This window comes from Bradyrhizobium sp. 160 (genome assembly GCF_023073735.1).
In the GTDB taxonomy this organism is placed as follows: Bacteria; Pseudomonadota; Alphaproteobacteria; order Rhizobiales; family Xanthobacteraceae; genus Bradyrhizobium.
On the sequence record NZ_JADPKD010000067.1, the window covers coordinates 512,475 to 599,368 of the forward strand.

The 86,894-nt window shown below is 64.3% G+C and carries 89 protein-coding genes, 2 tRNA genes and 1 pseudogene (1 of these 92 only partly in view); 43 read left to right on the plus strand and 49 right to left on the minus strand.

Annotation, left to right across the window (positions count from 1 at the left end; all coding sequences use genetic code 11):
- Both rpoD and dnaG read right to left on the minus strand, forming a co-directional pair.
- On the minus strand, positions 1 to 456 hold the beginning of the coding sequence (rpoD, locus tag IVA98_RS29935; RefSeq protein ID WP_247356072.1) for an RNA polymerase sigma factor RpoD. It extends 1,677 nt beyond the left edge of the window; only the first 456 of its 2,133 coding nucleotides appear in the window; the start codon lies at positions 454 to 456; its stop codon lies beyond the left edge, outside the window.
- Between the two features lie 376 nt (positions 457 to 832).
- Positions 833 to 2,845: a DNA primase gene (dnaG, locus tag IVA98_RS29940; RefSeq protein ID WP_247307426.1), complete on the minus strand. Its 2,013-nt coding sequence runs from the start codon at positions 2,843 to 2,845 to the stop codon at positions 833 to 835.
- 261 nt (positions 2,846 to 3,106) lie between these two features.
- Between dnaG and IVA98_RS29945 the strand changes: the two genes are divergently transcribed.
- Positions 3,107 to 3,670, plus strand: a complete 564-nt coding sequence (locus IVA98_RS29945) for a chlorite dismutase family protein (RefSeq protein WP_247307430.1) — start codon at positions 3,107 to 3,109, stop codon at positions 3,668 to 3,670.
- Here IVA98_RS29945 and IVA98_RS29950 read toward each other — a convergent pair.
- Entirely contained in the window at positions 3,667 to 4,065 is a 399-nt protein-coding gene (locus IVA98_RS29950; RefSeq protein WP_247307601.1) for a gamma-glutamylcyclotransferase family protein, read from the minus strand. The genes IVA98_RS29945 and IVA98_RS29950 overlap by 4 nt on opposite strands.
- A 197-nt stretch (positions 4,066 to 4,262) precedes the next feature.
- Between IVA98_RS29950 and IVA98_RS29955 the strand changes: the two genes are divergently transcribed.
- Positions 4,263 to 5,066, plus strand: a complete 804-nt coding sequence (locus IVA98_RS29955) for an N-formylglutamate amidohydrolase (protein WP_247307432.1) — start codon at positions 4,263 to 4,265, stop codon at positions 5,064 to 5,066.
- Positions 5,067 to 5,069: 3 nt separating this feature from the next.
- Here IVA98_RS29955 and IVA98_RS29960 read toward each other — a convergent pair whose 3' ends face one another.
- Entirely contained in the window at positions 5,070 to 5,690 is a 621-nt protein-coding gene (locus IVA98_RS29960; RefSeq protein ID WP_247307435.1) for a LysE family translocator, read from the minus strand.
- Positions 5,691 to 5,879: 189 nt separating this feature from the next.
- On the opposite strand from IVA98_RS29960, the gene IVA98_RS29965 reads away from it, so the two are divergent.
- Genes IVA98_RS29965 through IVA98_RS29975 form a run of 3 tightly spaced genes read left to right on the plus strand, consistent with a single transcriptional unit; the run spans position 5,880 to position 7,166 of the window.
- Positions 5,880 to 6,194 carry an ArsR/SmtB family transcription factor gene (locus IVA98_RS29965; RefSeq protein ID WP_247307438.1) on the plus strand — a complete coding sequence of 105 codons (315 nt, stop codon included), beginning with the start codon at positions 5,880 to 5,882 and terminating at the stop codon, positions 6,192 to 6,194.
- Positions 6,187 to 6,657, plus strand: coding sequence for an SRPBCC family protein (locus IVA98_RS29970; protein WP_247277471.1), 471 nt, complete (start codon positions 6,187 to 6,189; stop codon positions 6,655 to 6,657). Before IVA98_RS29965 ends, IVA98_RS29970 begins: the two co-directional genes overlap by 8 nt.
- A complete protein-coding gene (locus IVA98_RS29975) occupies positions 6,654 to 7,166 on the plus strand; it encodes an SRPBCC family protein (RefSeq protein ID WP_247307442.1) in 513 nt (170 codons plus the stop codon). The genes IVA98_RS29970 and IVA98_RS29975 overlap by 4 nt, the downstream gene beginning before the upstream one ends.
- Before the next feature lie 173 nt (positions 7,167 to 7,339).
- Here IVA98_RS29975 and IVA98_RS29980 read toward each other — a convergent pair whose 3' ends face one another.
- The 3 genes from IVA98_RS29980 to IVA98_RS29990 all read right to left on the minus strand — a co-directional run bounded on the left by IVA98_RS29980 (position 7,340) and on the right by IVA98_RS29990 (position 10,848).
- Positions 7,340 to 8,950, minus strand: coding sequence for an acyl-CoA synthetase (locus IVA98_RS29980; RefSeq protein ID WP_247307445.1), 1,611 nt, complete (start codon positions 8,948 to 8,950; stop codon positions 7,340 to 7,342).
- A 212-nt stretch (positions 8,951 to 9,162) separates the two neighbouring features.
- Complete coding sequence (locus tag IVA98_RS29985; protein ID WP_247307448.1) at positions 9,163 to 10,302, minus strand: epoxide hydrolase family protein; 1,140 nt, start codon at positions 10,300 to 10,302, stop codon at positions 9,163 to 9,165.
- A 90-nt stretch (positions 10,303 to 10,392) separates the two neighbouring features.
- Complete coding sequence (locus IVA98_RS29990; protein WP_247307451.1) at positions 10,393 to 10,848, minus strand: GatB/YqeY domain-containing protein; 456 nt, start codon at positions 10,846 to 10,848, stop codon at positions 10,393 to 10,395.
- A gap of 228 nt (positions 10,849 to 11,076) precedes the next feature.
- On the opposite strand from IVA98_RS29990, the gene carA reads away from it, so the two are divergent.
- Both carA and IVA98_RS30000 read left to right on the plus strand, forming a co-directional pair.
- Positions 11,077 to 12,267 carry a glutamine-hydrolyzing carbamoyl-phosphate synthase small subunit gene (gene carA, locus IVA98_RS29995; protein ID WP_247277475.1) on the plus strand — a complete coding sequence of 397 codons (1,191 nt, stop codon included), beginning with the start codon at positions 11,077 to 11,079 and terminating at the stop codon, positions 12,265 to 12,267.
- Positions 12,268 to 12,436: 169 nt separating this feature from the next.
- A complete protein-coding gene (locus tag IVA98_RS30000; protein WP_247307464.1) occupies positions 12,437 to 12,961 on the plus strand; it encodes a cupin domain-containing protein in 525 nt (174 codons plus the stop codon).
- Positions 12,962 to 13,106: 145 nt separating this feature from the next.
- On the opposite strand, the gene IVA98_RS30005 is transcribed toward IVA98_RS30000, so the two are convergent.
- Positions 13,107 to 13,631 carry a Dps family protein gene (locus tag IVA98_RS30005; RefSeq protein ID WP_247307467.1) on the minus strand — a complete coding sequence of 175 codons (525 nt, stop codon included), beginning with the start codon at positions 13,629 to 13,631 and terminating at the stop codon, positions 13,107 to 13,109.
- A 114-nt stretch (positions 13,632 to 13,745) separates the two neighbouring features.
- On the opposite strand from IVA98_RS30005, the gene IVA98_RS30010 reads away from it, so the two are divergent.
- Both IVA98_RS30010 and IVA98_RS30015 read left to right on the plus strand, forming a co-directional pair.
- Positions 13,746 to 14,447, plus strand: a complete 702-nt coding sequence (locus IVA98_RS30010) for a class I SAM-dependent methyltransferase (RefSeq protein WP_247307470.1) — start codon at positions 13,746 to 13,748, stop codon at positions 14,445 to 14,447.
- 76 nt (positions 14,448 to 14,523) lie between these two features.
- Positions 14,524 to 14,599, plus strand: a tRNA-OTHER gene (locus tag IVA98_RS30015).
- Positions 14,600 to 14,723: 124 nt separating this feature from the next.
- On the opposite strand, the gene IVA98_RS30020 is transcribed toward IVA98_RS30015, so the two are convergent.
- Complete coding sequence (locus IVA98_RS30020; protein WP_247307471.1) at positions 14,724 to 15,101, minus strand: ArsR/SmtB family transcription factor; 378 nt, start codon at positions 15,099 to 15,101, stop codon at positions 14,724 to 14,726.
- A 109-nt stretch (positions 15,102 to 15,210) separates the two neighbouring features.
- Between IVA98_RS30020 and IVA98_RS30025 the strand changes: the two genes are divergently transcribed.
- From IVA98_RS30025 to greA, 3 genes are all read left to right on the plus strand, one after another.
- Positions 15,211 to 16,380, plus strand: coding sequence for an MFS transporter (locus IVA98_RS30025; protein WP_247307474.1), 1,170 nt, complete (start codon positions 15,211 to 15,213; stop codon positions 16,378 to 16,380).
- 141 nt (positions 16,381 to 16,521) lie between these two features.
- On the plus strand, positions 16,522 to 19,986 hold the full coding sequence (gene carB, locus IVA98_RS30030; protein WP_247356073.1) for a carbamoyl-phosphate synthase large subunit: 3,465 nt from the start codon (positions 16,522 to 16,524) through the stop codon (positions 19,984 to 19,986).
- A gap of 220 nt (positions 19,987 to 20,206) precedes the next feature.
- On the plus strand, positions 20,207 to 20,680 hold the full coding sequence (gene greA / locus IVA98_RS30035; RefSeq protein ID WP_247277482.1) for a transcription elongation factor GreA: 474 nt from the start codon (positions 20,207 to 20,209) through the stop codon (positions 20,678 to 20,680).
- 146 nt (positions 20,681 to 20,826) lie between these two features.
- Here the strand turns inward: greA and IVA98_RS30040 are convergent, their stop codons facing one another.
- Positions 20,827 to 21,306, minus strand: a complete 480-nt coding sequence (locus IVA98_RS30040; protein ID WP_026312113.1) for an Lrp/AsnC family transcriptional regulator — start codon at positions 21,304 to 21,306, stop codon at positions 20,827 to 20,829.
- A 265-nt stretch (positions 21,307 to 21,571) separates the two neighbouring features.
- On the opposite strand from IVA98_RS30040, the gene trxB reads away from it, so the two are divergent.
- The 5 genes from trxB (at position 21,572) to IVA98_RS30065 (ending at position 25,396) form a co-directional block, all read left to right on the plus strand.
- Entirely contained in the window at positions 21,572 to 22,537 is a 966-nt protein-coding gene (gene trxB / locus IVA98_RS30045; RefSeq protein WP_247307488.1) for a thioredoxin-disulfide reductase, read from the plus strand.
- A gap of 4 nt (positions 22,538 to 22,541) precedes the next feature.
- Positions 22,542 to 23,465: a LysR family transcriptional regulator gene (locus IVA98_RS30050; RefSeq protein ID WP_247277484.1), complete on the plus strand. Its 924-nt coding sequence runs from the start codon at positions 22,542 to 22,544 to the stop codon at positions 23,463 to 23,465.
- 446 nt (positions 23,466 to 23,911) lie between these two features.
- On the plus strand, positions 23,912 to 24,820 hold the full coding sequence (locus tag IVA98_RS30055) for a 4-hydroxy-tetrahydrodipicolinate synthase family protein (RefSeq protein WP_247332835.1): 909 nt from the start codon (positions 23,912 to 23,914) through the stop codon (positions 24,818 to 24,820).
- A 151-nt stretch (positions 24,821 to 24,971) separates the two neighbouring features.
- The gene (locus IVA98_RS30060) at positions 24,972 to 25,121 is read left to right on the plus strand and encodes a hypothetical protein (protein WP_164934661.1); all 150 of its coding nucleotides are present in this window, start codon (positions 24,972 to 24,974) and stop codon (positions 25,119 to 25,121) included.
- Between the two features lie 128 nt (positions 25,122 to 25,249).
- A complete protein-coding gene (locus IVA98_RS30065) occupies positions 25,250 to 25,396 on the plus strand; it encodes a hypothetical protein (RefSeq protein ID WP_247332833.1) in 147 nt (48 codons plus the stop codon).
- 158 nt (positions 25,397 to 25,554) lie between these two features.
- Here the strand turns inward: IVA98_RS30065 and IVA98_RS30070 are convergent, their stop codons facing one another.
- Positions 25,555 to 26,232 carry an AAA family ATPase gene (locus IVA98_RS30070; RefSeq protein ID WP_247277487.1) on the minus strand — a complete coding sequence of 226 codons (678 nt, stop codon included), beginning with the start codon at positions 26,230 to 26,232 and terminating at the stop codon, positions 25,555 to 25,557.
- Positions 26,233 to 26,603: 371 nt separating this feature from the next.
- Positions 26,604 to 26,966 (minus strand): hypothetical protein, encoded by a 363-nt coding sequence (locus IVA98_RS30075; RefSeq protein WP_247307495.1) that lies wholly within the window; start codon positions 26,964 to 26,966, stop codon positions 26,604 to 26,606.
- A gap of 368 nt (positions 26,967 to 27,334) precedes the next feature.
- Between IVA98_RS30075 and IVA98_RS30080 the strand changes: the two genes are divergently transcribed.
- The 3 genes from IVA98_RS30080 (at position 27,335) to IVA98_RS30090 (ending at position 29,882) form a co-directional block, all read left to right on the plus strand.
- The gene (locus tag IVA98_RS30080; RefSeq protein ID WP_247307498.1) at positions 27,335 to 28,501 is read left to right on the plus strand and encodes a CaiB/BaiF CoA transferase family protein; all 1,167 of its coding nucleotides are present in this window, start codon (positions 27,335 to 27,337) and stop codon (positions 28,499 to 28,501) included.
- Positions 28,502 to 28,503: 2 nt separating this feature from the next.
- A complete protein-coding gene (locus IVA98_RS30085) occupies positions 28,504 to 29,427 on the plus strand; it encodes an HpcH/HpaI aldolase/citrate lyase family protein (protein WP_247307501.1) in 924 nt (307 codons plus the stop codon).
- Between the two features lie 257 nt (positions 29,428 to 29,684).
- Complete coding sequence (locus tag IVA98_RS30090) at positions 29,685 to 29,882, plus strand: hypothetical protein (protein WP_247307504.1); 198 nt, start codon at positions 29,685 to 29,687, stop codon at positions 29,880 to 29,882.
- A gap of 208 nt (positions 29,883 to 30,090) precedes the next feature.
- On the opposite strand, the gene IVA98_RS30095 is transcribed toward IVA98_RS30090, so the two are convergent.
- Both IVA98_RS30095 and IVA98_RS30100 read right to left on the minus strand, forming a co-directional pair.
- Positions 30,091 to 31,335, minus strand: a complete 1,245-nt coding sequence (locus IVA98_RS30095; protein WP_247356074.1) for a pentapeptide repeat-containing protein — start codon at positions 31,333 to 31,335, stop codon at positions 30,091 to 30,093.
- Between the two features lie 225 nt (positions 31,336 to 31,560).
- On the minus strand, positions 31,561 to 32,298 hold the full coding sequence (locus IVA98_RS30100) for a hypothetical protein (RefSeq protein ID WP_247356075.1): 738 nt from the start codon (positions 32,296 to 32,298) through the stop codon (positions 31,561 to 31,563).
- A 216-nt stretch (positions 32,299 to 32,514) separates the two neighbouring features.
- Between IVA98_RS30100 and IVA98_RS30105 the strand changes: the two genes are divergently transcribed.
- Entirely contained in the window at positions 32,515 to 32,664 is a 150-nt protein-coding gene (locus tag IVA98_RS30105; RefSeq protein ID WP_247307510.1) for a hypothetical protein, read from the plus strand.
- A 410-nt stretch (positions 32,665 to 33,074) separates the two neighbouring features.
- Here the strand turns inward: IVA98_RS30105 and IVA98_RS30110 are convergent.
- Positions 33,075 to 33,151 (minus strand) — tRNA-His (locus tag IVA98_RS30110).
- A 304-nt stretch (positions 33,152 to 33,455) separates the two neighbouring features.
- Positions 33,456 to 33,890, minus strand: a complete 435-nt coding sequence (locus tag IVA98_RS30115; protein ID WP_247307564.1) for a phasin — start codon at positions 33,888 to 33,890, stop codon at positions 33,456 to 33,458.
- Between the two features lie 686 nt (positions 33,891 to 34,576).
- Here IVA98_RS30115 and IVA98_RS30120 point away from each other — a divergent pair.
- Positions 34,577 to 37,942, plus strand: a complete 3,366-nt coding sequence (locus IVA98_RS30120) for a PAS domain-containing sensor histidine kinase (RefSeq protein WP_247356076.1) — start codon at positions 34,577 to 34,579, stop codon at positions 37,940 to 37,942.
- A 55-nt stretch (positions 37,943 to 37,997) separates the two neighbouring features.
- Here the strand turns inward: IVA98_RS30120 and IVA98_RS30125 are convergent.
- From IVA98_RS30125 to IVA98_RS30180, 12 genes and pseudogenes are all read right to left on the minus strand, one after another.
- Positions 37,998 to 38,186 (minus strand): annotated as a pseudogene (locus tag IVA98_RS30125) (hypothetical protein); the annotation flags it as partial.
- Between the two features lie 412 nt (positions 38,187 to 38,598).
- On the minus strand, positions 38,599 to 39,771 hold the full coding sequence (locus IVA98_RS30130) for a thiolase family protein (RefSeq protein WP_247307570.1): 1,173 nt from the start codon (positions 39,769 to 39,771) through the stop codon (positions 38,599 to 38,601).
- Between the two features lie 346 nt (positions 39,772 to 40,117).
- On the minus strand, positions 40,118 to 41,707 hold the full coding sequence (serA, locus tag IVA98_RS30135; RefSeq protein WP_247356077.1) for a phosphoglycerate dehydrogenase: 1,590 nt from the start codon (positions 41,705 to 41,707) through the stop codon (positions 40,118 to 40,120).
- A gap of 140 nt (positions 41,708 to 41,847) precedes the next feature.
- Positions 41,848 to 43,020, minus strand: a complete 1,173-nt coding sequence (locus IVA98_RS30140) for a phosphoserine transaminase (protein ID WP_247308170.1) — start codon at positions 43,018 to 43,020, stop codon at positions 41,848 to 41,850.
- A gap of 79 nt (positions 43,021 to 43,099) precedes the next feature.
- A complete protein-coding gene (locus IVA98_RS30145; protein ID WP_247308172.1) occupies positions 43,100 to 43,291 on the minus strand; it encodes a hypothetical protein in 192 nt (63 codons plus the stop codon).
- 173 nt (positions 43,292 to 43,464) lie between these two features.
- Complete coding sequence (locus tag IVA98_RS30150) at positions 43,465 to 43,929, minus strand: GNAT family N-acetyltransferase (protein ID WP_247308174.1); 465 nt, start codon at positions 43,927 to 43,929, stop codon at positions 43,465 to 43,467.
- Positions 43,930 to 43,945: 16 nt separating this feature from the next.
- Positions 43,946 to 44,536, minus strand: a complete 591-nt coding sequence (locus tag IVA98_RS30155; protein WP_247308176.1) for a glutathione S-transferase family protein — start codon at positions 44,534 to 44,536, stop codon at positions 43,946 to 43,948.
- A gap of 69 nt (positions 44,537 to 44,605) precedes the next feature.
- Positions 44,606 to 45,484 carry an outer membrane protein gene (locus IVA98_RS30160; RefSeq protein ID WP_247356078.1) on the minus strand — a complete coding sequence of 293 codons (879 nt, stop codon included), beginning with the start codon at positions 45,482 to 45,484 and terminating at the stop codon, positions 44,606 to 44,608.
- Between the two features lie 168 nt (positions 45,485 to 45,652).
- Complete coding sequence (locus IVA98_RS30165) at positions 45,653 to 46,495, minus strand: outer membrane protein (protein ID WP_247308200.1); 843 nt, start codon at positions 46,493 to 46,495, stop codon at positions 45,653 to 45,655.
- 238 nt (positions 46,496 to 46,733) lie between these two features.
- Complete coding sequence (locus IVA98_RS30170; RefSeq protein ID WP_247308202.1) at positions 46,734 to 47,978, minus strand: MFS transporter; 1,245 nt, start codon at positions 47,976 to 47,978, stop codon at positions 46,734 to 46,736.
- Positions 47,979 to 48,247: 269 nt separating this feature from the next.
- Positions 48,248 to 49,591 carry a phosphoglucosamine mutase gene (glmM, locus tag IVA98_RS30175; RefSeq protein WP_247308207.1) on the minus strand — a complete coding sequence of 448 codons (1,344 nt, stop codon included), beginning with the start codon at positions 49,589 to 49,591 and terminating at the stop codon, positions 48,248 to 48,250.
- Between the two features lie 221 nt (positions 49,592 to 49,812).
- The gene (locus tag IVA98_RS30180; protein ID WP_247308210.1) at positions 49,813 to 49,980 is read right to left on the minus strand and encodes a hypothetical protein; all 168 of its coding nucleotides are present in this window, start codon (positions 49,978 to 49,980) and stop codon (positions 49,813 to 49,815) included.
- A gap of 103 nt (positions 49,981 to 50,083) precedes the next feature.
- On the opposite strand from IVA98_RS30180, the gene IVA98_RS30185 reads away from it, so the two are divergent.
- The gene (locus tag IVA98_RS30185) at positions 50,084 to 51,226 is read left to right on the plus strand and encodes an alpha-hydroxy acid oxidase (RefSeq protein WP_247308213.1); all 1,143 of its coding nucleotides are present in this window, start codon (positions 50,084 to 50,086) and stop codon (positions 51,224 to 51,226) included.
- A 183-nt stretch (positions 51,227 to 51,409) separates the two neighbouring features.
- Here IVA98_RS30185 and IVA98_RS30190 read toward each other — a convergent pair whose 3' ends face one another.
- The 7 genes from IVA98_RS30190 to IVA98_RS30220 form a co-directional block, all read right to left on the minus strand.
- Positions 51,410 to 52,036, minus strand: coding sequence for a hypothetical protein (locus IVA98_RS30190; RefSeq protein WP_247334609.1), 627 nt, complete (start codon positions 52,034 to 52,036; stop codon positions 51,410 to 51,412).
- A 56-nt stretch (positions 52,037 to 52,092) separates the two neighbouring features.
- Positions 52,093 to 52,926, minus strand: coding sequence for a shikimate dehydrogenase (locus IVA98_RS30195; protein WP_247308218.1), 834 nt, complete (start codon positions 52,924 to 52,926; stop codon positions 52,093 to 52,095).
- Between the two features lie 92 nt (positions 52,927 to 53,018).
- Positions 53,019 to 54,761, minus strand: a complete 1,743-nt coding sequence (locus IVA98_RS30200) for a SulP family inorganic anion transporter (protein WP_247308220.1) — start codon at positions 54,759 to 54,761, stop codon at positions 53,019 to 53,021.
- 93 nt (positions 54,762 to 54,854) lie between these two features.
- Positions 54,855 to 55,127, minus strand: coding sequence for a helix-turn-helix domain-containing protein (locus IVA98_RS30205; RefSeq protein ID WP_247277510.1), 273 nt, complete (start codon positions 55,125 to 55,127; stop codon positions 54,855 to 54,857).
- 198 nt (positions 55,128 to 55,325) lie between these two features.
- The gene (locus IVA98_RS30210; protein ID WP_247356079.1) at positions 55,326 to 57,374 is read right to left on the minus strand and encodes an elongation factor G; all 2,049 of its coding nucleotides are present in this window, start codon (positions 57,372 to 57,374) and stop codon (positions 55,326 to 55,328) included.
- 223 nt (positions 57,375 to 57,597) lie between these two features.
- Positions 57,598 to 58,077, minus strand: coding sequence for a DUF992 domain-containing protein (locus tag IVA98_RS30215; RefSeq protein WP_247308227.1), 480 nt, complete (start codon positions 58,075 to 58,077; stop codon positions 57,598 to 57,600).
- Between the two features lie 159 nt (positions 58,078 to 58,236).
- Positions 58,237 to 59,439, minus strand: coding sequence for a pyridoxal phosphate-dependent aminotransferase (locus tag IVA98_RS30220; protein ID WP_247308230.1), 1,203 nt, complete (start codon positions 59,437 to 59,439; stop codon positions 58,237 to 58,239).
- Positions 59,440 to 60,064: 625 nt separating this feature from the next.
- Between IVA98_RS30220 and IVA98_RS30225 the strand changes: the two genes are divergently transcribed.
- From IVA98_RS30225 to IVA98_RS30245, 5 genes are all read left to right on the plus strand, one after another.
- A complete protein-coding gene (locus IVA98_RS30225; RefSeq protein WP_247277514.1) occupies positions 60,065 to 60,715 on the plus strand; it encodes a glutathione S-transferase family protein in 651 nt (216 codons plus the stop codon).
- 156 nt (positions 60,716 to 60,871) lie between these two features.
- Positions 60,872 to 61,048: a hypothetical protein gene (locus IVA98_RS30230; protein WP_247308233.1), complete on the plus strand. Its 177-nt coding sequence runs from the start codon at positions 60,872 to 60,874 to the stop codon at positions 61,046 to 61,048.
- 73 nt (positions 61,049 to 61,121) lie between these two features.
- Positions 61,122 to 61,280 (plus strand): hypothetical protein, encoded by a 159-nt coding sequence (locus IVA98_RS30235; protein WP_247277516.1) that lies wholly within the window; start codon positions 61,122 to 61,124, stop codon positions 61,278 to 61,280.
- A 128-nt stretch (positions 61,281 to 61,408) separates the two neighbouring features.
- Complete coding sequence (locus IVA98_RS30240) at positions 61,409 to 62,221, plus strand: PAS-domain containing protein (RefSeq protein ID WP_247356080.1); 813 nt, start codon at positions 61,409 to 61,411, stop codon at positions 62,219 to 62,221.
- Between the two features lie 89 nt (positions 62,222 to 62,310).
- Positions 62,311 to 62,766, plus strand: a complete 456-nt coding sequence (locus IVA98_RS30245) for a GNAT family N-acetyltransferase (protein ID WP_247356081.1) — start codon at positions 62,311 to 62,313, stop codon at positions 62,764 to 62,766.
- A gap of 168 nt (positions 62,767 to 62,934) precedes the next feature.
- Here the strand turns inward: IVA98_RS30245 and hmuQ are convergent, their stop codons facing one another.
- The 3 genes from hmuQ to IVA98_RS30260 form a co-directional block, all read right to left on the minus strand.
- On the minus strand, positions 62,935 to 63,258 hold the full coding sequence (gene hmuQ, locus IVA98_RS30250) for a heme-degrading protein HmuQ (RefSeq protein ID WP_247308328.1): 324 nt from the start codon (positions 63,256 to 63,258) through the stop codon (positions 62,935 to 62,937).
- Between the two features lie 125 nt (positions 63,259 to 63,383).
- Entirely contained in the window at positions 63,384 to 64,601 is a 1,218-nt protein-coding gene (locus IVA98_RS30255; RefSeq protein WP_247308331.1) for a DUF1501 domain-containing protein, read from the minus strand.
- A 2-nt stretch (positions 64,602 to 64,603) separates the two neighbouring features.
- Positions 64,604 to 66,160: a DUF1800 domain-containing protein gene (locus IVA98_RS30260; protein ID WP_247356082.1), complete on the minus strand. Its 1,557-nt coding sequence runs from the start codon at positions 66,158 to 66,160 to the stop codon at positions 64,604 to 64,606.
- A gap of 114 nt (positions 66,161 to 66,274) precedes the next feature.
- On the opposite strand from IVA98_RS30260, the gene IVA98_RS30265 reads away from it, so the two are divergent.
- The gene (locus IVA98_RS30265) at positions 66,275 to 66,475 is read left to right on the plus strand and encodes a cysteine-rich CWC family protein (RefSeq protein ID WP_247356083.1); all 201 of its coding nucleotides are present in this window, start codon (positions 66,275 to 66,277) and stop codon (positions 66,473 to 66,475) included.
- Positions 66,476 to 66,639: 164 nt separating this feature from the next.
- Here IVA98_RS30265 and IVA98_RS30270 read toward each other — a convergent pair whose 3' ends face one another.
- The 3 genes from IVA98_RS30270 to IVA98_RS30280 all read right to left on the minus strand — a co-directional run bounded on the left by IVA98_RS30270 (position 66,640) and on the right by IVA98_RS30280 (position 68,533).
- Positions 66,640 to 67,338, minus strand: a complete 699-nt coding sequence (locus IVA98_RS30270; RefSeq protein WP_247308248.1) for a glutathione S-transferase family protein — start codon at positions 67,336 to 67,338, stop codon at positions 66,640 to 66,642.
- A 188-nt stretch (positions 67,339 to 67,526) separates the two neighbouring features.
- Positions 67,527 to 67,757 (minus strand): hypothetical protein, encoded by a 231-nt coding sequence (locus tag IVA98_RS30275; RefSeq protein ID WP_247308251.1) that lies wholly within the window; start codon positions 67,755 to 67,757, stop codon positions 67,527 to 67,529.
- On the minus strand, positions 67,754 to 68,533 hold the full coding sequence (locus IVA98_RS30280) for a TSUP family transporter (protein WP_247308255.1): 780 nt from the start codon (positions 68,531 to 68,533) through the stop codon (positions 67,754 to 67,756). The genes IVA98_RS30275 and IVA98_RS30280 overlap by 4 nt, the downstream gene beginning before the upstream one ends.
- Positions 68,534 to 68,725: 192 nt before the next feature.
- Between IVA98_RS30280 and IVA98_RS30285 the strand changes: the two genes are divergently transcribed.
- The 4 genes from IVA98_RS30285 (at position 68,726) to uvrB (ending at position 73,317) form a co-directional block, all read left to right on the plus strand.
- Positions 68,726 to 69,643: a LysR substrate-binding domain-containing protein gene (locus tag IVA98_RS30285; RefSeq protein WP_247308258.1), complete on the plus strand. Its 918-nt coding sequence runs from the start codon at positions 68,726 to 68,728 to the stop codon at positions 69,641 to 69,643.
- Positions 69,644 to 69,746: 103 nt separating this feature from the next.
- Entirely contained in the window at positions 69,747 to 69,971 is a 225-nt protein-coding gene (locus tag IVA98_RS30290; protein WP_247308260.1) for a hypothetical protein, read from the plus strand.
- A gap of 47 nt (positions 69,972 to 70,018) precedes the next feature.
- Positions 70,019 to 70,246 carry a hypothetical protein gene (locus IVA98_RS30295; RefSeq protein ID WP_247356084.1) on the plus strand — a complete coding sequence of 76 codons (228 nt, stop codon included), beginning with the start codon at positions 70,019 to 70,021 and terminating at the stop codon, positions 70,244 to 70,246.
- A 92-nt stretch (positions 70,247 to 70,338) separates the two neighbouring features.
- Positions 70,339 to 73,317 (plus strand): excinuclease ABC subunit UvrB, encoded by a 2,979-nt coding sequence (gene uvrB, locus IVA98_RS30300; RefSeq protein ID WP_247334606.1) that lies wholly within the window; start codon positions 70,339 to 70,341, stop codon positions 73,315 to 73,317.
- A gap of 86 nt (positions 73,318 to 73,403) precedes the next feature.
- Here the strand turns inward: uvrB and IVA98_RS30305 are convergent, their stop codons facing one another.
- On the minus strand, positions 73,404 to 73,790 hold the full coding sequence (locus IVA98_RS30305) for a hypothetical protein (protein WP_247308281.1): 387 nt from the start codon (positions 73,788 to 73,790) through the stop codon (positions 73,404 to 73,406).
- Positions 73,791 to 74,112: 322 nt separating this feature from the next.
- Here IVA98_RS30305 and IVA98_RS30310 point away from each other — a divergent pair, with 322 nt between their 5' ends.
- The 4 genes from IVA98_RS30310 to IVA98_RS30325 all read left to right on the plus strand — a co-directional run bounded on the left by IVA98_RS30310 (position 74,113) and on the right by IVA98_RS30325 (position 76,921).
- The gene (locus tag IVA98_RS30310) at positions 74,113 to 74,553 is read left to right on the plus strand and encodes a nuclear transport factor 2 family protein (RefSeq protein ID WP_247308284.1); all 441 of its coding nucleotides are present in this window, start codon (positions 74,113 to 74,115) and stop codon (positions 74,551 to 74,553) included.
- A gap of 254 nt (positions 74,554 to 74,807) precedes the next feature.
- Positions 74,808 to 75,719 carry a hypothetical protein gene (locus tag IVA98_RS30315; RefSeq protein WP_247356085.1) on the plus strand — a complete coding sequence of 304 codons (912 nt, stop codon included), beginning with the start codon at positions 74,808 to 74,810 and terminating at the stop codon, positions 75,717 to 75,719.
- A gap of 321 nt (positions 75,720 to 76,040) precedes the next feature.
- On the plus strand, positions 76,041 to 76,463 hold the full coding sequence (locus tag IVA98_RS30320; protein WP_247277532.1) for a hypothetical protein: 423 nt from the start codon (positions 76,041 to 76,043) through the stop codon (positions 76,461 to 76,463).
- Positions 76,464 to 76,783: 320 nt separating this feature from the next.
- Positions 76,784 to 76,921, plus strand: coding sequence for a hypothetical protein (locus IVA98_RS30325; RefSeq protein WP_247277533.1), 138 nt, complete (start codon positions 76,784 to 76,786; stop codon positions 76,919 to 76,921).
- Between the two features lie 37 nt (positions 76,922 to 76,958).
- Here the strand turns inward: IVA98_RS30325 and IVA98_RS30330 are convergent, their stop codons facing one another.
- The 3 genes from IVA98_RS30330 to IVA98_RS30340 all read right to left on the minus strand — a co-directional run bounded on the left by IVA98_RS30330 (position 76,959) and on the right by IVA98_RS30340 (position 78,238).
- Positions 76,959 to 77,105, minus strand: a complete 147-nt coding sequence (locus IVA98_RS30330; protein ID WP_027545961.1) for a hypothetical protein — start codon at positions 77,103 to 77,105, stop codon at positions 76,959 to 76,961.
- Between the two features lie 198 nt (positions 77,106 to 77,303).
- Complete coding sequence (locus IVA98_RS30335) at positions 77,304 to 77,786, minus strand: MaoC family dehydratase (protein ID WP_247308292.1); 483 nt, start codon at positions 77,784 to 77,786, stop codon at positions 77,304 to 77,306.
- Positions 77,786 to 78,238: a MaoC family dehydratase gene (locus IVA98_RS30340; RefSeq protein WP_247308294.1), complete on the minus strand. Its 453-nt coding sequence runs from the start codon at positions 78,236 to 78,238 to the stop codon at positions 77,786 to 77,788. The genes IVA98_RS30335 and IVA98_RS30340 overlap by 1 nt, the downstream gene beginning before the upstream one ends.
- A 183-nt stretch (positions 78,239 to 78,421) precedes the next feature.
- Between IVA98_RS30340 and IVA98_RS30345 the strand changes: the two genes are divergently transcribed.
- Positions 78,422 to 78,718, plus strand: coding sequence for a DUF4282 domain-containing protein (locus IVA98_RS30345; RefSeq protein ID WP_247308298.1), 297 nt, complete (start codon positions 78,422 to 78,424; stop codon positions 78,716 to 78,718).
- Between the two features lie 123 nt (positions 78,719 to 78,841).
- On the opposite strand, the gene ychF is transcribed toward IVA98_RS30345, so the two are convergent.
- The 4 genes from ychF to IVA98_RS30365 all read right to left on the minus strand — a co-directional run bounded on the left by ychF (position 78,842) and on the right by IVA98_RS30365 (position 81,773).
- Positions 78,842 to 79,939: a redox-regulated ATPase YchF gene (ychF, locus tag IVA98_RS30350; RefSeq protein ID WP_247308301.1), complete on the minus strand. Its 1,098-nt coding sequence runs from the start codon at positions 79,937 to 79,939 to the stop codon at positions 78,842 to 78,844.
- A 5-nt stretch (positions 79,940 to 79,944) separates the two neighbouring features.
- Complete coding sequence (gene pth / locus IVA98_RS30355) at positions 79,945 to 80,550, minus strand: aminoacyl-tRNA hydrolase (RefSeq protein WP_247308304.1); 606 nt, start codon at positions 80,548 to 80,550, stop codon at positions 79,945 to 79,947.
- 58 nt (positions 80,551 to 80,608) lie between these two features.
- Positions 80,609 to 81,331 (minus strand): 50S ribosomal protein L25/general stress protein Ctc, encoded by a 723-nt coding sequence (locus tag IVA98_RS30360; RefSeq protein WP_247308307.1) that lies wholly within the window; start codon positions 81,329 to 81,331, stop codon positions 80,609 to 80,611.
- Positions 81,332 to 81,512: 181 nt separating this feature from the next.
- A complete protein-coding gene (locus IVA98_RS30365; RefSeq protein ID WP_247308310.1) occupies positions 81,513 to 81,773 on the minus strand; it encodes an accessory factor UbiK family protein in 261 nt (86 codons plus the stop codon).
- Between the two features lie 198 nt (positions 81,774 to 81,971).
- Between IVA98_RS30365 and lgt the strand changes: the two genes are divergently transcribed.
- The 5 genes from lgt (at position 81,972) to IVA98_RS30390 (ending at position 86,585) form a co-directional block, all read left to right on the plus strand.
- Entirely contained in the window at positions 81,972 to 82,817 is an 846-nt protein-coding gene (gene lgt / locus IVA98_RS30370) for a prolipoprotein diacylglyceryl transferase (RefSeq protein ID WP_247308313.1), read from the plus strand.
- Between the two features lie 21 nt (positions 82,818 to 82,838).
- Positions 82,839 to 83,957 (plus strand): class I SAM-dependent methyltransferase, encoded by a 1,119-nt coding sequence (locus IVA98_RS30375; RefSeq protein WP_247308316.1) that lies wholly within the window; start codon positions 82,839 to 82,841, stop codon positions 83,955 to 83,957.
- The gene (pgeF, locus tag IVA98_RS30380) at positions 83,954 to 84,721 is read left to right on the plus strand and encodes a peptidoglycan editing factor PgeF (protein WP_247308319.1); all 768 of its coding nucleotides are present in this window, start codon (positions 83,954 to 83,956) and stop codon (positions 84,719 to 84,721) included. The genes IVA98_RS30375 and pgeF overlap by 4 nt, the downstream gene beginning before the upstream one ends.
- Before the next feature lie 100 nt (positions 84,722 to 84,821).
- Positions 84,822 to 85,436, plus strand: a complete 615-nt coding sequence (locus tag IVA98_RS30385; protein WP_247308322.1) for a hypothetical protein — start codon at positions 84,822 to 84,824, stop codon at positions 85,434 to 85,436.
- Positions 85,437 to 85,631: 195 nt separating this feature from the next.
- A complete protein-coding gene (locus IVA98_RS30390; protein ID WP_247308325.1) occupies positions 85,632 to 86,585 on the plus strand; it encodes a ribose-phosphate pyrophosphokinase in 954 nt (317 codons plus the stop codon).
- Positions 86,586 to 86,894 lie beyond the last annotated feature (309 nt).

Sequence of the window (86,894 nt, forward strand, 5' to 3'; positions counted from 1 at the left end):
GCCTTCGCGGGACAGCAGCTCGACCGTGCCCATCTCGCGCAGATACATGCGCACCGGATCGTCGGTGCGCTCGCCCGGCTCGCTCTTCTTGACCTCGGTGACGGCCTTCTGGGTGACCTCGACGAGCTCGTTGTCGGTCTCGTCCTCGCCCTCGTCCTTGTCTTCCTCGCCTTCGGTGTCGTCGGCTTCGGTGACGTTGATGCCCATGTCCGAGAGCATCGACATGATGTCCTCGATCTGTTCGGGCGAGGTCTGGTCGGACGGCAGGACCTCGTTGAGCTGATCAAAGGTGACGAAGCCGCGCTTCTTGGCCTGCTTGATCATCTTCTTCACGGCGGCGTCGGACAGGTCGAGCAAGGGCGAGGGCGCGTCCTGGGAGTCCTTCTCCGGCGCATCCGCTGCCTTGTCGTCCTTTTCCTTGTCCTTCGCCTGCAGCGTCTTTGCCTTGGTGGCCATCCATTGCTCCTCAACGCGCTTCAATGCAGACGGCGCGCCCCGCCTGCCTGAATTCACATGAACCTGTTGCTCGACGCTCTCGCTTCGGCAGCTCTCGACACGGAAAGGGCGGCGCACAAACTTCTCGCCACCCCCAACTTTCTCTCGCCGGATTTGCCTAACGCTTCGTGAGCCTCTTTGTCGCAGCGGATGCAGGTGTAGTGCCAACAGCGGTTGCGCGGATTCATTCCTGACGCATCTGTTCTGCCTGCGGCCGCCTTCGGGCCAAAGTGCTACAAGACCGTTAAGCCTCGATTAACCCTGTTTCTGCCGCCAAACCAAGGATTTGGCGAGTCTTTTAGCGGTTCCGACCCCGGCCGTCCGCATGATTCTTTCATTACATGCTCTTCTGGAGCCGACCCGACAGTTCGCCAAAACCCTCGATCAGAGCCTCGGTACCGTCGACTTCGCCTATCCGAGCCTTGACGTCACGCAGCCACGCCAAATTGGCCTCGCTGGGGTCCTCCCCCAGGGCCAGCTCAGCGTCTTTCAGCTCTCTAAGTAGTGAATGCCATTGCCGATGCAAGGCAACCAGCTGATGCCAAGTGGCAAGAACGTCATCCCGCGCCGCGCCCTCCCGGGCGCCCCACACCGCCACGGTGGTGATGCCGTTCTCAACCCTTTGAAGAACTTGCGAAAACCCGCCCTTCTCAAGGTCGCCCCGCATCTTCTCGGCCTGCTCGCCCGGGTCCGGTGAGTGGTGATGATCGTTGGCGAAGGCGGCGATGATGCCGGCCCTGAGCTTATGGGCCTCGGGATGGGCCAGCTCCAGGGCGGCCACCTCCTCCAAGTGCTCATGGAGCAGCCAGGGGTGGTTGATCAGGCATTGCAGGATCAAGGCCTCCCGGCGGGAGATGGCACTGCGCTGGCCGCGCATGATCGGGCTTGCCGCCAGCTGGGGGCTCGCCGCCTGGTATGGACCGGACGGCAGCGGGACGGGACCGGGCGGGCCGCGGCGGGCGCCGCCAAATCCATGGCCACCGAATCGATTCGCGCCTCCCCCAGCCCTGGGCTGGAATGGCCGACCGCCGCCACCTTGGCGGAAACTGCCCCGGCCGCCAAAGCCGCCGCGCCCGCCTTCGGGGGCAAAGGCGCGCTGGAGCCGATTGGCAAAGTCGTCGCGGTAATAGCGCCGCACCACCTCGTCGCGGATGCCGTTGGAGAGCTCCTTGATGCGCGCCTCCAGAGCGGCGCGGCGCTCGGGCGTGGCAAAATTGCCGCCTTCGAGCTCGCGCGACCAGATCATCTCCGCGAGCGGTCGCGCCGCCGCGATCACGTCCTCGATCGCGCCGCGGCCACCCGAGCGAACGAGATCGTCGGGGTCCTGCCCCTCCGGCAGCAGCGCAAAGCGCAGGCTCTTGCCCGGCGCGAGGAACGGCAAGGCAAGGTCCGCGGCGCGGTAAGCCGCCTTCTGGCCGGCGCGGTCGCCGTCGAAGCAGAGGATCGGCTCGTCCGCCATCTTCCACAGCAGCCCGAGCTGGCTTTCGGTGAGCGCGGTGCCGAGCGGCGCGACGGTGCCTGCGAAGCCCGCGGCGACCATGGCGATGACGTCAACATAGCCTTCGACCACGATCAGGGCGCCGCCGTCATGGGTGGCTTTGCGCGCGGTCTGGTGGTTGTAGAGATTGTCGCCCTTGTGGAAGAGCGGCGTCTCCGGCGAGTTCAGATATTTGGCCGGAACGTCCTTCTCCAGCGCGCGCCCACCGAAGGCGATGACGCGGCCGCGCAAATCCGTGATCGGAAACATCACGCGGTCGCGGAAGCGGTCGTACGGCACCGGAATATCGTCGCCGGCGACGAGCAGTCCGGTCTCGACCATGTCGTCAACGGACACGCCGAGCTTGCCGAGATGCTCCTTCAGCGCGAAGCGGTCGGGCGGCGCATAGCCGAGGCGGAACTGCAGTTGCGTCGCCGGCGAAATGGCGCGGTCGGCCAGATAGCCGCGCGCTTTGGCACCTAAGCGCGAGGCCAGCGTCTCGGCGAAGAATTTTGCCGCAAGATCCATGACGTCATGCAGCGATTTGCGCCGCTGCTCATGCCGGGCCGCATCCGGCGTCACGGCCGGCAGCGGCAGGCCCGCCATGCCCGCGAGCCGCTCGACGGCCTCGGCGAACGGCACGCCGTCCGTCTCCATCACGAAGCTGATGATGTCGCCGTGCTTGCCGGAGGAGAAGTCGTGGTAAAAGCCCTTCTGGTCGTTGACGTAGAAGGACGGCGTCTTCTCCTGCTGGAACGGCGACAACCCCTTCCACTCCCGCCCCGCCTTCTTCAGCTTGACGCGCTTGCCGACGACTTCGGAGACCGAAAGCCGGGCACGAAGCTCGTCGAGGAATTGGGGCGTGAAGCGCATGAGATCCAGTCTTGCCCGAGCGAGATGAGCCGGGCCAAGATCAGGCATATAGGTGCCGCCTGCACAAAAGTCAGGTTTGTCGGGATTATACGCGCTGTTCACAGCCCGCGTCATTCCGGGGCGCGCAGAGCGCGACCCTGGAATCCATCGCGCCACCGGACCGCTGGCGGAAATGGATTTCCGGGCTCGCGCTTCGAACGCCCCGCAAATGACTTGGAGAGAGGCCTTGAACCGCGCCCGGTTCCACGCTTCCATACCCCCATGTTCAGGACCTTTCGAGGCGGCCAGAGCGGGGGCTGGCGCGTGACGTCGATCTCGCCCGTGCGGGGCGAGCCCCTGCCCTTCGTGCCGGCACTGTCGGTGACCGACAGTGAGGCCGTCTCGTTGCCGCTGGTGCCCTCGCGCAACGCGTGGCGGCTGGTCGGCGTCGCGAGCAGCTTGCGTTACACCGAGCGGCCTGAGAAGCAGCAGCTCGTCGCCGTGCAGGCCGGCCTCGGCCGGTTAGAGGCGACCAGCGCAGCGCTGATCCCGATCCGCAAGTCGCAGGCCTGGTGGGAGCTGACGCAGGAAGAGCGCCGCAAGATCTTCGAGGACAGATCGCACCACATCGCGAGCAGCCTGCGCTACCTGCCCGCCATCGCGCGCCAGCTCTATCATTGCCGCGACCTCGGCGGGCCTTTCGACTTTCTGACCTGGTTCGAATTCGCACCGGTTGATGCCGCGTTGTTCGAAGAGCTGGTGGCGATGCTGCGGCAGACCGAGGAGTGGACCTATGTCGAGCGCGAGGTTGACATCCGCATGGTGAAGGAGGTGCTGTCGGCCTAATGCTCCAGGAAACGGCCGGACTCGATGCGCGGAAGATCGGTGACGGGCCAGTTGTAGACATAGGTCCAGGCCTTGCTGCTGGTGCCGTCCGGCAGCGACACGTCGATCAGCTGCCGCAGATATTCGGTCGGCTCCGGAAAGCCTTCGCCGCAGGCCTCGTACATGTCGAGCTCGCGCAGCAGCTCGTCGCCCGCGCGTAAGTGAAACAGCTCGCCATGGACGATGTCGGACGGGGCGTCCGACAGCAATAGCCCCGGATAATGCTTCACCAGGACCAGCCGACCGCGGCAGGTCGCATCGCCAAGGAAATCCGCATGTGCCGCGAGCAGCCGCGCCATCGGATGATCGAAGCCGCGCATCAGGGTGCCGTAGACGAAGAGACGATCGCAGGTCATCCGGTGTGTATAGCTGGCAATGGCGCGGAACGACAACGTCGCATATTCGCTGTCGTCCTGGCGAAAGCCAGTAGGACGATGTGCAGGCAATGACGCTCTCAGCGGCATCCTCGGTCAAGCATGGTGATTTGAAGCGAACCAATCTATACCGATTTTCTTCGAACTTCAGGGCGACAGCTTTTCCATAGGCAATCAGGATGGCTTTAGATACGGCCGACGCGACCGATCAACTCCTCGGCGAGGGCGACATTGCGCCAGTGCATGAGGTGAATGCGGCAGGCCAATCACCCTTCCTGCTCACCGCGGATCACTACGGGCGGGTGCTGCCGCGCACGCTCGGCAATCTTGGCGTCGCGGAAAACGAGCTTGTCAGGCACATCGCTTGGGACATCGGCATCGCCGGCGTCGCCGAGCGGCTCGCAAAAATGCTCGACGTGCATCTGATCGCGCAGCGCTATTCGCGGCTCGTGATCGACTGCAACCGCCCGCCCGCGGCTGTGAGCTCGATTCCCGTGATCTCCGAAGCCACCGCGATTCCGCGCAACGAGGGCATTTCGGAATGGGAGCGCGAGGCGCGGCGGCGCGAGATCTTCGCGCCCTATCATCATCGCATCGACGCCGCGATCAACCGCCGCCTGCGCGACAAGCGGCCGACAGTACTGGTGTCGCTGCACAGCTTTACGCCGGTCTATGCCGGCGTCGCGCGGCCCTGGCACGTCGGCGCCCTCTATAACCGCGACACCGTGCTGCCGCAGCTCCTCTTGAAACATCTCCGCGCTGAAAGCGATCTCGTCGTCGGCGACAACGAGCCCTATGCGGTGAACGACCTCACCGACTACACCATCCCCGTGCACGGCGAGGCGCGCGGCCTCGTCAACACCGGCATCGAGATCCGCCAGGATCTGATCGCCGACCAGTCCGGCCAGCAGCAATGGGCGGAACGGCTGGCGCGGATCCTTGCCGAGATCGAGGTTGAGCTGAAGACTCAGATGTTGGTGTGAGCCTCACTTCGCCCTGGTCAGCGCCAGCCAGATGCCGCCGCCGATCATGAAGCCGCCGGAAATGCGCGACATCATCCGCGTGCGGCGGGCCGAGAAGAATTTTCGGGCGCGGCCGGCGGCGATGGCGTAGAGCGCGTCGGTCATGACCGCCGTGACCATGAAGGTGGCACCAAGCAGCGCGACTTGCGGAAAGTGCGGCTGGTTCATGTCCATGAACTGCGGAATGAAGGCGCCGAAGAACACCAGCACTTTCGGGTTCGACAGCAGCACCAGGAATCCTTGCAGGAAGAAGCCGCCGCGCGGCGGCGGAGGCGGCGCGTCGACGTCGACGCCGTCGACCGGCGTCCAGATCAACTTGATGCCGAGCCACACCAAATAGGCGGCGCCGGCAAAGCGCACCCAGTCGAACCAGTACCCCATGGTCGCCATCAGCGAGGTCAGACCGACCGCGACGATGCCGATCACGATGGCAAGACCCGCTTGCGCGCCGGCAACGTTGGTGAGCGCCGCGCGGGTGCCGTGCCGCAGGCCGTTGGCAATGACGAGGGTGACGATCGGCCCCGGCAGCAACGCCAGCGCGATGCAGGCGGCGACGAAGGCGAGATAGGCTTGCATGGACATCATGGGGAGGACTCGCTGCGGTTTGTACGCATTAATGCATGGCGGAGGCGGGAACGGAAGCTCGCAGATCTCGTGTTCCCGCTTGCGGGAAGCTCTTCGCCCTCGTCCCGCACGCGGAGAGACTGCACGCGACCAACATGATTTCTCGAGCCCGCTTGACATGCAACCATTTGGTTGCCTATCATCATAACCATGGATGAGGTCTTCAAAGCGCTCGCCGATGCGTCACGACGGTCGCTGCTGGACAGGCTTCACGCCCGGAACGGCCAGACGCTGAACGAGCTCTGCGAAGGCCTTGCCATGACGCGTCAGGCGGTGACCAAGCACCTTGGCATTCTGGAGGAGGCCAATCTCGTCACCACCATCAGGCATGGCCGCGAGAAGCTGCACTATCTCAACCCCGTGCCGATCCATCAGATCGGCGAACGCTGGATCAGGAAATTCGAGCGCGGCAAGCTCGCCGCACTCAGCGAGTTGAAACGTCAGCTGGAGAAACGCGATGAGTAAGCCGGAATTCGTCTACGTCACCTACATCGAGACCACGCCGGAAAAAGCTTGGGAGGCGCTAACCAACAGCGCGTTTACGCGGCAATACTGGTTCGGCGCCGAGGTCAGATCCGACTGGAAGGTAGGCTCTTCCTTCGCCCTCACGCTCGACGGCGAGATCACCGATTCCGGCGAAATCCTCGAAGCCGATCCGCCGCGGCGATTGTCCTACAGTTTCAAGCACCAGAAATACGAGGAGCTGCGCGGCGAGCCGATATCGCGCGTCGTCTTCACCATCGAACCGTTCGGCTCGCTGGTGCGTTTGACCGTGCTGCATGACGGGTTTGTCGAGGGCGGCAAGTATCTCGGCGCCGTCTCCAATGGCTGGCCGGCGATCCTGTCCGGGCTCAAGAGCCTGCTGGAGAGAGGCAAAGTACTCGCCATCCCGCGCACGGCGCTCAACAAGGGATTCGACGCAAAATGAAGCTCGAGCAGTTCACGCCGCTGACCGTCTACACCATCTACATCGCCTCCACGCCCGAGAAGGTGTGGGAGGCGCTGACCTCGGCGGAGTTCAGCCGACAGTATTTCTTCGGCAATGCCGTCGAGGTCGAGCCACGGCTCGGCGGCACCTTCATCGTGCGCACGCCCGACGGCGCCGTGCACATCAGCGGCGAGGTTCTCGCCTACGATCCGCCGCGCAAGCTCGCGGTCACGTTCAACGTGAACTGGCCCGATCTGATCGAGAAGCTCGGCCCGACCCTCGTCACCTACGAGATCGCACAGGCCGGCGATGCGGTCCGGCTCACCATGAGCGAAGGCCACGACCGCCCGCTCAGCGACGACATACTCGCAGGCGGGCGCTCCGGCTGGCCGGCGATCCTGTCCAGCCTCAAGAGCCTGCTCGAGACCGGCAAGCCGCTGGTCGTCAAGCCGGGCCCGCCACAGCGGATGCTCGATGCGCTGAAGGCGATGGGCATCAAGACGCCGTAGGTGCGACGGTTTCCGTGTTCGTCCCAGACAAGCGCGCCTCAGCGGGCGCCGATCCGGGCGCCATAGCGAAGAGTGAAGTTTTGGCGAAGACTCGTGGTTACGGCTTCGCGCCCACAACATCTCGTACGGTTATGGGCCCCGGGGGCTTGAGGCGTCTTTGCCATTGTCAGAGGCTAACCTTTCGCCCGCAGCTCGCGCCGCAGCACCTTGCCGGTGGCGGTCATCGGCAGCGTCTCCGCGAAGGCGACGAAGCGGGGATATTCGTGGGCGGCAAGCTGCACCTTGACGAACTCCTGGATCTCGCGCGCGAGTGCGTCGCTGCGGGTGAAGCCGGGGCGCAACACGATCCAAGCCTTGATCGATTCGGTTCGGATCGGATCGGGAATGCCGACCACCGCGGCCATCGCCACCGACGGATGCTTCATCAGCGTATGCTCGATCTCGGACGGGCCGACGCGATAGCCGGCGGTGGTGATGACGTCGTCCTCGCGGCTGACATACCAGAAATAGCCGTCCTCATCCTGCACGCCGAGGTCGCCGGTGAGCAGGAATTCGCCGGCATATTTCTTCGCCGTCGCCTCCGGATTGCGCCAATATTCGAGCATGGTGACGGGACATGGCTGGCGCACACCGATGATGCCGCGCTGACCGCGCGCCAATTCCTCGCCCTTGTCGTTGACGATGCGGACGTCGAAGCCTGGCGTTGCCTTGCCCATCGCGCCGGGGCGGATCGGAAACAGGTTGGAATTGCTGCCGATCACCAGGTTGCACTCGGTCTGGCCGAACACTTCGTGCGCATCGATGCCGAAGGTCTCGCGCACCCAGCCGAGCAATTCGCCACCCAGAGATTCACCGCCGGTAAAAATGCTGCGCAGCTTGACGCCGGGGTGCTTCACGCCGGCCTGTCGCATCAGCTTCAGTGCCGTCGGCGGCAGGAAGACATTGCGCACGCCGAGATCGGCCATCATCTGCATCGCTGCCTGCGGCTCGAATTTGCGCGCGCGATGACCGACCAGGGGAATGCCGTGATACCAGAACGCCAAGAGGCCGTTGACGAGGCCGCCGATCCAGGCCCAGTCCGCCGGCGTCCACATAAGATCGCCGGCGCGCGGCAGGAAGTTGTGGCACATCTCCACATTCGGCAGATGGCCGAGCACGACGCGGTGCGCATGCAGGGCGCCTTTGGGATTGCCGGTCGTGCCAGAGGTATAGATGATCAGTGCGGGATCATCGGCGGAGGTGTCGACCCGCATGAAGTCGGGTGAGGCCGCTTTCACCGAATCCCAGAACGATTTCGCGCCTGCCGGAACGCGCTCGCCGACGACATAGACGTTCGTCAGCTCCGGCAGGCGATCGCGGATCCTCGCCAGCTTCTCCCAGCCTCCTTCGTCAGTCACGATGGCCTTGGCCTCGGAATTCGACAGGCGGAATTCCAGCGCGTCCTCGCCGAACAGCGCGAATAGCGGAATCGAGATCAGGCCCGTGCGGAACGCAGCCATGTGTACGATCGGCAGCTCCAATGACTGCGACAGGAACACCGCGACGCGGTCACCGCGCGACAGCCCATCCGCCTTCAGCACGTTGGCGAAGCGGCGCGACATCTCGGCGATCTCGTCAAAGGACGTGCGCGTGGTCAGGCCGTTCTCGTCGACATAGATCAGCGCGAGCCGGCCGCTGCCGTCGGCGTGGCGATCGCAGCACGCCTCCGCGATGTTGAATCGCGCCGGAATGTCCCAGCGGAAATTGCGATAGAGCTCGTCGTAAGTTGCGGCTTCGGTCAGCATGGCAGCACGTTTCCAGGGGAGTTGTCGCCCAGTCTAGAGCCGTGGATGCTCGGGACAAGCCCCACGCGGTCATTGCGGGCCGACACCAGCTTCGAACCCGGAATCCATCATGCGGCATTTCCCGTGGCGCGATAGATTCCGGGCTCGCCCTTCCGCCCTCGCTCATCAAGCTTCGGCGGACAAGCCGGGGCGCCCCGGCATGACGGTGAGACTTACCGCACCGTCGCAAAAAACGTCCGGACATCGCGCACGAACAGCTCGGGCTGCTCGAAGGCGGCGAAATGGCCGCCCTTCTCCATCTCGCTCCAATGCGTGATGTTGAGGAAGTTGGGCTCCATCCAGCGTCGCACCGGCGTGATGATCTCCTTGGGAAACACCGCGACGCCCGTCGGCAGCTTGACGACAGGCGTGGCGCGGCGCTTGCCGAAACTTTCCCAATAGAGCCGCGCAGAGGACGTCGCAGTCTCCGTCGCCCAGTACAGCATGACGTTGTCAAGCAGCTCGTCCTTGGTGAAGATGTTCTCGGGATGGCCGTTGCAATCGGTCCAGGCCCAGAATTTTTCCAGTATCCAGGCCGCCTGCCCGCTCGGCGAATCCGTCAGGCCATAGCCGAGCGTCTGCGGCCGCGTCGACTGCTGCTTGGAATAGCCGGAATCGAGATCGACATAATGCTTGAGCCCGGCGAGCGCGCGCTTCTCTTCCGCCGTCGGCTGGCCCTCGATGCGTGGCGGCGAGTTGAAGGACAATGTGATGTGGATGCCAGCGCAATGCTCGGCGTCCTGCGCGCCGAGCGAGCTCGTCACCGCCGAGCCCCAGTCGCCGCCCTGCGCGCCGTATCGCGCGTAGCCCAGCCGGTCCATCAGCTTCGCCCAGGTCGCCGCGATGCGGTCGACGCCCCAGCCCGTGGTCTTCGGCTTGGCCGAGAAGCCGAAGCCCGGCAGCGAGGGACAGACGACATGAAACGCATCAGCCGGATTGCCGCCATGCCCGGCAGGATCGACCAGCGGCGCGATCACTTTCTGGAATTCGACGATCGAGCCGGGCCAGCCATGGGTGATGATCAGCGGCAGCGCGGACGGCTGCGTCGAGCGCACATGCAGGAAATGGATGTCGAGTCCGTCGATCTCGGTGGTGAACTGCTCGAAGCGGTTCAGCTTTGCTTCGCGGGCGCGCCAGTCGTAGCCATCAGCCCAATAGCTGCAGATCTCCCGGATCCATTGCAGCGGCGCGCCCTGGCTCCAATCATCGACCAGCTCCGCCTCCGGCCAGCGGGTGCGGGCGAGGCGCGACTTGAGGTCGGCGAGGACGTCGTCGCTGATGGCGATGCGGAACGGTTTGATGGCGCCGGTCATCATGCCTCCCCATTTTCGTTTTGAGAGAATAGACCGAACTGATGCGGCATCAAAGCGAGCCACCCTCGTCCAGAAGGGAGAGGGAAAAGCCTAGCCCGACAATGCGGCCTTCACCAAGCCGCTGGCTTTACCGAAATCCATCTGTCCCGCGTACTTCGCCCGCAACGCTGCGATCACCTTGCCCATGTCTTTCATGCCGGCCGCGCCGGTTTCAGTGATCGCATCCGAGATCGCTTTCTTCACCTCGTCGTCCGACATCTGCTTCGGCAAATACGCCGAGATCACCGCGATCTCCTCGCGCTCCTGGGCGGCGAGCTCGGCGCGGCCGCCCTTGTCGTAAAGCTCAACGGCCTCCTGGCGCTGCTTGATCATCTTCTGCAGCACCGCAAGGATGTCGGCGTCCGACAGCGGCGGCTTGCCGCTGCCACGAGCATCGATGTCGGCATTCTTGATGGTCGAATTGACCATGCGCAGCGTGGACAGCTTGCGCTCGTCCTTGGCCTTCATGGCCTCCTTGACCGCATTGTTGATGTCGTCGCGCAGCATTGGTCGGGTCCTCTCAATCTGTCGCGCCTGATCTAAGCCGTTCGCGGGCAAGAGGCCATACCGGACCGGCCCTCCGGTGCATTGTTTCCTTGCCGGGGCTCGAAATGGCGCAAAGTTGCCAGTTCCGCCTTAAGTGCCCGAAGCCGCCCGTCAAATATGCAAAAACGCATGTGAATCCGGCCTGTCCCGCTTTGACGGCGGCGCCCGCGCAGACTATGAAACGCGCTCATGACACAACATGACAACGATCCCGCCTGGCCGGACCACAAACCGACCGCGCTCCTCGTGCTTGCCGACGGCACGGTGCTTGAAGGCTTCGGTCTCGGCGCCGAAGGCCACGCCGTCGGCGAGGTCTGCTTCAACACCGCGATGACCGGCTATGAGGAGATTTTGACCGATCCCTCCTATGCCGGCCAGCTCATCACCTTCACCTTCCCGCATATCGGCAATGTCGGGACCAACGAGGAAGATATCGAGACGGTGAACATGGCGGCAACGCCCGGGGCGCGCGGCGTGATCTTGCGCACCGCGATCACCGATCCCTCGAACTACCGCGCCACCAAGCACCTCGACCAGTGGCTGAGGGCCCGCGGCATCATCGGCCTCTCCGGCATCGACACCCGCGCGCTGACCGCGCTGATCCGCTCCAACGGCATGCCCAACGCCGTGATCGCGCATTCCAAGAAGGGCGAGTTCGATCTGCACGGTCTCAAGGAAGAGGCGCGCGAGTGGCCGGGCCTCGAAGGCATGGACCTCGTGCCGATGGTCACCTCCGGCCAGCGCTTCACCTGGGACGAGACTCCCTGGCTGTGGGACAAGGGTTTCGGCCGCCAGGACAAGCCGGAGTTCAACGTGGTGGCGATCGATTACGGCATCAAGCGCAACATCTTGCGCCTGCTCGCCGGTGTCGGCTGCAAGGTGACGGTGGTGCCGGCAACGACTTCATCTGAGGATATCCTTGCGATGAAGCCGGACGGCGTCTTTCTGTCGAACGGCCCGGGCGATCCGGCCGCAACCGGCAAATATGCCGTTCCTGTGATCCGGGACGTGATCAAGTCGGGCACGCCGACCTTCGGCATTTGCCTCGGTCACCAGATGCTCGGTCTCGCCGTCGGCGCCAAGACCAAGAAGATGCACCAGGGCCATCACGGCGCCAACCATCCCGTCAAGGACGAGACCACCGGCAAGGTCGAGATCACCTCGATGAACCACGGCTTTGCCGTGGACGAGACGACTTTGCCGAAGGGTGCGACGCAGACCCACATCTCGCTGTTCGACGGCTCAAATTGCGGCATCCAGCTCGACGGCAAGCCGGTGTTTTCGGTGCAGTACCACCCGGAGGCTTCGCCCGGCCCGCGTGACTCGCACTATCTGTTCCAGCGCTTTGCCGATCTGATGCGGCAGAAGAAGAGCGCGTAAGGCGCGCTATCGCCTTTGCGGCGTGATCCGCTGCTGAACCGGGGCCTATAGACACGGCGTTTCGTGTCCGGGCTCAGCGACGCATCGCGTCCGGGACACGAGACCTATCGAGGAACGCCTGCACAGGGTGAAATGTTGTCCGGGCACTCTCGTGTAGCAGGAGCCCGCCATGTCCGTCGTCCGCGACAAGGCCGAGCCGCTCGCCATCGTGTTCGAAGATGACGGGCTCGTGCCAAACAACATCCTCCCGTTCCTGGTTTACCAGGGCGCGGTGAAGCTCGATCCGGAGCAGCCGGAAGAGACTATCGAAGAGCTGTTCGAAGCGAACGGCTGGGGCGGCACGTGGCGCAACGGCATCTACGATTATCTGCACTATCATTCGACCGTGCATGAGGTGCTCGGCGTTGCGCGCGGCAGCGCTCGCGTCCGCTTCGGCGGCGACCATGGCCAGGAGCTTCAGATCAAGGCGGGCGACGTCGCGATCCTGCCGGCCGGTACCGGCCACCAATGCATCAAGGCGAGCGACGATTTCTGCGTGATCGGCGCTTATCCGCCAGGCGCCAAGATGGAGATCACGCGGGCGACGGCTGAAAATCACGCCAAGGCGCTGAAGACGATTCCGCAAGTCGCGATGCCACCGGCCGATCCGGTGACGGGCAAGGAAGGCGCGCTGATGAGGTTGTGGCACTCGTGAATCGAGCGCGTAGGGCGGGTTAGCCGAAGGCGTAACCCACCATCTCTGTCATCGCGGATGCAAGAGCGGTGGGTTACGCCCAGCGACTGCGCTTCGCGCAACCGCAAGGCTAACCCACCCTACAAGCAAGCCCTACAAGCTCGCCCTATGCCGCGTTGCTGCCCTCCTGCCTTGTGGCTTCGAACAGGAACCAGGTGCGGCGCTCGGTCTCGTCGATGAAGTTTTCGAGGATGCTGGCGCTGGCGACATCGCCGGCTTCGTCGCAGACCTCGTGCGCCTTACGCATCGCCGCCGCGACATGCTTGTTGTCCTGCATCAGCTCGCGCAGCATCTCGCGCGGCGGAACGTAGTCCTCGTTGTTGTCCTTGATGGTCTGGAGTTTTGCGACCTGGCCGATCGACCTCAGCGTGGTGCCGCCGATCTTGCGGACGCGCTCGGCGAGCTGGTCGGTGGTGGCGAAGATCTGGTCGGACTGCTCGTCGAGCAGCAAATGATAATCGCGGAAATGCCGGCCGCTGATGTGCCAGTGGAAATTCTTGGTTTTCAGATACAGCGCGAATGCGTCGGCCAGAAGCACGTTGAGCGCCTCCGAGACCTTCTTGACCCCATCGGGCGGCAGATCGGTGGGGGTGTCGAGATCGGGCGAGACCTTGTTGTTGGTTTTGCTCACGGGAGACCTTCCTGTTAGGACGCGGACATTGACGGCGCGCCGTCGCACCCCTAACGCAAGGCGGGCAGCGCCGGTTCCGTTGGCGGAACCGTTTGGCCGGGACCTTCGAATAGCATGGACGATTGGATCGATTATTACGACTCCACGCATACGATCTATGTCAGCAAGCTGCATCGCGACTTGCACTTCCAGATCATTGCGCGGGACATCATCGGCTATATCCCCTCGTCCGACGCCGTGGTGCTGGACTATGCCTGCGGCGAGGCGCTGTCGGCGAACCAGGTGGCCGCCGCCTGTGGCAAGCTGATCCTCGCGGAGCCCGCGCCGGGAGTGCGCGGCCGGCTGATCGCGCGGTTCGCTCCGAACACCAAGATCCGCGTCCGTTCGCTCGATGACGTCCGCAAGATGCAGGACCAGTCGATCGATCTCGTCGTGATGAACTCGGTCGCGCAATACATGACGCCGGACGAGCTGGATGGCGCTCTCCTCAACATCCGCCGGATCCTAAAACCCTCCGGCAAGCTGGTGCTCGGGGATATCCTCCAGCCCAATGTCGGCATGGTCAGGGACGTGATGGCGCTGCTCAGCTTCGGCCGGCGGCACGGCTTCCTGAAGGACGCGCTGATCGGGCTGATCAGCACCGCGCTCTCGGACTATCGCCAGCTGCGCTCGCGCATCGGGCTCCAGCGCTACAGCGAGGCGGAGATCACCGCGAAGCTGACGGCGGCCGGGTTCGTGGTCCAGCGCGCGCACACCAATATCGGCCATAATCGCTGGCGCATGACCTTCATCGTGCGGCCATCTCTGATCCGTTAAGCATCATCTCTGATCCGTTAAGCATAACGACCAGCCGAGGTGGCCTGCCGCGCCTCCGATCGGTAATGATCGATGCGGCCCGGTGGCGGAAGCGTCTACGCGAGGGCGGTGCAACGCTCTTCATCCTGGTTCAAATCCAGGCCGGGTCTCCACGCTTCGCCCCTGCGGGGCTACGCGTGGCGCGGCCACGCACGACGCGTAGGGGCGAAGCGTGTCCGGCGTAGCTGGAGCGCAGCGGAAGAGAAGACAGGCTGGCGCTCCAATCGCGCAATCCGCTCACTTGCGATCCGCGCTGACCACTTCGCACTCCGGCAGCAATTGAAGCCGATCCGCATCTTTAGCCGCCGACTTGATCACGGCATCGAGCAGGCCCGGGAAGCGCGCATCCAGATCCTCCCGGCGCAGCCGCATGAAACGGTTGGTGCCGGCCACGCGGGTCTGCATCAGGCCGCATTCGCGCAGCTTGGCAAAGTGATAGGCGAGGTTGGACTTGCCGCCGAGGCCGCTGAAATCGCCACAGCAGAGCTCGCTGCTGACACGTTCTTGCTGCGCGAGCTGGTAGACGATCGCCAATCGGATCGGATCGCTTAGGCAATCCAGGACCATCGGCAGCTCGATCTGCTCGCGGGTCGGGTGAAGCGGCATGCGGCTCATGGGTCCATCATAGCGACAAGGCCGCAATGTTCAATAGTTCTTGAACCAATTGACACCTCGACCGGCCCAACCGATAGTTCAATAAACGTTGAACATAAGGATCTCTCTCATGAGCGTGTTCTGGCTGGCCTTGGCGGCTTTCGCGATCGGCACTGAAGGCTTTGTCATTGCAGGACTTTTACCCGCGATCGCCACTGAGCTCTCGATTTCGGTCTCGGCCGCCGGGCAGCTGGTCACGGCTTACGCCCTCACCTATGCCGTGGGCTCGCCAATCCTGGCGGTGGCGCTCAACAATATCGACCGCCGCACCGTGCTGGCTCTGGCGCTGACGACCTTCGTCGCCGGCAACCTCGCCGCAATGGTGGCATCCAGCTACACCCTGCTGCTGGCCTCGCGCATGCTGATGGCGCTGGGCTCGGGACTGTGCATGCCGACCGCGCTGGCGGTGTCCGTGGCGGTCGCCTCGCCCGAACGGCGCGGACGTGCGGTGGCCCTCGTCACCTCGGGCCTTACGGTCGCAACCGTCATCGGCGTCCCCCTTGGCAATCTCGTCGGCAGCCTGCTCGGCTGGCGCGCCACCTTTGCCATGGTCGCCCTGATCGGCACGCTGGCACTCGCCGGCCTTCTGCTTGGGCTTCCCAAAGGCCTGCCGCGCAACACTGCCTCGCTGAGCGAGCGGCTGGCGGTGGCGCGTCACAGCAATGTCTTGATCGCGCTTGTGATCACAATTTTATGGGCGCTTGGCGGCTTCACCGTGTTCACCTATTTCGCCGTTCCCCTGCGCAGCCTCGGCTTTGACGCCTCGCAGATCAGTCTGGCACTGCTGGTGTTCGGCGGCGCCGCCGCGATCGGCAACATGCTCGGCGGCGTCCTGGCCGACCGGCTCGGCACGCTCGCCACCGCCGCGCTCGGGCTCGCCGGCATGGCGAGTGCGCTGATCCTGCATTCGCTGGTGCTGAAGCTGATGCCCGGACAGGCGCATTATGCGGTGCTGGGCGCGATCTTCCTCTGGGGCGTCTCGGGCTGGGCGTTCTATCCAGCCCAGATCGCCAGCATCATCCGGATCGAGCCGCAGGCCTCGATGATCGCGCTCTCGCTCAACGCCTCGGCAATGTATCTCGGCTTCGCCATCGGGGGCGCCTTGGGCGGCGCGGTGCTGGCCACTCTCTCGCCCAATGACCTCGGCTGGATCGGCGGTATGAGCGTTGCGGCCTCGCTTCTGGTGCACCTCGGCCGCGGCTGGCAGGCGCGGCCAAAACCGGTCAAAATTGCCGGTTGATGGGCGTTTTTCGGGGTTTCGCCGCCCCGAAAACTGGTCTAAGACCCACCCGCGCGCGAGGGAGACCACCGCGCTCTCGGCCACAGGGACGCGCGGTAGCGCGCCCTTTTTTTTGCCCAAATCCCAGTCCGGCGAGAGTTGATGCCCAAACGTACAGACATCACCACCATCCTGATCATCGGCGCCGGTCCCATCGTGATCGGCCAGGCCTGCGAATTCGACTATTCCGGCACGCAGGCGGTGAAGACGCTGAAGGAAGAGGGCTATCGCATCGTCCTCGTCAATTCCAACCCGGCCACCATCATGACCGACCCGGAATTGGCCGATGCGACCTATATCGAGCCGATCACGCCCGAGATCGTCGCCAAGATCATCGAGAAGGAGCGCCACGTCGTTCCCGGCGGCTTCGCGCTGCTGCCGACCATGGGCGGCCAGACAGCGCTGAACTGCGCGCTATCGCTGCGCCGGCAGGGCACGCTGGAAAAGTTCGACGTCGAGATGATCGGCGCGACCGCGGATGCGATCGACAAGGCCGAGGACCGCCAGTTGTTCCGCAACGCCATGGAGAAGATCGGTCTGCAGACGCCGAAGTCGCGGCTCGCCAACGCGTCCGAGCTGAAGAAGTCGTTCCGCGACAAATACCATGCCGAACGCGAGAAGCTGTCGGGCGCGGCGCTCGAAGAGCTCGACCGGCAATGGACGCTTGGCGAAAGCGACCGCCGCAAGCGCTATCAGGAATATGCGCTGGGCCAGGCGATGATGGCGCTCTCCGAGATCGGCCTGCCCGCAATCATCCGGCCCTCCTTCACGATGGGCGGCACCGGCGGCGGCATCGCCTACAATAAGGAAGAGTTCCTCGACATCATCGAGCGCGGCCTTGATGCATCGCCCACCAACGAAGTGCTGATCGAAGAATCCGTGCTCGGCTGGAAAGAGTACGAGATGGAGGTGGTGCGCGACAAGAAGGACAATTGCATCATCGTCTGCTCGATCGAGAACCTCGATCCGATGGGCGTGCATACCGGCGATTCCATCACCGTGGCGCCCGCCCTGACGCTGACCGACAAGGAATACCAGATCATGCGCGACGCCTCGCTGGCGGTGCTGCGCGAGATCGGGGTCGAGACCGGCGGCTCCAACGTGCAGTTCGGCGTCAATCCCGAAGACGGCCGCATGGTCGTCATCGAGATGAATCCGCGCGTGTCGCGCTCATCCGCACTGGCCTCGAAGGCCACCGGCTTTCCGATCGCGAAGGTCGCTGCCAAGCTCGCGGTCGGCTACACCCTCGACGAGATCGCCAATGACATCACCGGCGGCGCCACGCCGGCCTCGTTCGAGCCGACGATCGACTACGTCGTCACCAAGGTGCCGCGCTTCGCCTTCGAGAAATTTCCGGGTGCCTCGACCACGCTGACGACCTCGATGAAGTCGGTCGGCGAAGTCATGGCGATCGGCCGCACCTTCCAGGAAAGTCTTCAGAAGGCCTTGCGCGGGCTCGAAACCGGATTGACCGGCCTCGATGAGATCGAGATCGAGGGTCTCGGCCGCGACGACGACAAGAATGCGATCCGCGCCGCGCTCGGCACGCCGACGCCGAACCGGCTGCTCCAGGTCGCCCAGGCCATGCGGCTCGGCTGGTCCAACGAGGACATCTTCAACTCCTGCAAGATCGATCCGTGGTTCCTCGGCGAGATGCGCGGCATCGTCGACATGGAGGAGAAGGTTCGCAAGAACGGCCTGCCGGGCAATGCCTTCGGCATGCGCACGCTCAAGTCCATGGGCTTCTCCGATGCGCGCCTCGCAGTGCTCGCCGGGACGACGGAAGCCGAGGTGACGGCGAAGCGCCACGCGCTCGGCGTTCGTCCCGTCTACAAGCGCATCGACACCTGTGCGGCCGAGTTCGCCTCTCCCACCGCCTATATGTATTCGACCTATGAGGCGCCGTTTGCGGGTGCGCCTGCGGACGAGAGCACTCCGTCCGACAAGAAGAAGGTCATCATCCTCGGCGGCGGACCGAACCGCATCGGCCAGGGCATCGAGTTCGACTATTGCTGCTGTCACGCCTGCTTCGCGCTGCACGATGCCGGCTACGAATCCATCATGGTCAACTGCAATCCGGAGACCGTATCGACCGATTACGACACTGCCGACCGGCTCTATTTCGAGCCGCTCACCGCCGAGGACGTGCTGGAGATCATCGCCAAGGAGCGCAGCAAGGGCACGCTGCACGGCGTGATCGTGCAGTTTGGCGGCCAGACCCCGCTGAAGCTGGCGCGCGCGCTGGAAGCGGCCGAAGTGCCGATCCTCGGCACCTCGCCCGATGCCATCGATCTTGCCGAGGATCGCGACCGCTTCAAGCGCGTGCTCGACAAGCTGCGGCTCAAGCAGCCGAAGAACGGTATCGCCTATTCGGTCGAGCAGGCGAGGCTCGTCTCCGCCGATCTCGGCCTGCCGCTGGTGGTGCGTCCGTCCTATGTGCTCGGCGGCCGCGCCATGCAGATCATCCGCGAGGAGAACCAGCTCAACGACTATCTGCTCGGCACGCTGCCGGAGCTGGTGCCCGCCGACGTCAAGGCGCGCTATCCCAACGACAAGACCGGGCAGATCAACACCGTGCTCGGCAAGAACCCGCTGCTGTTCGACCGCTATCTCTCGGACGCGACCGAAATCGACGTCGACTGCCTCTGTGACGGCAAGGACACTTTCATCGTCGGCATCATGGAGCACATCGAGGAAGCCGGCATCCATTCCGGCGATAGCGCCTGCTCGCTGCCGCCGCATTCGCTCGATGCCGGGATGATCGAGGAGCTGGAGCGGCAGACCCGCGAACTCGCGCTCGGCCTCGACGTGGTCGGCCTGATGAACGTGCAATACGCCATCAAGGACGGCGAGATCTACGTGCTCGAAGTCAATCCGCGCGCCTCGCGCACGGTGCCGTTCGTCGCCAAGGTGATCGGCACGCCGGTCGCGAAGATCGCCGCGCGCATCATGGCCGGCGAGAAGCTCGCCGATTTCAAGCTAAAGAAGGCGGAGCTCAAGCACGTTGGCGTCAAGGAATCGGTGTTCCCGTTCGCGCGCTTCCCCGGCGTCGACACGGTGCTCGGCCCGGAGATGCGCTCGACGGGCGAGGTCATGGGCATCGACCGCTCGTTTGCGGTGGCGTTCGCCAAGAGCCAGCTCGGCGGCGGCACGCGGGTGCCGCGCAAGGGCACGGTGTTCGTCTCGGTGCGCGAGAGCGACAAGACACGCATCGCCGAGGCTGTGCGCGAACTGCATTCGCTCGGCTTCAAGGTGCTGGCGACCTCGGGCACCCAGCGCTTCCTGACCGATCAGGGCATCCCGACCGAGAAGGTGAACAAGGTGCTGGAGGGCCGGCCGCATATCGTCGATGCCATCACCAATGGCGACGTCCAGCTCGTCTTCAACACCACCGAAGGCCCGCAGGCGCTCGCCGACAGCCGCTCGCTGCGGCGCGCGGCCCTCTTGCATAAAGTGCCGTATTACACCACTCTTTCCGGGGCCGTGGCGGCCGCGCAGGGCATCCGCGCCTATCTGGGCGGGGACCTTGAGGTTCGGACCCTGCAGAGCTACTTTTCGGAAACCTGATTGCTAGCGGGGCTGGGCCTTGAGGGCTCAGCCTTCCGCTAAGTGATTGGCAAGGAAGCCACAATGGCGGGAGGAACTGTCCGGCCATGTGAGTGTTCTGTTCCGGCGCCAGACCCGAAATAATATCCCGGTGGGCGCATGTTCAGCCCCGGGAACACCGACGCATCAAGGTTGCCGCGCCCACCCTTTATGGGCGCGCAGCTGGAGGACGAGAGAAGAGATGGAAAAGGTTCCGATGACCCAGGCCGGCTTTGTCGCGCTCGGGGAAGAATTGAAGCAGCGCCAGTCTGTAGACCGTCCGCGGATCATCGAGCATATCGCGGAGGCGCGCTCGCACGGAGACCTGTCGGAGAACGCGGAATATCATGCCGCGAAGGAAGAGCAGTCCCACAATGAGGGCCGCATCGCCGAGCTCGAGGACAAGCTCGCGCGCGCCGACATCATCGACATCTCGAAGCTCTCCGGCGACACCATCAAGTTCGGCGCCACCGTGACGCTGGTCGACGAGGACACCGACAAGAAGACGGTGTGGCAGATCGTCGGCGAGGTCGAGGCCGACGCCAAGAAGGGCCGCATCTCCATCACCTCGCCGCTCGCCCGCGCCCTGATCGGCAAGAAGAAGGGCGCCTCCGTCGAGGTCAACACGCCGGGCGGCGCCAAGGCATATGAGATCACCAAGGTGGAGTGGCGGTAGAGATTTGCCGCTGCCCGTGACGCCATTGCGAAAAGGCCGCGCAATGCGCGGCGGCCTTCTCGTTTGTGGCCCTCGGTCATCTCCCGGCGCTGCAGCGCATCGCTGAAGATGCGCTGCGCTTCATCCGGGGCATGCGATCACCCCAGCTACCGTCGCCCCTTCACCTCGAGCGGCACCGCCGCCTCATATTTCGAATTGTGCAGCACCAGCGACGTCCGCACGTTGCGCACATGGGGCGCAGCGGTCAGGTGCGTGACGAAATCCTGGAACGTCGCCATGTCGGGGGCGACGCATTTCAGGATGAAATCGACCTCGCCCGACAGCATCCAGCATTCCCGCACCAAGGGCTCGGCGCGGACGAATTCCTCGAAGGCGCGCAAATCCGCTTCGGCCTGGCTGGACAGGTGCACGGCGGCAAATACGGTGACGTCGAAGCCGAGCTTGCGGGCGTCCAGCAGGCCTCGATAGCCATGGATATAGCCCTCCTCCTCCAGCGCCCGGACGCGGCGCAGGCAGGGTGGCGGCGAGATGCCGACGCGTTTTGCCAGCTCGACATTCGTGATTCGACCGTCGGCCTGAATCTCGGTGAGAATTTTCAGGTCGATCTCGTCTAGGCTCCGCGACACGTGATTGGAACTCCTGGCCTCGGCGGCGGTATTGGGTGGCTTGTCGCAATCCTCATACCCAGTCCACACGCCCAGCGCAATTTTATTGCGCGTGCAGCGCAATCGACTTTTGTTCCTTGTTGGAAAAATCCGCCGATAGGGAATGCAATTCTTGCATAGCTCACCAGAAGGCTTAGATTAGCTCTGATATTTCAGCGCCTCCGCGAGGCCTCCCGGCACGTTCCGCGCCCGCGCTGCAAATCCCCCGTGAAAGGCGTCCACCGAAATGTCCGCTCCTGTTCATGCCAAGGTCGTCATCATCGGCTCCGGCCCCGCCGGTTACACGGCGGCGATCTACGCCGCGCGTGCGATGCTCGAGCCGATCCTGATCCAGGGCATCCAGCCGGGCGGTCAGCTCACCATCACCACCGACGTCGAGAACTATCCAGGCTTCGCCGACGTGATCCAGGGCCCCTGGCTGATGGAGCAGATGGAGAAGCAGGCGGTCCATGTCGGCACCAAGATCGTCTCCGACCTAGTCACCAAGCTGGAAACTGCGCAGCGGCCGTTCCGCCTCACCTGTGACAGCGGTGACGTCTATCTTGCCGACACCGTCATCCTCGCCACAGGCGCGCAGGCGCGCTGGCTCGGGCTGCCGTCCGAAGCAAAATTCCAGGGCGGCGGCGTGTCGGCCTGTGCCACGTGCGATGGCTTCTTCTACCGCAACAAGGAGGTCGTGGTGGTCGGCGGCGGCAATACCGCGGTCGAGGAAGCCCTGTACCTCACCAACCATGCCTCCCAGGTCACCATCGTGCATCGTCGCGATCACTTCCGCGCCGAGCGCATCCTGCAGGAGCGTCTGTTCAAGCACCCCAAAATCAAGGTGATCTGGGACTCAGCCGTCGACGAGATCTGCGGCACCGAGAACCCGAACAAGGTCACCCATGTGCGCCTCAAGAACGTCAAGACCGGCGCGCTCACGAACGTGAAGACCGACGGCATCTTCATCGCCATCGGCCACGCCCCGGCGACCGAGCTCGTCAAGGGCCAGGTCAAGCTCAAGCCGTCGGGCTACGTCGAGGTTGCCCCGAACTCGACCGCGACCTCGGTGCCCGGCCTATTCGCCGCCGGCGATGTGGCCGACGAGACTTATCGCCAGGCCGTGACGGCCGCCGGCCTCGGCTGCATGGCCGCACTCGAAGCCGAACGTTTCTTGGCCCTTCGCGCCAGCGAGCGCGCGGCAGCGGAATAGAATCATGCCCCGAACACGCGACGGATTTACGGATATGGACTGGGACAAGCTGAAGGTGTTTCACGCGGCGGCGGAAGCGGGCAGCTTCACGCATGCGGGCGAGCAGCTCGGCCTGTCGCAATCGGCGGTATCGCGCCAGGTCTCGGCGCTGGAGCAGGAGCTCTCGGTCTCGCTGTTCCACCGCCACGCCCGCGGCCTGATCCTGACCGAGCAGGGCGACCTGCTGTTCCGCACCGCGCATGACGTGTTCATGCAGCTGCAGGCGGCGCGCGCCAAGCTGACCGACAGCCGCGAGCGGCCGAGCGGCGACCTCAAGATCACCACCACGCCTGGCGTCGGCATCAACTGGCTGATCCCGCGGCTCGGCGAGTTCACCGCGCTCTATCCGGAGATCCGGATCTCCTTGATCGTCACCGACGAGGAGCTCGACCTGTCGATGCGCGAGGCGGACGTCGCGATCCGCACCCGCAAGCCGACCCAGCCAGATCTGATCCAGCGCAAGCTGTTCGCGATGGGCTTCCACGCCTATTGCTCGCCGGAATACATCAAGCGCTTCGGCACGCCGCGCACGCTGGAGGAGCTCGACTCCCACCGCATCATCACGTTGTCGGACGGCAACTTCGCCCCGCATCTTCAGAACCGCAATTGGCTGATCGAAGCCGGTCGCAACGGCTCGGGTCCGCGCGAAGCCTACTTCAAGGTCAACAACATCCTCGGCCTCGTGCGCGCCTGTCAGCAGGGCCTCGGCATCGCCGCCCTGCCCGACTACCTCGTCGAGGAACAGAACAAACTGGTGCAGCTGTTCGGTGAATCGGATTCGATCCAGCTCGACACCTATTTCGTCTATCCCGAGGAGTTGAAGACGGTTGCACGCGTGCAAGTGTTCCGCGACTTCGTGGTCAGCAAGGCGCAGCGCTGGCCGTCCTGATTTCCGCATGACTGACATGCGGCCTCGGCTGTTGCTGGACGGCGCTCGTCAAGCCCATACTGTTTGCACGCTGAGCCTTCGCGTTGCGCATTTGTCCCCCTCCTCCAGTGGCGCGGGAGTTCAGTAATCCCTCTTGGAAGGTGATTGTGTCGGCCTCACGTGGCCAATACCTAAGCCGGGCCTTCGGGTCCGGCTTTTTTTCGTCAAAATTGCCTTTCGCCTTCCGCGTGTATTGACAGGCTTGGGCATACCCCGCATCATTTGCGGATGATCACGAAGTCGTGCGCAGTCATCTCGAAAAAAGGTCCCCATGCGGGGACCTCGGATTTTTGCGCGCGCTAATACCGGCTTCGTCATCGCAGCAAATCCCGAAACCCCGCCGCCTGGACGGGGTTTTTTCATGTGCCCTCCGTCTCAGGCCTTTTTCCCGAGAAGGAGATGGAAACATGACCGAACTACGAGACCAATTGCACGGGCTGTGGCTGCCGCTGGTGACGCCGTTTCGCGACGGCCGTCTCGACGAGACGTCACTGCGGCGGCTGACGCGGCACTACGGCGCACAGGCCATCGACGGCCTCATCCTGGGGGCGACTTCGGGTGAAGGCATGACGCTGCGCGACACTGAACTCGAGCGCCTCGTCGCCGTCGTCCGCGACGAGGTGGCGGCGGGCCGCCGCACCTTGCCGATCTGCCTCGGGCTGTCGGGCGCGGACACCTCGCGGCTGAAGGATCGCCTCGACGAGACCGCGGACTGGCCGATCGACGGTTATCTGATCGCGAGTCCATACTATGTGCGGCCGTCGCAGCGCGGGCTGCTGGCGCATTTCGAGTCGCTCGCCGATCACGCCGCCTGGCCGATTGCGCTCTACAACATTCCCTACCGCTGCGCGGTCAACGTCACCAACCAGACCATGCTGCGGCTTGCCGAACACAAGAACATCGTCGGCCTGAAGGATTGCGGCGCGAGCCGCGAACAATCGATCGCGCTGCTGCGCGACAGGCCGAAGGATTTTCGCGTGCTCACCGGCGAGGACGCAAATTATTTCGAGGCGCTCACCGACGGCGCCGACGGCGGCATCGTGCTGTCAGCCCATGTCGAGACCGCGACATTTGCGGCGGTGTATGCGGAACTCAAGCGCGGCAATCACGATGCCGCGATGGCGCGCTGGCAGGAGGTCGCCGAGCTCACACGGCTGCTGTTCGCCGAACCGAGCCCTGCGCCGGCGAAGTACTGGCTGTGGCGCAGCGGCCTCATCGACAGCCCCGAAGTGCGCCTGCCGATGGTGGAAGTGAGCAGCGAGCTCGCCGCCACGATCGATCGCGAGATCGAGCGACGGATGAAAGCCGCGGCCTAGCGCTTACCCTCCGCCTTCGGAGGAGGGTAAGAACGCCTGCATGGTTAACCGCGCGCCAACCGCCTTCGCGTCTGCCGCATGGTGCATCCACGCCTCGTTTACGCAATCGCGCCTATCGTTTCCGCCAAGACTTTCAAACGGGGGAATGACCATGGGACATCGCACCCGGCCGACGGCCGCGAGCCAATTCGCGCCGGCCGATCTCTTGCAGGGAATTCTGGTGGTGTCGTCGTTCGGGTTCTGGGCGGTGATGCTCGGCCTGATGCCGGTGCTGCTGTTTCGCGTTTGGCTGGCGGGCTGACAGCGCCACGCGGATGGTTAACCCGTGGTAGCACCTGTGTTCAAAATGCACGGCCAGCTGCGACCCGGAATTTTAAAACATCCCGCGTATCACTGGCGCCCATAAGCGAAGAAATCGCGGGGGCGTTTGTGAATAGTCAGAATGAAATGGCGTCGCATTACGACGCCGGACAGCAGAGCTTTACCACGGAGGACATTCTCTGGGCCGTCGGCATCTGGTCGGTGATCCTCACCCTGTCGCCGGTGATCGTGTTCTACATGCTGATGGTGGCGTAGCTCAGCTCGTCATTCCGGATCGACCGAAGGGCGAATCCGGACTCGCGAGATTCCGGGTCTGGCGCTTGCGCGCCATCGCGGAAAGACAGGTGACGGCAGAAACGCAAAACGCGCGGCTCGTCCGCGCGTTTTTTCGTCGGGGGAAATGAATAATGAAATTATGCCGCCTGCTTGTGCATTGCGCCGGAAGCCGACGCCGTGCCGCGAATAGCCTTCACTGAACGCTCGATCGCCGCCCACAGTCTTGCAATTTCCTGAGCCGCGCGGCTCTCGGCCTGATACTCGCGCGCGCCTTCGCCGTGGCTGAGCGCCATCAGGAGATCCGAACGGTTGGTGATCTGGCCGCCCCACACCGGGGCGCGGAATTTCGCCAGCGCCTCGCGGGCGATGGTGACGATCGGGCTTTCGGTCTCGTCGCGGCGCGCCGGCGCACCGTTGAGCACGACCGCATAGGGCTTGCGCGCGGCGCGGCACATCTGGATGGTTTCCTGCACCGCGTTGACGTCGAACACGCCGGGACGCGCCGGAATGATCACCATCGTCGCGTTCCTGATCGCGTCGTCGACGACGGCCGACAGGTTCGGCGGCGTGTCGATCAACACCCATTCATAACCGTCGCGCCTGGCCGCGGAGACGATGCCGCTGACGGAGTTCACGGCCGCCTTGATCGACGGCTCGTTGGTGCCGCGCAGCTTGTGCCAGAGCGTGAGCGAGCCTTGCGGATCGGCGTCCACCAGCATGACCTGCTTGCTCGCCTTGATCTGCGCGGCGAGATGGGCAGCGAGGGTACTCTTGCCCGAACCGCCTTTACGTGATGCAAAAACAATAACGTTCATACCTTCGGCCTCCAGATTGACCCCGTGGCTCGAAAATGAATCAGCGCGCTGATTCGTGAAAGAAAAATTTATCGGGAGTTGCGTTGCCGCCACGAAATAACAAGGCGTGTTGGCTTTTGAGTCACACTGCCTGGTGCGACGCCCGATACAATCGCAATGAAATGCGGCCTGCGCGAGCGATCATGCGCTTTTTGAGCAGCGAAGCGGGACAAAGCGGAACGCAACCTTGCCGCGCAAACTGATTCGCGACTCTTCTTTTGTCGTGTGCGCTTGGAATTGCCGCAAGCCGGCGCGCCGGTCGCGCGAACAAAACGAGTCCAGGGGAGGAAACGCGGCTGCCGAACTTCAGGGAAGAAAGCGCGCTGTCGCGCTCAGCCCTGCTCGGATTTCTTCTTCTTGGCTTTCGGCGCCGGCTTGGTGCTCTTCCTCGCGGCCTTGGGCGCGATGTTGGTCGGCTTGCCGGCACGGACCTCGCCCGGCTCGGGTCCTGGCCGGAAGAACACCCGGCATTGCGGCGAGAGCTGCGACTTCTTCGCGATCATGCAGGCGGTGATGGCATCGACGTTCGGCACGAACTCGCCGCACAGCCGCATCGCGTCGGGCGAGCAGGCCTGCTGCTCTTCCTGGGTGTAGGCGAAGCCGGCGCGCGGCAGGGCCAGGACGGCCAGGGCAATGCCGAGGCTGGCAACGGCCAAGGGTTTTGCAAAGGACTTCTTCGAGCGAAACGCCGGCATCGATCCCCCCACATGTCGAACAGGTGAGATAGTGGGTGAACGGCGGTTGATTGGCAACCGGAGGGGGATGCGAAAGGCGCAACGTGTGCGGTCTCGGCAACAGGCGGTGAGGGCCTGCAGTTCCCACGGGCGAAAGCGGCCTACAGCGTGCTGGTTCAGCAGGCCCCAAACAAAAACCGCGAAAACAACCCCATGCACAGTAGGCAAGTCACGGCAATCCCTCAGCATTTCCAGTATTAGGATTTCACGAATTCGAATTTGACTCGTCGGGCAAAACAGGGGCATCATGTCATCATCAAAGAATGCGCGTGGGATGGATCGGCTTGTCTCCTGCGCTGATCAAGAGCGCACGGGAGTGGAGCGATCGCATGGATGGGAATGAGACGGAGCTGCCGCTGTCGGGCGTGACGGTGGTCTCGCTCGAGCAGGCGATTGCGGCGCCGCTTGCCAGCCGGCATCTGGCGGATTGGGGTGCGCGGGTCATCAAGATCGAGCGGCCGGGCGACGGCGATTTCTGCCGGGACTACGATCATGTGATGAACGGCATGTCGAGCCAGTTCGTCTGGACCAATCGTTCGAAGGAAAGCCTCGCGATCGACATCAAGAGTCCCGATGGCCGCAAGGTGCTCGACGCCCTGCTGCCGCGGGCCGACGTCTTCATCCAAAACCTCGCGCCCGGCGCGGCGGAGCGGCTGGGCCTCGACGCCGCATCTCTCTTGCGCAAATTCCCGCGGATCATCGCCTGCGACGTTTCAGGCTATGGGACCGGAGGCCCCTACAGCAACAAGAAGGCCTACGATCTGCTGGTCCAGTGCGAGGCCGGCGTGCTCGCCGTCAACGGCACCGAGGCGGAGCCGGCAAAGGTCGGGCTTTCCGTGGTCGATATCGCCACCGGCATGCACATCCTCAATGGCGTGCTGATGGCGCTGTATCGCCGTGAGCGGACCGGCAAGGGCACCGCCTTCCAGGCTTCGTTGTTCGATTCCATCACGGACTGGATGAGCTATCCCGCCTTCTACACGCACAGTACGGGCCGGCCGCTGCCGCGAACCGGCGCGCGGCACGCGACGATCGCGCCGTACGGCCCGTTCCGGGTGGGAGACGGCAACACCATCTTCTTCGGCATCCAGAACGATCGCGAATGGCGGTCGCTGTGCCGCATCGTCCTCGGCGATGCCGGCTTCGCCGACGACCTGCGCTTCCGCACCAATCCGCTGCGCATGCAGAACCGAGACGATCTGCAGGCGCATATCGAGCAGCGCTTTGCATCGATGACCAGCGAAGAGGTGCTGCGGCTGCTCGACGAAGCCTCGATCGCCAACGCCCATCTGAACTCGGTCGATGCCTTCCTGCAGCATGAGCAACTCCACGCGCGCTCGCGGGTGCAGACGGTCGGCTCGCCCAGCGGACCGGTGATGAGCTTCCTGCCGGCGCTCACCATTGCCGGCCTGTCGCCGCGGATGGATCCGGTGCCTGATGTCGGCGAGCACAACGATTCCATCCTCGGTGAACTCGGCCTCGCCAGGGAGACGTGACGATGGTCTCACTGCGGCCGACGCGGGCCTATCTGGCCGTTCCCGCGCATCGCTCCCGCCTTGTCGCCAAAGCCGCCGCCTCGGCTGCCGATGCGGTGTTCATGGACCTCGAGGACGCGGTGCCGCCATCCGAGAAGGATGTTGCGCTGGAGGAAGCTGTCCGGTCGCTGTCATCGCTCGACTGGGGCAACAAACGCATCGCGATCAGGCTCAACGCCGTCGACAGCTCGTTCATCGGAGAGGAGATCCGCGCGCTGGCGGCGCATCCGCGGCTGGATGCGGTGATCGTGCCGAAGGCGGAGCGCGCCAGCGACATCGTTGCCATTGCCGACCAGCTGCGCGGGGCTGCGCCGGATCGCCCCGCGCCGGTGGCGCTCGAATTGCTGATCGAGACGGCGCTGGGTCTCGTCAATGTCGACGCGCTCGCCGCCTGCCACGACAGCATCGCCGCGCTTCATCTCGGTGTCGGCGACTTCGCGGCCTCGCTCGGGGCCCGCACCTCCGACATCGGAATTTCGCCAGACGGCTACCGCCACGTCGGCTCGGCGCAAAGCGGCTACGCGTCCGCGCCGCTCGATCTGTTCGCCTATCCCATGATGCGCCTCTTGGTGGCGGCACGTGCCTTCGGCCTGCGCGCCATCGACGGCCCGTGCGGCGCCTTTCGCGATGCCAGGCTCACCGAAAGCAGCGCGCAGAAGGCCGCCGCCATGGGCTTTGACGGCAAACAAATCATCCATCCCGACCAGATCGAACCGACGTTGCGTGCGTTCATGCCATCGGACGAGGAACTGACGCAGGCACGGCGGATCGTCGAGGCCATGGAGAGCGCCGAGGCGCAAGGCCAGGGCGCGGTGACGCTCGACGGCAAGATGATCGACTATGCCAATGTGCGCATGGCGCGGAGGATCATCGGGCTGGGGTCATAGGGGCGCATGGCCACCGCATTGATCGTCGTCGATCTCAAGAAGCAGGCATCAGCTTATGTTGCGGCTCAGCGCGAGCGGCGCCGGCCGAAGCGCACCTTTGATCATGGGCGGCCCTTCCAAGCCCAGTTCGACACGTCGGTGGAGGGGCTTGGACTGCAAAGCTCGATTTTGGCGCTGCGCTCGCTTGGCTCGACCCTATCGCTTTCGAGAAGCGGCTGCACGAAGAGATCGGCAGAATACCGCACCCAGCGCTCACGATGTCATCAGATGAACGCGCGGCCAAGCTGCTGGAGCTGGAAGCGGAGCTACTGGCTCGCGAGCGCGACGAGGAAGCGCTGATCGAAATCAGCGAAGAGCAAGGCGCAGCCTTTCGCAGGCTGGACGCGGACCGGCGCGCCGTACTCGGCATCGTCGTAGCGGGTGCCAAGAAGCCGGAGCGGATCAGTGCGGCTTAGCGAATACCCTCGATCTGGGGCGGACAAGTCGGTGAGTGTCCGATCTTCATGAAAAACCCCGACAGCCTGCGGCCCTTCTCATTTCCGGGCGCGGTAGGCATTGCGAGCCGCCGCTCCTTTGTCTCGCGTCCGGCGGCGGCCGCAATTAACGCTGAGAATGGGCGACAACTCTGATGCAACAGCATTCGGGCACCATCTACCCATCTACCTAGAGAATCTTCCAGCTTTCGTCAGGAGTAACAAAAGCGAAGATGTTGCCGGACACTCTTCGCTTTTCCCGTGCTCGAGCAAACTCATTGCGATACTTGTTACCAGGGCCAGGGTCATAGACGGCCCCTGCAAATTTCCCACTTAGTCGAGGCAGATTGTTTTGCCACGCCCACGAGTCCTTGAGCGCGTCAACATCAAAAGGCATAGCCAAATCGCCCAAGTCATCAACAAACGCAGCTCCGCTCATATCGCAATCTTTGAACGTGCAGTTGTTAAAGCTGCAATTCCAAAATCGCGTATCCCTGAAGCGAACGTCCTCAAAGTCCATGTTATGGAAATTGGTCTCGTAAAGATCGTTCCCCTCAAAGTTAACCTGATGAAACGTGCCGAACCGAAATGTAGCTCTGGCTAGCTCGCAAGAGCGTACCTCCAACCCATAAATTTGAGGCTGATTTAAATAGGAATGATTTAGGTTCAAGTTGACGAGCTGATCGCGGTGATCTAGCCGGAATTGGGAGAGCACAATACCTTGGAGATTGACTGTATCTATTCCACCTGGCCGGGTCCTGCAGATGCTCTTAAAGGCATCAACAATTTCTGCTGGCGTAGCCTTGTCGGCAAGTTTCTGCATCGCCTCAATGTCCTTAAGTGGAACAAGTGCATCAAGCGCATCTGTATTGTGAGATCGGATGAAACTAGCCAACAGCTCTGCGCAGAGAGACCGGTACTTTTCGTCACCTATAGCAAGCTCGCGAAGGAGGTATATGCCGGCTTGGCGGACGGCTGATTTTTCGTTGTCTAGCAGCTGTGCAGCGCGCGCGTACCTATCGAACCTCTGATTGTTCTCCGCGATCTCGGCTTGCTTGCTGGCAGTCTCAGCCTGCTTGCTTGCAATCTCGGCCTGTTTAATCGCGGTCTTTGCTTGCTCAAGAGATGCCGTCGCTTGACGATGTGACGTTATCGATCTCCAGATCGCAAGGGCCAGTCCGATGAGGGCAAGCAAGAAGAGCGCGACTTGTTGCGCGATCTTCATGCCGTCGAACTTGACCTCTTTGATCGACCCATGGGAGTCAAAGGTACGCTCGGCCCAGAAGTTTGGGTCCGTGGCAGTGCTGACAAAGAAGAAAAGCACCACCAGTGCGAAAAAGGTGAGGACGATCCACGAGCGTTGCAAAAAGGAGCTGAGTTCATGTCCTCGACGGCGCAAACATCCGAGATAGAGCGCAGCACTCTTTTCGATCATTTTTCTGCCGTGATTGTTACAGGCATCGTCGTAATCAAACCGAGCACCAGCCTGATCAGCTAGCCGACCTTATGAAGGTTGCACTTCTCGACCTCTTGGCGGCCGAGCTTCGTCAGGAAAAATTCGCCTGCCTCGTTCTCGTGAAGCAGCCAGTTACAGTGACACTCAATCGATGAACATTGCTTTTTTTCTTTTGTCGCATGACGGACGGATCGACGCCACAACTCACTTATAGATCGGAGTACCGGCGCGCCTGATTTTAGTGAGCCGCTCCCAATTGCCTTTGCCGCGTTCGATTTTCCAGAACCACCAGCCGTTAATGGCTCGCCGTACGACGGCTCTGCCGGCTAAGCTCAGAGAGCTGTAGGTTTTGCCTCTGTAGCGGACGGTGCCATCTCGGCGTGCGCGGGCCTTGAATATCTTCCCCTTGTAGTCCGCGCGTAGTGTGGCTCCCGTTGGAAGGAGCCGTACTAACTCAGTCTCTCCGCGTACTTTCGCGGGTATCTCATCGTCATCTCGGATAGGCCCCCAATCAAAGAGCGACGACATTTGCTTAGCTTGTTTCGAACGTATCGATCGCTTTATCTGGCGCTTTAGATCGCGTGATTGCGCTAGCTTGCCTGATTGTTTTGCGCCGGGAGGGCGCGTAATTCGCAGCAACAGCGCTTCAATCTCTCTGAGGTGCTGATCGCGAATTGTCAGGTAAACCGAGAAGTGGTCCCAGGAATTTCCGTGTCGGTTCTTTCCGTGTGCGGTCAGTCGGTTGCGCAGGGCGCTGGCGAGACCGACGTAATAGAGCTTGTTTTTGCGATAGAGGGCGTAAACCCCTGCGTTCCGGCCGATCAGTTCCCGCACAATGTCGGGGTGATCGATTAAGAGGTTCTTTGAAACCCGCTCAAGGTGCGCAAAAACAAGTGCCTCGCGCTTGAGGCGACGCGGCCTTTTGGCTTTCGTCTGCACCATACTGCCCCGAATCAGTTTTCCCCGGCACATTGTAATCGTAGGTGGCTTTCGGCCGGAATCGTGAACGACGCGAGCGGGGCCTAGCGCCGGCACGACGTAGAAAATTCCCGAATTTGGGCACCCCGAATCTGGGGATCATCTCAGCAAGCTTGCGTTGCTCGCACAATTCGGAGGCTAGTATCCCCATCATCGCGACTTGAGAGTGGGGAAGCGCACATGGAAGCGAAAGACATTTGGCTCTTAGTTGCTGGGACGATTTTAGGGTTCGTCACAAACATACTTTCTACATTCGCGATGCCAACGATCGGCACCGCTTTTGGCAAACTTAAGTCAGGCTTCATTGAGCGCAACAAGGCAAGGCACTAGCTAGTTACGCGCTCGTGAGGGACTTTAAATCGGGCAAGCGAGATAAATACATTTATGCAATCAACCACTGGGGCTTCATTAGCCTCTACACTTTCATAGGCCTCATGGCGGGTTTCTTAGGATTTGCCACTGGAAGAGCGGTTGGCCCGCTAGGCTCACCGGGACAGGAAAAGCCCGCAGCAATCTGGCTCTTGGTGTCAGGCCTTTTCCTGCTCGTTCTCGTTCTCAGACGCATGCTGCGCATGTTCCTCACTCTCGGCAGAATTGACAATTTCCAGCGGTACCGTTCGAATCTCATGCAGCGCTGGCCGGATATCGAACTACCCGAGTAAGCGCTCATTACGTTAGCTAGGTGGTAGCTACAGATATGGGAAGAAAAGACCAAAAGCAGTGTAAGATCTTATTTTGCTTGGTACAGTTGGGTGGGCTCGAACCACCGACCTCCTGTTCCACAGACAGGCGCTCTAACCAACTGAGCTACAACTGCATCCTGGCGAGCCGCGCCTTGGGACGCCCTCAGGTAAGGGCCGGTGCCGAGGGGGCTGGACGGGGCGGAAACTAGGTGCAACCGGCGTTTTTGGCAAGGCCGCAAAACCCGATATTTGCCCCTCTCCAGGGCGAGAAAATGAGATCGATCGGCTGGGCCTTGTTCACCTCTCCCCAGCGGGGAGAGGTCGTCCGAATTCTTGGCGCAGGTCGATTAACCCAAGCCGCATCGCCCGCAGCGTCGTTCCAAAGAAAACCCGGGACTTTCGGCCCGGGTTTCTCAATCACTTCAAGTCTGGTCCGCTTCAGGCGGCGGGCTTGTAGAACTTCTCGGCGCTGGCCTTGATCGGCTCGGCGGTCTCGGCGGCGACGCGCTGGCTGAGCTCGACCAGCTCCTTGGCCTGGGATTGCAAGGTCTCGAACTGCTTGCGGGTATGGCCGGTCCACAGCTCCAGCACTTCGGCCGGCGACTTGAGGCCGAACAGCTGCTGGGCAAAGTCCAGCTGGGCGCTGGTATTGGCCTTCATGAACTCGACCAGCTTGGCGGTGTACTCGCTCGCGCCCTTGCTGGCGGAGGTGAACACGGCTTCCACGGTGCCGTTGTGGGTTTCGGCGGCGTCCTTGAACTTGGCGTAGTTCTCGCGGGCCTGCGACACGCCCTTTTCGGCGAACGCACGCATCTGCTCGGGAACCTCGAACGGAATGATCGAGGCAGAAAACGGATCAGTCGCACCTGTCATGTTGTCCCTCACGCTAAATGAAAAAATGGAGTGAGCCTTCTGGCGCGCCCGCCGGCCCCAATTTGGGCCCTCGCATTCAGCGGGTACGAAGACTGGAAACGCGAAACAAATGAGATGGCTCGCCCAGCGCCCAAGACTATGGCAGCGCATCGTGTCAACATTGTGCATCGCAATGTGCCAGGAGGGTGCGTTGCGATAATTTAATCCCGCTGCGGGTGAGGTTCCCGATTGGGAAGCCGGTGGTTGAGGTAGCCGGGTGCGTTGTTGGCTAGCCAGAGAGATCCACTCTATCGTTCCCTCCCTTGGGCAGGGGCAGGGGAGTCCCACTCGGGGGCTTTCCGGAGGGCATCGGCTTGGGTGCAGCATCAACAGGTGGCACCTTTTCCTGGGCTCCCCCCTCTCTAGCCCTCCCCCACAAGGGGGGAGGGAACGGACCTTCGTCGTGGCAACGAGCGAGTCTCTTCCGTCAACCGGGATGATGAGGGTCGTCCCGCGAATCCCTTGGATGCCACGGCGCTGCGGCTTGCGGGGTCGGCTGGATTAAGGTTATCGCGGCTTTGGGCCGTGCGCGAAGGGCCGGAGCCGTGGACCTGCGCGCGGGCGCGGGCGATACTAACCCTTTCTTAAGGCTGTCATTCGCGGCAGCCTTAACGCGATGCTGACAAGCGGGACTTAAAGCCGGTCGGATGAAGAGTTCGGATTTCCAGTTGCGAGGCGTGGGCGATCCCCGGCTGGCCGTGCACGCGACCTCTCCGCTGCCCGCCTGGCTCTGGTCGATCGACGGCACGCGCGTGCTCTGGGCCAATCCGGTCGGCGCAAAACTGTTCGGCGCGGCCCATGCCACAGCCCTCGCGGAGCGGACGTTCGGCCCGGCGGACAGCCACCGCCGCCAGGTTGCCCGGCTCGCCCGCAGCCTGCCGCCGACCGGCACTGTGCGGCTCGAACGGCTGCGCGGCTTCGGCGCCCGGCTCGGCATGCTGATGACCTGCGCCTGCGCCCGCCTCGACTTCGCCGATGGCAGCCATGGCGTGCTCGTCGCCGCGATGGACCCGTCGCTGCGCAGCATGCCGCTGCTCGAGCGGCTGCTTCGTCTCGTCGACGGCGCCAAGGTGCCGATGGCCGCGTTCGCGCCTGACGGCCTGTTCGTCGGCGCCAGCGAGGCCGCCCGTTCTCTCCTCGGCTTTCGCGATCTCGGCGAAGCGGGCCTCGACCGGGCCCGCAGCGAAGCGCTGACCTGCGGCCGCGCCGCGACGCCGATCGGCATCGGCCAGATGGTGCTGCAACGGGTCGGCACGGGCGCCGATGTCGGCCTTGTCGCGCTGATCGAGCCCAGCGCCGCGCAACAGGCGTCCGCAGCGTCTGCGCCCGAAAGCGTATTGGACGCTGCTGCCGAAACCCCGGTCGAAGCGGCGCAGGACGCCGCAATGACGAACGAGCCGTCATCGCTGGATGCGGAGGCCGGGATCGCATTGTTCGACGCCTTCGCTGAGCCGATCGAAACATCCGACATAGCCGCGACGACGACGCCCGCGCCCGAACCGGCCGTGAGCGAAGCGGCCGTGGAGGCCGTGCAAGAACCGGCGCCCGAGCAGACCGCGGAGGCCGCGGCCAAAACTCCGGTTGAAAACTGCGCCCAGGCCATTGTGTCGCCGCGGCCGGCGCCGATCACTATCGGCATGGTCGAGCCGCCGCCGGGCCACGAGAAGACGCCCGCACCGCGTCAGCATCCGCTGCGCTTCCTCTGGCAGATGGATGCCGAGGGACGCTTTGTGCTTCGCTCCGACGAATTCATCCGTCTCATCGGTCCGCACACCGCCGCCGGCTTCGGCCGCCCCTGGCGCGAGATCGCCGCGGAATTTGCGCTCGATCCCGACGGGCGCATCGCAGAGGCGCTCGAGAGCCACGACACCTGGGCCGGCATCACCGTGAACTGGCCCGCCGATGGCGGCGAGCATCTGCCGGTCGAGCTCGCGGGCCTGCCGATCTACGATCGGGAGCGGAATTTCGCCGGCTTCAAAGGCTTTGGCGTCTGCCGCGATCTTGACGGCCTCAACCGGCTCGAGGCGCTCCGCCGCTTCGAGCGGCTGGCCGAAGCGCCGGCGCAGCACGGCCTGTCCGCCGAAAGCGTCGAGCCGGAGCCGGAGGCCGAGGCAGCGACGCCGCCTCCGCCGATCGCGCCGCCTGCGCCCGAGGCTGAAGCCGAACTGCCCGACCCCACACCCGACGCGAATTCACATCCAACCGATCCGGAAACGCCAGTGGAAACGCCGCCTCCGAATGTCGTGCCGTTCCGCCCGCATGGCGATGCACGCTCGCCGACGCTGACGCCGGTCGAGAACAGCGCGTTCAACGAGCTCGCCCGGCAATTATCCGAGCGGCTCGAGCGCGACCGCGAGACGATCGCCGCCGACACGTCCGAGCCGCCGGCCGCCGAGATCGCGCCCGAACCACCCGCGCCTGGGCCCGAGGCGCCGCAGGCTGCGGCCGAATGGCTGACCGAGCCGGCGCCGCCGGCACGCGGCGAGCCCGCGCGCGACCGCGCGCTGCTCGACCTGTTGCCGACCGGCATCCTGATCTATCGCCTCGACCGCCTGCTCTACGCCAACCCTGCCTTCCTCGCGCGCATGGGCTATCAAGACCTGAGCGCGCTGGAGGATGCCGGCGGGCTGGACGCGCTCTATGTCGAGCCGGGCGTGTCTGCGGCCAGCAGCACGTCGCAAGCAGGCACGCCGGTGACGATCAGCGCGGCCATCGCGAACGGCCAAGCGCCGCTTGCGACCACGGAAGCGCATCTGCACACGATCGACTGGGACGGCGAGAGCGCGCATGCGCTGATCTGCGCGCTGCCGCAGGCTGCGCCAATGGTCGCCGCGCCCGATATCGCCGAGACGATTGTCTCCGAATCCTTGCCCTTTGCGCCCGAGCTCGAGCCCGCGGCCGGCGATGCCGACGCCGAGGATCTCGCCGCGATCCTGGACACCACGGCCGAGGGCATCGTGATGTTCGATGCGGAAGGCAACATCCACGCCTGCAACCGCAGCGCCGAGGCGCTGTTCGGCTATGACGGTGAAGCCCTGCTCGAGCAGAATCTGGCGACGCTGTTCGCCCCTGAGAGCCAGCAGATCGTCGCCGACTATCTCGAAAGCCTGAAGAGCCAGGACATTGCGAGCCTGCTCGACCACGGCCGCGAGGTGCTGGGCCGCGAGAAGAAGGGCGGCGTCATTCCGCTCGCGATGATCATGGGCCGCACACGGCCGGACGGCCCGAACTTCTTCGCCGTGTTCCGCGATCTCTCGCAGAGCAAGAAGGGCGAGAGCGAGCTGACGCGGGCCCGCCGTCTCGCCGACGGCGCAGCGACGGCCAAGGCCGACATGCTGGCGCGGATCAGCCACGAGATCCGCACCCCGCTCAACGCCATCATCGGCTTCGCCGAGGTGATGATCTCCGAGCGTTTCGGCGCGCTCGGCAACGAGCGCTACGGCGAATACATGAAGGACATCCGCGCCTCCGGCGAGCGCGTCATCGCGATCATCGACGATCTCTTGGAGCTGTCGCGGATCGAGACCGGCAAGCTCGACCTCAATTTCGCCAACCTCAATCTCAACGACCTCGTCGAGGCCTGCGTCGTGGTGATGCAGCCGCAGGCTAATCGCGAGCGCATCATCATCCGCACCTCGCTGGCGCATGCGCTGCCGCAGGTCACGGTGGATGCGCGCGCAATGCGGCAGATCACCGTGAACCTGATCTCGAACTCGATCCGGCTTGCGAGCGCCGGCGGCCAGGTCATCGTCTCGACCGCGCTGACCGATCGCGGCGAGATCGCGCTGCGCATCCGCGACACCGGCCATGGCCTCAGCGAACGCGAAGTCGCCGCCGCGATGGAGCCGTTCCGCACTCCGCCGCCTGGCGATGCCGCGGACAGCTCCGCGCTCAGCCTATCGCTGACCAAGGCGCTGGTCGAAGCCAACCGCGCCCAGTTCAACATCAAGAGCGCGGGCAATTCCGGCACGCTGATCGAAGTGGTGTTCGCGCCGGCGCTGGCGAAGGCGTGAGTGGGCATTCTGCGGAGGGTCGGTTCCAACGGACCGGCCCTCCTTCACGCCGCTCTCAGCGCTTGGCCGGCGGGCCGCTCTTGTTGCCCGGCAAGCCCTTGATGTTCGAGGTATCCTGCTGCTGGACGGTCGGGTTTTGCGAATTTGAGCCAACCGTTCCGGTGCGAGCGGGAGGACCGTTCTTGTTGCCGGGAGCCCCAGCGATACCCGTCCCCGAGTTCTGCGCGCTGGGCGCGGTAGCGACACCGCTGCTGCTGTCCGTGCGCGTGTGATCTCCCGGCGCGGTCGCGGCCGAGCCCGGCTTGTCCTGCTCTCCAACGTAGCCCGAGGCGCCGGAATTCTGCGTCTTGAGGCCTTTGTCCGCCTCGCTCTGCACGTTCTGGTTAGGTGTTGCCTGCTGCGCGATTGCCGGCCCCGCCATCAGCGGGGCCGCGATAAGGATGACTGCCATTGTCGTTCGCATGAGCGTTTCTCCTCCGCTTGCCCCTTCGCGCGTAAACGCCCGACACCGTGAAGATTTCCAAACCAGCCGGAATAAAGCCTTCGGTTGCAGGAACCAGGTCTGCCATGCTGTCGCTCAAACGAAAGGGCACGGCGCTTGTCGCGCCGTGCCCTACACAATGCTTGCGTTGGTCTCAGTGATAGATCTCGAAGTCTCAGTGATAGATCTCGAACAGGCCGGCGCCGCCCTGGCCGCCGCCGATGCACATCGTCACCACGCCCCACTTGGCCTTGCGGCGTGCCCCTTCCTGGAGCAGATGGCCGGTGAGCCGCGCGCCGGTCATGCCGAAGGGATGCCCGATCGCGATCGAGCCGCCGTTGACGTTGTACTTGGCGGGATCGATGCCGAGCTTGTCGCGGCAATACAGGCACTGGCTGGCGAAGGCCTCGTTGAGCTCCCATAGATCGATGTCGTCGATCTTGAGCCCGGTGCGCTTCAAGAGCTTCGGAATCGCGAACACGGGGCCGATGCCCATCTCGTCGGGCTCGCAGCCCGCGGTCGCCCAGGCGACGAAGCGTCCGAGCGGCTTGAGGCCGCGCTTCTCGGCGTCCTTGGCTTCCATCAGCACCACGGCGGCGGCGCCATCGGAGAGCTGGCTGGCATTGCCGGCGGTGACGTATTTGCCGGGGCCCTTCACCGGCTCGAGCTTGGCAAGGCCCTCCATCGTGGTGTCGGGCCGGTTGCACTCGTCGCGATCGACGACGTAATCGACGATCGACTCCGCCTTGGTCTGCTTGTCGACGACCTTCATCTTGGTCTTCATCGGGACGATCTCGTCCTTGAACTTGCCGGCCTGCTGCGCCGCGGCCATGCGGCGCTGCGATTCCAGCGAGAACTCGTCCTGATATTCGCGGCTGAGCTTGTAGCGTTCCGCGACGATGTCGGCGGTATCGATCATCGCCATGAAGATGTCAGGGGCGACCTTGAGCAATTCCGGATCGATCGATTCCTTCGGCGAGCCGCCGCCCGGAATCGAGATGCTCTCAACGCCGCCGGCAACGATGCAGTCGGCACCGTCGGAGCGGATCGAGTTGGCAGCCATCGCGATGGTCTGAAGCCCCGAGGAGCAGAAGCGGTTCACCGACACGCCGGCGGTGGACTTCGGCAGGCCGGCGAGCAGCGCGGCCTGACGGCCGATGTTCGGCGCGCCATGAGCGCAATTGCCGAGATAGCAGTCCTCGACATAGTCCTTTTCGACGCCGGCGCGCTTCACCGCGTGCTGGATGGCGTGGGCGGCGAGCGACATCGGCGGCGTGATGTTGAACCCGCCGCGGCCGGACTTGGCCAGGCCGGTGCGCGCATAGGAAACGATGACGGCTTCACGCATGTGTTTCTCCCTTGTCGAACGATTTTGAACGGAGCGTCCTTACCGCCATTGGTACACAAAGTTTGGCCGAGGCGGGAGAAATAAAAACGCCGCCTCCGGTGACGGAGGCGGCGTTGTTCCGCGGGTCGGAATATGTCGGCGGCGCGACGAAGGATCAGACTCATCAGACTCAAATGGCTGGTGTGAGTCACCTCTCCCCAGCGGGGAGAGGTCGGATTGCCATGGCGCGCAATTGCGCGCCTGAGCAATCCGGGTGAGGGCCGCAGCATTCGGTGAGAGCCTAACCCCTCACCCGGATCGCATCTTTCGATGCGATCCGACCTCTCCCTACGGGAGAGGTGAAGGATCAGAACGTCAGCGCCTTGGCCTGCTTGACCTGCGGCAGCGCCTGCACCTTGGCGAGCAAATCGGCCGGCACGGCGCCGTCGACCTCGACCAGGGCAATGGCATCGCTGCCGGGCGCGACGCGGCCGAGATGGAACGTGGCGATGTTGATCTTGGCGTCGCCGAGCAGGCTCGCGAACTTGCCGATGAAGCCCGGCTTGTCCTCGTTGGTGACGTAGATCATCGACTTGCCGAACTCGGCATCGACGCGGATGCCCTTGATGTCGACGAGGCGCGGCTTGCCATCGGCATAGACGGTGCCCGAGACCGACCGCTCCTGCCGCTCGGTGGTGACGGTGACGGTGATCAGGCTCTCATAGTCGCTCTGCGCTGCGCGCACGATCTCGTCCACCACCATGCCGCGCTCCTTGGCGACGACCGGCGCGGACACCACGTTGACCTCGCCCAGCATCGGTCGCAGCAGACCCGAAAGCACCGCGGAGGTGATCGCCTTGATCTTCATCTCGGCGACGTGGCCTTCATAGGTGATCTCGACCTTGAGGATGCCGCTCTCGGTGAGCTGGCCCGCGAACGAGCCGAGCTTCTCGGCGAGCGCGATGAACGGCTTCAGCTTCGGCGCTTCTTCCGCGGTGATCGAGGGGAAGTTGACCGCGTTCGAGATCGCACCGGTGAGCAGATAGTCCGACATTTGCTCGGCGACCTGGAGCGCAACGTTCTCCTGCGCTTCCGTGGTGGAGGCGCCGAGATGCGGCGTGCAGATTACGTTAGGATGGCCGAACAGCACGTTCTTGGTTGCGGGCTCCTCGACGAAGACGTCGAAGGCGGCGCCGGCGATGTGCTTGGAATTGAGCGCATCGACCACCGCCTGCTCGTCGACGAGGCCGCCGCGGGCGCAGTTGATCAGGCGCACGCCCTTCTTCATCTTGGCGATCGCGGCCGCGTCGATGATGTTCCTGGTCTTCTCGGTGAGCGGGGTGTGCAGGGTGATGAAGTCGGCGCGCTTGAGGAGATCGTCGAGCTCGACCTTCTCGACGCCGATGTCCTTGGCGCGCTCCGGCGACAGGAACGGATCGAAGGCGATCACCTTCATGCGCAGGCCGAGCGCGCGATCGGCCACGATCGAGCCGATATTGCCGCAGCCGACGACGCCTAACACCTTGCCGGTGATCTCGACGCCCATGAAGCGGTTCTTCTCCCACTTGCCGGCCTGGGTCGAGGCGTCGGCCTGCGGGATCTCGCGGGCGAGCGCCAGCATCAGGGTGATGGCGTGCTCGGCGGTCGTGATCGAATTACCGAACGGCGTGTTCATCACGATGATGCCCTTGGCCGTGGCGGCGGGAATCTCGACATTGTCGACGCCGATGCCGGCGCGGCCGATCACTTTCAGCCTCGTCGCCTTCTCGATGATCTTGGCGGTCGCCTTGGTCGCGGAGCGGATCGCAAGGCCGTCGTAATCGCCAATGATCTCGGCGAGCTTGTCCTTGTCCTTGCCGAGGTTGGGCTGGAAGTCGACGTCGACGCCGCGGTCCTTGAAGATCTGCACGGCGGCGGGAGAGAGCGCGTCGGAAATGAGAACTTTGGGTTTAGTCATGGGTGTGATCCGTGGGTGCGGGCTGCATTTACGGAACGTCATCCGCGGGCTTGACCGGCGGAGCCATCTCTCTTGATCGATGGATGGCCGGGTCAAGCCCGGCCATGACGAGTTGAGATAACGCGACGAGTGAAACCTGCTCACGCCGCCTTGGGCAGAGCGGCCTTGGTCTCGGCAAAGGCCCAGTCGATCCACTGCGTCAGCAGCTCGACGTCCTTGGCTTCGACGGTGGCGCCACACCAGATGCGCAGGCCGGCCGGCGCATCGCGGTAATAGGCGAAGTCGTAGCCTGCGCCTTCCTTCTCGACCAGCGCGACCAGCTTCTTAGAGAACTCGGCCTGCGCGTCCTCGGAGAGCGAGGTGATCGCGGGATCGGTGAACTTGAGGCACACCGAAGTGTTGGAGCGGATCGAAGGATCCTTCGCCAGGAAGTCGATCCAGGGCGTCTTCGCCTTCCAGTCGGCGAGCACCTTGGTGTTGGCGTCGGCACGCGCGATCAGCGCCTTGAGGCCGCCGATCGACTTGGCCCAGTTCAGCGCGTCGAGATAATCCTCGACGCAGAGCATCGAGGGCGTGTTGATGGTCTCGCCGACGAAAATGCCTTCGTTGATCTTGCCGCCCTTGGTCATGCGAAAGATCTTCGGCAGCGGCCAGGCCGGCTTGTAGGTCTCGAGCCGCTCCACCGCACGCGGCGACAGGATCAGCATGCCGTGGGCGGCTTCGCCGCCGAGCGCCTTCTGCCAGGAGAAGGTGACGACGTCGAGTTTTGCGAAATCGAGCGGCTGCGCGAATGCGGCCGAGGTCGCGTCGCAGATCGTGAGTCCTTCGCGAGTGGCGCTGATCCAGTCCGCGTTCGGCACGCGCACGCCTGACGTGGTCCCATTCCAGGTGAAGACGACGTCGCTCTTGGGATCCACCTTGGAGAGATCGGGGATCTCACCATAGGCTGCGTTCAGCTTGGTGACGTCCTTGAGCTTCAATTCCTTGACGATATCGCTGACCCAGCCCTCGCCGAAGGATTCCCAGGCAAGCGTGGTGACGGGCCGCGCACCAAGCAGCGACCACAGCGCCATCTCGACCGCGCCGGTATCCGAGGCCGGCACGATGCCGATGCGGTAATCGGCGGGGACCTCGAGCACTTCGCGCGTCAGATCGATCGCGAGCTTGAGCTTGGCCTTGCCCACCTTCGCGCGATGCGAGCGGCCGAGGGCTGCGTCCTTGAGATTTTGGGCGTTCCATCCGGGGCGCTTGGCGCAGGGGCCGGAGGAGAAATGCGGCACGTTCGGCCGCGAAGCGGGCTTCGCTACAGTCATAATCTACCCTTCCAGATAGTAAGCCTCCCGTTGGGGGGAGGTGTCCCGCCGCGGCTGATACGGGAGTCGGGCAGACCAGTCAAGGAAGTTCCGGCGTCTCACGGCGGAGTGAAGGCGCCTCCGGCGCAAGATCAGGGGATTCGACGGCAGCGAGCGCATTCAGCAAGTCCGTGGCTTCGCTGATCAATTGCGCGGCTCTGCGGCGGCTGCCGACCTTCAAAATGCATTTGTCATTGGCCTGCACGACATAGTCGTTGCCGACCTTGATCATCGAATAGCTTGTCATCGAAATCCCCGAACCGACCGAGCTCGGTGTCTGACGCTGCCGTAGCACCGTTCGTTCCTTCATCAATGTGAACGACGAACGCGTAGTTTACCGGCTCTTAACACGAACGAATGCGCGATCCGATTCCGCTGATCGCGCAACGCCTGCGTCACGCTGCGTCAAAAGCGGACAGTCATACCGACATGACTCGCCGTGAAGCCGAGCCGCTTGTAGAAGCGCTGCGCATCGACGCGCGTCTGATGCGTCAGCAGTTCGACGAGATTGCAGCCGCGTGCTTTTGCTTCCGCAACCGCCCATTGCACCAACCGCTCGCCGATACCGCGGCTGCGACAATCGGAAGCAACGCGGACGTCTTCGAGCAAACCGCGCACGCCGCCTTGCGAGCTGATGCCGGGCAGGATCGCGAGTTGCAGGCAGCCGACCACCCTGCCCTCGCTCTCGGCGACCACAAGCGTCAGATTGGGATCGCGCTCGACCCGCGCGAATGCTGCGTAATAGGCGGCGGGCAGCGGATCCTCCACGCGCTCGCGCGCGCGTCCGAGATGATCATCGGCGAGCATTGCAACGATCACGGCGACGTCGTCGCGGCGCGCGCGGCGAATGGAGACGGCTTCGGCGTTCATGCGCGATACTCCAGACTCAGCGCGCCGGCGCAAGGCCGAGAAAGGCCTCAGTCTGGTCGATCCAGCGGCGGACGGCCGCAAAGCGGCCGAGATCGAAGCCGCCCTCATGCGCAACGCGGGTATAGGCGAGCAGCGAGACATCCGCGAGCGAAACCGCCTCACCGGCGAGGAAGCGGCTGGCCGCTAGATGCTGCTCCATGCGGTCGAGCGCCGCATAACCGCGCTTGACCTTCTCAGGATCGAGCTCGGACGCCTGCTTGCCGAGATAGACCAGGAGGAAGCGGCACACAGCGATATAGGGCTCGTGGCTGTACTGCTCCCAGAACAGCCATTCGTCCATCTTGGCCGCGATGAAGGCGTCGCGCGGAACGAGGGCGCTGTCGCGTGCGAGATAGCGGATGATGGCATTGGATTGCGCCAGCGTGCGGCCGTCGTCGAACGCGACGGTGGGCACCTGGCCGGCGCCGTTCATCTTCAGGAATTGCGGCGTGCGCGTCTCGCCCTTGCGCGTGTCGATCTCGATCCACTGATAGGGCAATGCGAGATGATCGCAGACCCACTTCACCTTCAGACAATTTCCGGAATTGCTATCGCCATAGATCTTCATCGCTGCCGCCCTGCTCTGGAGCCACAGAGCATCAGGAGGCGAGAAAGTTGTCAACCGAAGGCGCGAGGATCAGAACTTGTAGCCGGCACCCACGCGGAAGTTGTTCAGGCCGACGGAAATGTCCTTCACGTTCGAGAAGCCGACGTGCTCCCATTCGGCGCGAAGGAGGAAGTTGCTGTAGATCGCGTATTCGACGCCTATACCGGCGGTCCATCCGTACATGAATGCGTTCACGCGCTGCTCAGCGCTCAACCAGGCGCCCGTATCAATCGTGTCCTGATGATGCGTCGTGGCGGTGACACCGCCCACTGTGACGGACGTATCGTAGTCGTCATGCTTGATGTAGGACACAGTCGCGAATCGCGAAACTTCGGCGCGCCCGATTGCCAGACCGGCAAAGGCATAGGGCATGAAGTCACCACCATCCCATCCGATTCGGCCGCGGAATGTGGCATAATCCTTCAGCTTCAGCGAAGCGCCACCACCGAGCGAGGTGACATAGGTATAGGTATGGCCCGCCGGAGCTGTCTCACCGTCGAGAATGCGCGTCATGGAGTCGCTGGCCGAACTCGATATATTGTTCATGTAGCTGTAATTGGCTTCGATGCCCATCAGGGCATCATAAATCTGCCAGTTGCGACCCACATATGCGCCGAACCCGGTCGACTGCACGTGGTTCTTCGGCAGCAGCGACCATCCGCCGACCGGCTCTTGAAGGATGCTGTTGCGCAGCATGAAGTCGGTCATCGATTTCGGCGCGTGGCTGAAATCGATGTCGGTCGTGGCGAAACCGAACTGGCCGCCGACATAAAAGCCATCCCAAGGATAAGATGACTTCGACAGGCCATCGGTGAAGCCGCCGCGCAGGATCGGCAGGTCCGGCATGTCGGCCGCCTGCGCGGCAGACACCGTCCCCAACATCACCGCTGCCCACAAAAGCCCACGCATTGCAACGCTCCATCGAACTCGAACTTTCACCGGTGATCATGGCTTGTTAACCTTAACCAATGGTTGCGGCCGGGGCGCCCGCCTCCGTCAGCAATGAAAAAAACGCAAAGCAAAACGGCGCGGGATGATCCCGCGCCGTTAAGAGACTTTAAGCGATGAGGCTGCCGATCAGCCCTTGGTGATGAGCGGCGGCGGCGCGTAGACCGGCGGACTGTTGAGATCCCAGCGCACGCCGAGCTTAACGTCGTGCGAGGTGAGCTCCCTGATCTTGATAGAGGTCGGACCGGAGGCACTGTTGTCGAACAAGCGGTAGTTGCCAGGCGCCGCGTCGCCGAGGTTCATGTAGCTGTAGGCCAGTTCGACGGTGAACCCGGGATTGACCTTGTAGGCGAGACCGGCATGAGCGGCCCAGGCGAAGTTCCACTTTCCGCTGTCTGCGAAGTAGGCGACGCTGTTGCTCGGAGTCGGGGTCAGCGCGGCGCTATAAGAAACGCCGTCGTCACGGAAGCCACTGATCTTGTTGTAGGAGCCGCCGACGCCGGCGCCGATGAACGGGGTGATGCACCACCAGGTGCCGAGATCGACATAGGCATTCGCCATGACGACCCACTCGGACTTGCTCCCGCTGTAATTGTTTGTGCCGACGAAGCCGGGTCCAATGACGTTGTCCGCACCGTGCAGGTTAGCCTTGCCCCGGTACTGGCCGATCACGTCCGCACGGAACCAATTGTTGAAGCGATAGCCGACGCCGAGATCGAACAGTGGCGAAGAGTCGAAGCCGAGTCCCTCAGTCGACTTCTGATACCCAGCCGGCAGGGCGCTGTCGATGCGCTTGGCACTCTGGTTGGTCATGCCAATATCACCGCGCAGATACCAGCCGCCGAAATCGGCGGGCGGGGCCGGCGGCGCGTACATCGGAGGGGGCGCCGCGATCGGCATATCGGCGGCGAATGCCATCGACGAGATCAGGGTTGCCGCACCCGCGGTGAGGAGAGACTTAACGCTACGCATTGGCTTCGTCCTTATGGCCGGTGAGGCAAAATGCAGCCGCCTCACGTTCTGGAAACTCACGGGAGGACGATGGCACCAAATGTTTAAGCGCCACTTAACCCTAATTTTTAAGGTTGATTTTTTCTGACCGTACACGCGCGCGCCGCGCCAGCGTTGCAAAAATGCAGCGCCAAATGCGACTGTCTTCGCCGCATTCCCTAACGATGTGTGAACCGCAACGCGGGGAAAAGAGGATGTGTTAACGCGCGTGCCGAGGCAGCCTGGGCAGGAACACCGCAAGCAGGCCGATCGCCGGCAGAAAAGCGCAGACCTGATAGACGAAAGCGATCGAGGTGTGGTCGGCGAGCTTGCCGAGCACGGCCGCGCCCAGCCCACCGATGCCGAAGGCGACACCGAAGAACACGCCGGAGATCATGCCGAAGCGATGCGGCACCAGCTCCTGCGCGAACACGATAATCGACGACGTCGTCGAGGAGATGATCAGGCCGATGACGACGCTGAGCACCGCGCTCGCATAGAGGCCGGCATAGGGCAGCGCCAGCGTGAACGGCAGCGCGCCGAGGATCGAGATCCAGATCACGATCTTGCGGCCGAAGCGGTCGCCCAAGGGACCACCGAGAAACGCACCCACGGCGTTCGCCGCGAGGAAGATGAAAAGATAGATCTGCGCAGCCTGCGTCGACACGCCGAAGCGGTCGATCAAGTAGAAAATGTAGTAGCTCGACAGGCTCGACACGTAGAGCTGCTTGGAGAACAAGAGCGCGACCAGGACGAGCAGCGCGACCGCGACACGGCGCGAGCTCGGACCGCCCGGCTGGCTGTGAACGGGGGCTGCCTTCTTCGCCGTGATCTGCGGCGCGTACCAGCGGCCGATGCGCCACAGGATGAGGATCGCGAGGAAGGCGATCGAAGAGAACCAGGCGATGCTGCCCTGCCCGAACGGCACGACGATGAGCGCGGCGAGCACCGGCCCCATCGAGGTGCCGAAACTGCCGCCGAGCTGGAACACCGATTGCGCAAAGCCGTAGCGGCCGCCGGAGGCGAGCCGCGCGATGCGCGCGGACTCCGGGTGAAACACCGCCGAGCCGAGACCCACCAGCGCAGCAGCGATGAGAATGACGAGGTATTGATGCGCGGCGCTGAGCAGCAAGAGGCCGAAGAAGGTCGAGGCCATGCCGATCGCCAGCGAATAGGGCTGCGCCTTCTTGTCAGTGTAGTGCCCGACCACCGGCTGGAGCAGCGAGGCCGTGAACTGGAAGGCCAGCGTGATCATGCCGATCTGCGCGAAATCGAGCGCATAGGTGTCCTTCAGGATCGGATAGACCGAGGCGATCAGCGACTGCATGGTGTCGTTGAGGAAGTGCGAGACGCTGATGCCGGCGAGCACCACGTAGACCGGCCCTGGCGCTTTGGCGGGTGCCACGTCGTTGACGACAACGGGCTCGGTCAGTGTTTCCTCTGAGACGACGACAGGCTTGTTCAATGCAGCAATCCCGGCAGGCGCAGCGAAGCATCCGCTCATTACGATGCAAGCTGCAGCCGATCCACCGCCAATCGCCCATGGCTGGAATGCGCGGGACTTACCCTCTCCCGTTGTGGGACCCCTTGTGGGAGAGGGTGGATCGCCGCGTCAGCGGCGAGACGGGTGAGGGGTCTGCCTCCGCGAGTCTCTCTGGCAGTTGGGGGCGGCGATAGAACCCCTCATCCGGCGCTTCGCGCCACCTTCTCCCGCAAGGGGAGAACGAAGAGCCCTCATGCCGCCGCCTGGCCCAGCGCGGAGACGATGGTATCGACGACGTCCTCGACCAGGATGCGGTCCTCGCCTTCGCCCATGACGCGGATCACAGGCTCCGTGCCGGAGGAGCGGATCAGGAGGCGGCCGTGGCCGTTGAGGCGCTTCTCGCCGTCGGAGATCGCCGACTTGACGTCGGAATCGTCGAGCGGCTTGCCGCCCTTGTGGCGCACGTTCTTCAGGATCTGCGGCAGCGGATCGAAGCGGTGGCAGACTTCGGAGACGGGGCGGCGCAGCTTCTGCACCACCGCCAGCACCTGCAGGGCCGCAACGAAGCCGTCGCCGGTGGTCGCGTAGTCGGACAGGATGATGTGGCCGGACTGCTCGCCGCCGAGATTGTAGCCGCCGCTGAGCATCTGCTCGAGCACGTAGCGGTCGCCGACCGGCGTGCGGACGAGATCGAGCCCCTGCCCGTTGAGGAAGCGCTCGAGGCCGAGATTGGACATCACGGTGGCGACGATGCCCGGCCGCGACAGCCGGCCGTCCTCCTTCCAGCTTTGCGCGATCACCGCGAGCAGCTGGTCGCCGTCGACCAGATGGCCGCGCTCGTCGACCAGAATGACGCGATCGGCGTCACCGTCGAGCGCAATGCCGATGTCGGCGCGCATCTCGCGCACTTTCTTCGACAAGGCTTCCGGCGAGGTGGAGCCGCATTCCTTGTTGATGTTGAAGCCGTCGGGCTCGACGCCGATCGGCACCACATCCGCACCCAATTCCCATAGCGCCTCCGGCACCACCTTGTAGGCGGCGCCATTGGCGCAATCGATCACGACGCGCAGCCCGTCGAGCGACAGATCGCGCGGCAGCGTGCGCTTGGCGAATTCGATGTAGCGGTCATGCACGCCGTCGATGCGGCGGGCGCGACCCAGGCTCGCGCTCTGTGCGAGACGCTTGTCGAGGGATTCGTCGAGCAGCTGCTCGATCTGCCTCTCGACGTCGTCGGAGAGCTTGAAGCCCTGCGGGCCGAACAGCTTGATGCCGTTGTCCTCGAACAGATTGTGCGAAGCCGAGATCATGACGCCGAGATCGGCGCGCATGGATTTGGTCAGCATCGCGACCGCCGGTGTCGGCATCGGGCCGACCAGCAGCACGTCCATGCCGACCGAAGTGAAGCCCGCGACCATCGCGTATTCGATCATGTAGCCGGACAGGCGGGTGTCCTTGCCGATCACGACTCGATGGCGATGGTCACCGCGCTGAAACGCAAGCCCTGCGGCTTGGCCGACCTTGAGCGCGAGCTCCGGCGTGATCAGTCCGTTGGCGCGGCCCCGAATCCCGTCCGTCCCGAAATATTTGCGGCTCATATCGTCCCCCAGGCAACAACCAGGGACCCCTCTACAACCACGGGCTGCCCGAAAGGGCCCCGCATCCCTGATTTGCCGAGTACTTATAAAGCCATCGCGGCTAAGTTGGCTTCAAAAAATATGATAAATCATTACGGAACCGGGCACGCCGCTGCCCCGATAATACATTGTTAACATTATATTTCCGCACTGGGAAGCCGGAACGGGAACGGAACCTGTCCCTAGCCGGTGCGCTTCACATGCCCGTCCCCGCGGCTCGGCGGCGGCTGGGTGACATTGACGGGATCTGACGCTGGAAAGGTCTCTTCCAGACCTTCTTCCAGCGCTTCCTCGAGGGCGCGCTTCTCCTTGATCTCTTCCGGCGAAGGTCCGGCGTGCGGCCTCGTCATGGCGCCCTCCTGCAAAACGGTCTGGCAAACGATTTGGCTGTGCATCCAACCATGCTAGATGACCCCGAAATCATCCGATGCAAGACGGGCCGGGGAAACGATCATGAAGCACATCACCTGTATCGACGATCTCCGTGCGCTGCATAAGCGCCGCGTGCCGAAGGCGTTCTTCGACTATTGCGACCGCGGCTCCTATGCCGAGGAGACGCTGCGCGCTAACCGCGAGGACATGCAGGCGATCAAGTTCCGCCAGCGCATCCTGGTCGACGTCTCCAAACGCGACACCTCGACCACAATCCTCGGCGAGCCCTCGACCATGCCGCTGATCCTCGCGCCTGTCGGCCTGCTCGGCATGCAGCATGGAGACGGCGAGATCCATGCCTGCCGCGCCGCGCAGGCCGCCGGTATCCCGTTCACGCAATCGACGATGTCGATCTGCTCGATCGAGGACATCGCCGCCAATGTCGAGAAGCCGTTCTGGTTCCAGCTCTACGTGATGAAGGACCGCGGCTTCATCAAGGAATTGATCCAGCGCGCCGTCGCAGCGAAGTGCAGCGCGCTGGTCCTGACCGTCGACCTTCAGGTGATCGGCCAGCGCCACGCCGACATCAAGAACGGCATGACGGTGCCGCCGGAATGGTCGCTCTCGAAATTGCTGGATTTCGCCAGCAAGCCGGCCTGGGTTTCCGGTGTCCTGCAAGGCAAGCGCCGCACCTTCGGCAACATCGCCGGCCACGTGAAGAACACTGAGGATCTCAACCGCCTCGCCGAATGGACCGCGTCGCAGTTCGACACCTCGCTGAACTGGAAGGACGTCGAGTGGGTCCGCAGCATCTGGCCGGGCAAGCTCATCCTCAAGGGCATTTTGGACGTCGAGGATGCCGAGGAAGCCGCCAAGACCGGCGCGCAGGCCCTGGTCGTCTCCAACCATGGCGGCCGGCAGCTCGACGGCGCGCCGTCATCGATCGAGGTGCTGCCCGAGATTGCGGACGCGGTCGGCGAGAAGATGGAGATCATGTTCGACGGCGGCATCCGCTCCGGCCAGGACGTGATGCGCGCGCTCGCGCTCGGCGCCAAATCCTGCATGATCGGCCGCGCCTATGCCTATGGCCTGGGGGCTGGCGGCCAGGCCGGCGTCGCCAAAGCGATCGATATCATCCAGAACGAGCTGCTCACGACCATGGGCCTGTGCGGCGTCAACCGGATCGACGAGATCGACGATCATATCATTGCAGCAGCACCGTAGCGTCGTAGGGTGGCAGGGCGCTTGTCCACCGTAGCTCGACGCGCAAGGCGGAAGCGTGCCCTCCTTCGTTCCAAGTTGAGAGACGACGTGGGCACGGCGCGAGCCCGCCTTTGCCCCCTGCCCGGCGAGATGCAGCAGCACTCACAACCGTCGTCCCGGCGGAGATCTGGCGACCGCTCCCCCTCACATTGGCGGCGTCAGGCCGTCGCGGCCGACGCTGACGCGGTTGGTCTCGAAGGAGCCGTCCGGCAATTGCTTCATGAAGGCGATGACCTTGGCACCGGTCTTCAGATCGGATTTGTCGCCGGGCACCAAGGTCACTACCGGCGTGTTGTCGGGAACGAACACCTTCTTCTCGCCGTCCTTGTACTTGACCAGCAGCGTGTGGCCGTCATTGCCGACCACGCTCTCGGCGACCGTCGCATTGGTCATGCTGGAGTTGGGCTTAAGGTCCCAGGGCCGCGAGCCCTCGCCGGTGCCGCGCATGCTCTCCGGAAACACGTGGACCTCGACCGCGTTCTGGCTGCCGTCCGGCCCCGGCACGGTGGTGGCGCCGATGAACGAACCCGGCTTGATGTCGGCGAGTGAGATCTTGGTGATGCCTGAGACGTTCACATCAGCGGCGATGTGAAGCTTGAAGTCTTCGCCGCTGCGCGACTTGACCTGCATGGTGTCGCCATTGACGCTCTCGATCGTGCCGCGGACACGCGTCGGCACCGGCGCTTTCTGGGCGACGGCGCAGTAGGTCGAGAGGGCCACCATCGCGATGGCGAGAAGTGGACGTGTGAAAGTTGCGCGTTGAACAGACATGACGGTCTCCGGTTGTCCCCACGGAGATAGAACTCCGGAACAGCCGCGCCATTCTCTCAAGTCTTTGTGAGATCGGCCTCGACCAGCGCGCGCAGCTCGGCGGTGACTTGAGGACGCCGGCCGAACCACAGCTCGAAGCCGCGCACCGCCTGGTGCAGCAACATGCCGAGCCCGTCGGCGGTCTTCAGGCCGTGCGCTTTGGCTGCCGCAAGCAGCGGCGTCACCAGCGGGACATAAACGAGATCGGCGACCACCGCCGCCTGCGGCAGGCGCGCCACATCGAGATGGAGCGGAGGCTGGCCGTGCATGCCGAGCGAGGTCGTGTTCACGAGAAGTTTTGCACGCGGCAGCACGTCGTTGATGCTGTCCCATGTCACAGGATGCACCTTTGGCCCAAACAGACTTGCCAGCGCCTCCGCCCGCGCGATGGTACGATTGGCAAGATGGATGCGCTTGATGCCTTGCTCGCGCAGTCCGAACACGACCGCGCGCGAGGAGCCGCCGGCCCCGAGGACCAGCGCCTCCTCAGCCGCATTCCAGCCGGGCGCGCTGGCATCGAGGTTGCCGATGAAGCCTTCGACGTCGGTATTGGTCGAGTGCAGCTCGCCGTCTTCGAACCACAGCGTATTGGCGGCACCCACCTCCGTTGCGCGCGCATCGGGTTTCGACAGCGCCAGCACGTCCTCCTTGTGCGGGATGGTGACGTTGGCGCCGACGAAGCCGCGCAGCGACAGCCGCAGCACGAAGTCGCGCAAATCCTCGGGCGGGACGGCCTCGATGACGTAGCCGCCCTCGATCCCGAGCGTGCGCAGCCAGTAATGATGAATCAGCGGCGAGCGCGAATGCGCCGCCGGCCATCCGATCAGACAAGCGGCGGGAGCCCTGGTCACGGTCGTCCTTCCCTCAAGCGATATGGAAGGCGATCCATTTCGCGTCCCGAAGGCTCTGTCAAGCGCACGAGCGCCGCATCGCCACGGCGCCGTCAGCTCGCGGCAGCCTCATCGGCTGCAGAGCTCTTGATGTCAGCAATCGCGCGCGCGAGGCTCTGGCGATAGCGCGCACGCGGCGGCGTCACGCCATGGGTGAGCAGAGCGCGGCGAACCGCTGGCGAGGCCCCCGTGATGAACAGCCTGATGCCCTGGCGATGAGCCCTCGCAGCGACGCGCCCGAGCACGTTGGCCGCGGTGGAGTCCAGGAACGGCACCGCGGCGAAATCGACCACGAAGGCTTTGCGCCGGTCGGCGATGCCGTCGAGCACGCTTCCGATCGCAGAGGCGGCGCCGAAGAAGAACGCGCCGGTGATGCGATAGACCAGCACGTCGCGGTCCACCGCAAGCGCGGGATCGTAGGGAACGCGCGAACCGTTGCCGTCGTCGGGGCGATCGGCGGCCACGAGCGGCGTGCGCTCCTCGATGCCCGTCATCTCCGCCATGCGATGGATGAACAGCACCGCGCCGAGCGCGAAGCCGACCAGGATGCCTTCGGTGAGATCGCGGAAGATCGTGAGCAGGAAGGTCGCGAGCAGCACGACGGCATCGCCCCATGACGAGCGCAGCAGCGTCGCGAATTCGTGCTTCTCCGCCATGGTCCAGGCCACGACGACGAGCACGGAGGCGAGCGCAGCCAGCGGAATGTAGCTTGCGAGCGGCGCCGCGATCAGCATGAACAACAGCAGGAAGAGCGCGTGCAGCATCCCCGCGAGCGGCCCGCGCGCGCCAGCGCGGATATTGGTCGCGGTGCGCGCGATCAGGCCGGTGACACAGATTCCGCCGAACAGCGCCGAGCCGATATTGGCGGCGCCTTGCGCCACCAGCTCGCAATTGGAACGGTGGCGGCGTCCGGTCATGCCGTCGGCCACCACTGCCGATAGCAGCGATTCGATCGCCGCCAACAGCGCGAACGCAATCGCATCCGGCAGCACCGCCCTTGCCTTCTCAAGCGAGAAGGCGGGCAGCGCCGGCGACGGCAATTCCCGCGGAATGCCGCCGAAGCGCGAGCCGATGGTCTCGACCGGCAGCGACAATACGGCAGTTGCGATCGCCGCAAACACGACCGCGATCAGGATGCCGGGCCAGGACGGCCGCCAGCGACGCAACACGCCAATGATGACGATGCTGACGATCGCGACCGCGACGGCGGCTGGATTGACGGTGGTGAGGCCGCCGGCGAGTGCAACGAGTTTCGGGACGAATTCGCTGGGCTCTTTCCCCGCAAGCGTGATGCCGCCGAGATCGCGGAGCTGGCTCGCAAAGATGATGACGGCGATGCCGGCAGTGAAGCCGACGGTCACGGGATAGGGAATGAACTTGATGTAGGTGCCGATCCGCAACAGGCCCGCCGCCACCAGGAACAGCCCCGCCATCAGCGTGGCGAGGATCACGCCCTCGACGCCGTGCCGCTCGGCCGTCACCGCAACCAGGACGATGAAAGCGCCCGCGGGTCCGCCGATCTGGAAACGGCTGCCGCCGAGCATCGACACGATGAAGCCGCCGATAACGGCGGTGTAGAGGCCGCGGTCCGGTGTCACGCCCGATGCGATCGCGATCGCCATCGACAGCGGCAACGCCACGATCGCGACCGTGAGGCCGGCGAAGACGTCGGCGCGAAAGTCCGCGGCGCCGTATCCCTCACGCCAGACGGTGACGAGCTTTGGCAAATACAATTCGGCAAAAGTCGGCCGGCGAAGCTGATGCAGTCTGCCCGCGTGATCGCTTGTGATGCTCATGCCCCACGATGCTCCGAAGCATCGTGCGTCCCGTGTTGCCGAGGTGCGACGATGCGCTAGCCCATCCTGATCCCGAGCATGATCAACGCCCGATCATGCCCCCACCCGCCGCGGCGGCCCCGGCTGCTTGAGGCGAACGCCGCGCCCGCCGCTGTCGCTGCGGGCCTGCTCGCCGATCAGCTCGACGCCCGCCCGATCGAACGCCTCGACCACCTTGATCAGGGTCTCGACCACGCCGCGAACATTGCCGGTGCTGGCTTCCATCCGCTGGATGGTCGGCAGCGAAACGCCGGCGAGCTCGGCCAGGGTTTTCTGGTCAATGCCGAGCAGCGCCCGCGCTGCCCGCATCTGGAACGACGTGATCACCGTGGCCTCACGTATCAGAACCTATAAATAACATCTGGAACATACACAATGATGTAAAATACATCACACGAGGCCGACCGCAAGGGCTTTATGCGCTCGCTGTCTCTCTCTTTGCAATAAAGGGTGGCAAGCCAGCGTCTCACCCTCTCCACGCAAGGGCGGGGAGAGGGAGTGAGAGGACTGTGCTTCCCGAATAGATCACGCCGCGTGCTGATGAGCGGCAATGATCTGATCGGCGGCGCGGCCAGTCACTTCGGCCATGTGGTCGAACTGGCGGGTGAAGCTGCCGGCGCCGGCGGTGGCCGAGCGCAGCTCGACGATCAGCTCACCGATCTCGGCTTCCGGCAGCATGGCGCGAACGCAGTCCCAGCCGCTCCAGCCGTCGCGGGTGTCGAAGCCGAGGATCTGGCCACGCCGCGCCGACAGGATCGCGTTGATCTTGGCGGTGGCATCGGTCGGGCAGACGATCTCGACCATGTGGATCGGCTCGAGCAAGACCGGCTGGCATTGCGGCAGGCCCTCGTTGAGCCCGATCCGTGCCGCCGTGCGGAAGGCGAGGTCCGACGAATCGACGCTGTGATAGGAGCCGTCGGTCAGCGTCACCTGCACGTCGGTGACGGGGAAGCCGAGCGGGCCGCGCGCCAAGCCGTCGACGACGCCTTCCTCCACCGCGGGGATGTAGTTGCGCGGCACCGCGCCGCCCACCACCTTTTCGGCGAACTTGAAGCCATCGCCGCGCGGCAGCGGCCGGATTTCGAGCACGACATCGCCAAACTGGCCGTGACCGCCGGACTGCTTCTTGTGGCGGCCACGCTGGACGATCGGCTTGCGGATGGTCTCCTGATAGCCGATCGCGGGCGGGTGCGAGGTGACCTTGACGCCGAAGCGGTCGCGCAGCCGCTCGCCGGCGACTCGCAGATGCATTTCGCCCTGGCCCCACAGCACGGTGTCGTGGGTCCGGGCGTTCTGGACAACAACCAGCGAGGGATCCTCCTCGTGCAGGCGGGCCATCGCCTGGCCGAGCTTCACGTCGTCCTTGCGATCGGTCGCCGCGATCGAGATCGCGAGCACCGGCGGCGTCGGCTCCACGGTGACGAGCGCCGCCGGCGGGGTCTTGCCGCTCGAGACAGTGTCGCCGGTCTTCACGGGATCGAGCTTGGCAAGCGCGACGGTGTCGCCGGCTTCGGCCGAGGCACGTTTGGTGTCGTAGGCGCCATTGACGGCGAGGATGCCGGAGATGCGTCCCGCGCCGCCGGAAGAGGATTGCAGCGTGGCGCCGTCGTCGAGATGGCCGGCGAGCAGCCGCGTCAGCGACAATTTTCCGCCATGCTGCGAATGCAACGTCTTGAAGACGTAGCCGAGCGCATCCCTGGTCTCGGGAACGCCGAGACGTTTTGCGGTCTCCGCGACACCCGGCGCCTCATGGCGCAGCGCCTTCATCAGGCGCAGCACGCCGTTTTCGCGCGCGGCGGCGCCCAGCAGCACCGGACAGATCAGCCCTTCGCGCAATTCGCGGGCGAGATCGTCGAACACGGCATCGCGCGGCGGCTGGATGTCCTCGAGAAGCTGCTCCATCAGCGCATCGTCGTGATCAGCGAGCTTCTCCAGCATCGAGAAGCGGGCCTCTTTCTCGCGGTCGAGATTGCCGCCTTCGAGCGCGATCACCTCGGAGGCCTTGTGTTCGCGATAGATGAAGGCGCGCTCGAGCGCGAGATCGACGAAGCCCTCGATCAGCTCGCCATTCCAGATCGGGATCTGGCGCAGTACCAGCGGCACGCGCGAGGCGGGCTGTAGCGTTGCGAGGCTCTCGCGCACGCGCTCGGTGGCGCGGTCGATCTTGTTGAGGAACAGGAAACGCGGGATCTTCAGCTCTTCCAGCTCGCGCAGGATGATCTGAAGCTGCGGCAGCTTCTTCTCGTCGGCCTCGCAGACCACGACCGCGGCGTCGACCGCAGGCAGCACGGCGCGCATGTCATAGGCGAATTCAACGGAACCGGGACAGTCGAGGAAGGTGTAACTGTCGCCCATGAAGGTCGTGGTGGCGGCAGTCAGGCCGACGGTCATCTTGTGATGACGGGCCTCGGGCGTGGCGTCACCGACAGAAGTTCCGGCATCGACGCTGCCGGCGCGTGGGATTGCGCCCGTTCGCGCCAGGATTGCTTCGAGAAGCGTGGTTTTACCGCTTTGGAATGGGCCCACCAGCGCAATGCACCGTGGACCTCGGGGACTTCTGACGTCCTGTCCCATTCGCCGTCTCCTTTTTTGTGGAGCTCGGCCCATGATTGGGTCGGCAGCGCAGATGCTCTGCCCGTCCCCGAGATTTGGCAAGCATCAAACGTCGCTGCGGTGCGTCGTCGGCTGGATTAAGACTTCAACTCTTGACGATTGGTACGATTATCGGTCCGAGCGTTCCACCTCGCCGCGACGGGGAGAGGCGAGCCGCCGCCGGTGCAGTTAGAATTGACGGCAATCAGCGGCCCGGACGGAGTTCCAGACTCTCCAAACCAGCGGCGATGTTGAGGCCGACCTGGCCCTGCAGGCTGAGCGGCTGAAGCGCGATCGAATTGTTGGAGCCGCCGACCAGCACGTTGCCCCCTAGGCCGACGCCAACTGAGGCGCTGCCCTGCGCGCCGGCGTAATTGCCGGAGAGATCGCCGGGGCCGAGCCGGTCGACCGGCGCGAACACGCCCCAGGCGAGCGCCGTCTCCTGGGTGATGCCGATGTCGAGACCGACTTTGCGGATGGTCGCGACGTAGCGGTCGTCGGGCAGCCCATCGGCGCGCAGCACGCAGCCGAGATGGGTCACCGATCCCACGATGAAGCCGACGCTGGCGCCGCCGCGGCACTCGAGCACGCCGACCCGCGCCATCCGCTGCTGCGCGCCGGCGGCAGCGACGGAGACAACAAGGCTTGCGGCGGCGAGCCCGGAGAGGAGGAACGAACGGCGCATGAAACGTCTCCGGCGATGATGGTGCGAGCAGGAAGGCGCGGCACACGCCGCATGATGGTCTATGCCACAATAGTTGTGGTGGGGCCAGATCGCGCGCAGGCGACAGAAAAAAGGGCCCACTAACCGCGGGCCCTTTGATGTCACGTCCTTGCTGCGCGCTTACCGCAGATTGCCGCAGAAGCGCTGGATGCGCTTGCAGGCGTCTTCGAGGTCCGAAGTCTTGGTCGCATAGGAGATGCGGAACGCCGGTCCCAGGCCGAAAGCCGACCCCTGCACCACGGCGACGCCTTCGGTTTCCAGCAGCTCGGTGACGAACGTCTCGTCATTGTCGATCACCTTGCCCGACGGCGCGGTCTTGCCGATCGTGCCGGCGCAGGACGGATAGACGTAGAACGCCCCTTCCGGCCGCGGGCACTCGATGCCTTTGGCCTGATTGAGCATGGAGACGACGAGGTCGCGGCGCTCCTTGAATACCTTGTTGTTGGCGGGGATGAAGTCCTGCGGACCGTTCAGCGCTTCGACCGCAGCCCATTGCGCAATAGACGAAGGATTGGAGGTCGACTGCGACTGGATCGTCGACATCGCCTTGATCAGCTGCGCCGGACCGCCGGCATAGCCGATGCGCCAGCCGGTCATGCAATAGGCCTTCGACACGCCGTTCACGGTGAGCGTGCGGTCGTAGAGTTTCGGCTCGACCTGCGCGACCGTGGTGAACTGGAAGTCGTCATAGACGAGATGCTCGTACATGTCGTCGGTCATCACCCAGACGTGGGGATGCCTGAGCAGCACGTCGGTGAGCGCCTTCAGCTCGGACTTGGTGTAGGCAGCTCCCGTCGGGTTCGACGGCGAGCACAGGATCACCCATTTGGTCTTGGGCGTGATCGCGCGCTCCAGCGCTTCGGCTTGAAGCTTGAAGCCTGTCGCAGCGGTGCAGACCACCGGCACTGGCTCGCCACCGGCGAGCGCCACCATCTCAGGATAGCTGACCCAATAGGGCGCGGGAATGATCACCTCGTCGCCCGGATTGATGGTCGCCATCAGCGCGTTGTAGAGCACCTGCTTGCCGCCGGTGCCGACGATGACCTGGTTCGGCTTGTAGGTGACGCCGTTCTCGCGCTGAAACTTGGCGATGATGGCTTCCTTCAACTCGGGAATGCCGTCGACCGCGGTGTACTTGGTCTTGCCGGCTTCGATAGCGCGGATCGCCGCCAGCTTAATGTTGGCGGGCGTGTCGAAATCGGGCTCGCCGGCGCCGAGGCCGATGACATTGCGGCCCGCCGCTTTCAGCGCGCGTGCTTTATCCGTGACCGCGATGGTCGCGGACGGCTTCACACGGTCGAGCGCAGCGGCAAGGAAGGACATCGTCATCTCCTGACAAGCGTCGTGAAGCCCTTCGCCTCACGACTCCGATTGTGGGAATGAGCCACCCTAAAACGGGAGCCGCTGCACCGCAAGAAACTTCGGCCCGATCTCGCAGAAGTTTACGGATTTCCAGCGTTTCGAGCAGCGATTACCGCAATGTTCCGCAACTTTGCCCGCCGAATCCCTCATATCCGGCAAGGCTTGTCCTCGGAGCAATTTGTCGCTTCCTCTCATGGCCGGGCTTGCCGTCTTTGCTGAAGTTTCGCCGGCCCAAACGGCGAAGCCTTGGCGTAGCCGGGTCCCGGCCATCCACGCCTAGCCGCGCGCACGACGAACGTGGATGCCTCAGGACAAGCCTGGGCATGACGGCGCGCTGCATCCAAATCGCATGCGATCGTCGCCGAGTTCACGAATAGCCGACGCAACGCGCCCGTGCTCTAACGCAAGCGTGATCTCGTTTGCGCGGTCGCGCGGAAATGATCTTCCGCACCGTTGCAGTGCGGTAGGGATTTCGAGTTTTTCTATTGGCTGGCTCTTGCGGCGGATTCGCATCGGCATCATTGTTTAGCCGCGCTGCAGGGCAGCCAGCGCCGCGCCTTCCCATCCTCGGAAACGAACTCCCAGAATGTACAAGCTCTATTCGATGCAGCGCTCCGGCAACAGCTACAAGGTCCGCCTTGCGCTGGCGCTGCTCAACGTGCCCTACGAAGCCATCGAGGTCGACATTCTGCGCGGCGAGAGCCGCACGCCGGACTTTCTGGCGAAGAACCCGTCCGGCCAGGTGCCGCTGCTCGAGGTTGGCGGCGACCGCTATCTCGCCGAGTCCAACGCCATCCTCTGGTACGTCGCTGTCGGCACGCCGCTCGCGCCGGAGAACCGCATCGACCGCGCCGAGGCGCTGCAATGGATGTTCTTCGAACAGCACGCGCTCGAGCCCAACATCGGCGCGGCCTATTTCTGGCTGTCGCTGGTCAAGGGCGGCCGCGATCTCCAGACCCATTCGCTCGAGGACTGGATGGAGCGCGGCTATGGCGCGCTCCAGGTCATGGAGAACCATCTCAAGACCAACGCCTATTTCGCCGCGCGCCAGCTGACGGTCGCCGACATCGCGCTCTACGGCTACACCCACCTCGCCGATCGCTGCGATTTCGACCTTTCGACCTTTCCGGCGATCCGGGACTGGCTGAAGCGCGTCGAATCTGCGCCCGGCTTCGTCACGATGGACTGGCGCCCGGCCGACGTCGACGACCCCGCCAGCATCGCCGTGGGCGCCTGACAGGCTAGTCCCCGCTGGCGAATAGCGGGCACAAGGGTCGTCTTTGCCGCAATCTCGCCGTTTTCGGCGCGACGGCCGCCGCAATGTTGCCCGTTGAAACGGTGAAATTGTCCCGCGTTGCGGGTGATTCGCTCGCGTGTTGAAGGATTTAGACCCATGATTCGGGCGTCCGGCACGGCAGGCTTCCAGGGCCGATCCGCCACCGTCGCGTCTTCCCGGCTGACCAATGCGGTCGCGGCCTCGCTCGCCGTCGCCGCGCTCTCGCTGTGCCTGATCGTCACGCTGACGGTCATGTCGACCAAGGCGACCATGGCGATGGGCCTGCCGATCTGATTCCCGTTTCATCCTGGACCAGCCTTCAAGGCGCCGTGCGGCCCTTGCCGACCGGCATTGCGACAGGACCTCGATGAAGTCACCTGTGGTAGTCGTTGCAATCACGCTGACTGCGGCCATCCTGGTCGCGGCGTCGCTGTTGATTTTCACCGGCATGCGCAAGAGCTCGGGCACCTCGACGCTGAATGCACCGTCGCTGCAACAGCGCCTCAGGCACTCGCACTTGGTCTAAAATCATCCGAAAGATTTGCGCTTCGCGGCAAGGGTCTCTTAAGCGCGCCGCGCGAAATCGCATCGCATCTGCGCAACGATGAGCCAGTGTTGCTGCGTTGCCTCGTTCAGGAGGAGCGAGACTGGCCCATGCGGCTCGGGTGGCGTGCGATCTCCGGTCCGGTGCTGACGGCAGCGACGCTGCTCCTGTCGACGCTGTTCGATCCCTTCATCCCCGCTCCCTCCGCTGCGCCGCTGCTGGTCTGCATCGTGGCGCTGGCCGGCACGCTGTCGGGTCTCGCCTCCGCCGTGACCAGCGCAGCCATCGCGGTCACCGGCGCGGCGCTGCTCTTCCTCAACCAGCATGGCGTCTCCGGATATGGCATCGCGGACCTGGTCCGGCTCGGCCTGCTGGCAATCGCGGCCGCCGGCACCGCAGCCGTCACCGTCCTGATGCGCGAGCGGCTGCTCGGCACGTTCGCGGGCGAGCGCCAGAGCCACGCGACCGCCGCGCGCCTGTCGGCCGCGCTCGACCAGATCGATATCGGCGTCGTGCTGCTCGATGCCGAGACCCGAGCCGAATTCATCAACCGCGCGTTCCGCGATTATTTTGCGGTGCCTGACCAGATCGCCGACGGCAAGCCGCCCTTCATCGCGCTGATGTATCACGGCCGCGATACCGGGGCGTTCGAGCTGCCCGAGGACGAGCTCGGCACCTTCATCGCGCAACGCATGGAGATGGTGCGGATCGGCGATGCCAGGCCGATCAACATCGCCTTGCGCAACGGCGAGGTGCTGCGTTTCGTCTGCACCGCGCTGCCCGACGGCGGCCGCATGCTGAGCTACACGCCGGTGACCGACCTCGTGCGCCACACCGACGCGCCCGCGCGTGCCGACTACTACCGCTCGCTGCGCGATCCGGCGAACCGAAGGCTGATCCGCTCTTTGCGCGTTGCAGAGTGATGCGACAGCAGGATTGATCGGCAGCGCGATAATCTCGTATCAAGGATGCCTCACCGGCCGTTCGCATCCTCCGAGCCCAGGAATATCAGATGTCCCTCACCATTCGCTCCGTCACGAAGCAGGATTACGAACAATGGCTGCCGCTGTGGGACGGCTACAACGCCTTCTACGGCCGTTCGGGCCCGACCGCGCTCGCGCCCGAGATCACGCGCATGACGTGGCAGCGTTTCTTCGACGCCTATGAGCCGGTGCATGCGCTGGTCGCCGAGAGCGACGGCCAATTGCTCGGACTGACGCATTATCTCTTCCATCGCAGCACCACCGCGATCGAGCCGTCCTGCTATTTGCAGGATTTGTTCACGCGCGAGGCAGCGCGCGGCAAGGGGGTTGCCTCGGCGCTGATCTATGGTGTGTATGAGCGGACGAAATTGGCGGGGTCGCCGCGCGTCTATTGGCAAACGCACGAGACCAATGTCACCGCGCAGCGACTGTACGACAAGGTCGCGGAGCGCTCCGGCTTCATCGTCTATCGCAAGATCTTCTAATCTTCGCAGGCAGATCCTGTGGATAATTCCTGCCTGTCACCCGCGCGTAACACAGCGGAACTACGCTGCACCTGCGTCTGGTCAGGCTCCCCCGTCACCGATCAAGCGCCCCAAGCGGTCCCCGTCAGTCGCCGCGTCTGACAGGGGCCGCATTTTTTTATGGCAGCGTCACTTCGCGCCCCCGCCGACCGTCTGCATCACCTCAAAACCTTCGAACTGAGGATGGCCGAGATAGAGCGGCTTGTTGTCGCCAGCCCGGTGATGCGCGGCGCGAAATGCTTCCGACTTGGTCCACGCCTCGAACGCCGCGTAATTCGCCCACACCGTGTGCGAGGCGTAGAGCGTATGGTCTTCGAGCTCGGGGCCCTTCAACAGATGGAATTCGACGAAGCCCGGCACCTTGTCCAGATGAGTGTCGCGCGTGAGCCAGACCTGCTCGAAAGCGGCCTCGGAGCCCTTGGCGACGCGGAACCGGTTCATGGCGATGTACATTGCGGTGATCTCCTGATGTCGCATCATTATCGCGTCATTCCCCGGCGCGCGGCAAGCGCGGGCCCGGAATCCATTTTGCGATTCCGGGTTCGCGCTACGCGCGCCCCGGAAATGACGGGCTGATATTACGCCACCAGCCCCTTCATCGGCTTTGCGGCGGCGCTATCTGGAAACACCGTCTCCGCCAGCACGCGATCCGAAAGGCCGAACTGGTCCTGCAGCACGCCCTTGATCACGGAGCGCAGATCGGTGGTCGGCTTGAGGTCGCGCCCTTCGTGGAGGTTGGCAAGCTTGAGGCCGGGCCAATCGGCGATGACGCGGCCGCCCATCACCGCGCCGCCGGCGAGCAGCGCGATCGTTCCCGTGCCGTGATCGGTGCCATCAGTACCGTTGATGCGCGCGGTGCGGCCGAACTCAGTGGCGACGACGACCACGGCGTCGCGCCAGCGTTCGCCGAGCCCGCTTTCGAATTCGGCGAGCGCGCCGTCGAGGCCGCCAAGCAGGAAGGCGAGACGCCCCACAGGCCCGCCTTCGTTGGCATGCGTGTCCCAGCCGTCGAAGGCGAGCGCCGCGATGCGCGGACCATCGTCGGCCGCCATCAATCTTGCCGCGCCGCGCGCCACCTGGCGCATCTGCACGGCTGCGTTGCCGCCCTTCGGCTTCATGTTGTCGCCGCTTGCGGCCTTGTCGAGCTGAAGGCCTTGCGCCAAGGCCGTCGCCAGCACGGGATCGCGATGGCGGTAGAGCTCGACGAGCCGCATTGCAGTGTCGTCGTCGGCCTGCGGCAGCGCGACCGGCGCCCAGCCGACGGTCGGCGCATTGCCGCGCAGCACCAGCGGCGTGGTCGGGCCGACAGCGAGGCCGCTCGATACCCGCTCGCCGCGCGGTAGCACTTCCAGCGCGCGATTGAGCCAACCGGACTGCACCCGGCCCGGGCCGGCATAGCCGCTTTCGAGCACGTCCTGGCCGTCGAAATGCGAGCGATCGCGATACGGTGTTGCGACCGCGTGGATCACGGCGGCGTGCTTGTCGCGGTACATGCGTGCGAACTCCGGCATGGCGGGATGCAGCGCGAAGAAGCTATCGAGCATGGTCGCGGGGTGCGCGCCGTCAGCCGTGAGCGCGATCGAGCCGTGCAGGCCGGCGTAATCGGGGTCGCCGATCGGGGCAACGGTCGAAAGCCCGTCGAGCGCGCCGCGCAGGATCACCACGACCAGGCGCGGATCGCGCCCGTCGGCGGCGCGTGCGAATTTCGGCAGGTAGGCCCAGGCGGCGAAGGAGGCGCCGCCGAGCAGGAGCCCGCGGCGCGAGGTCAGGAGCCGGTTCTCGACGCAGTCGATCATCATCATCTCCGCTGCATTTCCGGCGACATCAGCAGCAGCGCCAGCGCCTGCTGCCGCGACTCCGCGCGCTCGATGGTTCGCCGCGTCTCGATGGAGGCCGCATCGGCCGCGGCGAATTCCAGCAGGTCGAGCGGATCGATGTTATTGCCGAGCCGCGAGCCAATTTGCGCCGCGATATCGAGCCTGAGCTTCATGCCCTCGGGTGCGGCCCAGGCTGCATTGGTGTCGGGAAAGCCGTTGGGCCCGGCCGGCGACCATAGCGGCTGCCCGAGCAGGTTGAGGCCATTGAGATAACGGCTCGGATCCTCCGGCACGCGCGCGAGCAGCCGCCCGCTCGCGACCAGGAAATCGTAAGGCGAGCGCATCTTGGTCAGCGGCGCTGTCCACGCCTCGTCGGAATCGACCAACGCCATGGCAAGCGCCTTGAGGTCGCCATCGGTCCTGAGGAAGATGTCGCGCAACCGCGCAACGAGAGATGGCGGCGGATCATCGGCAACGAAGTGGCGGACGAACTTGGCGGCGATGAAATTCGCGGTCGAGGGATGGCGCGCGAGGTCGGCGAGCGCGGCCTCGCCTTGCGCGAGGCCCGCCTGGCCGTAGGTCTTGCCGAGCAGGATCTGCGGCCCCGGCTGATGCGCATTGACGTTGAACACGAAGGAGCCGGGCGCCCCCAGCTGCCCCTGGCGGCCGGCAAAGGTCCAGCCGGTGATGATGCGCGCGAGCGAGGTGACATCGTGCTGCGTGTAGCCGCCGTCGACGCCGAGCGTATGCAGCTCCATGATTTCGCGCGCCAGATTCTCGTTCAGCCCGCGCTTGCGGTTTTGCCCCGCACGCGAATCCGGTCCGAGCGATTGCTGGTTGTCGAGAAAGAATAGCATCGCCGGATGCTGCTCGATCGCCTTGAGCATGTCGGCGAAGCGCCCGAGTACGCGGGGCCTGATCGCCTCGCGCTCGAACGCGCCGGCCCAGATGCGCGCCAGCTCGCCCTTGCTCGCGGAGATGCAGAAATGGTTGGACCAGAACACGACGAGGCGCTCGGTGAAGCCGCACTCGACGAGGGTGGCCCGCTGCAACCGCGCCAGCGCCTCGGTGCGAAATGTCTTCTGGATGACATTGAGCGGCTGCGGCGCGGGCTTTGCGGCGGGCGGCGCGCCGGGGCTGGGCTGCATGGCCTCCGGCTTCGCCGCATTGTCCGCTGGTCTCGCATCCGCCATCTGGCCGGCGACCTCGCTCGCGGCTGCGTTCAGCGAGAGATTGCGGCGCAGGGCGGGCTTCTGATCGGCAGGCGCTTGTGTCGGCATTTCAGCGGCCGCCGTGGCCTTGGCGGCGTCGCGCGCCTGCTTGACCTCGTCCTGATAGGCGAACACCGCCTGCCCGAGCTGCGGCGTCGATTGCAGACCCGGCGCTTCCAGCAGCACGCCATTGGGACGCGCAAGCTCTGCCTTGACGAAACCGCGCGGGTCGGAGGCGGCATTGATGAGATCGCCGGACGCGCCGCCGCGGGCGCCGAAGCCGAAGCGGTTGAGCGCAACGAGGGCGGCTTGCGAATCACGGGCCATCGGTCTGTCCTTCGCGCGCCTGGAGCCGCTTTCCGAGTCCGTGCGCAAGGCATAATATACCGCGGCGGCCAATGAACCCGACATGAAAATGACGGCCTAGCTTCGACGTAAATCATGACAAATCAGCAAGAATCTGCGTTGCCGGAACCCCGCCGCCTCGCCTGCTCCCGCTGCGGCGCCGAGTTCGGCTGCGAGCTCTCGGGCAGCTGCTGGTGCGCGGAGGAGACGGCAAGACTGCCAATGGCAGTCGACGGCGAGGATTGTTTGTGCCGGTCGTGTTTGCGGCAGGCGGCGGGGGCGAGTGCTGCTCGTTAGGCACGAGAGCCGACCACGCTTTCCGTGTCGTGAGCCAGGAGGACCCATTACCCTGGCGAGCATGTGACGAAGATTCCTCGTTCGGTACTCGCACTGCCCACGATTGATAGATCACGCGGGATGGGCCCTGGCTTCGCTAGGACGACGATGGGAGCGAGCCTACCCTACACCGCGAATCCGGGCGACTTGCGCGCCATGCCGTCGAACGCGTCGAGCAATTTTTCCCGCCACGCATAAACCGGATCATTGGCTTCCAGCAGCTTGAACGGGCTCACCACCCGCGCCCATTGAAAACCGCCGAACACGATATAGTCGGCGTAGTTGGGCGCGGCGCCGCCGAGATAGGGCTGCTTCTTCAATGTCTGCCGCATCACCTCCAGCGACTTGCGGAACGCGACAACGCCGGTGTCGCGGCTGGCCATGACCTGTTCCAGTGACTTGCCGCCGAAGCGCGCCTCGCGCGACTGGCGGAAATAGGCGGCGTCGACCTCGGCGAGGTTCTTCGGGATGTCGGCGACGATCAACGGAAAGATGCCGCCGACGATGGCGATATCGCCGAAGGCATTGATCATGCGCGCCATGGCGCGACCGCCCTCGCCGCCGAACAACGATGCACGATCCGGAAAATTGTCTTCGAGATAATTCGCGATGGTCCAGGAATCGACCACGGGCTTGCCGTGATGCAGCAGCACCGGAACTTTCTCGGAGCCATGCGGCGCAAGCGCGCTCTTCTCGGTGAAGCGCCAGGGCAGCGATTCCGCCATCAGCCCCTTATGCGCGAGCGCCATCCGCGTGCGCCAGCAATACGGGCTGAACGGGCGCGCTGCGTCGATGCCGACGAGTTCGTAGAGTTTGAGTGACATGCAAAGCAACTCCCTGCCAGATCCTCATCCTAAGGAGCGCGGAACGCGCGTCTCGAAGGATGAAGGCCCGATCTCGGCCTCGCTCTTTCGAGACGCGCGCAAGATGCACGCTCCTCAGGGTGAGGGTCTCCCATTCTGGATTTGCTTCGCTGACGCTCGCAATGGCGATGTCGAGACGGAGGTGCGCATCACCGCCGGTTCATCCGCAGCAGCTTCTCGCCGCCTTCCGTCACTGCGATGATCAGCCCGATTCCGGGCACCGTCTTCCGCGCGACATAGCCGCGCTCAGTGGCGTCTTCCCAGATGGTGAGGCGCGGGCACGAGGTCTTCCAGGTCGCGATCACCTCGGCATAGGCGCGCGGCTCGCGTGCGACCCATTCGACGAAATCCAGCACCAGCGGATCGGCGGTCTCGCTCATTGCAAACCTCCCTTATCGAAGGCGACCGCGACCTCCGTACGCAGCAGGAGCCAGCCGCCATAGGCGATGTAGTAGCAGGCGATGGTGGTGATCAGCTTGTTCGACCAGGCCACGAATTGCTGGTCGGTCATGGCTTCGAGGATGCGGCGCGCCAGTGTGGTGCCGAGCATCGAAGCTGCGATCGCGACGCCGGCGAGGACGGGATCGAGGCTCGCCGCCTGGTCGATGATGCCGCCGAAATAGACCAGCTTGGTGAAATGGCTGACCAGCTGGCACATCGCCTTGGTCGCCACCTTCTCGCGCCGGCCGAAATCGCCGCCGAGGAAGAAGGTGTCGAGCAGCGGGCCGGAGACGCCGGTCATCAGCATCAAGCCCATGCAGATCGAGCCGTAGACCGAGCCCTGCCAGACGCTGTCGGGGTTGGGCTTGATGTTTGACGGCAGCAGCCGCGCCATGAACGGCGTGATGCCGAGCAGCAGCAGCGCGACCGCCTTGTCCGGAACGTAGCGCGTGAGGGACCAGGCCGCGAGCGCGACCGCGCAGCCGGCGAGATAGTTCGCGACCGGCCGCCAGCGGATATGCGCGCGCCACAAAAACGCACGCCAGCCGTTCGAGGCCATCTGCGTGATCGCATGCAGCACCATGGCCGCCGGCAGCGGCATCAATGCCAGCAACACGCCGATCAGGATCAGCCCGCCCGCCATGCCGAACAGCCCGGACAGGAACGCGGTGGCGACCATCAGCATGCCAAGGGCAGCGATCACGATGGGCGTCACGAAAGGATTCTCCTCAACATAGGCAAGGCACGCAAGCTGCTTGCGCTGCCTCGCCCCGCTTGCAGGGAGAAGCGAAGAGCGCTGCGCTGCCGGAATCAACCTAGAATTACACTCGTTCTTGTGCCTCGCTTGCTCGCCACGCGCAAACTGAGTTATCTTGGCCTGGCATCAGCTTTCCTGAGGGTCGGGCATTTGCGGCGGCTGCTGTTTCTTAACGGCATCAAGGCATTCGAGGCGGCGGCGCGGACCGGCAGCTTTGCCGCGGCCGGGCTCGAGCTGAACGTGTCGGCGGCCGCCGTCAGCCGCATGGTGCATCTGCTGGAGGAGCGCCTCGGCCTCGCGCTGTTCGAGCGCAAGGCCAACAAGCTCGTGCTGACGCAGGCCGGCCGCGCCTATCAAAGCGGGCTGACGCCGATCTTCGATGCGCTGGCGAGCCTCACCGCGCAGGTGACGGCGCCCTCCAGCATGCGCGTGCTCACCATCGGCGTCGGCCACACTTTTGCGATGCGCTGGCTGATCCCGCGCCTGTCGGAGTTTCGCAGCGAGGAGCCCGACATCGAGGTGCGCTTCACCACCGGCGGTGCCTCGGTGCCGTTCGGCGAGGACTGGAGCTGCGGCATCAAGCTCGGCACCGGCGACTGGCCCGGCCTCGTCGCCGAGCCGCTGTTCGCGGGTGACCTCACGCCGGTCTGCGTGCCGCGCCTTGCGAGCGGCCTGAAGCGGCCGGCCGATCTCAGGGGACCGAGCCTGATCCGCGTCGCGCATTCGCCGCAGGACTGGCCGCTCTGGCTCAAGGCCGCGAACCTGGCGCGCATCAACGCGCGCGGGCCCGAGTTCCAGTTCTACGGTCAGGCGCTGCAGGCCGCCGCGGACGGACTCGGCGTCGCCATGGGCATTCGACCCTATATCGACGACGATCTCGCGGCCGGACGACTGGTGGCGCCATTCGACCTCTCGGTGCCCAAAGGCATGCGCTGGTACCTGCTCTATCGCAGCTTCCAGACCGAGCAACGCGACTTCGCTGCGTTTCGCCGCTGGATCATGCGCGCGGCGTCGGAACCGGCAACGCGTCCGGCGCGGCGAATCGGCCGTGCTGCGGCGCGGAACTGACGCGCTCGGCAAAAAAGCCTCGCAGCTTGTGAACGGCTTCACATCCCGAGATTCGCAAATGTGGTCCCCTGACCCTCTGACAAGAAACGTGGGACCGACAAGAATGACGACCCTCTACGACGGCTTTGACATCGAATCCTTCGAAGCTGGAAAAGGACTGTGGCACGCCCGCATCCGGCGCGCCGATTTCAGCCCGCTTGCAATCGACGGCGTGCTGTTTCCCGCCATGGAAGTCGGCTTCGCCTGGCCCGACCGCGACGCCGCGATTGCCGATGCCAAGCAACACATCGATCGCTTCCGCCGGCGGGCCGGCAGCGACGACGAATAGCGTCCGCGGACGGACCAGCGGCGGGGCGCCGCAAGGGGGAACCGGTCATGTCTATCACCGAAATCGGCTCAGTGCGGCCGCGGATCTATGCGCGCGCCGTGCTGTCCAACTGCCCGGAATGCGACGGCGATCTCATGGTGCTCCGTGTGATCGGCGGTCGCGCGGGATGCGAGTACTGGACCATGCGCTGCACCGATTGCGGCGGCATCCATCTGGACGTCCTCGAGCCGAATATCGCGGCTGAGGATGACGAGGGGCCGCTGCCGGCGGGGTGACGCCAGGCCTGCTGCCAACCTGCTGTCAGCAGGCTGCATAGCGGCGGGCATTCGCCCTTTCCTGAGAGGCGGACTCGTCCCATATTCGCCCCATGGCGAAGAAACCTGCATCCTCCGAAAAATCCGGCAAATCCCCGAAGACCAAGGCTCCGAACTCGAAGGCGCATCGCCCCGATGTGCAGCCGATCGGGCCGGCACTGGCCGAGTTGCTCAATCCTGCAATCAATCGCGGCGATGCGGGCCTAGGATCGGGCACCGGGCTCCAGCCGCCGCCGGACAATTCGCGCGATCGCCGCGCCGGGGGCGAGGCCGCCGCGCATCGCGCGCGCGCCTCGACGCCGAAGGAGTTTCCGCAGGATACGGCCAAGGATATTACAAAGCCGATGCCGCTGCGTCCCAATCCGCAGCCAGCTGGAGCGCGCGCACCCACCGAAGGATTCGACGAGGCGCCGCAGGCCAATTACGGAACCTCGGCCACGATCCCGACACTCGATCCGGAACTGGCGCGGCAACTCGGGCTGCCAACAGAAGAGGACGATGCCGAGGCGCTGGCGCGGCCGCCGCGCTCCAAAATGGAGGCGCTGGGTGTCAAGGCCACCGCGGATGCGCTGGAGTCGCTGATCCGCGAGGGCCGTCCGGAATTCCGCAAGGATGACGGCTCGATGCGGGTTTGGACGCCGCACCGGCCGCCGCGCCCGGAAAAGTCCGAAGGCGGCGTGCGCTTCGAGATCAAATCGGCCTATGAGCCCAAGGGCGACCAGCCGACCGCGATTGCCGAGTTGGTCGAGGGCATCAATCGCAACGACCGTTCGCAGGTGCTGCTGGGCGTCACCGGCTCGGGCAAGACCTACACCATGGCCAAGGTGATCGAGGCGACGCAGCGCCCCGCCCTGATCCTGGCCCCGAACAAGACCCTCGCCGCCCAGCTCTATGGCGAGTTCAAGAATTTCTTCCCTGACAACGCGGTCGAGTACTTCGTCAGCTACTACGACTATTACCAGCCGGAAGCCTACGTCCCGCGCACCGACACCTATATCGAGAAGGATTCCTCGATCAACGAGCAGATCGACCGCATGCGCCACTCGGCGACGCGCGCGCTGCTCGAACGCGACGACGTCATCATCGTCGCCTCGGTGTCCTGCATCTACGGTATCGGCTCGGTCGAGACCTACACCGCGATGACATTCGCGCTGAAGAAGGGCGAGCGCATCGACCAGCGCCAGCTCATCGCCGACCTCGTCGCGCTCCAGTACAAGCGCACCCAGGCCGATTTCACCCGCGGCACCTTCCGTGTCCGCGGCGACGTCATCGACATCTTCCCCGCGCACTACGAGGACCGCGCCTGGCGCGTGAACCTGTTCGGCGACACCATCGAGACCATCGAGGAGTTCGATCCGCTCACCGGCCACAAGCAGGACGAGCTCGAGTTCATCAAGATGTACGCCAACTCGCACTATGTGACGCCGCGGCCGACGCTGGTGCAGGCGATCAAGTCGATCAAATCAGAATTGAAGCAGCGGCTCGACCAGCTGCACGATCAGGGCCGCCTGCTCGAAGCGCAGCGGCTGGAGCAGCGCACCACCTTCGACCTCGAGATGATGGAGGCGACCGGAAGCTGCGCGGGCATCGAGAACTATTCGCGCTATCTCACGGGGCGCCGCCCCGGCGAGCCGCCGCCGACGCTGTTCGAATACGTGCCCGACAACGCGCTGATCTTCGCCGACGAGAGCCACGTCACCATCCCGCAGATCGGCGCCATGTTCCGCGGCGACTTCCGCCGCAAGGCGACGCTGGCCGAATACGGCTTCCGCCTGCCCTCCTGCATGGACAACCGCCCCTTGCGCTTCGAGGAGTGGGACATGATGCGGCCGCAGACCATCGCGGTGTCGGCGACGCCGGGCGGCTGGGAGCTGAACGAGAGCGGCGGCGTGTTCGTCGAGCAGGTGATCCGCCCCACGGGCCTGATCGATCCTCCCGTCGACATCCGCCCCGCCCGCACGCAAGTGGACGATCTCGTCGGCGAGGTCCGAGCCACTGCGCAGGCCGGCTATCGCTCGCTGATCACCGTGCTGACCAAACGCATGGCGGAGGACCTCACCGAATATCTGCACGAGCAGGGCATCCGAGTCCGCTACATGCATTCCGACATCGACACCATCGAGCGCATCGAGATCATCCGGGATCTCCGCCTCGGTGCGTTCGACGCGCTGGTCGGCATCAACCTCTTGCGCGAAGGTCTCGACATCCCCGAATGCGCGCTGGTTGCGATTCTCGACGCCGACAAGGAAGGCTTTCTGCGCAGCGAGACCTCGCTGATCCAGACCATCGGCCGCGCCGCGCGCAATGTCGACGGCAAGGTGATCCTCTACGCCGACCAGATGACCGGTTCGATGGAGCGCGCCATCGCCGAGACCAACCGCCGCCGCGAAAAACAGGTCGAGTACAACACTGCCAACGGCATCACGCCGGAGAGCGTGAAGAAGCAGATCGGCGACATCCTCAACTCCGTCTACGAGCGCGACCACGTGCTGGTCGAGGTCGGCGGCCACGACATGACCGATGACGTCATCTCGATCGGCCACAACTTCGAAGCCGTGCTCGCCGATCTCGAAACAAGGATGCGCGAGGCCGCCGCCGATTTGAACTTCGAGGAAGCCGCGCGTCTGCGCGACGAAGTCAAGCGCCTGCGCGCCACCGAGCTCGCCGTGGTCGACGACCCTACCGCCAAGCAGCGCACCGTGCAGGGCAAGGCCGGCGCTTATGCGGGCACGAAGAAGTACGGCGATGCTGCGAACTTGCCGGTCAGTGCCATGAAGAACAAGAGCGCCGCAACGGCGCTCAAGGCCGGCAGCGGCAAAGGCTCCCGCGTGCACAAGCCGCATCTCGACGAGATGCACGGCCCGGAATCGCTGCCCTATCGCGAAAGCCCGAGCCTGCCGTCAAAGCCGTTCGGCAGCACCAGCCGGATCATCCAGCCGACTGACTCGCGGCAGTCGGGACCGGAGTTCGGGCCGGCGCCAAAATCGACGGGCGGGATGCCCGGACGACGGGGCGGGTGGAAGAAGAGGTAGGCGGCGCATCCGCGCCGCTGATCGCAATGGATTCCGGCCTCGCCCGGTTTGCGGGCTCCGGAATGACGGGAGCGATAGCCCGCTCCTCACCCGACGCTCGACGTCACCACCGCCATTACCGACAGCAGCAGCACAATGGTCACGAGCTGGAGCGAGGCCACGGGCTGGGTGCGCCAGGCCGTGATCTTGCCGGCAAGCGACAGATGGGCCTCGAAGAATTTCGGCTCGTAGACGGTTTTGAAGAAGGCGGGGAAGCTCGGGCCGAAGGTCACTGCGAGCAGCGCGTGGACGAGCGAGGCGACAGCGACGAAGATGGCGACGCCGGGGTCGCCGACGAGATCGTGGTCGCCGACGAGTTTGAGCAGGAAAGCGGCGGCGGCGAAGGTCGGGAAGCTCTGGAGCGTCGCGGTCAGCGCGAGCCCTTCGATCGCGTTGTGCAGGCGGGACTTTCTGGCGGTGGCGATGGCGGCCATGACACGTCTCCCTGATGATATGGGATGACGTTAGGCGCGATGGTGGAGGGGTGATGTGAGACGGGTCACGCGGCCCTTCCCCCGCTATTGTCCGCTCAAGCGGGCGTCCGCGATCCCAGGAACCTCACCGGCAAGCACCGGGAAATTGCGGAACTCTATTGCAAATCTCACAAGTCGCGTTCAATGGTGCATTGCGAAAACGTGAATTGCGTTTTGGCCGAAATCCCGTAGTTTATTTGTATACGAACGAGCTGAGCCCCGGCACCTTACTGTGCATGGGGTTGTTTTCCGTTTTTTGCAAGCCAGCTTCAGGACAGCCCAAATGACAGAGCACAGCCTCTGGCGTTTCTCGCGCGCGTTGCACCGCGCGATCAACGACCGGCAGTTCAGGGATATCGAGACCCTGATCGACGAGGACGTCGAGTGGGCCCTGTACGGCCCGATCGACATGTTTCCGTTCCTTGGCGCGCGCCAGGGCAAGGACGCCGTGCTCGACGTCATCCGCCAGCTCGCCGACAATTTCCACGTTCGCCGCTTCGACCGCGAGAGCATCATGCTCGGCGTTGATTCAGCCGCCTCGATGCTGCGCTATTCGCTGACGGCGCTCGATTCCAACAAGCCGATCAGCTTGCGCGTCGCGCAGTTCGCCCAGTTCAGGGCGGGAAAGCTCACCAGCATGCGGGTGCTGATCGACACGTTCGACCTGGTCGAGCAGGCACTCGGCCGCGCCATTCATCTGCCGAAGATGAGCCGCGCCGGCTGAGGGGGACGCCAACGGGTCCCGCTGCTCGGGACCGATGACGACGCTCACATGACGCCCTGGCCTCCAGCCCCGCCGGATGCCGTCGTGAGTTCGTCGTCGGGCGCGCGCCTTTCGCGCGGCCCGTTGGTTCGTTATTCGAGGCGAGCCGCCACAATTTCGCGACGATGGATCACCATCTGTCGCGCGGAATGGCGCACGGCCGAAGGCCGATATATGTTATTGGAAAGCGTGCGCTGGGGTTCGCGGGCAGGGCGATGGAATTCTCGATAGGGTTTGGCCGGACTAGGCTGCCGTTGCTGGCGGCCGCATTCATTCTGGGCTCGGCGCTGACGGTCTCGGCACAGACCATTCCATCCGCGACGATCGCGCCTGACGATGAGGCCGAGACCGAGGCGGCGCGGGCCCCCGACATCGATGACCCCGACGTGCTCAAAGGCATCGACGTCGACAAGCTCGACTGGAGCCAGCTCGCGGTCGATGCCGGCACTGGCATTGACTCCATGGCCGCCAAGAAGCGCGCCCAGGCCGCGGCCAAGGACGGCCTGGCCTGGTCGTCGAACCCCAATGCAAACGGCTCCTCGGCGGTAACGGTGAAGCAATCGGTGTTCTCGTTCTGGGACACGCGGATCGGCGCCGACATGACGCTGACGAGCGAGCCGCGGACGATGTCCGAGCTGCTGGCGCAGAAGGCCACCAATGGCGGCAGCCTGCCGCAATCCTCCGGCAGCGCCTGGGCGGCGGCGACAGCGCCGGGCGCGGCCTCGATCTGGGACAAGACCGCGGTGGAAGCCCGGGTCGATCCCGGCAGCGAACACAGCAAGATCGGGGCCTCGTTGACCAAGTCGATGCCGCTGTCGGGCGACACCTCGCTGACGCTCCAGAACGGCTACAGCGTCAACCAGCAGGGCACAACCGCCGTCCCCGGCATCGGCGGCCACGTTACGCGAAATTACGAGACCGATCAGACCGCGAAGATCACCCTCACCGACACGGGCACCAGCATTACCGCCGGCCAGACGCTGTCGACCACCGACGACAAATGGCTGCGCAAGTTCGGCGCCGAGCAAAAGCTGTTCGACAACGTCACCGTCTCCGGCTCGGTCGGCGAGACCTCGCAAGGCGCGATCAACAAGAGCCTGACGGCCGGTTTCAAGAAGAGCTGGTAGGGCGAGCCTCCACTCTCCCCCTCATCCTGAGGGCGCTCCGAAGGAGCGCGTCTCGAAGGATCGAGGCCTCGCTGCTACAGCGGGGCCTGCATGATTCGAGACGCGCGCGAAGGGCGCGCTCCTCACCATGAGGGGATGGTCTGCCGTCGCGGTTCCCTATTCACACTCTCGTAACCATACGCCACGGCAAAACCCCCGAATGGTCCGCCCTTGCCGCATCTCGGCCAATATGCGGTCAAAATCGGACGCCCTAGTCGCCAAAATAGACGTCGTCGTGCGGGGGACACTCGCGCCGCGCTCAACGCGAACAGGGGAATAACGATGAACGCCATGCGTCCGGAAAAGACCGAAACCACCGAGACCGAGACGGTCGACACCAACCTCGCCGCCGTGACCGAGGTCGAGGCCGGCATCCGCGATTTCGTCCGCAACGACATCGCCTATCTGCGCCGTCCGGCATCGACGACCACCGACGCGCCGCCGCTCGACCCGAGCGCCGAAGCCACCGTCAACAACGTCAACTCGCTGATCCAGCGCGTCGCCGGCACCTCGCTGGCCGAGATCGAGAACCTGATCTCCGAGCTCGAGAGCCTGCGCGACCTGCTCCATGCCGAAGGCCAACGCGTCCAGCGCGAGATCTCCGGCTACGCCCAGCTCAGCCAGGCCGCGATGAAGTCGACCCGCATGATCGCCGACAACGTCGCGCAGTGGAAGCGCGCCGCCGACGGCCTGCGCAACAGCTGACCAGTTAGCCTTAGGCCTCACCGGCCGCCGCGTTCCCGGAAGGGAGCGCGGCGGTTTTGGTTCATGGGGCATGTGATAGGTGCGCACACGCGCCCACACGATAGGTGTCATCGCCCGCGAAGGCAGGCGATCCAGTACTCCGAGACAGTGCCAGGATACGTAGGGGCCGCGGCGTACTGGATGCCCCGCCTTCGCGGGGCACGACAGGGAGGATGTGGCAGCACGGGCGTGACAGCGTAGGTGTTTGAACCCTCGATCCTTCCCCAGCGACCAATGCCAAGCGTCGATGGCCGTCTTACGGCCTAGCGGGGGGACATGTCATGGAAAGCATTCGGCCCGATAACACGGACCCTATATCGCTGCGGCCCGCACCGAATCAGCTCGGCACGATCATGCTGCGTTTCGTCGGATTGCTGGTGGTTGCGGTCGCGGTGCTGGCGTTCGTCTACAGCCGCTGACGCGGGGCCGGAGGCGGCCCCGACAATTAACGAACTCTTACCGAGCGGCTTCCACGGTCGAGGCTTCCAGGGTGTAGGCGCCATCGGCATAGCCCTTCACCACCATGCCGGCGACCAGCATCACGGCCAGCGTCGCGGTCGCGAAGATGAATCCGACAAACTTGAGTGCGCCGCGATCTGCCATGGTCCTCGTCCCCTGTCCTCTGCCCATTCGTTTCAAATAGACAGCGACAGGTTCATAATTAGTTAGCAACTCACTGGTTCCGCCAAACTGCTTCACGGTAACCATGTTGCGGAGGCTTATGACAGCCACTCCGAATCGCGTCCATAGCGCGCGGGCAACACTCGCGCACTCAATTGGACCGTTCATCCTGGAACAGATCTAGCCACGGTTCGCGCGCATCGGCACAAAGGCCGAGGCGGTGATGGAATAGACCTCCTGGCCGCGCTGGTTGGTGCCGGTGGTGCGGGCCGTCAGAATGCCCCAGCCGGGACGCGAGGCGGAGGTGCGCTTGTCGATGACGACGGTGACGTAGGCGACCGTGTCGCCGGCAAGCACCGGCCTGATCCAGCGCAGGTCGCGAAAGCCCGGCGACGGACCCCACACCGCAACTTCTTCGCCGCGCGAGGCGGCTTCCCGCGCCAAGCGCTGGCCGTCGGCGACCAGCAGGCTCATGCAGGCCGAGCCGACATGCCAGCCGGAGGCGGCGAGCCCGCCGAACAGCGAGTTCTTGCCTTCCTCCTCGTCGAGGTGGAAGCGCTGCGGGTCGAACTTGGCGGCGAAGCTCTTGATGGACTCCGCCGTGAACGTATAGGTGCCGATCTCGCGGCGCTGGCCGATCTCGATGTCCTCGAAGAATCGCATCACGCCGTCCCCTCGCGCCGCTTGATCAGGATCGGCGAGGTCATCTCGGCGAGCGCCTGCCCCGCCGCGTTGCGCACGGTGCATTTGAACTTGACGATGCCGAGCTCCGGGCGAGTTTTCGAGGTGCGCGCCTCCACGACGTCGACGTCGAGCATGAGGTCGTCGCCAGGTCGGAGCGGAGACAACCAGCGCACCTCGTCGACGCCGGGCGAGCCGAGCGAAGCCGCGCGCGTAATAAAACCATCGGCCATCATCCGCATCATCAGCGAACAGAGATGCCAGCCCGAACCGGACAGGCCGCGCAGCATGCTTCTCGCCGCGGCCTCCTCATCGAGGTGCATCGGCTGCGGATCGAACTCGGCAGCAAAGGCCAAAATCTCGTCGCGAGTGACATGGCGCGGGCCGAACGTTCCGAACCGCCCGGGCGGGAAATCTTCGAAGGTCAGGGTCATCTTGGGACTGGTTCGCGGAAATGACAGATTGTGGCCGCACTTTGCGGCAATCTCAACCCGCGGGCCCGCATGGCTCGTGCTACATTCGATGCAGCGGGGTTGGTCGTGAGTCGGATCAGCCGAAAGTCAGGATCATTTAGCAAGGCCGGATCTAGCAAAAGCCGCGTTGCCCTGGGGAGAGCGATGTTTTCATTCAGCGACCTGTTTCAGTGGGACCGCTTCATCACACCGACGATCATCAAGACCTTCTACTGGCTGGTAATCGCGCTGATCTGCCTGTTCGGCCTCTCCGGCGTCTTCTCCGGTTTGGCTGCGATGGCGATCAGTCCGTTCGGCGGCTTCCTGGTGCTGCTGTCCTCGATCGCGAGCGTCGTCGTCGGCGTGGTGTTCTCGCGCATCCTCGCCGAGCTGATCCTGATCGTCTTCCGCATCAACGAGCATCTCGGCGCGATCAGGGACCAGGGCGGCGGGATGCGGTGAGGCGTGCGCAAGATGCCGTAGGGTGGGCAAAGCGAAGCGTGCCCACCACTTCCATCGCGATCTTGGATAGATGGTGAGCACGGCGCGTCGCGCCTTTGCCCGCCCTACGAGACCGTCGAAGCCCTACGTATTAAACCTGAAATGCATCACGTCGCCGTCGGCGACGACGTATTCCTTGCCTTCGAGCCGAAGCTTGCCGGCATCGCGCGCGCCGGCTTCGCCGCCGAGGGCGACGTAATCCTCATACGCGATGGTCTCGGCGCGAATGAAACCCTTTTCGAAATCGGTGTGGATCACGCCGGCCGCCGCCGGCGCCTTGGTGCCGCGATGGATGGTCCAGGCGCGCGCTTCCTTCGGCCCCACGGTGAAATAGGTGATGAGGTCGAGAAGCCGGTAGCCGGCGCGGATCAGGCGGTCGAGACCGGCTTCTTCGAGACCCAACGTCTCCAGGAAGTCGGCGCGTTCGTCCCGCGAGATGGTCGCGATCTCCGACTCGATCTTGGCGGAAATGACGACGGCGACGGCGCCCTCCTTGGCGGCCTGCTCCTCGACTGCCTTGGAGAACGAATTGCCCGTTGCGGCCGAGCCTTCCTCGACGTTGCAGACGTAGAGCACCGGCTTTGATGAGAGCAGCCCCAGCATGGAGAAGGCGCGCTCCTCCTCGGCCTTGCGCTCGACGAGGCGGGCGGGCTTGCCGTCGCGCAGCAGCACCAGGGTGCGGTTGACGAGGTCGAGCTGCTCCTTGGCGTCCTTGTCGTTGCCCTTGGCTTTCTTGGAGAGGTTGTCGACACGCTTCTCCAGGCTGTCGAGGTCGGCGAGCATCAGCTCGGTCTCGATGGTCTCGATGTCGGCGAGCGGGGCGATCTTGCCCTCGACGTGGGTGATGTCGGAATCCTCAAAGCAGCGCACCACATGCGCGATGGCGTCGACCTCGCGGATGTTGGCGAGGAACTGGTTGCCGAGGCCCTCGCCCTTAGACGCGCCTCGCACGAGGCCCGCGATGTCGACGAAGGTCAGCCGGGTCGGAATGATCTGACCCGATTTGGCGATGGCGGCGAGCTTCTCAAGCCGCGGATCGGGCACGGCAACCTCGCCGACATTCGGCTCGATGGTGCAGAACGGATAGTTCGCGGCCTGCGCCGCGGCCGTCTCGGTCAGCGCATTGAACAAGGTCGACTTGCCGACATTCGGCAATCCGACGATCCCGCATTTGAATCCCACGAGCGTTATTCCTTGCCGTTGTCGTCCTTGGTCAAAAATCCCTTTGCCTGCATGGCAAGGTGCACCCTGTTGGCGAAGGTCGCGTCGGTGCCCTCGGCAAGCAGCGGGGCGTGCTCGGCGACTGCTTCGCAGAGCGTCGCCACCCATTCGTTGTCGCTCTTGGCGAAGTCCGACAGCACGTGGCCGTGCACCAGCTCCTTGACGCCGGGATGTCCGATGCCGAGCCGCACCCTGCGATACTCGTTGCCGATATGCGCCGAGATCGAACGCAGGCCGTTGTGCCCGGCAATGCCGCCCCCGATCTTCACCCGCACCTTGCCCGGCGGCAATTCGAGCTCGTCATGGAACACGGTGACGTCGCGCAGCGCGATCTTGAAGAAGCCTGCCGCCTCCTGCACGCTGCGGCCGGAATCGTTCATGTAGGTCGTGGGCTTGAGCAGGATCACGCGCTCTGGTCCGAGCGTGCCTTCCGAGGTCTCGCCCTGAAAGCGGCGGCGCCATGGCGCAAAGCCATGACGCCGCGCGATCTCGTCCACGGCCATGAAGCCGATATTGTGCCGGTTACGTGCGTATTTCGCGCCGGGATTGCCGAGCCCAACAAAGAGTCGCATGACGCGGCGCGCCCCTCGCTCGGCGCGCGATCAAAGACCGCGCGCCAGCTTTGAGAGATTACTTCTTCTTGTCGCCGCCGGCCGGAGCCTTGGCAGCCGCTGCCGGAGCAGGAGCACCCGCAGCCGGCGCAGCCGCCGCCGGAGCAGCAGCACCCGCGGCCGGAGCCGCACCACCCGCCGCAGCCGCAGCTGCCGCCTTCTGCTCTTCGGCGTAGCCCGACGGCGGCACGATGGTGACGAGGGTCGCGTCCTCGCGGGTCAGCGCCTTCACGCCGGCCGGCAGCTTGACGTCCGACAGATGCAGCGAGTGACCGATTTCAAGCGAACCGACGTCAGCCTCGATATATTGCGGGATGCTCTCGACACCGCATTCGAGCTCGATCGCATGGGCGACGATGTTGACGGTGCCGCCGCGCTTCACGCCGGGCGAGCCTTCTGCCTTCACCACGTGCAGCGGAACGCTGATGCGGATGGTGGCGCCTTCGCCCAGCCGCATGAAATCGACATGGACCGGGAAGTCCTTGACCGGGTCGAGGTGATAGTCGCGCGGAATCACGCGGTGCTTCTTGCCCTCGAGGTCGATGTCGACCAGCGTGGTCAGGAACCGGCCCGCGAGGATGCGCTGACGCAATTCGCGATCTTCGATCGAGATCGTCACCGGGGGCTGGTTGTTGCCGTAGATCACTCCGGGCACTCTGCCGGCGCGACGCTCAGCCCGGGCGGCCCCCTTGCCGCTCTTCGGACGTGCGGTCGCCTTCAATTCCTTGACGGTCGTCGCCATGTCATTAAGTCCTTGTTTTTGCAAAAGTTAATGGGCCGCAGCGCGGCCCATGGCAGCATCCGCAGCAAGCCTCCAGGGGTGCGGGGGCTGCAGACGTGGCGGGCTTTTACCCGGAAGATGCGGAAATGACAAGGAGAATGGGGTGCCATCCTCCCTGGAGGGGAGGGTAAGAGCGCGTGCCTTACGTCGGCGTTCCGCCGAACTTGGCCTCCAGCGCCGCGATCCTAGCCTTCAGCGCTTCGTTCTCCTCGCGGGCGAGGCGGGCCATCTCCTTGACCGCCTCGAACTCCTCGCGCTTGACCAGATCCATGTCGCGCAGGAATTTTTCCGCCTGGGTGCGCACCACCGTGTCGAACTCGCGCTTGACGCCCTGGGCGGCACCGGCAGCGTCATTCATCAGGCGGCCGATCTCGTCGAAAAACCGGTTGCTGGTCTGGGTCATGGCTGCCTCCGATGAACTTGGCGCGAACTCTGCGAAACACAATGGCAATCCGATGGGGCCGGTTCAAGGGCCGAGCGGGGGCATCCTTGTCATGCCCCGGTTTCCTTGCAATCGTATTCAACGTCCCTGCATAACAAGAATCACTGGGCGTCTGCTGGCGCTCGATCGCCGCAATCTCGTTCAGCCATAGAAGGCGCGATGCCCTTTCTGCTCATCGACTTTCCCGCCTTCAAGCCGATCGCCCTCGAGATCGGTCCGTTCGCGATCCGCTGGTATGCGCTGGCCTATATCTGCGGCATCGTGTTCGGCTGGCTCTATGCGAGGTCGCTCCTCAAAAACCAGCGTCTGTGGGGCGGACCCGCACCGATCTCGCTACTCCAGATCGACGATTTCATCCTCTGGGTCACGCTCGGCATCATCCTGGGCGGCCGCACCGGCTACGTGCTGTTCTATAATCTGCCCTTCTTCATCGACCATCCCGCCGCGATCTTCAAATTGTGGGAGGGCGGCATGTCCTTCCATGGCGGCTTCCTCGGCTGCGTCGTCGCGGTCATGTTGTTTGCTTATCGCAACGGCATCTCGATCCTGTCGCTCGGCGACATCACCACCGCGGTCGCCCCGGTCGGGCTGCTGCTCGGACGCATCGCCAATTTCATCAATGGCGAATTGTGGGGCCGCGCTACGGATGCGAGCCTGCCTTGGGCGATGATCTTCCCCAACGATCCCACACAGCTGCCGCGCCATCCGAGCCAGCTCTACGAGGCCGGCATGGAAGGCATCCTGTTGTTCGCGGTGCTCGCGATCATGATCCGCTTCGGTGCCCTGAAGCGGCCCGGCATGATCCTCGGCGCCTTTATCCTGATCTATGGTCTGACCCGGATCGCCGGCGAACATTTTCGCGAGCCGGACGCCCAGCTCGGCTTCCTCTGGGGCGGGTTAACCATGGGCATGCTGTTGTCGATCCCGATGCTTATCGTCGGCACCATACTTATTGTATGGGCAGTCAGGCGCGGCGCGCCGAAGCCCATCGAGGCCATTCGTTAATTCATTCCGAGAACATGGATCGTGACCGACTCGCCGCTACTCAACGAGATCAAGGCGCTGATCAAATCCTCAGGCCCGATGCCGGTCTGGCGCTACATGGAATTGTGCCTGATGCATCCGCGCTACGGCTATTACGTCTCGCGCGATCCGCTCGGGCGTGAGGGCGATTTCACCACCGCCCCCGAGGTCAGCCAGATGTTCGGCGAGCTCTTGGGACTGTGGGCCGCCTCGGTGTGGAAGCAGATGGGCTCGCCGCAATTTTTGCGGCTGATCGAGCTCGGCCCCGGCCGCGGCACCATGATGGCGGACGCGCTGCGCGCATTGCGCGTGCTACCGCCGCTCTACCAGGCGCTCCACATCCACATGATCGAGGTCAATCCGGTGCTGCGCGAGCGGCAGAGTGCGACGCTGGCGAACGTGCGCAACATCGCCTGGCACGACAGCATCGACGAGGTGCCGGAAGGCCCCAGCATCATCCTCGCCAACGAATATTTCGACGTGCTGCCGATCCATCAGATGGTCCGCTACGAGAACGGCTGGCACGAGCGCGTGATCGAGATCGATCCCAATGGAAAACTTCAGTTCGGCGCCGCGCCCGAGCCGACGCCGCGCTTCAACGTGCTGCTGCCGCCCTTGGTGCGCGCCGCGCCGGTCGGCGCCGTGTTCGAATGGCGGCCCGACAGCGAGATCATGAAGCTCGCCACGCGCGTGCGCGACCAGGACGGCGCGGCGCTGATCATCGACTACGGCCATTTGCGCAGCGATGCCGGCGATACGTTTCAGGCGATCGCGCGCCACAGCTTCACCGATCCCTTGAAGGCCCCGGGCCAAGCCGACGTCACCGCCCACGTCGACTTCCAGGCGCTGGCGCGTGCGGCCGAGGATGTCGGGGCCCGCGTGCACGGGCCGGTGACGCAGGGCGACTTCCTCAAGCGCATCGGCATTGAGACCCGCGCGGCGGCGCTGATGCAGAAGGCTACGCCCGACGTCGCAACCGACATTTCGGTGGCGCTCAAGCGCCTGACCGATACGGGGCGCGGCGGCATGGGCTCGATGTTCAAGGTGCTCGGCATCTCCGAGCCAGGTTTGACCGGTCTTGCCGGTCTCAGCGATCTCGAACGCGCCGGAGAAGCCTCATGACGCTCGCCTCGTCGCTGCTGTCAGCCGTGCCCGGCCTGCGTCATGCCTTCTTCACCCGCGAGGGCGGCGTCTCCAGCGGCATCTATTCCGCGCTGAACGGCGGGCTCGGCTCCAACGACGATCAGGCCCACGTCGCCGAAAACCGCCGTCGCATGGCCGAGCATGTCGGCGTCGCACCGGAACGTTTTCTCAGCCTGCACCAGATCCATTCGCCCGATGTGCTCGTCGTAGATCGCGCGTGGCCAAACGGGCCGCGGCCGAAGGGCGATGCGCTTGTCACCAAGACACCCGGGATTGCGCTCGGCATCTCCACCGCCGATTGCGGGCCGGTGCTATTCGTCGACCCCAATGCGCGCGTGATCGGCGGTGCGCATGCCGGCTGGAAGGGCGCGCTATCAGGCGTGCTGGAAGCAACGATCTCGGCGATGGAGAAACTCGGCGCCACGCGCGACGGCATCATCGCGGCGATCGGCCCCTTGATCCGGCAGGAGAGCTACGAAGTCGGCAACGAGTTCGTGGCGCGTTTTATCGAGGCGGATGCGGACAATGCGATGTTCTTCATCCCGTCGGCACGCGAGGGCCACGCGATGTTCGATCTCGCCGGCTTCATCCGGACGCGGCTGGAAGCCGCCGGCATCCTGATGGTCGACGATCTCGGTCTCGACACCTATGCCGATGAGCGCTTCTTCAGCTACCGCCGCTCGGTGCATCGCAAGGAGCCGGACTACGGCCGCCACATTCACGCCATCGCGCTCGAAGCGTGAACACAAGAGCAACACGCTGTTATCCCGGGAATGACGGCGCTGTTTGTGGGTAGCCTGCCCTAGACCTTAATCGATTTTAACGATATCGCTGCCCTCCATAATGAGGGAAGCGTCATCTTTTCTGCGTCGCGCGGGCTCGCGCGTGCTGGCGGTCATGCTGCTGGCGGTTGCGACCATGCTTGCCGGCTGCGCCGGCGGGAACGCGCCGAGCAATTCCTATGCGATGGCGCCGAACGGTGGCTCCGGCGCAACGGTCGCCTTCGAATCGATCGACGGGCCGCCGCCGCAGGTGTTCGACCGCATGGTCGGTGTGCTCGACAGCGAATCCAAGCTGCGCAGCCTGTCCGTCGTATCCCGCGAGGGCACGGCGGCCTATCGCGTGCGCAGCTATCTCTCGGCTCAAATCGTGCGCGGCAAGACCATGATTGCATGGGTCTGGGACGTCTACGACGCCAACCAGCAGCGGGCGCTGCGCCTCTCCGGCGAGGAACCCACGTCCGCCAAGGCCGGTCGCGACCCCTGGGGCGCTGCCGACGACCTGGTGCTGCGAAAGATCGCCCAGGCCGGATTCAGCGGACTATCCAACATGATCAACGGGACGCAGGACGCCCCAAGCGCAGCTCCAGGCCTGCGGGGACCGGCCGTGGCGACCATCATTCCGGTCGCGCCCGCGCCGGACATGGCGGCCACGGCGCTCGGCTATGCCGAGCCATAACCCCCGCTAAACCACGGGCCCAAGTTACGGCCAAACCGTTGGCCCGACTCAGGATTTTCGACGGGAAAACGTAGCGTCCCGGGTTGCCATTCGAGCCCCCGGCCTGATATTTCCTCGCCCGTCGTAACCGTGCTTCCAATGGGTATTCGTAGGATGTTGAAGGTCGTATCCAGCAAAGCGCGGGAGGAAGCGTCCATGTCGGCCAAAAACGGCTCCATCAAGCTCGTCGCCGGCAACTCCAATCCGGCTCTGGCGCAGGCCATTGCGCAGGGCCTCGACCTGCCGCTGACCAAGGCGGTGGTGCGGCGCTTCGCCGACATGGAGATCTTCGTCGAGATCCAGGAGAACGTCCGCGGCTCGGATGCCTTCGTCATCCAGTCGACCTCGTTCCCAGCGAACGACCATCTGATGGAGCTCCTGATCATCACCGACGCGCTGCGCCGCTCCTCGGCGCGCCGCATCACCGCGGTGCTGCCCTATTTCGGCTACGCCCGGCAGGACCGCAAATCGGGTTCGCGCACGCCGATCTCGGCCAAGCTCGTGGCCAATCTGATTACGCAGGCGGGCGTCGACCGCGTCATGACGCTCGACCTGCATGCCGGCCAGATTCAGGGCTTCTTCGACATCCCGACAGACAACCTTTACGCGGCGCCGCTGATGGTGCGCGACATCAAGGAGAAGTTCGATCTCTCCAAGGTGATGGTGATCTCGCCCGACGTCGGCGGCGTGGCCCGCGCGCGCGGCCTCGCCAAGCGCATCAACACCCCGCTCGCGATCGTCGACAAGCGCCGCGAGCGTCCGGGCGAGTCCGAGGTCATGAACGTGATCGGCGACGTCGCCGGCCACACCTGTATCTTGGTCGACGACATCGTCGATTCCGGCGGCACGCTGGTGAATGCGGCCGACGCGCTGATCGCCAAGGGCGCCAAGGACGTCTACGCCTACATCACCCACGGCGTGCTCTCCGGCGGCGCGGCCGCCCGCATCTCCGGCTCCAGGCTGAAGGAGTTGGTGATCACCGACTCGATCCTGCCGACCGAGGCGGTGACCAAGGCGCCGAACATCCGCACGCTGCCGATCGCCAGCCTGATCTCCGACGCGATCGCGCGCACGGCCGCCGAAGAGTCGGTGTCGAGCCTGTTCGACTGAGTCTTTATTGTCATTCCGAGGCGGCGCGTCAGCGCCGAACCCGGAATCTCGAGATTCTCAGGTGCGCAATTGCGCACCGTAGTTCTCGCTTCGCGAGCCCCGGAATGACTTCAGTCTCGTAGCAACCATTAAGTGGCGGCAGTTTTTTGCTCCGCCCGGATGGTCTGCGCCTGCCATGATGATGCCGTGCTCGCGTCCGTCAAGGCGTGGCCTGGCAACAGACCACGTGAGGTTCGAGCGAGCGACGGCCATCCTTGACGGACGCTGCGCGCGACGTCATGAGGGGCCGTAGGTCGGGACGAAGAAGCG

What these genes read in the sequence shown, in the direction of transcription:
- IVA98_RS29955 (WP_247307432.1), top strand. Translation starts at nt 4,263, where the DNA reads ATGGCTTTAGATACGGCCGACGCGACCGATCAACTCCTCGGCGAGGGC.
- IVA98_RS30220 (WP_247308230.1), bottom strand. Translation starts at nt 59,439, where the DNA reads ATGTCCTTCCTTGCCGCTGCGCTCGACCGTGTGAAGCCGTCCGCGACC.
- IVA98_RS30385 (WP_247308322.1), top strand. Translation starts at nt 84,822, where the DNA reads ATGAGGGAAGCGTCATCTTTTCTGCGTCGCGCGGGCTCGCGCGTGCTG.
- IVA98_RS30335 (WP_247308292.1), bottom strand. Translation starts at nt 77,786, where the DNA reads ATGCGATTCTTCGAGGACATCGAGATCGGCCAGCGCCGCGAGATCGGC.
- IVA98_RS30100 (WP_247356075.1), bottom strand. Translation starts at nt 32,298, where the DNA reads ATGGTGCAGACGAAAGCCAAAAGGCCGCGTCGCCTCAAGCGCGAGGCA.
- IVA98_RS30055 (WP_247332835.1), top strand. Translation starts at nt 23,912, where the DNA reads ATGACCGAACTACGAGACCAATTGCACGGGCTGTGGCTGCCGCTGGTG.
- IVA98_RS30330 (WP_027545961.1), bottom strand. Translation starts at nt 77,105, where the DNA reads ATGGCAGATCGCGGCGCACTCAAGTTTGTCGGATTCATCTTCGCGACC.
- IVA98_RS30050 (WP_247277484.1), top strand. Translation starts at nt 22,542, where the DNA reads ATGCCCCGAACACGCGACGGATTTACGGATATGGACTGGGACAAGCTG.
- IVA98_RS29990 (WP_247307451.1), bottom strand. Translation starts at nt 10,848, where the DNA reads ATGCTGCGCGACGACATCAACAATGCGGTCAAGGAGGCCATGAAGGCC.
- IVA98_RS30160 (WP_247356078.1), bottom strand. Translation starts at nt 45,484, where the DNA reads ATGCGTGGGCTTTTGTGGGCAGCGGTGATGTTGGGGACGGTGTCTGCC.
- IVA98_RS30145 (WP_247308172.1), bottom strand. Translation starts at nt 43,291, where the DNA reads ATGATCAAGGTCGGCAACGACTATGTCGTGCAGGCCAATGACAAATGC.
- hmuQ (WP_247308328.1), bottom strand. Translation starts at nt 63,258, where the DNA reads ATGTACATCGCCATGAACCGGTTCCGCGTCGCCAAGGGCTCCGAGGCC.
- IVA98_RS30095 (WP_247356074.1), bottom strand. Translation starts at nt 31,335, where the DNA reads ATGATCGAAAAGAGTGCTGCGCTCTATCTCGGATGTTTGCGCCGTCGA.
- dnaG (WP_247307426.1), bottom strand. Translation starts at nt 2,845, where the DNA reads ATGCGCTTCACGCCCCAATTCCTCGACGAGCTTCGTGCCCGGCTTTCG.
- IVA98_RS30090 (WP_247307504.1), top strand. Translation starts at nt 29,685, where the DNA reads ATGTCATCAGATGAACGCGCGGCCAAGCTGCTGGAGCTGGAAGCGGAG.
- greA (WP_247277482.1), top strand. Translation starts at nt 20,207, where the DNA reads ATGGAAAAGGTTCCGATGACCCAGGCCGGCTTTGTCGCGCTCGGGGAA.
- IVA98_RS30025 (WP_247307474.1), top strand. Translation starts at nt 15,211, where the DNA reads ATGAGCGTGTTCTGGCTGGCCTTGGCGGCTTTCGCGATCGGCACTGAA.
- IVA98_RS30215 (WP_247308227.1), bottom strand. Translation starts at nt 58,077, where the DNA reads ATGCGCCGTTCGTTCCTCCTCTCCGGGCTCGCCGCCGCAAGCCTTGTT.
- IVA98_RS30295 (WP_247356084.1), top strand. Translation starts at nt 70,019, where the DNA reads ATGTCTATCACCGAAATCGGCTCAGTGCGGCCGCGGATCTATGCGCGC.
- IVA98_RS30325 (WP_247277533.1), top strand. Translation starts at nt 76,784, where the DNA reads ATGGAAAGCATTCGGCCCGATAACACGGACCCTATATCGCTGCGGCCC.
- IVA98_RS30130 (WP_247307570.1), bottom strand. Translation starts at nt 39,771, where the DNA reads ATGCGTGAAGCCGTCATCGTTTCCTATGCGCGCACCGGCCTGGCCAAG.
- IVA98_RS30360 (WP_247308307.1), bottom strand. Translation starts at nt 81,331, where the DNA reads ATGGCGACGACCGTCAAGGAATTGAAGGCGACCGCACGTCCGAAGAGC.
- IVA98_RS30320 (WP_247277532.1), top strand. Translation starts at nt 76,041, where the DNA reads ATGAACGCCATGCGTCCGGAAAAGACCGAAACCACCGAGACCGAGACG.
- glmM (WP_247308207.1), bottom strand. Translation starts at nt 49,591, where the DNA reads ATGAGCCGCAAATATTTCGGGACGGACGGGATTCGGGGCCGCGCCAAC.
- IVA98_RS29960 (WP_247307435.1), bottom strand. Translation starts at nt 5,690, where the DNA reads ATGATGTCCATGCAAGCCTATCTCGCCTTCGTCGCCGCCTGCATCGCG.
- IVA98_RS30070 (WP_247277487.1), bottom strand. Translation starts at nt 26,232, where the DNA reads ATGAACGTTATTGTTTTTGCATCACGTAAAGGCGGTTCGGGCAAGAGT.
- IVA98_RS30060 (WP_164934661.1), top strand. Translation starts at nt 24,972, where the DNA reads ATGGGACATCGCACCCGGCCGACGGCCGCGAGCCAATTCGCGCCGGCC.
- IVA98_RS30000 (WP_247307464.1), top strand. Translation starts at nt 12,437, where the DNA reads ATGTCCGTCGTCCGCGACAAGGCCGAGCCGCTCGCCATCGTGTTCGAA.
- IVA98_RS30235 (WP_247277516.1), top strand. Translation starts at nt 61,122, where the DNA reads ATGAAGTCACCTGTGGTAGTCGTTGCAATCACGCTGACTGCGGCCATC.
- IVA98_RS30290 (WP_247308260.1), top strand. Translation starts at nt 69,747, where the DNA reads ATGACGACCCTCTACGACGGCTTTGACATCGAATCCTTCGAAGCTGGA.
- IVA98_RS30020 (WP_247307471.1), bottom strand. Translation starts at nt 15,101, where the DNA reads ATGAGCCGCATGCCGCTTCACCCGACCCGCGAGCAGATCGAGCTGCCG.
- IVA98_RS29985 (WP_247307448.1), bottom strand. Translation starts at nt 10,302, where the DNA reads ATGACCGGCGCCATCAAACCGTTCCGCATCGCCATCAGCGACGACGTC.
- IVA98_RS30085 (WP_247307501.1), top strand. Translation starts at nt 28,504, where the DNA reads ATGGTCTCACTGCGGCCGACGCGGGCCTATCTGGCCGTTCCCGCGCAT.
- IVA98_RS30345 (WP_247308298.1), top strand. Translation starts at nt 78,422, where the DNA reads ATGTTTTCATTCAGCGACCTGTTTCAGTGGGACCGCTTCATCACACCG.
- IVA98_RS30165 (WP_247308200.1), bottom strand. Translation starts at nt 46,495, where the DNA reads ATGCGTAGCGTTAAGTCTCTCCTCACCGCGGGTGCGGCAACCCTGATC.
- IVA98_RS30080 (WP_247307498.1), top strand. Translation starts at nt 27,335, where the DNA reads ATGGATGGGAATGAGACGGAGCTGCCGCTGTCGGGCGTGACGGTGGTC.
- IVA98_RS30245 (WP_247356081.1), top strand. Translation starts at nt 62,311, where the DNA reads ATGTCCCTCACCATTCGCTCCGTCACGAAGCAGGATTACGAACAATGG.
- pth (WP_247308304.1), bottom strand. Translation starts at nt 80,550, where the DNA reads ATGCGACTCTTTGTTGGGCTCGGCAATCCCGGCGCGAAATACGCACGT.
- uvrB (WP_247334606.1), top strand. Translation starts at nt 70,339, where the DNA reads ATGGCGAAGAAACCTGCATCCTCCGAAAAATCCGGCAAATCCCCGAAG.
- IVA98_RS30180 (WP_247308210.1), bottom strand. Translation starts at nt 49,980, where the DNA reads ATGACGAGGCCGCACGCCGGACCTTCGCCGGAAGAGATCAAGGAGAAG.
- IVA98_RS30240 (WP_247356080.1), top strand. Translation starts at nt 61,409, where the DNA reads ATGCGGCTCGGGTGGCGTGCGATCTCCGGTCCGGTGCTGACGGCAGCG.
- IVA98_RS30365 (WP_247308310.1), bottom strand. Translation starts at nt 81,773, where the DNA reads ATGACCCAGACCAGCAACCGGTTTTTCGACGAGATCGGCCGCCTGATG.
- IVA98_RS30140 (WP_247308170.1), bottom strand. Translation starts at nt 43,020, where the DNA reads ATGACTGTAGCGAAGCCCGCTTCGCGGCCGAACGTGCCGCATTTCTCC.
- IVA98_RS29970 (WP_247277471.1), top strand. Translation starts at nt 6,187, where the DNA reads ATGAGTAAGCCGGAATTCGTCTACGTCACCTACATCGAGACCACGCCG.
- IVA98_RS29945 (WP_247307430.1), top strand. Translation starts at nt 3,107, where the DNA reads ATGTTCAGGACCTTTCGAGGCGGCCAGAGCGGGGGCTGGCGCGTGACG.
- IVA98_RS30155 (WP_247308176.1), bottom strand. Translation starts at nt 44,536, where the DNA reads ATGAAGATCTATGGCGATAGCAATTCCGGAAATTGTCTGAAGGTGAAG.
- IVA98_RS30190 (WP_247334609.1), bottom strand. Translation starts at nt 52,036, where the DNA reads ATGTCTGTTCAACGCGCAACTTTCACACGTCCACTTCTCGCCATCGCG.
- IVA98_RS30230 (WP_247308233.1), top strand. Translation starts at nt 60,872, where the DNA reads ATGATTCGGGCGTCCGGCACGGCAGGCTTCCAGGGCCGATCCGCCACC.
- IVA98_RS30075 (WP_247307495.1), bottom strand. Translation starts at nt 26,966, where the DNA reads ATGCCGGCGTTTCGCTCGAAGAAGTCCTTTGCAAAACCCTTGGCCGTT.
- serA (WP_247356077.1), bottom strand. Translation starts at nt 41,707, where the DNA reads ATGACTAAACCCAAAGTTCTCATTTCCGACGCGCTCTCTCCCGCCGCC.
- carB (WP_247356073.1), top strand. Translation starts at nt 16,522, where the DNA reads ATGCCCAAACGTACAGACATCACCACCATCCTGATCATCGGCGCCGGT.
- IVA98_RS30105 (WP_247307510.1), top strand. Translation starts at nt 32,515, where the DNA reads ATGGAAGCGAAAGACATTTGGCTCTTAGTTGCTGGGACGATTTTAGGG.
- lgt (WP_247308313.1), top strand. Translation starts at nt 81,972, where the DNA reads ATGCCCTTTCTGCTCATCGACTTTCCCGCCTTCAAGCCGATCGCCCTC.
- IVA98_RS30275 (WP_247308251.1), bottom strand. Translation starts at nt 67,757, where the DNA reads ATGAGCGAGACCGCCGATCCGCTGGTGCTGGATTTCGTCGAATGGGTC.
- IVA98_RS30270 (WP_247308248.1), bottom strand. Translation starts at nt 67,338, where the DNA reads ATGTCACTCAAACTCTACGAACTCGTCGGCATCGACGCAGCGCGCCCG.
- IVA98_RS30390 (WP_247308325.1), top strand. Translation starts at nt 85,632, where the DNA reads ATGTCGGCCAAAAACGGCTCCATCAAGCTCGTCGCCGGCAACTCCAAT.
- IVA98_RS30305 (WP_247308281.1), bottom strand. Translation starts at nt 73,790, where the DNA reads ATGGCCGCCATCGCCACCGCCAGAAAGTCCCGCCTGCACAACGCGATC.
- IVA98_RS29950 (WP_247307601.1), bottom strand. Translation starts at nt 4,065, where the DNA reads ATGACCTGCGATCGTCTCTTCGTCTACGGCACCCTGATGCGCGGCTTC.
- IVA98_RS30200 (WP_247308220.1), bottom strand. Translation starts at nt 54,761, where the DNA reads ATGAGCATCACAAGCGATCACGCGGGCAGACTGCATCAGCTTCGCCGG.
- IVA98_RS30315 (WP_247356085.1), top strand. Translation starts at nt 74,808, where the DNA reads ATGGAATTCTCGATAGGGTTTGGCCGGACTAGGCTGCCGTTGCTGGCG.
- IVA98_RS30115 (WP_247307564.1), bottom strand. Translation starts at nt 33,890, where the DNA reads ATGACAGGTGCGACTGATCCGTTTTCTGCCTCGATCATTCCGTTCGAG.
- carA (WP_247277475.1), top strand. Translation starts at nt 11,077, where the DNA reads ATGACACAACATGACAACGATCCCGCCTGGCCGGACCACAAACCGACC.
- IVA98_RS30260 (WP_247356082.1), bottom strand. Translation starts at nt 66,160, where the DNA reads ATGGCCCGTGATTCGCAAGCCGCCCTCGTTGCGCTCAACCGCTTCGGC.
- IVA98_RS30150 (WP_247308174.1), bottom strand. Translation starts at nt 43,929, where the DNA reads ATGAACGCCGAAGCCGTCTCCATTCGCCGCGCGCGCCGCGACGACGTC.
- IVA98_RS30255 (WP_247308331.1), bottom strand. Translation starts at nt 64,601, where the DNA reads ATGATCGACTGCGTCGAGAACCGGCTCCTGACCTCGCGCCGCGGGCTC.
- IVA98_RS30185 (WP_247308213.1), top strand. Translation starts at nt 50,084, where the DNA reads ATGAAGCACATCACCTGTATCGACGATCTCCGTGCGCTGCATAAGCGC.
- IVA98_RS30340 (WP_247308294.1), bottom strand. Translation starts at nt 78,238, where the DNA reads ATGACCCTGACCTTCGAAGATTTCCCGCCCGGGCGGTTCGGAACGTTC.
- IVA98_RS30225 (WP_247277514.1), top strand. Translation starts at nt 60,065, where the DNA reads ATGTACAAGCTCTATTCGATGCAGCGCTCCGGCAACAGCTACAAGGTC.
- IVA98_RS30120 (WP_247356076.1), top strand. Translation starts at nt 34,577, where the DNA reads ATGAAGAGTTCGGATTTCCAGTTGCGAGGCGTGGGCGATCCCCGGCTG.
- pgeF (WP_247308319.1), top strand. Translation starts at nt 83,954, where the DNA reads ATGACGCTCGCCTCGTCGCTGCTGTCAGCCGTGCCCGGCCTGCGTCAT.
- IVA98_RS30210 (WP_247356079.1), bottom strand. Translation starts at nt 57,374, where the DNA reads ATGGGACAGGACGTCAGAAGTCCCCGAGGTCCACGGTGCATTGCGCTG.
- IVA98_RS29975 (WP_247307442.1), top strand. Translation starts at nt 6,654, where the DNA reads ATGAAGCTCGAGCAGTTCACGCCGCTGACCGTCTACACCATCTACATC.
- IVA98_RS30265 (WP_247356083.1), top strand. Translation starts at nt 66,275, where the DNA reads ATGACAAATCAGCAAGAATCTGCGTTGCCGGAACCCCGCCGCCTCGCC.
- IVA98_RS30310 (WP_247308284.1), top strand. Translation starts at nt 74,113, where the DNA reads ATGACAGAGCACAGCCTCTGGCGTTTCTCGCGCGCGTTGCACCGCGCG.
- IVA98_RS29980 (WP_247307445.1), bottom strand. Translation starts at nt 8,950, where the DNA reads ATGCTGACCGAAGCCGCAACTTACGACGAGCTCTATCGCAATTTCCGC.
- IVA98_RS30010 (WP_247307470.1), top strand. Translation starts at nt 13,746, where the DNA reads ATGGACGATTGGATCGATTATTACGACTCCACGCATACGATCTATGTC.
- trxB (WP_247307488.1), top strand. Translation starts at nt 21,572, where the DNA reads ATGTCCGCTCCTGTTCATGCCAAGGTCGTCATCATCGGCTCCGGCCCC.
- IVA98_RS29965 (WP_247307438.1), top strand. Translation starts at nt 5,880, where the DNA reads ATGGATGAGGTCTTCAAAGCGCTCGCCGATGCGTCACGACGGTCGCTG.